The organism is Citrobacter sp. wls615 (assembly GCF_005281355.1).
Classification (GTDB): Bacteria; Pseudomonadota; Gammaproteobacteria; order Enterobacterales; family Enterobacteriaceae; genus Citrobacter; species Citrobacter werkmanii.
Genome location: NZ_SZXM01000065.1, coordinates 1 through 89,508, shown reverse-complemented (window position 1 = coordinate 89,508; position 89,508 = coordinate 1). Strand labels below are relative to the sequence as shown.

Here is an 89,508-nt window from a genome sequence, read left to right as displayed (position 1 = left end):
GCAGGGGGTCGCGGGTTCGAGTCCCGTCCGTTCCGCCACTTATTAGAAAATTAAGCCTGCTACTAAGCAGGCTTAATGATAAAAAAATTTAGGGGCGTAGCTCAGTTGGTAGAGCACCGGTCTCCAAAACCGGGTGTCGCGAGTTCGAGTCTCTCCGCCCCTGCCAGAAACAATCCTTAGCATTCTTGCTAAGGATTTTTTTTATCTGCAATTTGAGCTATTCCTTTCTGCTGTATTACTTCTGGCATCCTTGCCAGTGCTTTCTAATCTTCCAGAATACTTGTTCTTAGCAGATCGCAAATAAGTGCGTGCTTGTCGCTGTTTTGCAGCCAGACTGCATATAAAGGGCGTGACAGTGTTGTGCTGTCGGTAACCGTGTGTAGATCGTTTTTTGTTTTAGCCCAGTTAACGGGCAACCAACTAAAGCCTTTAAGGACAGAAAGTTGCTGCCTGGCCAGTTCTGCTGAACTGGTGGTCAGAACCGGCACTTCATCTCCCGCGATCAGTCCCGCTTCGTGTTGTTGAAAATCGGGTCCCCATTCCAGGCGTAGGTAATTCAGTTCATCTTTGGTTTGCGAAGGTGAACTGCAATAGAGCGCCAGCGTGAAATATCCCAACAGTTGGCTGCTAAATTCGTCCATTTTGGGCGTTTCGGTGGTGATCAGTAGATCAAGCTGTCGTTCATGTAGCTGCTTTACTAACGACTGTCGTTGAGCGATTCTCGCTTCAAACTGCAGGCTGGTTTGTGGCTCCTGTGACTGATACAAACGCCTCAACCAGTCATTAAGCATACATTCCCAAAGGGATGCGCTGGCACCAATTGAAAACTCGTTATGCCGCGAGGTATTCGCGACCTCCTTGCGTGCTGCTTGCCACGTATTCATCAGCGTTTCAGCGTAAGGTAATAATTTCTCACCCGCCGCGGTTAAACGGATATTGTTTCTGTGTCGGGTGAACAGATTTACACCCAATTGATTTTCCAGTTGTCTGATCCGAAAACTAACCGCTGATTGGGTCAGATAGAGCGCTTCAGCAGCCCTGCCAAAGTGGCGTGTCCGGCTAACCTCCAGGAAAGTTTTTAACAATTCCGTATCCACAACTCGCTCCATAAAATTATTTGTCGTGATGATTTAAATCTTTTGTTTGACGCTCTGTCAAGCGTAACTAATACTCCGCGCCATAAATAGCTCGGCCAAAGAATTAGGAGCGTGCAGGATGGCGGAAAGCTTTACGACGACTAATCGATATTTCGACAATAAATATTATCCCCGTGGATTCTCCCGTCATGGTGATTTCACCATTAAAGAAGCACAACTGCTTGAGCGTCACGGTTATGCTTTCAACGAGCTGGATCTGGGCAAACGTGAGCCGGTAACGGAAGAAGAAAAACTGTTTGTTGCGGTATGCCGTGGTGAACGTGAACCGGTTACCGAAGCTGAACGCGTGTGGTCTAAGTATATGACGCGTATTAAGCGTCCAAAACGTTTCCACACGCTGTCTGGTGGGAAACCTCAGGTAGAAGGTGCAGAAGACTACACCGAATCTGATGATTAATAAAAAAGGGCGAAAGCCCTTTTTTTATGTCAGTAGTTTCTGCAAATGAATGAGTAACCTGTCGATCGCCCTATACCCAATGGCCTCCTGCAAATGCTGACGGGTAATATGGTCACATTGCTCGAGATCCGCAATGGTTCGGGCGACCTTTATCAATCGCAGCCACGCGCGGATAGATAATCCGAGATGTGCCAATGCCTCTTCAAGCCACTGCGCATCATCACTGCGAAGTTGGCAATATTCATGTATATCCTGACTGCCCAGATGCGCGTTTAACTTATTTTGTCGCCGATACTGACGCTCTTGTGCGGCGATAACGCGTTGCTTCACCGTGGCGCTATCTTCCCCTTTCACTGCGCTCTGGCTGAGTATGCCGGGCGGAGGCAAAGGGATTTCGAGGGAGAGATCGAAACGGTCAAGAAACGGTCCTGATAATCGGTTGAGGTAACGCAGCGTCTGCTCTGGGGTGCAGCGGTTATGGTTCCCCTGATAATGACCCGTTGGGCTGGGATTCATTGCAGCAATGAGTTGAAAGCGCGCAGGGTAGGTTATTTTAGCCCGAGTGCGGGATAAATGGATTTGCCCGGACTCGATAGGTTCACGCAGGGCATCCAACGTGCGCCGCTCAAACTCAGGTAATTCGTCCAGAAATAGTATGCCGTTATGCGCCAGAGAGATCTCTCCCGGCGCAGGAATAGACCCACCGCCTACCATAGCGGTTAACGAAGCACTGTGATGCGGTGAGCGAAAAGGGCGCTGCTTCCACTGTTTTTGTATCGTAGCGGAATTGACCAGGCTGAGTATCGCAGCACTTTCCAGTGCCTCATCGTTGCTAAGAGGCGGAAGCAGCCCTCTGAGGCGACTGGCCAGCATGGTCTTTCCCGTCCCCGGAGGGCCGATAAGCAGCAGGTTGTGACCGCCAGCCGCAGTGAGCTCCAGCCCGCGTTTGCCTTGTTCCTGACCGATGACATCGCTCAGATCATCGGCTAATGGCTCTGGCGTGAAGTCTGCAGATAACGGTCTGTCTAAATCATGCTTCCCTTCGAGAAATGCGCATACGGACTGTAGGTGATCGGCAATCAGACACCCTTCACCATGTATTAGTCCGACTTCAGCGGCATTCTCTTTTGCGACAATAATTCTCCTGCCTGCGCGTATTGCTTCGGTTGCGCTTGAAATCGCTCCTGGAACGCCGCGTAGCGTGCCTGTAAGCGCTAATTCACCTACCAGCTCGTAGGTATCGAGATTATGGGCTGTAAGCTGCTCAGAAGCGGCCAGAAGCGCCACTGCGATAGGCAAATCATATCGTCCTCCTTCTTTGGGAAGATCGGCAGGAGCGAGGTTAATGGTTATCTTCTTGGCCGGGAATTCATAACCACTATTAATAATCGCACTACGAACCCGATCGCGGGCCTCTTTCACCGTAGTTTCTGGCAATCCCACCATGGTTAAACCAGGCAGACCATTGCTGATATGTACCTCAATGGTAATGGCTGGCGCATTCACGCCAAGCGCAGCGCGGGTGTGAACAATCGATAGTGACATAACTCCTCCTGATGAAGGCATTATGCGGCAATGTATCGCGGCAAGATTTAACTTGATTGCGGCTTTTAGATGCTGATTCACGTATTTTTTTTGCAAATTAAATCTTTTGCATGAAACCAGGAATAACGCTCGCAAACGTATTTGTAAGGTGTCGCTGGGGGGAGTGTGTGCTCAAGAGTGACCTGAAACGTGAAATATTTTCATTTTTTAATTTTTTATATAGAAAACAAGGCGATTTATCAAAACCGTTACCGGGGTCAGAAAAACGAATGAAAAAAATTCTTGTGTTATTTGCAAATTCTATGGTAACTCTTTAGGTATTCCTTCGAACAAGATGCAAGAAAATATAAAAATGACAGCCCTTCTACGAGTGATTAGCCTGGTCGTGATTAGCGTGGTGGTGATTATTATCCCACCGTGCGGGGCTGCACTTGGACGAGGAAAGGCTTAGAAAACAAGCCTTAACGAACTAAGACCCCCGCACCGAAAGGTCCGGGGGTTTTTTTTGACCTTAAAAACATACACGAGGAGCAGAAAGTGAGTATCAGCATAAAATTCTGTTTCTCAAGATTTACGGCGGGGATGTAACTATGAATGGGGCACAGTGGGTGGTACATGCGTTGCGTGCACAAGGGGTTCAAACCGTCTTTGGTTATCCCGGTGGCGCAATCATGCCGGTTTATGATGCGTTATATGACGGCGGCGTAGAACACCTGTTGTGCCGACACGAGCAGGGCGCAGCGATGGCGGCGATTGGCTATGCCCGTGCGACCGGTAAAACCGGCGTGTGTATCGCCACTTCAGGCCCTGGTGCTACCAACCTGATCACCGGCCTTGCCGATGCGTTGTTGGATTCTGTCCCCGTTGTGGCGATCACCGGCCAGGTTGCATCACCTTTCATCGGAACGGATGCGTTCCAGGAAGTGGACGTTCTCGGTATGTCTCTGTCTTGCACCAAACACAGTTTCCTGGTGCAGTCACTGGAGGAACTGCCGCGCATCATGGCAGAAGCTTTCGACGTGGCGAACTCTGGTCGTCCGGGCCCCGTTCTGGTCGATATCCCGAAAGACATCCAGTTAGCCAGCGGTACGCTGGAACCATATTTCACGACCGTCGGAAACGTAGAGACTCTCCCGCATGCTGACGTTGAGCAGGCGCGTAAAATGCTGGCTCAGGCGCAAAAACCCATCCTGTACGTAGGTGGTGGCGTGGGTATGGCGCAGGCGGTCTCTGCTCTGCGTGAGTTTATTGCGCTTACCCAAATGCCAGTTGCCTGCACGCTGAAAGGCCTGGGCGCAGTAAACGCTGACTATCCGTACTATTTGGGCATGCTGGGAATGCACGGTACTAAAGCGGCGAATTTCGCGGTGCAAGAAAGTGATTTACTGATCGCAGTGGGCGCACGTTTTGATGACCGGGTAACCGGTAAGCTGAATACTTTCGCTCCTAACGCCAGCGTTATCCATATGGATATCGACCCGGCGGAAATGAACAAACTGCGTCAGGCACACGTCGCGTTGCAGGGCGATTTAAATTCGCTGTTGCCGGCATTACAACAACCGCTGAAGATTGACGCATGGCGTCAGTCCTGTGCAGAGCTGCGCGCAGAACATGCCTGGCGTTATGATCATCCGGGTGACGCTATCTACGCGCCGCTGTTGTTAAAACAGCTGTCAGAACGCAAACCTGCAGATAGCGTGGTGACGACGGATGTTGGTCAGCATCAGATGTGGTCAGCACAGCATATGACCTATACCCGCCCGGAAAATTTCATCACCTCCAGCGGTTTGGGTACGATGGGCTTTGGCCTGCCTGCCGCCGTGGGTGCTCAGGTCGCGCGCCCGAATGATACGGTTATCTGTATCTCCGGTGACGGCTCTTTCATGATGAATGTGCAAGAGCTGGGCACCGTGAAGCGTAAGCAGTTACCGCTGAAGATAGTCTTACTCGACAACCAGCGCTTAGGCATGGTGCGACAATGGCAGCAACTGTTTTTCCAGGAACGTTATAGCGAAACCACCCTTACCGATAACCCCGATTTCCTCATGTTGGCCAGCGCCTTCGGCATACCTGGCCAGCACATCACCCGTAAAGACCAGGTTGAAGCGGCACTCGACACCATGCTGAACAGCGAGGGGCCATACCTGCTTCATGTCTCAATCGACGAACTTGAGAATGTCTGGCCTCTGGTGCCGCCTGGCGCCAGCAACTCAGAAATGCTGGAGAAATTATCATGATGCATCATCAGGTCGCCGTTGAGGCTCGTTTCAATCCGGAAACCTTAGAACGTGTTTTACGCGTGGTACGCCATCGTGGTTTTCTGGTGTGCTCCATGAATATGGCAGCCGCCAGCGATGCGCAGAATATAAATATCGAATTGACCGTTGCCAGCCCCCGGTCGGTCGACTTACTGTTTAGTCAGTTAAGTAAGCTGGTAGACGTTGCACATGTTGCTATCTGCCAGAGCACAACCACATCACAACAAATCCGCGCCTGAGCGCAAAAGGAATAAAAATGACGACGAAAAAAGCTGATTACATTTGGTCTAATGGCGAGATGATTCGTTGGGAAGACGCGAAGGTTCACGTGATGTCCCACGCTCTGCACTACGGTACTTCTGTATTTGAAGGCATCCGTTGCTACGATTCTCACAAAGGGCCGGTGGTGTTCCGTCATCGTGAACATATGCAGCGTCTGCGTGATTCAGCCAAGATCTACCGTTTTCCAGTCTCTCAGAGCGTTGATGAACTGATGGAAGCCTGCCGCGAAGTAATCCGCAAAAACAACCTGACCAGCGCCTATATTCGTCCGCTGGTTTTTGTTGGCGACGTCGGGATGGGCGTTAACCCGCCAGCGGGTTACACCACTGATGTGATCATCGCCGCGTTCCCGTGGGGCGCATACCTCGGCGCAGAAGCGCTGGAACAGGGGATCGATGCGATGGTTTCTTCCTGGAACCGCGTTGCGCCGAACACCATCCCTACTGCTGCTAAAGCGGGCGGTAACTATTTGTCTTCGTTGCTGGTGGGTAGCGAAGCGCGTCGTCATGGTTATCAGGAAGGTATTGCGCTGGACGTGAATGGCTACATCTCCGAAGGCGCGGGTGAAAACCTGTTTGAAGTTAAAGATGGCATTCTGTTTACCCCGCCATTTACCTCTTCCGCGCTGCCGGGTATCACCCGTGATGCCATCATTAAACTGGCGAAAGATCTTGATATCGAAGTGCGTGAGCAGGTGCTGTCCCGTGAATCGCTGTACCTGGCCGACGAAGTGTTTATGTCCGGTACCGCGGCGGAAATCACGCCAGTACGCAGCGTCGATGGTATTCAGGTGGGCGAAGGCCGCTGCGGCCCGGTCACCAAACGCATCCAGCAGGCCTTCTTTGGCCTCTTCACCGGTGAAACGGAAGACAAATACGGCTGGTTGGATTCAGTAAACCAATAACAATATTAATATTTCCCTAAAATAATTCACGTTGCAGGAAGACGGCAACGCAGCAAGTCCCAGGAGCTTACGGTAGTAAGTCGCTGGGGTGAGCGAGGCAGCCAACGCACCTGCGGCGTGAAGTATGCAGGGGAAAGACAGACGGGAGTTAATCAAGCATGCCTAAGTATCGTTCAGCCACCACCACCCACGGCCGCAATATGGCGGGCGCCCGCGCACTGTGGCGCGCCACCGGGATGACCGACGCCGATTTCGGCAAGCCGATTATCGCTGTCGTGAACTCCTTTACCCAGTTCGTGCCGGGTCACGTCCACCTGCGCGATCTTGGTAAGCTGGTTGCCGAACAAATCGAAGCCTCAGGCGGCGTGGCGAAAGAGTTCAACACCATCGCGGTGGATGACGGTATCGCTATGGGCCACGGGGGCATGCTTTATTCACTGCCGTCCCGTGAGCTGATCGCCGACTCCGTTGAGTACATGGTTAACGCCCACTGTGCCGACGCGATGGTCTGCATCTCCAACTGTGACAAAATCACCCCCGGGATGTTAATGGCCTCGCTGCGCCTGAATATTCCGGTGATCTTCGTTTCCGGTGGCCCGATGGAAGCCGGGAAAACCAAACTCTCTGACAAAATCATCAAGCTCGACCTGGTTGACGCGATGATTCAGGGCGCGGACCCGAAAGTCTCCGACTCGCAGAGTGAGCAGGTTGAACGTTCCGCCTGCCCAACCTGCGGCTCCTGCTCCGGGATGTTCACCGCCAACTCGATGAACTGTCTGACCGAAGCGCTGGGCCTGTCGCAGCCGGGCAACGGCTCACTGCTGGCGACCCACGCTGACCGTAAAGAGCTGTTCCTCACCGCTGGTCAACGCATCGTTGAGCTGACCAAACGTTATTACGAGCAGGATGATGCTTCCGCGCTGCCGCGTAACATTGCCAGTAAAGCGGCGTTTGAGAACGCCATGACGCTGGATATCGCCATGGGCGGTTCCACTAACACCGTTCTGCATCTGCTGGCGGCGGCGCAGGAAGCGGAAATCGACTTCACCATGAGTGATATCGACAAGTTGTCCCGCAAGGTGCCGCAGCTGTGTAAAGTGGCGCCAAGCACGCAGAAATACCATATGGAAGACGTTCACCGCGCCGGCGGCGTCTTGGGTATTTTAGGCGAGCTGGATCGTGCTGGGCTGCTGAACCGCAACGTGAAAAACGTCCTTGGTCTCTCTCTGCCGCAGACGCTGGAACAGTACGACATCACCGTGACCCAGGATGAAGCGGTCAAAAAAATGTTCCGCGCTGGTCCGGCGGGCATCCGCACCACCCAGGCGTTCTCGCAGGATTGCCGTTGGGATACGCTGGATGACGATCGCGCCGAAGGCTGTATTCGCTCGCTGGAGCACGCTTACAGCAAGGATGGCGGTCTGGCGGTACTGTACGGCAACTTCGCGGAAAACGGCTGCATCGTGAAAACCGCCGGCGTTGACGACAGCATTCTCAAATTTACCGGCCCGGCGAAAGTCTACGAAAGCCAGGACGAAGCGGTTGAAGCGATCCTCGGCGGGAAAGTGGTGGAAGGCGACGTGGTGGTGATTCGCTACGAAGGGCCGAAAGGCGGGCCGGGCATGCAGGAAATGCTCTACCCAACCACCTTCCTGAAATCGATGGGGCTGGGTAAAGCCTGTGCGCTGATCACCGATGGTCGCTTCTCCGGCGGTACCTCCGGCCTGTCTATCGGCCACGTTTCCCCGGAAGCGGCGAGCGGCGGCAACATCGCGATCATCGAAGACGGCGACATGATCGCTATCGATATCCCGAATCGCGGTATTCAGCTTCAGCTGAGCGAGGCGGAAATCGCCGCCCGTCGTGAAGCCCAGGAAGCCCGCGGCGACCAGGCGTGGACGCCGAAAAACCGCGAGCGTCAGGTCTCCATTGCCCTTCGTGCCTATGCCAGTCTGGCAACCAGCGCCGACAAAGGCGCGGTGCGCGATAAATCGAAACTGGGGGGTTAATGACCATGGCGGATTCACAACCCTTGTCCGGCGCCCCTGAGGGAGCCGAGTATCTCAGAGCGGTGCTGCGTGCGCCGGTTTACGAAGCGGCGCAGGTAACGCCGCTACAAAAAATGGAAAAACTCTCTTCGCGCCTCGACAACGTGATTCTGGTGAAGCGCGAAGACAGGCAACCTGTTCACAGCTTTAAGCTGCGCGGGGCCTACGCGATGATGGCGGGCCTGACCGAAGAGCAAAAAGCGCATGGCGTCATTACCGCATCTGCAGGTAATCACGCCCAGGGGGTCGCGTTCTCTTCTGCGCGATTAGGTGTGAAGGCACTGATTGTCATGCCAACGGCGACCGCTGATATCAAAGTCGACGCCGTTCGCGGTTTCGGCGGTGAAGTGCTGTTGCACGGCGCGAATTTTGATGAAGCCAAAGCCAAAGCGATTGAGCTTTCCCAGCAGCAGGGCTTTACCTGGGTGCCGCCGTTTGATCACCCGATGGTGATTGCCGGGCAGGGCACGCTGGCGCTGGAGTTACTTCAGCAGGATGCTCACCTTGACCGCGTCTTTGTGCCGGTGGGCGGTGGCGGGTTAGCGGCGGGCGTGGCGGTGCTGATTAAACAGCTGATGCCGCAGATCAAGGTTATCGCCGTCGAAGCGGAAGATTCAGCCTGCCTGAAAGCGGCGCTGGATGCCGGTCATCCGGTGGATCTGCCACGCGTCGGTCTCTTTGCTGAAGGTGTCGCGGTAAAACGCATCGGCGATGAAACCTTCCGCCTGTGCCAGGAATATCTCGATGACATTATTACCGTCGATAGCGACGCTATCTGTGCGGCGATGAAAGACCTGTTTGAAGATGTACGCGCGGTGGCGGAGCCTTCCGGGGCGCTGGCGCTGGCGGGGATGAAAAAATATATCGCCCAGCACAACATCCGCGGCGAACGTCTGGCGCATGTGCTGTCCGGTGCTAACGTGAACTTCCACGGCCTGCGCTACGTTTCCGAACGCTGCGAGCTGGGCGAACAACGCGAAGCGTTGCTGGCGGTGACGATCCCGGAAGAGAAGGGCAGCTTCCTGAAGTTCTGCCAGCTGCTGGGCGGGCGTTCGGTGACCGAGTTCAACTATCGCTTTGCTGACGCCAAAGATGCCTGCATCTTCGTGGGCGTGCGGCTGAGCCGCGGCGTTGAGGAGCGTAAGGAAATCCTTAGCCTACTCAAAGACGGCGGTTACAGCGTGGTGGATCTGTCAGACGATGAAATGGCCAAGCTGCACGTGCGCTATATGGTCGGCGGCCGTCCGTCTAAGCCGTTGCAAGAGCGCCTCTACAGCTTTGAGTTCCCGGAATCGCCGGGTGCGCTGCTGAAGTTCCTCTACACCCTGGGTACGCACTGGAATATTTCCCTGTTCCACTACCGTAGCCACGGTACCGACTATGGCCGTGTACTGGCGGCGTTTGAGCTGGGCGATAACGAACCGGACTTCGAAACCCGGCTCAACGAATTGGGGTATGAGTGCCACGACGAGACCAATAACCCGGCGTTCAGGTTCTTCCTTGCGGGCTAACGGCGGCCATAAAAAAAGGGTTCATGGAAACATGAACCCTTTTTTACATCTGAATCAGAGAATTACAGCGTGATGACTTCGAATTCGACTTCGGTGTTCACGTCCGCGTCGTAATCCACACCGTCGAGGGCAAAACCGAACAGGTTCAGGAATTCCTGCTTGTAACCTGCATAGTCAGTTTCCTGCGCCAGATTTTCGGTGGTGATCAGCGGCCACAGGTCACGGCACGCCTGCTGAATGTCGTCACGCAGTTCCCAGTCATCCATACGGATACGTTGATTATCATCAAGCGCCACTTTATCGCCGTACAGGCTGGTGGTCATCAGACGGTTGATCTGCTCGATACAACCTTCGTGAATCCCCTGTTCTTTCATCAGCTTGAAGACCATGGAAATGTACAGCGGCATCACAGGAATAGCAGAAGAGGCCTGGGTGATAACGGATTTCAGGACGGCAACGTTCGCGGAACCGTTGAGCGGTGCCAGCTGCTTACGTAGTTCGCCCGCCGCGCGGTCGAGGTCTTCTTTCGCTTTGCCCAGCGCGCCGTGCCAGTAGATTGGCCAGGTCAGGTCGGTACCGATATAGGAGTAAGCCACGGTTTTCACGCCGTCAGCCAGCACGCCCGCTTCGCTCAGCGCGCCCATCCACAGTTCCCAGTCTTCGCCGCCCATGACGGTAACGGTGTTCTGAACTTCTTCTTCGGTGGCCGGCTCAATGCTGGCGGTGATGATCTGATCTTTGTTGGTATCAATCGCTTTAGAGGTGTAAACCTCGCCGATTGGCTTCAGTGCAGAACGGACGATTTCACCGGTTTTCGGCATCTTACGCACCGGAGAGGCCAGTGAGTAAACGACTAAATCAATCTGACCCAGGTCTTCTTTGATCAGTTTGATCACTTCGTCGCGGCACTCATCGGAGAACGCGTCGCCGTTGATGCTTTTGGAATACAGACCTTCGCGTTTTGCGGCCTCATCGAAGGCGGCAGAGTTATACCAGCCCGCGGAACCAGGTTTGGTTTCCGTGCCCGGTTTTTCGAAAAATACGCCGATAGTGGCGGCACCGCTGCCAAAGGCGGCGGAAATTCTGGATGCCAGGCCGTAACCGGTGGAAGCACCGATCACCAGCACGCGGGAAGGGCCGTTCTCAATTTTCCCGTTTTGCTTAACGTACTCGATCTGTTTTTCCACATTGACTTTGCAGCCAGTCGGATGGGTCGTTGTACAGATGAATCCACGAATTTTTGGTTTGATTATCATAATGATGGCTAATTAAGTTTGTATTTTCGCTGTCAAGTGCGCAATGACACCGTCTGTTCTGGCTTGCTTAACGGCATGGTTAACAAGCCCCCCACATCTATTATGGCACGGGACATTATACAGAAAAGGAGTGCCAATACTGAATCTACCACTGATTTTAGGCCAGACGCTGGCGCTACTCGGCGATTTTGCGTTCCAGCACAATCTTCCAGAAGGCATCGATCAGCGGCTCATGCAGCCGCTTTTTCGGCGCGCAGACGCCCAGTTCAAACGGCGTTTTTTCGTCGCTACGCTCTAAAATCATCACGCGATTGCGCACCGGTTCCGGGCTGTTTTCCAGCACAACTTCCGGCAGCAGCGCCACGCCGCAGCCGAGCGCCACCATTGAGACCATCGCCTCATGACCGCCGACGGTGGCGTAAATCTGCGGGTTACTGATTTTGTGGCGACGGAACCACAGCTCAATGCGACGGCGTACCGGCCCCTGGTCGGCCATGATAAACGGCACCGTCGACCAGTCGGGCTTATCGACCGACACCTGATTGCGCACCGGGCAGGGCAGCGCCGGGGCGATCAGCACCACTGCCAGATTCTCCAGCATGGAAAACGCCACCGCACCGGGCAGCGTTTCCGGCTTACCGGCAATCGCCAGATCGGCCTCGCCGGAGACCACTTTATCCATCGCGTCGGCGGCGTCGCCGGTGGTGAGCTTAATTTCGACGGAGGGATGCTCGGCGCGGAAGCGGTCGAGGATCGGCGGCAGGTGGCTGTACGCCGCGGTCACCGAACAGAAAATGTGCAGTTCACCAGAAAGTGATGGTCCTTGCTGATCGAGGGTGTGGCGCAGTTGCTGATACTGCAACAACGTTTGCTGGGCAAATACCCGCAGTTCTTCCCCTGCTTCGGTCAGCGTGACCGTGCGGTTATCACGCACAAACAGCGCCTGACCGAGGTCCTCTTCCAGCCGCTGAATTTGCCGGGAAAGCGTGGAGGGACTGACGTGCATCGCCCGCGCGCTGCGGCCAAAGTGGCGGCTTTCCGCCAGATGCAGGAAGGTTTTCAGATCGCGTAAATCCACCGATTTCACCTCACGGTTTTACGTTGCAGAAATTGCAACGTGACGTTGTGAATATATCAATTTCCGCAATAAATTTCCTGTTGTAATGTGGATTCAATCTCGCAAATACAAATCTGCGAACCGAATAATAAGCACCACAACACAACATCACGGAGTACACCATCATGGCTAACTACTTTAATACACTGAATCTGCGCCAGCAGCTGGCGCAGCTGGGTAAATGCCGCTTTACGGGCCGCGACGAATTCGCCGACGGCGCGAGCTACCTTCAGGGTAAAAAAGTGGTCATCGTCGGCTGTGGCGCTCAGGGTCTGAACCAGGGCCTGAACATGCGTGACTCCGGTCTGGATATTTCCTATGCCCTGCGTAAAGAAGCAATCGCTGAGAAGCGTGCTTCCTGGCGTAAAGCGACCGAAAACGGCTTCAAAGTAGGCACCTACGAAGAGCTGATCCCGCAGGCGGACCTGGTGGTTAACCTGACGCCAGACAAACAGCACTCCGACGTTGTTCGTTCTGTACAGCCGCTGATGAAAGACGGTGCGGCACTGGGCTACTCCCACGGTTTCAACATCGTCGAAGTCGGCGAGCAGATCCGTAAAGACATCACCGTGGTGATGGTTGCGCCGAAGTGCCCGGGTACCGAAGTGCGTGAAGAGTACAAACGTGGTTTCGGTGTTCCGACGCTGATCGCCGTTCACCCGGAAAACGATCCGAAAGGCGAAGGCATGGCGATTGCTAAAGCCTGGGCAGCGGCCACCGGCGGTCACCGTGCGGGCGTACTGGAATCTTCTTTCGTGGCGGAAGTGAAATCTGACCTGATGGGCGAGCAGACTATTCTGTGTGGTATGCTGCAGGCCGGTTCTCTGCTGTGCTTCGACAAGCTGGTGGCAGAAGGCACCGACCCGGCATATGCGGAAAAACTGATTCAGTTCGGCTGGGAAACCATCACCGAAGCGCTGAAGCAGGGCGGCATCACCCTGATGATGGACCGTCTGTCTAACCCGGCGAAACTGCGTGCTTACGCGCTGTCCGAACAGCTGAAAGAGATTATGGCGCCGCTGTTCCAGAAACACATGGATGACATCATCTCCGGCGAATTCTCTTCCGGCATGATGGCAGACTGGGCCAACGACGATAAGAAACTGCTGACCTGGCGTGAAGAGACCGGCAAAACCGCGTTCGAAACCGCGCCGCAGTTTGAAGGTAAAATCGGCGAGCAGGAGTACTTCGATAAAGGCGTGCTGATGATTGCGATGGTGAAAGCGGGTGTTGAGCTGGCGTTCGAAACCATGGTCGATTCCGGCATCATCGAAGAGTCCGCTTACTACGAATCACTGCACGAACTGCCGCTGATTGCCAACACCATCGCCCGTAAGCGTCTGTACGAAATGAACGTGGTTATCTCCGATACCGCAGAATACGGTAACTACCTGTTCTCTTACGCTTGCGTACCGCTGCTGAAAGAGTTCATGACTACCCTGCAGACTGGCGACCTGGGCAAAGCGATTGCCGAAGGCGCGGTAGATAACGCGCAACTGCGCGACGTTAACGACGCCATTCGCGGTCATGCTATCGAGAAAGTGGGCCAGAAACTGCGTGGCTATATGACAGATATGAAACGTATTGCAGTCGCCGGATAAGCGTAGCGCCATCCGATAAAAAAGCCCGGTGTTTAAACACCGGGCTTTTTATTAGTTGCGGTACAGCACTTTAATTATGTGGTAACCGAACTGGGTGTGCAGCGGGCCGGTTGGCTCCAGCACCGGGCAAGAGAAGACCACTTTGTCGAACGCCGGCACCATCTGGCCCTGACGGAATTCACCTAAATCGCCGCCGCGTTTGCCCGATGGGCAGATGGAATGCTTCTTAGCCAGTTTGCCGAAGTCGGCACCGTTTTTAATCTGCTCCAGAAGATCCAGTGCCAGTTTCTCTTCTTTTACAAGGATATGCACTGCTGCTGCTGTTTTTGCCATGATCGTGCCTTCAAAAGGGAATATATAAGGCTGGCGATTTTAGCATGGCTTATCGGCGATACAGCACCTTGATGATGTGATAGCCGAATTTGGTTTTGACCGGCCCGTAAGGTTTAAGCAATGGACAGCTAAACACGGCGGCATCAAATGGCCCCACCATCATCCCCTGTTTGAATTCACCCAAATCGCCGCCGTTGCGCCCGGATGGACAGCGAGAGTAGCGTTTTGCCAGGTGATCGAAGCTAATACCGCGCTCCAGCTTGCTGAGGATCTCCAGCGCCAGTTTTTCTTCTTTTACCAGGATGTGCAGGGCTGCCGCGCTCTTAGCCATTATTTTGTTCTCATGTCTCAAAGATATCTCGTTACTTTATCACCCACCTTCGCCGTGAACATATACTCTTCGCCATCACGGGACAGATGTCTCGCCTGATGTATGGAAGCGAGAGATGAGCGACATTTTTATCTGCCCTATTCCTTCTTGTCGGGGACAGCCGTCCTGTCCCTACCGCTGTGGAGCGAGATAACATGGATACAATGAAAAAACCTGAATTTTCAGTCGGCTGGCTTTCCGGGCTTAGTGATATTGTTCGCGATCCACAGCTTTATGAATTACTGAAATATTGCCCTCTGGAAATCATGCAGCAATGGTGTTTTGAAGAGATCCCGCGCGGAGACTTTATTTGCCGGCAGGGGGAAATATGTCAGCGCTTTTCACTAATTATTGCCGGTGAAGTGGATGTGTTCTATGAGGCTGAAGATGGACGTCGTTATCGTCAGGCCCGCTACCGGAAAAGCGACATGCTGGGTGAGCTCGAGATCTTTGAGTCGCGTCATTACATCTGTTCGGTGGTGGCGGTAGGGCATGTGCAGCTCCTGAGTTTGTCGCAGGAATATTTTTGCCGCTGGCTGGCCTTAGATAACCATTTTAACCAGCGGATGCTGCGCTTCTTTAGTCAGCAATATTATCAGCTGTCAAAAAAGGCCAGCAGCGACAATCTTTACTCGCTGCATCAGCGAGTGTGTCAGGCGTTATGGCTGCGTTATCAACAAGATGGCACCAACGCAATTTTGTTGGATAAGCTAAACCTCAGCGAGGAGCTGGCGGCGACGACCCGTAGTATTAATCGTATTTTACATGATCTGAAAGCGTTACAGATTATTGATACCGATGGTGAAAGCATTGTGTTGTTAGTCCCTGAAAAGTTAAAGCAGGAGGCTGATATCGGATAACCGCCAGAGTGAAGGAGGCGCGAGAATGTCGCTGCAACCCCATATCCAGTTAAGCAAGGAGATGACCGGCGCACGCTATGCGCTGCTGCCGGGAGACCCGTTGCGGGTCGACCGCATCGTCAATTTTCTTGATAACCCAGAACAGCTTGGTCAAAACCGGGAGTTTCGCGCCGCGCGAGGTTGGTATCAGGGCATCGAGATTTTGGTGCTCTCTACCGGGATCGGTGGGCCGTCTACGGCGATTGCCATTGAAGAACTGCGCCAGATCGGCATAACAACCCTGATTCGTATCGGTAGCTGTGGGGCGTTGCAGGATAATCTTGCGCTCGGTGACGTGATTATTGCCCATGCCGCAGTAACGGATGACGGGACCAGCCGTACCTATGCGCCAACGGGCTATCCGGCCTGCGCCGACCCGCAGTTAACCTGGGAACTGATGGCGCAGGCGCGCCAGATGAATATCCCCGCCGTGTGCGGCCTGGTGCGTAGCCACGACAGTTTTTATACCGATCGGGAAGCAGAACTGGACGCGCGGTGGTCGGCGCTCGGCGTTCTGGGCGCGGATATGGAGAGCGCCGCTCTGATGACTATCGGCGCGCTGCGAGGGTTACGTACGGCGTCATTACTCAACGTGGTGGTTGCCCACAACGGTTGTCTGGATAGCAGCATCAATGATTATGTCCAGCAGGACGCGTTGTGCCAGCAGGGTGAAGAACGGCAAATTGCCCTGGCGCTCCGCGCCATTTATTCCGTCAGCCAGTCAGGAGGTCAGTGATGGACTTTTTTAGCATTAACAATGTGATGGTCAACATTCCTCTCGGCGAAGGCGGGTATGCGCTATCGTGGATTGAAGCCATTGGTACCGTATTTGGTCTGTTATGTATCTGGTGTGCCAGCCGGGAAAAAATCATTAATTACCTGTTTGGCTTGATTAACGTCACGCTGTTTGCAGCAATCTTTTTCCAGATTCAGCTTTATGCCAGTCTGTTGCTGCAGGTGTTTTTCTTCGCCGCTAACATTTACGGTTGGTATGCGTGGAGCCGACAAAATGAGGCACAGGAAGCTGCGCTCAAAGTACGTTGGCTTTCACGCCAGCAAACCCTGGCATTAGGCGGCGTTTGTGCGGTGGCGATTGTTCTGATGACGCTGTTTATCGACCCGGTGTTTGCGGCGCTCACCCGCATCATGATTGCCCTGCTGCAAACATTTGGTATGCAGGTCGCTATGCCTGACCTCCAGCCCGATGCCTTCCCGTTCTGGGATTCCACCATGCTGGTATTGTCGATTGCGGCCATGGTACTGATGACGCGCAAGTTCGTCGAAAACTGGCTGCTGTGGGTAGTTATCGACGTGATTAGCGTGGTTATTTACGCGGTGCAGGGCGTTTACGCCATGTCGCTTGAGTATGTCCTGCTGACGGCAATCGCGGTGATGGGATCCTACAGCTGGATCAAGAGCGCGCAGCGCAACGGCTATACACCACTAGCCGCGACGGCTTCCTGATTGACCCGATTTTCTGGCTACCCGCAGAGGTAGCCAGTTACTCTTTCTCCCCCTCTTTCTGCTACAATCCACCTCCCCGTGTTTACAGATTGAGCAATCCTCTATGCGTTTGAACCCCGGACAACAACAAGCCGTCGAATTCGTCACCGGACCTTGCCTGGTGCTGGCGGGCGCAGGTTCCGGTAAGACGCGTGTTATCACCAATAAAATCGCGCATCTGATTCGTGAATGCGGCTACCAGGCTCGACATATTGCGGCCGTGACCTTTACCAACAAGGCTGCGCGCGAGATGAAAGAGCGCGTGGCGCAAACGCTGGGGCGTAAAGAAGCACGCGGGTTGATGATCTCCACTTTCCACACTCTGGGACTGGATGTCATTAAGCGTGAATATGCGGCGCTGGGGATGAAGTCGAACTTCTCGCTGTTTGACGATACCGACCAGGTGGCCCTGCTTAAGGAGCTGACCGAAGGGCTAATTGAAGACGATAAGCTTATTCTCCAACAGCTGATCTCGACGATCTCCAACTGGAAAAACGATCTGATGACCCCGGCGCAGGCGGCAGCCAGCGCAAAGGGCGAGCGCGATCGTATTTTTGCTCACTGCTACGGTTTGTATGACGCCCATATGAAGGCGTGTAACGTTCTCGATTTTGACGATCTGATCCTGCTCCCCACGCTGCTGCTTCAGCGCAATGAAGAAGTGCGCGAGCGCTGGCAGAACAAAATTCGTTACCTGCTGGTGGATGAATATCAGGATACCAACACCAGCCAGTACGAGCTGGTGAAGTTGCTGGTGGGGAAACGGGCGCGCTTCACCGTCGTGGGCGATGACGATCAGTCGATCTACTCCTGGCGCGGCGCGCGTCCGCAGAACCTGGTGCTGTTGAGCAAAGATTTCCCGGCCTTGCAGGTGGTTAAACTGGAGCAAAACTACCGTTCCTCCGGGCGCATCCTGAAGGCGGCGAATATTCTCATCGCTAATAACCCACATGTGTTTGAAAAGCGGCTTTTTTCCGAGCTGGGCTATGGTGCGGAGCTTAAAGTATTGAGCGCCAATAACGAAGAGCATGAAGCGGAGCGCGTCACCGGTGAACTGATCGCCCATCACTTCGTCAATAAGACGCAGTATAAGGACTACGCGATTCTGTATCGCGGCAACCACCAGTCGCGGGTGTTCGAAAAATTCCTGATGCAGAACCGTATCCCGTACAAGATTTCTGGTGGGACATCGTTCTTCTCCCGTCCGGAGATTAAAGACTTGCTGGCCTATCTACGCGTACTCAGCAACCCGGATGACGACAGCGCGTTCCTGCGCATCGTTAATACACCGAAGCGCGAGATTGGCCCAGCGACGCTGCAGAAATTGGGTGAATGGGCGATGACGCGTAATAAAAGCCTGTTTACCGCCAGCTTTGACATGGGGCTGAGCCAGACGCTGACCGGACGCGGATATGATTCACTGACCCGCTTTACGCACTGGTTGGGTGAAATTCAGCGCCTGGCAGAGCGTGAACCCGTTGCGGCCGTACGCGATCTTATCCATGGCATTGATTACGAGTCCTGGCTGTATGAAACCTCGCCGAGTCCGAAAGCGGCAGAAATGCGCATGAAGAACGTCAACACGCTGTTTAGCTGGATGACAGAGATGCTGGAAGGCAGCGAGCTGGAAGAGCCAATGACCCTGACCCAGGTGGTTACTCGTTTTACCCTGCGTGACATGATGGAACGTGGAGAGAGCGAAGAAGAACTGGATCAGGTGCAGTTGATGACATTGCACGCTTCAAAAGGGCTGGAGTTTCCTTACGTATTTATGGTGGGAATGGAAGAAGGATTTTTGCCGCACCAGAGCAGCATTGATGAAGACAATATAGATGAAGAGCGTCGTCTGGCTTATGTAGGGATTACCCGCGCACAGAAAGAACTCATCTTTACACTGTGCAAAGAACGCCGTCAGTACGGTGAGCTGATACGCCCGGAACCGAGCCGTTTCCTGTTAGAACTGCCGCAGGATGACGTTATCTGGGAACAGGAGCGTAAAGTGGTAAGTGCTGAGGAACGGATGCAAAAAGGGCAGGCCAGTATTGCCAATATTCGGGCAATGATGGCAAAGGCAAAAGCGAAGCCGTAGGCCGGATAAGCGCGAGCGCCTTCCGGCAAATCAACGATTAACGTACTTCCAGCGGCCAGTGGACATAGCTTTGCCACTCACTTTCCTGATCGATGAGCTCTTTACCTAGCGGGTGATGTTCCAGCCAGCCTTCAGGTAGTATGACCGTCAGGTGCTCATCTCTTGCATCCAGCTGAATTTCCGGCACCAAATCATCGCGACGACGGCTGGCGAAAATGATCGCCAGTCGTAGCAAACGGCAAAGGTGCTCCGCGATGCGGGGTGGCACGGCGTTTTGCTGATGGAGCGAAGAGAGATCGACCGGATTGGTCTGGTTGAGTAACAGCGTGGCTAACAGTTTTTTCTGCGCCGGCGTAAAACCCGGAAGATCGAGATTGCGCACCAGATAAGCCGCATGCTGTGGTGCCTGTTTAAAATCAACGCTCAGCCCAATTTCATGCAGCTGGCAGGCGCTAATCAGTAGTTCGCGACTAATTGCTTCCAGATGCCACTTATTTTCCACTTGATCGAGGAATTTAGTTGCTAACATGGCAACGCGATGCGCTTGCTCTGTATCGACCATAAATCGACGCTGAATATTACGTAACGTGCGGCTGCGAATATCCTGATCCACTGCCAGATGTAGCATGCCATAGACCAGCCCTTCGCGTAATGCGCCGCCAGCAAGGGTCATGCACTGAATATTCAGTTCGGTGAAAATGGCAATCAGGATCGCCAGCCCGCTGGGGAAAACCAGCGCACGTTCCAGCGTTAAGCCTTCAATTTCCAGCTCTTCCAGACGACCACAATGAATGGCTCGCTGCTTTAGCTGCTGAAGTTTCGCCAGCGTGATACGCTCATCCATGCCTTGCGCCATCATGATTTCCTGCAGCGCCTGGACGGTACCAGAAGCACCAACGCAGACTTTCCAGCCATGAAAACGCAGTTTGTCAGCGACCGGACGCAGCACCTCGCGCGCAGCCTTTTCGGCCTGGTCGAAGTTTTCCTGCGCCAGATTACGATCGGTAAAATACCGTTCGAGCCAAGTGACGCAGCCCATTGACAGGCTAAACAAGGAAGTCGTTTGTGCGCCGGAGCCGGTAACCAGTTCAGTGCTGGCGCCGCCAATATCAACGACCAGACGCTGATCGGCCCCGCCGGTAGTGTGGGCAACACCCTGATAAATCAGTCGTGCTTCTTCTTCGCCGCTAATGACCTGGACAGGACAGCCAAGGATTTCTTGCGCTTTGGCGATAAACACATCGGCATTTACGGCGATGCGTAATGTTGCCGTGGCGACCACGCGGATTTGTGGTTGAGGAATATCCTGCAGGCGTTCAGCAAACAGGCGCAGACATTGCCAACCGCGCTCCATCGCCTCTGTGGAGAGAACGTAATCGCTGTTGAGTCCAGCGGCCAGACGCACTTTGCGTTTTATACGCGTGAGCGTCTGGATGCTTCCCGCCACCTCGCGTACGACCAGCATATGAAAACTATTGGAGCCGAGATCGATTGCTGCATACAACGAGGTAGAGTTCATACACTTCATCCTTCAACCTGTATCTGTGTTGGCTGCGTTCTCTCACCCGAATCACTTACTTTTGTAAGCTCATCGGGATTCGTTTTCTTGCCGCCTTGATAAAGGCTGAATGATTTTGTGTATGGCATAGCTTTTCTTAACCTGAACGACGACGATTACGCGGAGCGCCACCGGTACGACGCGGGCCATTACCTGTGCGCGGGCGCGTCAGGCGCAGCGGCTTCGGCAGATCGGTCATTAGCGCATCCGGGTTGTACTTGCTGACCGGAATTGAGTGGCCGATATAGGTCTCGATTGCAGGTAAATTCAGCGCGTATTCTTCGCAGGCCAGGCTGATAGAGTGACCGCTTGCGCCAGCACGACCCGTACGACCGATACGGTGAACGTAATCTTCACAGTCATCCGGCAGGTCATAGTTAAAGACGTGCGTTACGGCTGGGATATGCAGGCCACGCGCGGCAACGTCAGTCGCAACAAGAATGTCGAGATCGCCACGGGTGAACTCATCCAGGATACGCAGGCGTTTTTTCTGCGCCACGTCACCGGTCAACAGGCCGACGCGATGACCGTCCGCAGCGAGGCTGCCCCAAATATCTTCACAACGGTGCTTGGTGTTAGCAAAGACGATGGCGCGATCTGGCCACTCTTCTTCAATCAGCGTTTGCAATAAACGCATTTTTTCTTCGTTGGAAGGATAGAAGAGTTCTTCTTTAATGCGGTGACCTGTTTTCTGCTCCGGTTCGACTTCAACGTACTCAGCGTTATTCATCTGTTCGAACGCCAGTTCGCGGACGCGATAAGAGAGGGTTGCAGAAAACAGCATGTTCAGACGTTGGGTGGTTGGCGGCATACGACGGAACAGCCAACGGATATCTTTAATAAAGCCCAGATCGTACATACGATCGGCTTCATCCAGCACCACGACCTGAATCGCGCCCAGGTTAATGTGGTTCTGCTTTGCATAGTCAATGAGACGACCGGTCGTGCCGATAAGAATATCGACGCCGCTTTCCAGCACTTTCAGCTGTTTGTCGTAACCGTCGCCGCCATAAGCCAGGCCTAATTTCAGACCGGTGGTCTGTGCCAGCGGCTCGGCATCGGCGTGGATCTGCACGGCTAACTCACGCGTTGGCGCCATAATTAACGCACGCGGTTGGTTCACCTTGCGATCGGCAATCGCGGGATGAGAGAGAATATAATGAAACGTTGACGTCAGGAACGCCATCGTTTTTCCGGTACCGGTTTGCGCCTGCCCTGCAACATCACGACCTGCCAGCGTTAGCGGCAGCGCGAGGGCCTGAATGGGCGTGCAGTTATGAAACCCTTTATTTTCAAGGGCTTCTATCACCTTTGGGTGCAGGGCGAAGTCGGAAAACTTCTGTTCTGTTAAATGTGTTTTGCTCATAGTGTGGTAGAATATCAGCTTACTATTGCTTTACGAAAGCGTATCCGGTGAAATAAAGTCAACCTTTAGTTGGTTAATGCTACACCAACAGCCTACACCAACACGCCAGGCTTATTCCTGTGGAGTTATATATGAGCGATAAAATTATTCACCTGACTGACGACAGTTTTGACACGGATGTACTCAAAGCGGACGGAGCGATCCTTGTTGATTTCTGGGCAGAGTGGTGCGGTCCGTGCAAAATGATCGCTCCGATTCTGGATGAAATCGCTGACGAATATCAGGGCAAACTGACGGTTGCTAAACTGAACATTGACCAAAACCCAGGCACCGCGCCGAAGTATGGTATTCGTGGTATCCCGACCCTGCTGCTGTTTAAAAACGGCGAAGTAGCGGCGACTAAAGTCGGCGCACTGTCCAAAGGTCAGTTGAAAGAATTCCTCGACGCGAATTTGGCGTAAGGAAGTCTCATGATCGGGCGACCATACTTCGAATTGATTCGGATGACTGGACGCCCGACTTGAGTCGTGCTAAGTTAGTGTTGACTTCGTATTAAACATACCTTATTAAGTTTGAATCTGGTTACATCCCATACTTCCCGTTGTTTCTCGCGCGAGAAGTGGACAGATTCAGGGCCTTATCACTCAATCCGTCTTGTCGTTTCAGTTCTGCGTACTTTCCTGTGACCAGACAGCGAACAGACATGAGTCGATGGCCGTAAACAGGCATGGATGACCCTGCCATACCATTCACAACATTAAGTTCGAGATTTACCCCAAGTTTAAGAACTCACACCATTATGAATCTTACCGAATTAAAGAATACGCCGGTTTCTGAGCTGATCACTCTCGGCGAAAATATGGGCCTTGAAAACCTGGCTCGTATGCGCAAGCAGGACATTATTTTTGCCATCCTGAAGCAGCACGCAAAGAGTGGCGAGGATATCTTTGGTGACGGTGTGCTGGAGATATTGCAGGACGGATTTGGTTTCCTCCGCTCTGCAGACAGCTCCTACCTCGCCGGTCCTGATGACATCTACGTTTCTCCCAGCCAAATCCGCCGTTTCAACCTCCGCACTGGTGATACCATTTCTGGTAAGATTCGCCCGCCGAAAGAAGGTGAACGCTACTTTGCGCTGTTGAAAGTTAACGAAGTTAACTACGACAAACCGGAAAACGCCCGTAACAAAATCCTCTTTGAGAACTTAACCCCGCTGCACGCAAACTCTCGTCTGCGTATGGAACGTGGTAATGGTTCTACTGAAGACTTAACGGCGCGCGTACTGGATCTGGCATCGCCGATCGGTCGTGGCCAGCGTGGTCTGATTGTTGCTCCGCCGAAAGCGGGTAAAACCATGCTGCTGCAGAATATCGCGCAGAGCATTGCATACAACCATCCAGACTGTGTGCTGATGGTGCTGCTGATTGACGAACGTCCGGAAGAAGTAACCGAGATGCAGCGTCTGGTGAAAGGTGAAGTGGTTGCGTCTACTTTTGATGAACCAGCATCCCGTCACGTTCAGGTTGCGGAAATGGTCATCGAGAAGGCAAAACGCCTGGTTGAACACAAGAAAGACGTTATCATTCTGCTCGACTCCATCACCCGTCTGGCGCGTGCTTATAACACCGTGGTTCCGGCTTCCGGTAAAGTGCTGACCGGTGGTGTGGACGCTAACGCCCTGCACCGTCCGAAGCGTTTCTTTGGTGCTGCGCGTAACGTGGAAGAGGGCGGCAGCCTGACCATCATCGCAACTGCGCTGATCGATACCGGCTCTAAAATGGATGAAGTTATCTACGAAGAGTTTAAAGGTACCGGCAACATGGAACTGCACCTCTCTCGTAAGATTGCGGAAAAACGCGTCTTCCCGGCTATCGACTACAACCGTTCCGGTACCCGTAAAGAAGAGCTGCTCACCACCCAGGAAGAGCTGCAGAAAATGTGGATCCTGCGCAAAATCATCCATCCGATGGGTGAAATCGACGCCATGGAATTCCTTATTAATAAGCTGGCGATGACCAAGACCAACGACGACTTCTTCGACATGATGAAGCGTTCCTGATCCTGGCATCATCTGAAAACGCCACGTTTTTACGTGGCGTTTTGCTTTTGTAGATGTAATCTTAACGACACAATAACAATAATCCGGTATGACATACCGCCAGGCGAAGAAGTGTTATAATTCGTATTTTGTGGTTAATAATCATACAGAACCACCTGATATGGAATCGGGTTTCTCTTCTGAATATGCGCCTCGATGGTTATACTTCATATATTGATATTCTTTGAGAGCATGTATAGTGAATTTACTGACAGCAAGTACTGATCTCATCAGTATTTTTTTATTCACAACGCTGTTTCTTTTCTTTGCCCGCAAGGTTGCGAAAAAGATAGGATTGGTGGATAAACCCAACTTTCGCAAACGTCATCAGGGACTGATTCCGCTGGTTGGGGGGATCTCGGTTTACGCTGGCATTTGCTTTACATTCCTCATCGCCGATTATTACATCCCGCATGCTACTCTCTACCTGGCCTGTGCCGGGGTACTGGTATTTATCGGTGCCCTGGATGACCGTTTTGATATTAGTGTAAAAATCCGTGCAACCGTTCAGGCCATTATCGGTATCATTATGATGGCGGTTGGTAAGCTGTATTTGCTAAGCCTGGGGTATATTTTTGGTCCCTGGGAGATGGTGCTCGGTCCTTTTGGTTATTTCCTTACCCTTTTTGCCGTCTGGGCGGCGATTAACGCCTTTAATATGGTGGATGGCATTGATGGCCTGTTAGGCGGGTTATCCAGCGTTTCATTTGCCGCGATGGGACTTATCCTGTGGTTTGATGGCCAGACGAGCCTGGCTATCTGGTGTTTTGCCATGATCGCCGCCATTTTGCCTTATATCATGCTGAACCTGGGGATACTCGGACGTCGCTATAAAGTCTTTATGGGCGATGCAGGCAGTACACTGATTGGCTTCACGGTAATTTGGATCCTGCTGGAGACCACACAAGGGAAAACGCATCCTATTAGCCCTGTCACCGCACTGTGGATTATCGCCATTCCGCTAATGGATATGGTGGCGATTATGTATCGTCGCTTACGTAAAGGTATGAGTCCTTTCTCCCCGGATCGCCAACATATTCATCACTTAATCATGCGCGCTGGGTTTACCTCCCGACAGGCTTTTGTCCTGATTACGTTGGCTGCAGCGATTCTGGCTGCTATCGGCGTACTGGCCGAATATTCCCGGGTTGTTCCGGAATGGGTGATGCTGGTGCTCTTTTTACTGGCATTTGTTTTATACGACTTTTGTATTAAACGTGCCTGGAAGGTAGCGAGATTTATCAAACGCTTGAAGCGCAAGCTGCGTAGAAACCGTGAAAGTAAACCAAACTTAACCAAATAAATTGAGGGTACGATGACACAACCATTACCGGGAGAAAACGCCGTGAGCGCTGAAAATGAACTGGATATCCGTGGGTTGTTTCGTACCTTGTGGGCAGGGAAGGCGTGGATCGTCGGTATAGCGCTCGCCTTTGCGCTAGCCGCTCTTGCCTATACGTTTTTTGCTCGTCAGGAGTGGAGTGCTACGGCGATTTCAGATAGGCCAACGGTTAATATGTTGGGGGGTTACTATTCTCAACAGCAGTTTTTGCGTAACCTGGATATTAAGGCTAGTCTCGCATCTGCGGACCAGCCGTCGGTGATGGACGAAGCCTACAAAGAATTCATCATGCAGCTTGCCTCCTGGGATACGCGCCGTGAATTCTGGCAGCAGACTGATTACTATAAGCAGCGTATGGTGGGTAACAGTAAAGCCGATGCGGCGATGCTGGACGAACTGATCAATAACATTCAGTTTATGCCTGGCGATGCGATGCGTAATACCAATGACAGTGTGAAACTGATTGCGGAGACGGCTCCTGATGCCAACAATCTGCTGCGTCAGTACGTCGCCTTTGCCAGCCAGCGTGCGGCGCGTCATCTGAACGAAGAGTTAAAAGGGGCCTGGGCTGCACGCACCGTGCAGATGAAGGCGCAGGTTAAGCGCCAGGAAGAAGTGGCGAAATCGATATTCTCCCGCCGTGTTCACAATATTGAGCAGGCACTCAAAATTGCCGAACAGCATAACATTTCTCGTACTTCCACAGATGTTCCTGCTGATGAGTTGCCGGATTCTGAACTGTTCTTGCTTGGACGCCCTATGCTGCAGGCGCGACTCGAAAACCTACAGTCCGTTGGTCCGGATTTTGATCTGGACTACTTCCAAAACCGAGCCATGCTTAACACACTGAACGTTGGGCCAACTCTGGATCCTCGCTTTCAGACATATCGTTATTTGCGTACGCCGGAAGAGCCAGTAAAACGTGACAGCCCTCGCCGTGCCTTCCTGATGATTATGTGGGGCATCGTTGGGGCTCTGATTGGTGCTGGTGTCGCATTGACCCGTCGCCGCACGATTTAGCAATACCGTTGCAGTGAGGGGCTGGGCCCTCACTGCCAATCCGAAGAGAATCGATGTGAAAGTACTGACTGTATTTGGCACGCGACCGGAGGCTATAAAAATGGCTCCTCTGGTTCATGCGTTGGCAAAAGATCCTGATTTTGAGGCGAAAGTTTGCGTCACGGCGCAGCATCGGGAGATGCTCGATCAGGTGTTGAACCTCTTTTCCATAGTACCTGATTACGATCTCAATATTATGCAGCCAGGTCAGGGGCTAACAGAAATTACCTGCCGAATCCTTGAAGGATTAAAGCCAATTCTGGCTGATTTCAAACCTGATGTGGTGCTGGTTCACGGTGATACCACGACTACGATTGCCACCAGTTTGGCTGCGTTTTATCAGCGCATCCCGGTGGGGCATGTCGAGGCGGGTTTACGTACCGGCGATCTTTACTCTCCCTGGCCGGAAGAGGCGAACCGTACGCTGACTGGGCGTCTGGCTATGTATCATTTTGCGCCAACAGAAAACTCGCGCCAAAATTTGTTACGGGAAGCTATTCCTGATAATCGTATTTTCGTCACTGGCAATACGGTTATTGATGCGTTGATCTGGGTACGCGACCGCGTACTGGCGAGTGATGCATTGCGGGCGGAACTGGCAGAAAATTACCCTTTCCTGAGCGCTGACAAAAAGATGATCCTGGTGACCGGTCATCGTCGGGAAAGCTTCGGTCGCGGCTTTGAGCAAATTTGCCACGCGCTGGCGGAAATTGCCGCGGCTAATCAGAATGTGCAGATTGTCTACCCGGTACACCTGAATCCTAACGTCAGCGAGCCGGTCAACCGCATCCTGGGTCACGTTGAAAACGTGATTCTGATTGAACCGCAGGACTACATGCCGTTTGTCTGGCTGATGAATCACGCCTGGCTGATCCTGACCGATTCCGGCGGAATTCAGGAAGAAGCTCCATCCCTGGGGAAACCTGTGCTGGTGATGCGCGAAACAACGGAACGGCCTGAAGCCATTACCGCAGGCACTGTACGTCTGGTGGGTACTGACCCACAGCGTATCGTAGAAGAAGTCACGCGTTTGCTGCATGACGACAATGAATATCAGACCATGAGCCGTGCCCATAATCCATATGGTGACGGGCAGGCGTGTGGCCGTATTTTACACGCGTTAAAAAATAATCGGGTATCGCTATGAGTTTTACGACCATTTCTGTCATTGGGCTGGGTTATATCGGACTGCCAACGGCGGCTGCCTTTGCTTCCCGTCAAAAACATGTAATTGGCGTAGATGTAAATCAACATGCGGTGGATACCATTAATCGCGGCGAAATTCACATTGTTGAGCCCGATCTGGGCGCCGTGGTGAAAACGGCGGTCGAAAACGGATTTCTTCGTGCAACCATCACTCCCGTAGAAGCTGATGCATATCTGATTGCTGTGCCTACCCCATTCAAGGGAGAGCATGAACCCGATATGGTCTACGTTGAAGCTGCGGCTAAGTCTGTCGCGCCGGTGCTGAAAAAAGGCGCATTAGTGATACTTGAATCGACGTCACCTGTCGGGGCAACTGAACAGATGGCCGCATGGCTTGCAGAAATGCGGCCTGACCTGACGTTCCCGCAGCAGGTCGGTGAACAGGCCGATGTGAATATTGCTTATTGCCCGGAGCGTGTGTTGCCAGGCCAGGTCATGGTTGAACTGATTAAAAACGACCGCGTGATCGGCGGGATGACTTCCGTCTGTTCCGCGCGCGCCAGTGAGCTGTATAACATCTTCCTTGAGGGCGAATGTGTCGTAACCAACGCCCGCACCGCGGAAATGTGCAAGCTGACTGAGAATAGCTTCCGCGACGTCAATATCGCCTTCGCTAATGAATTATCGTTAATTTGCGCCGATCAGGGGATTAACGTCTGGGAACTGATTCGCCTGGCAAACCGTCATCCGCGTGTAAATATTCTGCAACCAGGACCGGGCGTTGGTGGGCACTGTATCGCGGTCGATCCGTGGTTTATTGTGGCGCAGAACCCGCAGCAGGCGAAACTGATCCGTACCGCACGCGAGGTTAATGATGGTAAGCCTCATTGGGTCGTTGATCGGGTAAAAGCAGCTGTAGCCGATTGTCTGGCAGATACCAACAAACGGGCCAGCGAAGTGAAAATCGCCTGCTTTGGTTTGGCTTTTAAACCGAATATTGATGATTTGCGTGAAAGTCCGGCGATGGGAATTGCGCAAAGCATCGCGCATTGGCACAAAGGCGAAACATTGGTGGTGGAACCGAATATCCATCAATTGCCGAAAAAACTGGACGGCATTTGCCAACTGGCGACGCTGGACGATGCGCTGGAAAGCGCCGATGTGCTGGTCATGCTGGTCGACCATAATGAATTTAAAGCCATTAAAGGCGATGCGGTTCTTCAGCAGTACATCGTTGATACCAAAGGGGTCTGGCGCTAATGAAACGAATTCTGGTTACCGGTGGCGCGGGGTTTATCGGCTCGGCGGTTGTACGGCATATTATTCATGAGACCCAGGATGCGGTGGTTGTGGTCGATAAGCTGACCTATGCCGGGAATCTGATGTCGCTGGCGCCGGTTGCACAGAATGACCGTTTTGCCTTTGAGAAAGTTGATATCTGCGATCGGGCATCGCTCGACAAGGTGTTTCAACAATACCAGCCAGACTGCGTGATGCATCTGGCGGCAGAAAGCCATGTCGATCGCTCCATTGATGGCCCGGCTGCCTTTATCGAAACCAACATCGTGGGAACCTACACGCTGTTGGAAGCGGCGCGCGCTTACTGGAGTGCATTGGCCAGCGAGAAAAAATCGGCGTTTCGCTTCCACCATATCTCAACTGATGAGGTGTATGGCGATCTCCATTCGACGGATGATTTCTTTACTGAAAGCACACCGTATGCGCCGAGTAGTCCTTATTCCGCGTCGAAAGCCAGCAGCGATCATCTGGTACGCGCGTGGTTGCGAACCTATGGCCTGCCAACGCTCATTACCAACTGCTCTAACAACTATGGCCCCTATCATTTCCCGGAAAAACTCATCCCGCTGATGATCCTCAATGCATTGGCTGGGAAACCGCTGCCGGTATACGGCAATGGGCAACAGATCCGCGACTGGTTGTACGTAGAAGATCATGCCTGGGCGCTCTATTGCGTGGCGACAACGGGCGCGATTGGGGAAACCTATAATATTGGTGGCCACAATGAGCGTAAAAACCTGGACGTTGTCGAAACGGTTTGTAGCCTTTTGGAAGAGCTGGCGCCGCAAAAACCGCAGGGTATTGCACAGTACCGAGACTTGATCACTTTTGTTGACGATCGCCCGGGTCATGATGTGCGGTATGCCATTGACGCGTCGAAAATTGCGCGTGAATTAGGCTGGATACCGCAGGAAACGTTTGAAAGCGGAATGCGCAAAACCGTGCAGTGGTATCTGGATAATCAGGCATGGTGGAAACCCGTGCAGGATGGCAGCTATCAGGGCGAACGTTTAGGTCTGAAGGGCTAACAGCCTGGTTTTGGCTCCCGGAGGAGACAACGCATGAAAGGTATCATTCTGGCGGGTGGCTCAGGTACTCGCCTGTATCCCATTACGCGTGGCGTATCGAAGCAGCTATTGCCCATTTACGATAAGCCGATGATTTACTACCCGCTTTCAGTGCTAATGCTGGCGGGAATTCGCGAAATTCTGATTATTACCACGCCGGAAGATAAAGGTTATTTCCAGCGTTTGTTAGGCGATGGCTCTGAGTTCGGCATTGAACTGCACTATGCTGAGCAACCCAGCCCGGATGGATTAGCGCAGGCTTTTATCATTGGTGAAACGTTCCTTAACGGTGAACCGTCATGTCTGGTATTAGGGGATAATATCTTCTTTGGTCAGGGCTTCAGTCCAAAACTACGTCATGTAGCCGCCCGCACAGAAGGTGCGACGGTGTTTGGTTACCAGGTGATGGATCCTGAACGTTTTGGTGTTGTGGAGTTTGACGACAGTTTTCGCGCTATCTCTCTGGAAGAGAAGCCGAAAGCACCGAAATCTAACTGGGCGGTAACCGGCCTTTATTTCTATGACAGTAAAGTGGTGGAATACGCAAAACGCGTGAAACCTTCTGAGCGTGGAGAACTGGAGATTACGTCAATCAATCAGATGTATCTTGATGACGGGCATCTGACGGTAGAATTGCTTGGACGTGGCTTTGCCTGGCTGGATACCGGGACGCATGACAGTTTGATCGAAGCGAGCACGTTTGTGCAGACGGTAGAAAAACGTCAGGGCTTTAAAATAGCCTGTCTGGAAGAGATCGCCTGGCGTAACGGTTGGCTGGATGATGAAGGCGTGAAACGTGCCGCCAGTTCGCTGGCTAAAACGGGGTACGGCCAATATTTGCTGGAGCTGCTTCGTGCTCGCCCGCGCCAGTATTGAGCCGCTTAGCTGGGAAAATACGTTTTTTGGCGTGAATAGCGCCATTATACGTTTTGACCAACACGCGCCGGTTCTGACGGAGGATGCGTTACGTCCCTGGTCGCGGGTACAGGCAAAAATTCCTGCCGCAAATACCCATGAATTAGATGCTTTGCAGCAGTTAGGTTTCTCACTGGTCGAAGGCGAAGTGGATTTTGTGCTGCCAGTGGCATCTACCAGTGGCAACACTGACGTGCAGATTGCTCAAATTACGGATATTCCGGCGTTACGCCGCCTGGCGGAACAAGCGTTCGCGCAAAGCCGTTTTCGCGCCCCGTGGTATGCCGCAGATGCCAGTTCGCGTTTTTATGCACAGTGGATTGAAAATGCGGTGCTGGGGACGTTCGATCATCAATGCCTCGTTTTACGCACGCCAACAGGTGAAATTCGTGGTTATGTCTCGCTGCGCGAACTGAATGCGACCGAGGCGCGAATTGGCCTACTGGCTGGGCGTGGCGCGGGCGAAGAACTAATGCTGGCTGCGCTTTGCTGGGCGCAGGCCCGCGGTAAAACAACATTGCGCGTGGCAACCCAAATGGGTAACACCGCCGCGCTTAAACGTTACATACACAGTGGTGCGAATGTGGAAAGCACCGCGTATTGGTTATACAGGTGACACGATGATTCCATTTAATGCACCGCCGGTGGTGGGAACTGAACTCGATTACATGCAGTCTGCGATGAACAGCGGCAAACTGTGTGGCGACGGCGGCTTTCCCCGCCGCTGTCAGCAGTGGCTGGAGCAGCATTTTGGCAGCGAGAAAGTTCTGTTGACGCCATCTTGTACCGCATCGCTTGAGATGGCGGCATTGCTGTTGGACATTCAGCCTGGCGATGAAGTCATCATGCCGAGCTACACATTTGTTTCCACGGCTAACGCATTCGTTTTGCGCGGGGCGAAAATCGTCTTTGTTGATATCCGTCCGGATACCATGAACATTGACGAAACGCTGATTGAAGCGGCTATTACCGACAAAACCCGCGCTATTGTGCCAGTACATTACGCGGGCGTGGCCTGTGAAATGGATACCATTATGGCGCTGGCCGCTAAATATAACCTGTATGTGGTCGAAGATGCGGCTCAGGGCGTGATGTCGACTTATAAAGGTCGGGCGTTGGGGACGATTGGTCACATTGGCTGCTTTAGCTTCCATGAGACTAAAAACTACACCGCAGGCGGTGAAGGTGGCGCGACGCTGATCAATGATAAAAAATTAGTCGAACGTGCCGAGATTATTCGTGAAAAAGGGACGAACCGTAGCCAGTTTTTCCGTGGTCAGGTAGACAAGTATACCTGGCGCGATATCGGCTCCAGCTATTTGATGTCCGATCTGCAGGCTGCCTATCTGTGGGCGCAACTGGAAGCGGCTGACCGTATTAACCAGCAACGTCTGGCGCTGTGGCAGAATTACTATGATGCCCTCGAACCGCTGGCGCGTGCCGGACGTATTGAGCTGCCTGCTGTCCCGGAAAACTGCGTGCAGAATGCCCATATGTTTTATATCAAGCTGCGCGATATCGACGATCGCACCGCGTTGATTAATTTCCTCAAAGAAGCTGAAATTATGGCGGTGTTCCACTATATCCCGCTACATGATTGCCCGGCTGGCGATAAATTTGGCGTGTTTGCCGGTGTGGATCGTTACACCACCAAAGAGAGCGAGCGTCTGCTACGTTTACCGCTGTTCTATAACCTGTCGCCGGTTAACCAGCGAACGGTAATTTCGACATTACTCAATTACTTCGCCTGATATGTCGCTTGCTAAAGCGTCCTTATGGACGGCGGCCAGTACGCTGGTAAAAATTGGTGCGGGTTTGCTGGTGGTGAAGTTATTGGCCGTCTCCTTTGGCCCGGCAGGTGTGGGTCAGGCGGGTAATTTTCGCCAAATGGTTACCGTGCTGGGCGTGTTGGCGGGGGCCGGCATTTTCAACGGCGTCACGAAATACGTTGCGCAGCACCATGACGATCCGGCCCGACTCCGTAAGGTGGTCGGTACATCTTCCGCAATGGTGCTGGGATTCTCTACGCTGATGGCGGCGATTTTCCTGCTGGCGGCCGCACCCATCAGTCAGGGGTTGTTTGGCCATACGCATTATCAGGGGCTGGTTCGACTGGTTGCGCTGGTGCAGATGGGCATCGCCTGGGCTAACCTGCTGCTGGCGCTGATGAAAGGCTTCCGCGATGCGGCAGGCAACGCGCTGTCGCTGATTGTGGGTAGCCTGGTGGGCGTAGTAGCTTACTATGGCTGCTATCGCCTGGGGGGCTATGAAGGCGCCTTGCTGGGCCTGGCCCTGGTGCCAGCGCTGGTCGTTATCCCTGCCATCATTATGCTGCTTAAGCGTGGAACTATTCCGCTGCATTACCTGAAGCCCTCGTGGGACCATGGTCTGGCCGGGCAGCTAAGCAAGTTTACGCTGATGGCGCTGATTACATCCGTGACGCTGCCTGTGGCATACGTGATGATGCGAAACCTGCTGGCGGCGCAGTACAGTTGGGATGATGTGGGGATCTGGCAGGGAGTCAGCAGTATCTCCGATGCCTATCTGCAATTTATTACCGCCTCATTCAGCGTTTACTTGCTGCCGACGTTGTCGCGGCTGACCGAAAAGCGCGACATTACCCGCGAGGTCATTAAGTCGTTGAAGTTTGTGCTGCCGGCGGTTGCCGCCGCGAGCTTTACCGTCTGGCTATTGCGTGATTTTGCGATCTGGCTGCTCTTTTCCGCAAAATTCACCGCCATGCGCGACCTGTTTGCCTGGCAACTGGTTGGTGATGTACTGAAAGTTGGCGCTTACGTTTTTGGTTATCTGGTGATCGCGAAAGCGTCGCTGCGGTTTTATATTTTGGCTGAAATTAGCCAGTTCATGTTATTGACGGCGTTTGCCCACTGGCTGATCCCGGCACATGGTGCTCTGGGAGCTGCGCAGGCGTATATGGCAACATACATCGTCTATTTTTCTCTTTGTTGTGGCGTGTTTTTACTCTGGCGTAGGCGGGCATGACTGTACTGATTCACGTTCTGGGATCGGATATCCCTCACCATAACCAAACCGTGCTGCGGTTTTTTAACGATTCGCTGGCTGCGACGAGCGAGCACGCGCGCACGTTTATGGTTGCAGGCCAGGATGCTGGATTCAGTGAGAGCTGCCCGGCGTTATCGCTGAGTTTCTATGACGGGAAAAAGGCGCTGGCCCAGGCGGTTATTGCGAAGGCGAAAGCGAATCGCCAGCAGCGCTTCTTCTTTCATGGTCAGTTCAACACCAGCCTGTGGCTGGCGCTGCTGAGCGGGGGAATTAAACCGGAGCAGTTTTACTGGCACATCTGGGGCGCGGATTTATATGAAGTTTCCAGTGGGCTGAAATTCCGCCTGTTGTACCCGATTCGCCGCATGGCGCAGAATCGCGTGGGCTGCGTGTTTGCTACGCGAGGCGATTTACGTTATTTCGCTGGGCAGCATCCGCACGTTCGTAGCGAGCTGCTCTATTTCCCAACGCGGATGGATCCCTCGCTCAATAATCTGAGCAGTGAACGTCAGCGCAGCGGTAAGATGACGGTGTTGGTTGGCAACTCTGGCGATCGCAGCAATGAGCATATTGCCGCGCTACATGCTGTTCACCAGCAGTTTGGTGATACGGTGAATGTGATAGTGCCGATGGGGTATCCTGCGAATAATACGACCTATATCGATGAGGTTCGTCAGGCGGGTCTGGCACTATTTAGCGCTGATAATTTGCAAATATTGAGTGAAAAACTGGAGTTTGATGCCTATCTGGCACTACTGCGTCAGTGCGATCTGGGCTACTTTATTTTTGCCCGTCAGCAAGGGATCGGTACCCTGTGTTTGTTAATCCAGGCCGGTATCCCGTGCGTGCTCAACCGTGAAAATCCTTTCTGGCAGGATATGGCAGAGCAAAATATCCCGGTCCTGTTTACGACAGATCAACTCAATGAAGGTCTCGTACGCGAAGCGCAGAGCCAACTGGCGTTGGTAGATAAAAATACGATCACCTTCTTTAGCCCGAATTATCTGCAACCGTGGCATCATGCGCTGCGCATTGCTTCAGGAGAAACCAAATGAGCCTGATGCAATTCAGCGGTCTGCTGGTGGTCTGGCTGCTCTCCACTTTGTTTATCGCCACGCTGACCTGGTTTGAATTCCGCCGCGTGCGTTTTAACTTTAACGTCTTTTTCTCGTTGCTGTTTTTGCTGACGTTCTTCTTCGGATTCCCGCTGACCAGCATCCTGGTGTTCCGTTTTGATGTGGCGGTAGCACCACCGGAGATCCTGCTGCAGGCTTTGCTATCAGCCGCCTGTTTCTATGCCGTTTACTACGTGACGTATAAAACGCGCTTACGTAAGCGCGTAGAGAATAAGCCGCGCAGGCCGCTATTTACTATCAATCGCGTGGAGGCCCATTTGACCTGGGTTATCCTGATGGCGATTGCGTTGGTGAGCGTGGGCGTCTTCTTTATGCACAATGGGTTCCTGCTGTTCAGACTGCAATCCTACAGCCAGATTTTTTCCAGTGAAGTCTCTGGAGTGGCGTTGAAGCGCTTCTTCTACTTCTTCATTCCGGCAATGTTGGTGGTCTACTTCCTGCGCCAGGACAGCAAAGCGTGGCTGTTTTTCCTGGTAAGCACAGTCGCGTTTGGCTTGTTGACCTATATGATTGTGGGGGGAACGCGCGCCAATATTATTATTGCGTTTGCCATCTTCCTGTTTATCGGCATTATTCGCGGTTGGATTTCGCTGTGGATGCTCGCCGCCGCAGGCGTGTTGGGCATCGTCGGTATGTTCTGGCTGGCGCTGAAACGCTACGGGATGAACGTGAGCGGTGACGAGGCGTTCTATACGTTCCTGTACCTGACGCGTGATACCTTCTCGCCATGGGAAAACCTGGCGCTGTTGCTGCAGAACTACCACAATATTGAGTTCCAGGGGTTGGCGCCGATCGTCCGTGATTTCTACGTCTTTATCCCCTCCTGGCTGTGGCCTGGGCGGCCGAGTATCGTTCTCAACTCCGCGAACTACTTTACCTGGGAGGTGTTGAACAACCACTCGGGGCTGGCGATTTCGCCAACGTTAATTGGTTCGCTGGTGGTGATGGGCGGGGCGCTGTTTATACCGTTAGGCGCGATTGTCGTCGGGTTAATCATTAAATGGTTCGACTGGCTATATGAATTAGGTAACCGCGAAACCAATCGCTACAAGGCGGCCATTTTGCACAGTTTCTGTTTTGGCGCCATTTTCAATATGATCGTTTTGGCACGTGAAGGACTGGATTCGTTTGTCTCGCGAGTGGTCTTTTTCCTCGTGATTTTCGGCGTTTGTCTGCTGGTGGCAAAATTGCTGTTCTGGCTATTCGATAGCGCGGGACTTATCCATAAACGAATTAAATCGCTGCCCCGGACACAGATTGAAGGATCGTAATGACAGATAACACAACTGCGCCACTCTATTCGCTGCGCGGGTTACAACTGATTGGCTGGCGCGATATGCAACACGCGCTAAATTACCTGTTTGCCGAAGGACGCCTCAGGCCTGGGACGCTGGTGGCTATCAATGCCGAGAAAATGCTGACGGCAGAAGATAACCCTGAAGTGGGGGATCTGATTAACGCCGCTGAGTTCAAATATGCGGATGGCATTAGCGTGGTGCGTTCGGTGCGTAAAAAATTCCCGCAGGCGCAGGTTTCACGCGTAGCGGGGGCTGATCTCTGGGAAGCGCTAATGGCGAGAGCCGGGCAGGAGGGAACGCCGGTTTTCCTGATTGGCGGCAAGCCTGAGGTTCTGGCGCAAACCGAAGCCAAATTGCGTGCGCAGTGGCATGTGAACATTGTGGGTAGCCAGGACGGTTATTTTACGCCGGAGCAGCGTCAGGAATTGTTTGAGCGTATCCACGCCAGCGGTGCGCAAATTGTGACGGTGGCGATGGGGTCGCCGAAACAAGAAATTTTTATGCGTGATTGCCGGAAGATCCACCCTGAAGCGCTGTATATGGGGGTGGGTGGTACCTACGACGTCTTTACCGGTCACGTTAAGCGGGCGCCTAAACTCTGGCAAAATCTGGGGCTGGAGTGGCTGTATCGCTTACTGTCACAGCCGAGCCGTATCACCCGTCAACTTCGTTTGTTGCGCTATCTCCGTTGGCACTATACCGGCAACCTCTGACGCTCTCTCCTCTGATAAGTAGCGTGATCTGCTAATCACGCTACTTATTCACAACATAATCGCTGCTTTCTCGCACAATCTATTCATTTTTTGAATGCTTTAATTGCCATTTAAGCGATTTTAGGAAACCATTCGCAACAATCATTACAGTGCCATGGTGTTTTGGCGCCAACCGTTAAGCGGTCGATGCCGTATGGCCTGTTATGGAATAACAAGATGTACCCATAACGAGAACCGGTAATACCGGACAGCATGCAAACACATCAAGAGGATTTATGGCCGAGAACAAACCTGAGCTACAGCGTGGGCTGGAGGCTCGTCACATCGAATTAATTGCCCTTGGAGGCACTATTGGCGTCGGACTGTTTATGGGCGCCGCCAGTACCCTGAAATGGGCGGGGCCTTCGGTCCTGCTGGCGTATATCGTCGCGGGGCTGTTCGTCTTTTTCATTATGCGTTCCATGGGGGAGATGTTATTCCTCGAGCCGGTTGCCGGTTCATTCGCTGTTTACGCGCACCGTTACATGAGTCCCTTCTTTGGCTATCTCACCGCCTGGTCATACTGGTTTATGTGGATGGCGGTAGGGATATCAGAGATTACCGCTATCGGGGTGTACGTGCAGTTCTGGTTCCCGGAAATGGCGCAATGGATACCCGCCCTGATTGCTGTCGGGCTGGTTGCGCTGGCAAACCTCGCCGCGGTTCGCCTGTATGGTGAAATTGAATTCTGGTTTGCCATGATCAAAGTGACCACCATCATTGTGATGATCGTCATTGGGTTAGGAGTGATTTTCTTCGGCTTTGGCAATGGCGGCCAGGCGATTGGCTTTGGCAACCTGACCGAGCATGGCGGCTTCTTTGCCGGCGGCTGGAAGGGCTTTCTGACGGCATTGTGTATTGTTGTGGCGTCCTACCAGGGCGTGGAACTGATCGGCATTACTGCGGGTGAAGCGAAGAACCCCCAGGTCACACTGCGTAGCGCGGTGGGGAAGGTGCTGTGGCGTATCCTGATTTTCTACGTCGGCGCGATCTTTGTTATCGTCACTATTTTCCCGTGGAACGAGATTGGCAGCAACGGCAGCCCATTTGTGCTCACTTTTGCCAAGATTGGTATTACCGCCGCGGCAGGGATTATTAACTTTGTGGTCCTGACGGCGGCGCTGTCAGGCTGTAACAGCGGCATGTACAGCTGCGGGCGTATGCTCTACGCGTTGGCAAAGAATCGCCAGCTACCTGCTGTTGTTGGAAAAGTATCTCGCCATGGCGTGCCAGTTGCTGGTGTGGCGATTTCTATCGCGATCCTGCTGATTGGTTCGTGCCTGAACTACATCATTCCCAACCCGCAGCGTGTGTTCGTGTATGTTTATAGCGCCAGCGTGCTGCCGGGGATGGTGCCGTGGTTTGTGATCCTGATAAGCCAGCTGCGTTTCCGTCAGGCGCATAAAGCGGCGATCGCCAGTCATCCTTTCCGCTCGATTTTGTTCCCGTGGGCAAATTATTTGACGATGGCGTTCCTGATTTGCGTATTAATTGGCATGTACTTCAATGAAGATACCCGAATGTCGCTGTTTGTTGGCATTATCTTCTTACTGGGCGTGACGCTCATTTATAAGGCTTTTGGCCTGAATCGTCATGGCACAGCCCATAAATTGCGGGAATAAGCGACAAAACGCACAAACCATGACCAAACGATAATTTATTTTAAAAAAGCACTAGACAGAAGACCGAGACCTCCGTAATATCCAGCCCCGCAACGGCGCTAAGCGCCCGTAGCTCAGCTGGATAGAGCGCTGCCCTCCGGAGGCAGAGGTCTCAGGTTCGAATCCTGTCGGGCGCACCATTTAGTTAGGTGCCGGAGCTGCGGTGGTTTTAATACCGCGTAAAAGATTTGCAGTGGTGGCTATAGCTCAGTTGGTAGAGCCCTGGATTGTGATTCCAGTTGTCGTGGGTTCGAATCCCATTAGCCACCCCATTAATTTAAAGTTGTGAAATGCGAAGGTGGCGGAATTGGTAGACGCGCTAGCTTCAGGTGTTAGTGTCCTTAGGATGTGGGGGTTCGAGTCCCCCCCCTCGCACCACGACTTAAAGAATTGAACTAAAAATTCAAAAAGCAGTAAAACGGCGAGTAGCGCAGCTTGGTAGCGCAACTGGTTTGGGACCAGTGGGTCGGAGGTTCGAATCCTCTCTCGCCGACCAATTTTGAACCCCGCTTCGGCGGGGTTTTTTGTTTTCTGATTTCCCTTCACAGCCCTTATTCCCGCGAATTACCTGATGTCTTAAAAAGTTCGAATACCTGGTTTTTGCAGTGCAATCGTGGCATGCGTTGTGCAATAATATACGGGTAGATGCTCATTCCATCTCTTATGTTCGCCATCAGGCCTCATAAACTCAGGAATGATGCAGAGCCGTTTACGGTGCTTATCGTCCACAGACAGATGTCGCTCAGGCCTCATCAAACACCATGGACATAACGTTGAGTGAAGCACCCATTATGTTGTCATACAGACCTGTTTAACGCCTGCTCCTTACCGAGCGGGCGTTTTTTTATGCATCTTAAATGATTTTGTGTAGACGGTAGGCCCGGTAAGCGAAGCACCGGGCAAGAGGGAATTACTGCGGGGGATTGTTGTTCTGCAGCGTCAACATCAGGCCATCACGGCGCATGGTGGCGGCTTCTTCCGGCTGATGCAGTCTGTCCAGCGCGTCAGCAAGCCAGGCGTAGTCGTAGGCGTCCGGGCGCTGTTTGAGCGCTGCACGGAAGGCGAGCGTGGCTTCCTGCCATTCGCCGTGCTTCATTAACGATTGCCCCAGCGTGCTCCACAGCAACGGGCGATCGCCTACGGCCTTAATCTGCTGGCGCAGCACTTTTTCTATCTGTTCCGGGTTGTTGGTTTTCAGGCGCGGGATCGGCAGCACCAGACGGTCGTCATACTGACGTTTCAGACCGTCAATGATGACCTGCTGCGCCGTATCGTGATCGTCGCACTCAATCAGATGTTCAGCCATCGCGACCTGCAGGGCAACCTGATGACGGGTTTTACGGTTCTGGTTTTTCCACCACGTACGTAGCCCCTCACTGCCCTGATCGGCGCGAACCTGATCCATCAGACCCACCCATGCCTGTTGTTCCAGCATTGCGCGGTGCTCTTCATCACCTACATGCGCTTTAGCCATAGATGGAATGATATCCAGTAACGAACTCCATGCGCCGGTGCGAATGTAGGCTTGCTCAGCCAGACGCAGCACTTCCGGATGACGCGGCGTCACCTCCAGCAGCTTATCTACGCTGTGGCGCGCGGCGTGATTTTCATTACGCGCCAGTTGCAGACGAACGCGAGCGATTTCTACCGGGATCGTATCATTCCCGGCCAGTTCAGCGGCACGCTCAAGGTGTTGATTCGCGCGCGCTTCATCGCCACGTTGCTGGGCCGCTTCTGCCGCCAGCAGATAATTCACTACCGGTTGTTCAGCATGATCGGCGTTTTTCGACATCAGCTTTTCAACCTGCTGATAATCGCCTTCTGCCAGCTTGAGCAGCGCTTGTTCGGTCTGTTTGCGGGCGCGGCGACGCTTACGGCCGACAAACCATCCGCGGGTATGCGCGCCGGTGCGGAAAATTCGGCGCAGCAACCATTCAATCGCAAACAGAACGACCATCGCGACGATCAGGATGATCACCAGGCCCGTCACGCTGGTTTCAATGTTGTAATTATCGGTTTGGATCAGCACGTAGCCCTGATGACCGGCAATCATTGGACCAACGACGATCCCGGCGATCAACAGTACAAAGAGCAATAATACTTTTAGCATCATTATTCTCCTTGCGGCGCGGTTGCCGGATGGTCTGCCGAAGGAGCAGGAGCGGCGGCAACCGGCGCTGTGACAGGCTGCGCCAGTAAATTACGAACACGGGTCTGCATTAATTTGTCGAGAATAGCCTGGCTCTGCAGCGTTTCTGGCACATCCATACTGATGCTTTGTTGGCTCAGCTGGTCTACCTCTTCCAGGAAAGCTTTGGTGGTTGCATCGTCGGTGTCGTAGTAGGCGCGTACCCAGGTGGAGACATTTTCCAGCGCCTGGCGGTATGTCTCTTCCTGATGACGCGGTACGGCCTGGGCGGTTACTAACAGGCGAGAACGAATGTTCTCACGTAAGTAAACGTCCTGGTTCGGTGCCAGCAGCGGGACGGCGGTTTCATCTCGACGGCGAACAGTGATAAAGCTGTCCATAAAACTCTGCCAACTTTTTTGCAGGTTGACGCGCCATTCACTAATTGAGCTGGACAGCTCACTGCTGTCGGAGTCCATCGGTGAATCGTCGGTGTCGTTGTCGGCCAGACGCAGGTTATCTATCTGGTTAGCGAGCTGATTCACTTTCAGGATAATGCCGTCATAGTCGACCTGAGTTACCGCCGAGAGGCTCGCGATATCGTCAGTAATCGCACGACGGGCGGAAATTAAGCTCGGGTCGTTCATATCAGCCAGACTGGCGTCGGCGCTTTTCAGCAACGCCGCTGCGGTGGTAACGTCCTGATCGCTCCATAATTTACGACCGGCCAGTTTTACCAGAAAATCAGCCTGCGCCAGCAGCCATGTCCCGGCATCGCTGCCGGAAATAGTGGCGACTTTTTGCTGAACTTCATCAAGCTGTTTGACCAGTGCGGCCTGCTGGCGAGTGGCTTCATCAAGCTGCGTTGCCTGCTGTTTAATAATGCCTTCCAGCTCAGCTTTTTGGTTTTCTTGCGCTTTTTGCAGCGCCGTCAGCTGGTTCGCCAGCGCATCGCTGGTTGCCGTCTGCGTTGTTGCCTGCTGTTTCCCCCAGCCATACAGACCCACACCTGCTGCCAGCGCAATAGCAATCGCCACCGCGCTCAGAATCAGCGCCGTGCTGTTGTTACCCTTTTTTTCAGTATTGACTGGCTGTGCTGTGGTTTCCACGGCCTCCCTGGTCTCTTCAACCACGGCGGAGGATTTTTCTTGTTCCGTCATTATGGCATCCCATTATGAGAGTTATTGTAATGCGCGTAGTAGCGCATCGTTGTCGGCGTTATCAGCGACCTTAATATCTTGCCAGCCCAGTTCCCGGGCGAGGTGCGCCAGACGCTCACTGACGACCAGCAGCCGACAGCGTAGTAACCAGTGCTCACGATACCACTGCGGAATGAGCGACCAGAGCTGTTGTAACATCTCTCCGCTGGTGACCACCACCGTGGTCACGCCGCGAGATTGCCAGCGCATTGCTTCTTCCGCACCATCGTAATTTTTTGCACTGCGTTGATAACATTCACAAAAATCAACATCGGCTCCGCGCGCCGTCAGGGTTTCACCTATCAGTTCCCGACCGCCGTTGCCGCGTAAAATAAGCGCGCGTTTTCCCGCAATATTTTGTAATTCAGGTAATTGTAGCAAGACTTCGCTGATTTCCCGATCCAGAGGATAGTGAATATTGCAGCCGCTAACAGTATGCAGCGCCAGCGCCGTTGTGCGGCCAATGGCAAAATAATGCGGAAGGGAAGGCCAGCTTTTCCCTTGTTGCTGAAGTTCGGCATCGGCAAAGGTGACAGCGTGCTGCGAGAGGGCAAAAACCAGATCGTTATCCGTCAACGCCGACAGTCGGGAGGCGAGTGTTGCCAGTTCCCGACCCGGGGAAAACTCGATGAGCGGAAAACTCCAGGCCACCTGCCCCAGTGTGCGCAGACGGCTCACTAACTCTTCCCCTGCGGGAGACGGGCGGGTGACCAGAATACTCATGCGGGTGCTTCTCCGTTATAAACTTCAGCCAGAATGGCGCGCGCACCGTTTTCCAGTAGCTCTTCTGCCAGAGAGATGCCCATCTTTTCTGCATCCTGCGGGGCGCCGCGACGTTCTCCGCATACCATCTGCGATCCGTCAGGCGCGCCGACCAGCGCGCGTAGCCAAATCTCACCGTTGATGAGTTCGGCATAACTGCCGATAGGCACCTGACATCCCCCTTCGAGGCGGGTGTTCATGGCGCGTTCGGCTGTTACGCGTAGCGCGGTCTCTTCATGGTTGAGCGGCGCTAACAGCGCCTGAGTGCGCATATCGTCCAGTCGGCACTCTATGCCAACAGCGCCTTGCCCGACAGCGGGCAAGGAGACTTCCGGCGGCAGTGCGGTACGGACTCGCGACTCAAGCCCTAAACGTTTTAACCCGGCCACCGCCAGGATAATGGCGTCATAATCGCCGTTATCGAGTTTGCCGAGGCGCGTACCAACGTTACCGCGCAGCGAACGGATGACGAGATCCGGGCGACGCTTTGCCAACTGGCACTGGCGACGCAAACTGGATGTCCCGACAATACTACCCGCGGGAAGGTCATCCAACGTGTTGTACTTATTTGAGACGAAAGCATCACGCGGATCCTCTCGCTCGCAAATGGTGACCAGTCCAAGACCGTCAGGGAATTCAACCGGCACATCCTTCATGGAATGCACGGCGATATCGGCGCGTTTTTCCAGCAGCGCGACTTCCAGCTCTTTAACAAACAACCCTTTCCCTCCGACCTTCGCCAGCGGGGTATCAAGGATCACATCGCCACGGGTTACCATAGGAACCAGTTCCACGATCAGACCGGGGTGATTTGCCATTAAAGCGTCTTTGACATAATGTGCCTGCCAGAGCGCAAGGGGGCTTTGGCGTGTGGCAATTCTCAAAACATTGTCTAACATGCTTGTTACCGTCATTATCAATCATTGACCATCCTAACATCCTTATCAAAGGGATGTCAGCGTTACGCTCAAACGTAAGTGAGAGGAAAAGCTGCTGCATCATCAGTGGCAGTGAATAATGACGAGAAACCTTCCGACCGTATGAAGGAATTTACACGTAACGAACGGTGCTACACTTGTATGTAGCGCATCTTTCTTTACGGTCAATGAGCAAGGTGTTAAATTGATCACGTTTTAGACCATTTTTTCGGCTGTACCGCACAAAAAAATACGGGCGAAAAACAGGTAACGGTTATTTTTGACATACGGTTTATCCGAATTGATGACGATTAATTGTGAGCGCTTGCGCCGCAGTAATCGACAACATGACGGATAGCAACATCAGGCGATACGTCTTGTACCTCTATATTGAGACTCTGAAACAGAGACTGGATGCCATAAATCAACTGCGTGTGGATCGCGCGCTTGCTGCCATGGGGCCTGCTTTCCAGCAGGTATACAGTCTGCTGCCGACATTATTGCACTACCACCACCCTCTGATGCCGGGTTACCTCGATGGTAACGTTCCCAAAGGCATATGCTTTTACACGCCTGATGAAACCCAACGCCACTACCTCAACGAACTGGAACTGTACCGCGGCATGTCACCGCAGGAACCTCCCAAGGGCGAACTGCCGATCACTGGCGTTTACTCAATGGGCAGTACCTCTTCGGTAGGGCAAAGCTGTTCTTCCGACCTTGATATCTGGGTCTGCCACCAATCCTGGCTGGATAGCGAAGAGCGACAGCTGTTGCAGCGTAAATGTAGCCTGCTCGAAAGCTGGGCCGCTTCGCTGGGCGTGGAAGTCAGTTTCTTCCTGATTGATGAAAACCGTTTCCGTCACAATGAAAGCGGAAGTCTCGGTGGTGAAGACTGTGGCTCGACGCAGCATATCCTGTTGCTTGATGAATTCTATCGCACCGCTGTGCGCCTCGCGGGCAAACGTATTCTGTGGAATATGGTGCCGGGCGACGAAGAAGAGCATTACGACGATTACGTCATGAAGCTCTACGCACAGGGGGTGTTAACGCCAAACGAATGGCTGGATCTCGGCGGACTCAGTTCGCTCTCCGCCGAAGAGTACTTTGGCGCCAGCCTCTGGCAGCTGTACAAAAGTATCGATTCCCCGTACAAAGCAGTGCTAAAGACGCTGCTGCTGGAAGCCTATTCCTGGGAATATCCCAATCCACGCCTGTTGGCGAAAGACATTAAACAGCGCCTGCACGATGGCGAGATCGTCTCTTTTGGTCTCGATCCCTACTGCATGATGCTGGAGCGTGTTACCGAATATCTCACGGCGATCGAAGACCCGACGCGTCTGGATTTAGTGCGTCGATGTTTCTACTTAAAAGTATGTGAGAAACTGAGCCGCGAGCGCGCCTGCGTGGGCTGGCGTCGTGAAGTATTAAGTCAGTTAGTGCAGGAATGGGGCTGGGACGAAGCTCGTCTGACAATGCTGGATAACCGCGCTAACTGGAAGATTGATCAGGTACGTGAAGCGCATAACGAACTGCTTGATGCGATGATGCAGAGCTATCGTAATCTGATCCGCTTTGCGCGGCGCAATAACCTCAGCGTTAGCGCCAGTCCGCAGGATATCGGTGTGCTGACCCGTAAGCTGTATGCCGCGTTTGAAGCGTTGCCGGGCAAGGTAACGCTGGTGAACCCGCAGATATCTCCAGACCTCTCAGAACCGAACCTGACCTTTATCCATGTGCCGCCGGGCCGCGCCAACCGTTCGGGTTGGTATCTCTACAACCGTGCGCCGAATATGGATTCGATCATCAGCCATCAGCCGCTGGAATATAACCGCTATCTCAATAAGCTGGTGGCGTGGGCCTGGTTCAACGGTCTGCTGACATCGCGTACGCATTTGTTTATTAAGGGCAACGGCATTGTCGATTTGCCGAAGTTGCAGGAGATGGTCGCCGATGTATCGCACCACTTCCCGCTGCGCCTGCCGGCACCCACGCCGAAAGCGCTCTACAGCCCGTGTGAAATTCGCCATCTGGCGATTATCGTTAACCTTGAATATGACCCAACGGCCGCATTCCGTAATCAGGTGGTGCATTTTGATTTCCGCAAGCTGGACGTCTTCAGCTTTGGCGAAGAGCAAAATTGCCTGGTAGGAAGCGTCGACCTGCTGTATCGCAACTCGTGGAATGAAGTCCGTACGCTGCACTTCAACGGCGAGCAGGCGATGATTGAAGCGTTAAAAACAATTCTGGGCAAAATGCACCAGGATGCCGCGCCGCCGGATAGCGTCGAAGTGTTCTGCTATAGCCAGCATCTGCGTGGATTAATCCGTACCCGCGTGCAGCAACTGGTCTCTGAGTGTATCGAGCTGCGCCTTTCCAGCACCCGCCAGGAAACCGGGCGCTTCAAAGCGCTGCGCGTGTCTGGTCAGACGTGGGGACTGTTCTTCGAGCGTCTGAACGTATCGGTACAGAAACTGGAAAACGCCATCGAATTCTACGGTGCGATTTCACACAACAAACTGCACGGCCTTTCCGTCCAGGTTGAAACGAACCATGTGAAACTCCCTTCTGTGGTGGACGGCTTTGCCAGTGAAGGGATCATTCAGTTCTTTTTCGAAGAAACGGGCGATGAGCAGGGCTTTAATATTTATATACTGGATGAGAGTAACCGTGCGGAGGTGTATCACCACTGCGAGGGAAGCAAAGAAGAGCTGGTACGTGATGTCAGCCGCTTCTATTCATCGTCGCACGATCGCTTTACCTACGGCTCCAGCTTCATCAACTTTAACCTGCCGCAGTTCTATCAGATTGTGAAAACCGACGGACGTGCGCAGGTGATTCCGTTCCGTACCCAGCCGCTCAACCCAGTCCCGCCAGCTAATCAGGATAACGACACGCCGATGTTGCAGCAGTATTTCTCCTGAGGCTTTTCGCCCGGTGGCGGCTACGCCTTACCGGGCCTACAGTAGGCCGGATAAGCACATCTCATCCGGCAAATAAATCAACGGAAGCCCACCTTTTCTCCCGACTGCTGCGTTGCTGCCTGCTCCAGCAAATCCCAGAACGTTTCGCCGCTACGGTCGCAGATCCACTCGTCGCCTTTCAGGTCAAAGTGGTAGCCGCCCTGTTTGGTCGCCAGCCACACCTGGTGCAGCGGCTCCTGACGGTTAATAATGATTTTGCTGCCGTTTTCGAAGCTGATGGTCAGCACGCCGCCATTGATCTCACAATCGATATCGCTGTCGCCATCCCAGTCGTCCAGACGCTCCTCAATGGTCATCCACAGGGTGTCAGCAAGGCGATGAAATTCACTGTCGTTCATTTTCTTATCCTGTTTTTCGTGATGAGGGCAGTATAACCTGAAACAAAACGCGTTGCAGATTACAGGCTAACTCTTGCTTTTACGCCTTCTCCTGCGATGATAGAAAACAGAAAGCATGAACTTTACAGGCAATCCATAATGAAAAACGTGTTAAAGCCACTCGCTGTCATTTTAACTCTGTTCAGCCTGACGGGCTGTGGGCTAAAAGGCCCGCTCTATTTCCCGCCAGCAGATAAAACCGCGCCGCCTCCGACCAAGAGCGTTCAGCCGCAATCGCAATCCACCACGCCCGAGAAAAACGATCGTGGGATTAGCGACGGCCCTTCTCAGGTGAATTACTGACGGCAGGAATAGATTTACATTTCTGTACCCGCGTGAACGGAGTGAATGATGCAATTCTCTAAAATGCATGGCCTTGGCAACGATTTTATGGTCGTCGACGCGGTAACGCAGAATGTCTTTTTCTCACCAGAGCTGATCCGCCGCCTGTCCGACAGGCATCTCGGCGTTGGGTTTGATCAGTTGCTGGTGGTTGAACCTCCGTATGATCCGGAGCTGGATTTCCACTACCGTATTTTTAATGCCGACGGCAGTGAAGTGTCACAGTGTGGCAATGGCGCCCGTTGTTTTGCCCGTTTTGTTCGCCTGAAAGGGCTGACCAATAAGCGTGATATTCGCGTCAGTACCGCGAATGGTCGTATGGTATTAACCGTAACCGACGACGAGCTGGTGCGGGTGAATATGGGGGAACCCAACTTTGAGCCTTCGCAGGTTCCGTTTCGCGCCAACAAAGCAGAGAAGACCTATATTATGCGCGCGGCCGAACAGACAGTATTGTGCGGCGTGGTTTCAATGGGGAACCCGCACTGCGTGATTCAGGTTGATGATGTTGATACGGCCACTGTGGAAACGCTGGGACCGGTGCTGGAAAACCACGAACGCTTTCCAGAACGCGCCAACATCGGCTTTATGCAGGTGGTAAAGCGCGAGCATATCCGGCTGCGCGTCTACGAGCGCGGGGCGGGCGAAACTCAGGCCTGCGGCAGCGGTGCGTGCGCCGCTGTTGCGGTAGGTATTCAGCAGGGCCTGCTGGCAGAAGAGGTGAGGGTGGAGTTACCTGGCGGTCGACTTGATATCGCCTGGAAAGGTCCGGGTCATCCGCTGTATATGACTGGCCCGGCGGCACATGTCTACGACGGATTTATTCACTTATGAAGCAACCAGGGGAAGAACTACAGGAAACGCTCATGGAGCTCGACGATCGAGCGGTCGTCGATTACCTGCAACGTAATCCTGAGTTTTTTATCCGTAATGCCCGGGCAGTTGAAGCGATGCGCGTCCCACACCCGGTGCGGGGCACGATCTCTTTAGTTGAATGGCATATGGCGCGGGCACGTAATCATATTAATGTGCTTGAAGAGAACATGGCGTTATTGATGGAACAAGCCAACGCCAATGAAAGCCTGTTCTATCGTCTGCTAAATCTGCAAAGCCGCCTGGTGTCGGCCAGCAGTCTTGACGATATGCTGATGCGATTTCATCGCTGGGCGCGTGAGCTGGGGCTGGCCGGCGCGACGGTTCGTCTGTTTCCGGACCGGTGGCGACTCGGTGCGCCATCAAAATTTACGCATCTGGCATTAAGCCGCCAGGCCTTTGAACCGTTGCGTATTCAGCGTCTGGGCCAGTCGCAGCACTATCTTGGCCCACTCAATGGACCGGAACTGTTGGTCATGATGCCGGAGGCGAAAGCGATAGGTTCGGTGGCGATGTCGATGCTGGGGCAAGATGGTTCCCTGGGCGTGATGTTATTCAGCAGTCGTGACGTTAATCATTATCAGCAGGGACAGGGTACGCAGCTATTGCAGGAAATCTCGCTGATGTTGCCGGAGCTGCTGGAGCGCTGGATTGAACGCGTATGACCGATTCACCCCTTTCTCAGGATGTGGCGCGCTTTTTGCGCTATCTGGGCGTTGAGCGCCAGCTTAGCCCGATCACATTGCTTAATTATCAGCGTCAGCTTGATGCCATCATTGCGTTAGCCGGAGAAACCGGTCTGCAAAGCTGGCAACAATGTGATGCTGCAATGGTACGCAGTTTTGCCGTGCGCAGCCGTCGTAAAGGGCTGGGGCCGGCGAGTCTGGCGCTGCGCCTCTCCGCGTTGCGCAGTTTCTTCGACTGGCTGGTTAATCAGGGCGAACTGAAAGCCAATCCGGCAAAAAGCGTTTCCGCGCCGAAAGCGCCACGTCACTTACCTAAAAATATCGACGTTGATGACGTTAATCGTCTGCTGGATATCGATCTCAACGATCCCCTTGCCGTGCGCGACCGGGCGATGCTGGAAGTGATGTACGGCGCGGGACTGCGTTTATCTGAACTGGTTGGGCTGGATATTAAACATCTCGATTTCGACACCGGCGAAGTGTGGGTGATGGGCAAGGGCAGTAAAGAACGTCGTCTGCCGATCGGCCGCAATGCGGTGGTGTGGATTGAGCACTGGCTGGATCTGCGCGGTTTATTTGGCGGGGATGACGATGCGTTGTTCCTGTCAAAACTGGGCAAGCGCATCTCTGCGCGTAACGTGCAGAAACGCTTTGCGGAATGGGGTATCAGACAGGGGCTGAACAGCCACGTCCATCCCCACAAATTGCGCCACTCTTTTGCGACGCATATGCTGGAGTCGAGCGGCGATCTGCGCGGAGTGCAGGAGTTATTGGGGCATGCCAATCTTTCGACCACCCAAATCTATACCCATCTTGATTTTCAACACCTGGCTTCAGTGTACGATGCGGCGCATCCGCGCGCCAAACGGGGGAAATAATGCGTTTTTACCGGCCTTTGGGGCGTATTTCTGCGCTCACCTTTGACCTTGATGACACCCTTTACGATAACCGTCCCGTTATCAAACGCACCGAGCAGGAAGCGCTCGCGTTTGTACAGAATTACCACCCGGCGTTGAATTCGCTGCAAAATAGCGACCTACAGCGCTTACGTCAGGCTGTTCGCGACGCCGAGCCGGAAATCTATCACGACGTTACCCAATGGCGTCACCGCGCCGTAGAGCGCGCTATGCTGGAGGCTGGTCTGTCAGCGGCAGAAGCCTTGATGGGAGCGAATGCGGCGATGATGAATTTTGCTAAATGGCGTAGCCGCATTGATGTTCCGCAATCGACGCATGACACGCTGAAGGCGCTGGCCCGCAAATGGCCGCTGGTGGCGATCACCAACGGTAACGCGCAGCCGGAACTGTTTGGTCTGGGCGATTACTTTGAATTTGTGCTGCGCGCCGGTCCCGATGGGCGATCGAAACCGTTCAGCGACATGTACGCGCTGGCGGCGGATAAACTGAAAATGCCAGTGGGTGAGATTCTGCATGTGGGCGATGACCTGACGACAGACGTTGCAGGCGCTATTCGTTGTGGTATGCAAGCTTGCTGGATCAAACCGGAAAATGCCGACCTGATGCAAACTGCAGACAGCCGTTTGCTGCCGCATATCGAAATTTCACAGTTGGCATCTCTGACCTCGCTGATATAATCACCAGCAGAACTCTGTATATATACCCAGCTTTTTGGCGGATGGCGCTACGCTTCTCCGCCTTACCTACTTTTACGCGGCGGTGCCAATGGACGTTTCTTACCTGCTCGACAGCCTTAATGATAAACAGCGTGAAGCGGTGGCCGCGCCACGCAGCAACATGCTGGTTCTGGCAGGCGCGGGGAGTGGTAAAACTCGCGTACTGGTGCACCGTATCGCCTGGTTACTGACGGTAGAGAACAACTCGCCGTACTCTATTATGGCGGTGACCTTTACCAACAAAGCGGCAGCGGAAATGCGCCACCGTATTGGTCAGATCATGGGAACCAGCCAGGGCGGAATGTGGGTGGGGACCTTCCACGGTCTGGCGCACCGTCTGTTACGCGCGCACCATATGGATGCCAACCTGCCGCAGGACTTCCAGATCCTCGACAGCGAGGACCAACTGCGTCTGCTCAAGCGCCTGATCAAGGCGATGAACCTGGACGAAAAGCAGTGGCCGCCGCGTCAGGCTATGTGGTTTATCAACAGCCAGAAAGACGAAGGGCTGCGCCCGCACCATCTGCAAAGCTACGGCAACCCGGTCGAACAGACCTGGCAGAAGGTCTATCAGGCTTATCAGGAAGCGTGCGATCGCGCGGGGCTGGTGGATTTCGCCGAACTGCTGCTGCGCGCCCATGAACTGTGGCTCAACAAGCCGCACATTCTGCAGCACTACCGCGAACGCTTTACCAATATCCTGGTGGACGAATTCCAGGATACTAACAACATTCAGTACGCCTGGATCCGCCTGCTGGCGGGCGACACCGGCAAGGTGATGATCGTGGGCGATGATGATCAGTCGATCTACGGCTGGCGTGGGGCGCAGGTGGAGAACATTCAGCGCTTCCTCAACGATTTCCCGGGCGCAGAAACCATTCGTCTGGAGCAGAACTATCGCTCGACCAATAATATTCTGAGCGCAGCTAACGCCCTGATTGAAAATAACAACGGGCGCCTGGGTAAAAAACTGTGGACCGACGGCGTCGACGGCGAGCCGATCTCGCTGTATTGCGCGTTCAATGAACTTGATGAAGCGCGCTTTGTGGTCAATCGCATCAAAACCTGGCAGGACAACGGCGGCGCGCTGGAACAATGCGCCATTCTGTATCGCAGCAACGCCCAGTCGCGCGTGCTGGAAGAAGCCTTACTACAGGCTAGCATGCCGTATCGTATCTATGGCGGGATGCGCTTCTTCGAACGCCAGGAAATCAAAGACGCGCTCTCCTACCTGCGCCTGATCGCTAACCGCAATGACGACGCCGCGTTTGAGCGTGTGGTGAATACGCCAACCCGCGGGATTGGCGATCGTACTTTAGATGTGGTGCGCCAGACCTCGCGTGACCGCCAGCTAACGCTGTGGCAGGCCTGTCGTGAACTGCTGCAGGAAAAAGCCCTGGCCGGTCGCGCCGCCAGCGCCTTACAGCGCTTTATGGAATTGATTGACGCGCTGGCACAAGAGACTGCCGATATGCCGCTGCACGTGCAGACTGACCGGGTGATTAAAGATTCCGGCCTGCGCATGATGTACGAACAGGAAAAAGGCGAGAAGGGTCAGACGCGTATCGAAAACTTAGATGAACTGGTGACGGCAACGCGCCAGTTCAGCTACAACGAAGAAGACGAAGACTTAATGCCGCTGCAGGCGTTCCTGTCTCATGCTGCGCTGGAAGCGGGCGAAGGACAGGCGGATACCTGGCAGGACGCGGTACAGCTGATGACCCTGCACTCGGCGAAAGGGCTGGAGTTTCCGCAGGTGTTTATCGTGGGGATGGAAGAAGGCATGTTCCCGAGCCAGATGTCGCTGGATGAAGGCGGACGTCTCGAAGAAGAACGTCGCCTGGCCTATGTCGGCGTGACCCGCGCGATGCAAAAGCTGACGCTTACCTACGCCGAAACGCGCCGTCTGTACGGCAAAGAGGTTTACCATCGTCCGTCGCGCTTTATTGGCGAACTGCCGGAAGCGTGCGTTGAAGAGGTGCGTCTGCGCGCCACGGTTAGCCGTCCGGTGAGCCATCAGCGGATGGGCACGCCAATGGCGGAAAACGATACCGGCTACAAACTTGGCCAGCGGGTACGCCACGCGAAGTTCGGCGAGGGCACCATCGTCAACCTCGAAGGAAGCGGCGAGCACAGTCGTTTGCAGGTCGCGTTCCAGGGGCAGGGGATCAAATGGCTGGTGGCGGCTTACGCAAGACTGGAAACGGTGTGATCGCCTGATGTCGCTGCGCTGACCGGGTAACATTTTGATTTGTAGGCCGGATAAGGCGAAGCCGCCATTCGGCTATCTGCCGGTTAATATTCTGAAATCATAGATAAATAATTCCCCTCTGCTAACCTTTCTGTATAAGGGGAAATTATTACTTTTTCGCCATCCGTTGCGTGTTGACGTCAAAATTTTGCTGGCGTAACATGCGCGCACGATTACGCTAAGAGGACATTCGCCTTGGACACACCCAGTAGATACTGGCTCATTATCCTGTCATCCAGGATCAACTCCTAAGGCTATCCCTTTTTGCTGATAGCCTTCGCGGTTGTCAGCGACCTTCTGTTTTTTTCCCGTCGCGCTGAGTCAGGCTGTTTAATGGTCTGAAACCCAATTTGTTTCTGTGTGCCCTCCGAACTGTCCGATAATTTTTTGCATTGGGAGTCCCGGTCATGCTGAGCGCATTTCAACTGGAAAACAATCGGTTAACTCGCCTTGAGGCAGACGAGATCGAGCACCTGGCCAGTTCGGTTTGGGTCGATTTAGTCGAGCCGGATGACGAAGAACGAAACCGTGTGCAAAAGGACTTGGGCCAGAACCTGGCCACGCGCCCTGAACTGGAAGATATCGAAGCATCCGCTCGTTTTTTTGAAGACGAAGATGGCCTGCACATTCACTCCTTCTTCTTCTATGAAGACGCCGACGATCACGCGGGTAACTCAACCGTTGCATTTACCATTCGTGAAGGTCGCTTGTTTACCCTGCGCGAACGCGAACTGCCGGCGTTTCGTCTGTATCGCATGCGCGCACGTAACCAGGCGATGGTGGATGGCAACGCTTACGAGCTGCTGCTCGACCTGTTCGAAACCAAAATTGAACAGCTGGCGGATGAGATTGAAAATATCTATAGCGACCTGGAAAAACTCAGCCGTGTGATCATGGAAGGACGTCAGGGCGATGAGTATGACGAAGCGCTTTCCACGCTGGCGGAACAGGAAGATATCGGCTGGAAGGTACGCCTGTGTCTGATGGATACCCAGCGCGCACTGAATTTCCTGGTGCGTAAAGCGCGTCTGCCGGGTGGTCAACTGGAGCAGGCGCGTGAGATCCTGCGCGATATCGAGTCTCTGCTGCCGCATAACGAATCGCTGTTCCAGAAAGTTAACTTCCTGATGCAGGCGGCGATGGGCTTTATCAATATCGAGCAGAACCGCATTATCAAGATCTTCTCGGTGGTCTCGGTGGTGTTTCTGCCGCCGACGCTGGTGGCTTCCAGCTACGGCATGAACTTTGAATTTATGCCGGAACTGCACTGGAGCTTCGGTTATCCTGGCGCGATTGTCTTCATGATGCTCGCAGGTCTGGCGCCGTATCTGTACTTCAAACGTAAGAACTGGCTTTAATGGCGGTGTCTTACCAGGCCTACAGAACCCGTAGGCCTGATAAGCGTAGCGCCATCAGGCAAAAAGCATTCACATCCCCATACGCGTTCTGCGTTGGGTATAAATCGCATCCATCACGAAAATCGCCAGCGCCACCCAGATAAACGCAAACGTGACCATTTTATCCGCTCCCGGCACTTCACCGTAAAAGGTGATCGCCAGCAGGAACATCAACGTGGGTCCGATATACTGGAAGAAGCCCAGCGTGGAAAGACGCAGGCGGGTCGCTGCGCCGGTAAAGCACAGCAGCGGAATAGTGGTCACGACACCCGCGGCAATCAGCAGCAGATTGAGCGACATCGGGTTTTGCCCGATATGGCTGGTTGGGCTATTCGCAATGCCAAACAGATAGATTGCAGCCACGGGTAAGAGCCACAGGGTTTCAATCAACATACCGGTTTGTGCTTCAACGGCAATCTTCTTACGCACCAGACCATAAAAAGCAAAGCTGAACGCCAGTCCCAGCGCGATTATCGGCAACGAGCCGAAGGTCCACAGCTGTACCAGTACGCCGCAGGCGGCTAACAGTACCGCCAGCCACTGCATGCGACGAAAGCGCTCGCCGAGGAAAAGCATCCCCAGCACGATATTCACCAGCGGGTTAATAAAATAGCCGAGGCTGGCTTCCAGCATATGGTGATTATTGACCGCCCAAATGAACAGCAGCCAGTTTCCGCCAATGAGCACCGCAGAGAGCGCCAGCAGGAAGATCTTCTTTGGCGTTTGTAGCAGCGTTTTAACACCCGACCACTGGCGGCTGATGCTCATCAGCACCACCATAAAGAAAAATGACCAGATGACGCGGTGCGTCAGGATCTCATCTGCCGGGACATAGTAAATCAGCTTGAAGTAGGCGGGAGCGATACCCCAAATAAAATAGGCAGCCAGAGCGAGTAACACGCCCTGCCGCGTTTGTTTAGCATCCATCGGGAAAACTCATTGCAGAAATGTAACAGCAGTTTACCTTTTTTTAAGCGCTTACCCCACCATATAAGTGGCGGTTGCGCTGGCGATATAGCGCTGTTCTTCGTTATGCAGTTCCACGCGCGCAACGGCTACTTTATTACCCGCCCGCAGCAGGCTGCTGGTAGCGGTAAAGCGATTTCCTCTCCCCGGGCGCAGATAATCAACGCGTAAATCGATGGTGCCCATACGTGACATGCGCTGACGCAGTTCGTCCTCACTGATCGTTTCGTGACGGGTCAACGTGCTGCCTACACACACCAGTCCGGCGGCGACGTCGAGTGCTGAGGCGATCACCCCGCCATGCAGAATGCTTTGCGCCCAGTTCCCGACCATCATCGGTTGATTATTAAACGCTAATTGCGCAAATTCTTTTTCATAGCGTTCCAGTTCCAGCCCCAGCGCACGGTTAAACGGCATATGATAAACAAACATTTCACCCACTAACTTCAGGGCTTCTTCAGCGGTCAGTACAGCAGACATACGATCTTAATACCTTATTGGTTAATGAAATGTTGATATTATGCTTATTATTTGTTGTTTTCTACTTTAGGACGGGATAACTAACGAGGAGCGAGCTAAGTATGTAGAATGCTTGTCAGAAAATTATACAATTCATCAATATTTTGGTTCAGGAGAACATTACCGATGCGGGCGATTCTGGGATGGTTACTACCAGCAGTCATGCTGCCGTTGACCGCGTATGCGCAGGAAGCGACAGTAAAAGAGATTCATGATGCACCAGCAGTTCGGGGTAGTATTATCGCTAATATGCTGCAAGAGCATGACAACCCTTTCACGCTTTACCCTTATGACACCAACTACCTTATCTACACCAATACCAGCGACATGAACAAAGAGGCGATCAGCAGCTATAGCTGGTCGGACAATGCGCGCAAAGATGAGGTGAAGTTTCAGCTAAGCCTGGCATTTCCCCTTTGGCGAGGAATATTTGGTCCGAACTCGGTTCTTGGCGGCTCCTATACGCAGAAATCCTGGTGGCAGCTTTCTAACAGTGAAGAATCTTCACCGTTTCGCGAAACCAACTACGAGCCGCAGTTGTTCCTTGGTTTCGCCACCGACTATCGCTTTGCCGGGTGGACGCTACGTGATGTCGAAATGGGTTACAACCATGATTCCAACGGGCGCTCCGACCCCACTTCACGTAGCTGGAACCGCCTGTATACCCGCCTGATGGCAGAAAACGGCAACTGGCTGGTGGAAGTAAAGCCGTGGTACGTCATTGGCAGTACCGATGATAACCCCGACATCACCAAATACATGGGCTATTATCAGCTGAAAATGGGATATCACCTGGGCGACGCCGTTATCAGCGTGAAAGGGCAGTACAACTGGAACACCGGCTACGGCGGCGCAGAGTTAGGGGCAAGCTATCCTATTACGAAGCATGTTCGTCTCTACACCCAGGTCTACAGTGGTTACGGCGAATCGCTGATTGACTACAACTTCAATCAAACCCGTGTTGGCGTGGGTGTAATGCTTAACGATATCTTCTGACAGATATTGAGAGTATTTTAATCATTGCAGTTTCTCTCTCAGGCGCTGAAAATAGCGCCTGTTTTTATTTCAGGTTAATGGGGTTAATGTGGCGCAGGCGGAAGTGTTGAATCTGGAAATGGGCGCTAAACAGGTTTTACAGGAAACCTTTGGCTACCAACAGTTTCGCCCAGGCCAGGAAGAAATCATCGACACCGTGCTCTCTGGTCGCGACTGTCTGGTCGTTATGCCCACCGGTGGCGGCAAATCCCTGTGCTATCAAATTCCCGCATTATTACTCAACGGACTCACCGTTGTTGTTTCGCCGCTGATTTCCCTGATGAAAGACCAGGTCGATCAACTGCTGGCCAACGGCGTGGCGGCGGCGTGCCTGAACTCCACCCAAAGTCGTGAACAGCAGCTTGAGGTGATGGCCGGCTGTCGCAGCGGGCAGGTTCGCTTGCTTTATATTGCCCCTGAGCGCCTGATGCTGGATAACTTCCTTGAGCATCTTGGACACTGGAATCCGGTGCTGCTGGCAGTTGATGAAGCGCACTGTATTTCGCAGTGGGGACATGACTTCCGCCCGGAATACGCTGCGCTGGGCCAGTTGCGTCAGCGTTTCCCAACCCTGCCGTTTGTGGCACTGACCGCGACCGCGGATGAAACCACCCGGCTGGACATTGTGCGTCTGCTGGGCCTCAACGATCCGTTAATTCAGATCAGCAGCTTTGACCGCCCGAATATTCGCTACATGCTGATGGAGAAATTTAAGCCGCTCGATCAGCTGATGCGCTATGTGCAGGAACAGCGTGGTAAGTCCGGCATTATTTACTGTAACAGCCGCGCCAAAGTCGAAGACACCGCTGCGCGCCTGCAAAGTCGTGGCATCAGCGCGGGAGCCTATCATGCCGGGCTGGAAAACAGCGTGCGCGCCGAGGTGCAGGAAAAATTCCAGCGCGATGACCTGCAAATTGTGGTGGCGACCGTGGCGTTCGGCATGGGGATCAACAAACCCAACGTGCGCTTCGTGGTGCATTTTGATATACCGCGTAACATTGAGTCCTACTATCAGGAAACCGGCCGTGCCGGACGTGACGGCCTGCCGGCGGAAGCGATGCTGTTTTACGATCCGGCTGATATGGCGTGGCTCCGCCGTTGCCTCGAAGAGAAACCTGCCGGACAGCTGCTGGATATCGAACGTCATAAGCTCAATGCGATGGGGGCGTTTGCCGAGGCGCAAACCTGTCGTCGTCTGGTTCTGCTTAATTATTTTGGCGAAGGGCGTCAGGAGCCGTGTGGTAACTGCGATATCTGTCTCGACCCGCCAAAACAGTACGACGGGTTAATGGATGCGCGCAAAGCGCTGTCGACGATCTACCGCGTTAACCAACGCTTTGGTATGGGGTACGTCGTGGAAGTTCTACGCGGGGCGAATAACCAGCGCATTCGTGAGCTGGCCCATGACAAACTGCCGGTCTATGGTATTGGCCGTGAGCAAAGCCATGAGCATTGGGTGAGTGTGATTCGTCAACTGATTCATTTGGGCCTGGTAACACAGAATATTGCCCAACACTCCGCGTTACAGCTCACTGAAGCTGCGCGTCCGGTGCTGCGCGGCGAAGTCCCGTTGCAGCTTGCGGTACCGCGAATCGTGGCGCTGAAACCGCGCGCTATGCAGAAATCCTTCGTCGGCAATTACGATCGCAAACTGTTTGCCAAATTGCGTAAGCTGCGTAAAGCGATTGCCGATGAAGAGAATATCCCGCCGTATGTCGTCTTTAACGATGCCACGTTGATTGAAATGGCCGAGCAGATGCCGGTTTCGCCGAGCGAAATGCTGAGCGTCAACGGTGTGGGAATGCGTAAACTTGAGCGTTTTGGCAAAGAGTTTATGGCACTTATTCGCGCGCACGTTGATGGTGACGACGAAGAGTAGTCAGCGAGGCAAAAAAGTGCCAGGATGGTGACTCACTGAACTATTCCCCCGCGAGCCATTTTTATGTTAACGCTATTTTTCACCGTTGCGTTGGTGCATATCGTTGCGCTGATGAGTCCCGGTCCCGATTTTTTCTTTGTTTCTCAAACGGCCGTTAGCCGTTCGCGCAAAGAAGCCATGATGGGCGTGCTGGGTATTACCTGTGGCGTCATGGTCTGGGCTGGCGTGGCGCTGCTTGGCCTGCATCTGATTATCGAAAAAATGGCCTGGTTGCATACCATTATCATGGTGGGCGGCGGTCTGTATCTGTGCTGGATGGGTTACCAGATGCTGCGCGGCGCGTTTAAAAAACAGGACGTAGCGACCCCTGCCCCACAGGTTGAGCTGGCACAGAGCGGACGCAGCTTTTTAAAAGGTCTGTTGACCAACCTCGCCAACCCGAAAGCCATTATCTATTTTGGCTCCGTGTTCTCATTGTTTGTTGGCGATAGCGTAGGAACAGGCGCGCGATGGGGCATTTTCGCGCTGATCATCGTGGAAACGCTGGCGTGGTTCACCGTGGTCGCCAGCCTGTTTGCACTTCCGAAGATGCGTCGCGGCTATCAGCGTCTGGCGAAGTGGATTGATGGCTTTGCCGGCGCGCTGTTCGCGGGCTTCGGTATCCACCTGATTATTTCGCGCTAAGTTTGTTACCCGCCTGGGCGTCCCAGGCGGAATGCGGTTTATTGCGCAAGCTTCTGTAACTCGTCCTTTGAAAGGCCGGTCATTTCCATAATTGCGTCGGTATCAAGACCCCGTTTGAGCATTGCTTTTGCTACATCAGTAAGGGCAAGGCGCCTCCCTTCTTCACGGCCTATCTGTTTTAGTTGATCCGCCATTGTCATCAGTTTGTCTCCATGCTGCGGCACACGCTGTGCCAGCTTATACAATAATGTTTGAACATCTTGTGTATTCCCTGCTTGCACCATGTAGTTTACCAGCACGGTTAATTGTTGTCCGCTCATCTTATTCAGCATAAACAGGCGGGTAAGTTTATCCAGCAACTGCGCCATGTCGCGCTGGCGAATATGTTTTTGTACCAACGTCAGCGCCGCCATACTGCGATGCTGCATAATCTCATCATCCGGAATAACCGTCACATCCACCAGCGGAAACGGTGTGCTGTAAAGCTGAAGGGCGGTTCCTGAGTCCTCAAAGTGATCCAGCTAGTTCATTGATCCTTGCCATGGGCTTTGCTTACCATGGTAAAAGAGCACAGGAATAACCAGCGGTAACGTGTTGTTTCCCGCCTCAAGATGACGTTGCATCGCTGCGATAGCGTAGCGCATCAGGCGAAATGACATATGCTTGTCCGGTGAGCTTTGATGCTCAATGAGCACATGTACATAGCCATGCCCGCTGGTGGTTTCCAGTGAGTAGAGAATATCGCTGAAATAGGGGCGCAGATCATCCTCCACGAAGCTGCCTGATTCCAGACGGAGCGTTTCCAGTTTGAAGATTTTGATTAACGAGGGAGGAAGATGAAGTTCGATAAAGTCCCGAGCGGTTTCCACGCGGGAGAGGAAGGTCTTAAATACTGCGTCATGTGGTGTCGTTGCTTCCGCCATCGTTCATCATCCGTGAGAAGTGAATATGGCGGCATTCTGGCATTAGCAATCAACGTCTAACAGTGCAGAATAAAAGGCTTTTCTACCTTTGCGGCGAAGTACGAGAACTCACGTCCAAACGCTCTTACTGTTAGCATTTTATTGCGAGCGTCGTTCCATTTGCTAGGCATGCCTTGCCGACGCCAGCAGGGCGCCTATCAGCATAAACAGTGAACCAAACACTTTGTTCAGCGCTTTCATTTGCTTTGGCCCCTTAATCCAGCCAGCAATGCGCGTAGCCAACGTCGCGTAACCGATCATCACAATAATATCGACCACGATGGTCGTGACGCCAAGCACCACATACTGCATCACCTGCGGTTCCTGTGGCAGGATAAACTGCGGGAACAGGGCGGCAAGAAAAACAATGCTCTTGGGGTTGGTCAGATTTACAAAGACCGCGCGTTTGAACAGTCGGCTGCGCGATTGCGTATTCGCCATGGTGTTCAGATCGATAGCGCCCGCCGCGCGCCATTGTTGGATCCCCAGCCAAATCAGGTACGCCGCACCCGCCCACTTCAGCACTTCAAACGCGATCGCTGAACGTGAAAATAGCGTTCCCAGCCCTACGCCAACCAAAACGATATGAATGACCAGCCCGGTCTGTAGACCTGCAATCGACGCGCTGGCACCACGATAACCGTGGCTGATAGCGGTGGTCATGGTGTTGATTGCGCCAGAGCCTGGAGACAAGCTCAAAATAATAGAGGTCAGCAGGTAGGCGAACCACCATTCAAAGGTCATGAGAAACTCCCGGATTGTCTATTTTTATGCCACAATACGCTACTGTCGGTACGTTGTATCAGACATGGCAAAAAAAACGATTTTACTTGGTCAACGAGGCTGGATACCCGATGTTTCAGCAGCAAAAAGACTGGGAAACAAGAGAAAACGCGTTTGCTGCTTTTTCCATGGGACCACTGACAGACTTCTGGCGTCAGCGGGAAGAGGCGGAATTTACGGGCGTAGATAATGTTCCCGTACGCTTTGTTCGTTTTCACGCAGAGAAAAACGATCGTGTCATCGTCGTCTGTCCTGGACGCATTGAAAGCTATGTGAAATACGCTGAACTGGCGTATGACCTGTTTCATTCTGGTTTTGACGTTCTCATTATCGATCACCGTGGCCAGGGGCGTTCCGGGCGTATGCTTTCGGACCCGCATCGCGGTCATGTGGATAACTTTAATGACTATGTCGACGATTTAACCGCTTTCTGGCAGCAGGAAGTGTTACCCGGTCCGTGGAGAAAACGCTATATACTGGCGCATTCTATGGGCGGGGCGATTGCCACGTTGTTCCTGCAGCGTCATCCGAATCAGTGTGATGCCATTGCGCTTTGCGCGCCGATGTTTGGTATTGTGATGCGCTTTCCCGACTGGATGGTGCGTCAAATTCTGGACTGGGCTGAAGGGCATCCACGGATCCGCGAGGGCTATGCCATGGGGACCGGGCGCTGGCGGGCGCTGCCATTCGGGATGAATGCGGTAACCCATAGTCGACAGCGCTATCGGCGCAATCTACGCTTCTATGCCGATGAACCTCGGCTGCGCGTGGGCGGTCCTACCTACCACTGGGTACGTGAAGGGATTCTGGCGGGTGAACAGGTCCTGGCCGGGGCGGGGGATGACGCGACGCCAACATTACTGATTCAGGCTGAAGAAGAGCGTTTGGTGGATAACCGTATGCACGATCGCTTTTGTGAACTCCGCGCCGCAGCGGGCCATCCTGTAGAGGGAGGTCAGCCGCTTGTCATTAAAGGCGCGTACCATGAGATCCTTTTTGAAAAGGACGCAATGCGCTCAGTCGCGCTTAACGCTATTGTCGAATTTTTCGACAAGCATAACTCATCCAGCGGAACCCGCTTTGCCTAGAGGTTTAATTTTCTTATGTATCAGGTTGTTGCGTCTGATTTAGACGGTACGCTGCTTTCCCCCGACCATACGTTGTCCCCTTATGCCAAAGAGACACTGAAATTATTGACCGCACGTGGCGTTAACTTTGTGTTTGCGACTGGCCGTCATCATGTTGATGTGGGGCAAATTCGCGATAACCTCGGCATTAAAACCTACATGATCACATCCAACGGTGCGCGTGTGCACGATTCTGCCGGGAATCTGGTGTTTACCCATAACCTGGATCGCGACATTGCCAGCGACCTGTTTGGTGTGGTGAATGCAAACCCGGACATCGTGACCAACGTTTATCGTGATGATGAATGGTTTATGAATCGTCATCGTCCGGACGAAATGCGCTTCTTTAAAGAAGCGGTATTTAACTATTCTCTGTTTGAACCTGCGCTACTGGAGCCTGAAGGCGTCAGCAAAGTGTTTTTTACCACCGATTCTCATGAAAGGCTGCTGCCGCTGGAGCAGGCGATTAACGCTCGCTGGGGCGATCGCGTCAACGTCAGCTTCTCTACGCTTACCTGTCTGGAAGTGATGGCTGGCGGCGTGTCGAAAGGTCATGCGCTGGAAGCGGTGGCGAAAGCGATGGGCTACAACCTGAAGGACTGTATCGCTTTCGGTGATGGCATGAACGATGCGGAAATGCTCTCCATGGCTGGCAAAGGCTGCATCATGGGCAACGCGCACCAGCGCCTGAAAGATCTTCATCCGGAACTGGACGTGATTGGACTCAACGCCGATGATGCCGTGCCACACTATCTGCGTAAGCTCTTTTTGCAGTAACACCATCGTTCGTTAGTTGACCAGTTGTCAACTAAAAACTTCGCTACAATGGGTGTACCTTTTGTTAAGAGACATCCATTGTGGCGTTACTCATCATTACCACAATTCTGTGGGCCTTTTCCTTTAGCCTGTTTGGCGAGTACCTTGCCGGTCATGTCGATAGCTATTTTGCGGTGCTGGTGCGCGTTGGGTTGGCGGCGCTGGTGTTCCTGCCATTTTTACGTACCCGTGGGCACAGCGTAAAAACGATCGCGCTGTATATGCTGGTAGGGGCCATGCAGCTTGGCATTATGTATATGCTGAGTTTTCACGCCTATCTGTACCTGACGGTTTCAGAGCTGCTGCTCTTTACCGTACTAACGCCGCTCTACATTACGCTAATTTATGACCTGATGAGCGGACGTCGTCTGCGCTGGAGCTACGCCTTCAGTGCATTGCTGGCGGTGATCGGTGCGGGGATCATTCGTTACGACCAGGTGACCAGCCACTTCTGGACCGGCCTGCTGTTGGTACAGCTATCCAATATCAGCTTTGCCATTGGTATGGTGGGCTACAAGCGTCTAATGGAAACACGGCCAATGCCGCAGCACAACGCCTTTGCCTGGTTTTACATGGGGGCATTTATGGTGGCGATAGTGGCCTGGTTCATGCTGGGTAATGCGCAGAAAATACCTGCAACCACGCTACAGTGGGGCATCCTGGTGTTTCTTGGCGTGGCGGCGTCCGGCATTGGTTACTTTATGTGGAACTACGGCGCGACTCAGGTGGATGCGGGTACGCTGGGCATCATGAACAATATGCATGTGCCGGCCGGGCTGTTGGTTAACCTGGCTATCTGGCATCAACAGCCTCACTGGCCGAGCTTCATCATTGGTGCGGCTGTGATAGTGGCCTCACTGTGGGTACATCGAAAGTGGGTCGTTCCGCACTCCGTACAAACGGCAGGTGATCGCAGGCGTGATTCCGCGCTGAGCGAATAAACGCTTCCGTGACCGGTTGTCGCTGCTCGCCATCGCGCACGGCGGCGTACAGTCGGCTCCACAATCCATCACCCAGGGTTTTGGTTACCACCAGGCCCTGGCGCTCAAAACTCTCCACTACCCAGTGTGGTAAAGCCGCGATACCCATTTTAGCTGCAACCATCTGAATCAGCAGCAAGGTGTTATCCACACTCTTCAGCGACGGGCTAACGCCCGCAGGTTGCAGGAAATGCCGCCAGACATCCAGCCGACTCCGTTGTACCGGATAAATAAGCAGCGTCTCGCTGGCTAAATCCTCCGGGGTGATTTGGGTTTTGCTGGCCAGCGGATGGTCCGGCGCCAGGACCAGGCGTACTTCAAAATCAAACATCGGCGAGTAGTGCAATCCGCTGCGCGGCAGAATGTCGGAGGTCAACACCAGATCCAATTCATCCTGCTGTAGCGCAGGTTGCGGATCGAACGTCACGCCGGATTTAAAGTCCATTTCCACCTGCGGCCAGTTGGCACGAAAATTCTCCAGCGCGGGCGTCAGCCATTGGATACAGCTGTGGCATTCAATCGCGATGCGTAGCCGGGTTTGCTGCGGTTCGTTGCAGGCCTGTAGCGCGCGACCGATTTGCGGCAACACCTGGTTTGCCAGCTGCAGCAAAATTTCGCCCTGCGGCGTAAAGCGCAGAGGCTGACTTTTACGGATAAAAAGACGAAAGCCGAGGCGTTGCTCCAGATCGCTGAACTGGTGAGAAAGGGCGGATTGGGTCTGATGCAACGTCGCCGCTGCGGCTGCCAGCGAACCACTATTCCGCAACGCCTGGAGCGTTTTCAGGTGTTTAATCTCGATCATGAAAGTCCTTCACTTCGGCATGAACAAATTGCGCTTGAGGAATATACAGTAACCGCCAATTATGGATGTGTAAACATCTGGACGTCCAAAACTTGTCATATTTCGGCTTGCAGATGCGTTGGCTTCCTCGCTTACCCCAGTCACTTACTTCAGTAAGCTCCTGGGGATGCGCTGTGTCGCCGCCTTCCTGCAAACCGAACTATTTAGAGTTTTTGCTTCAGATTCAATAAAATAAGAGAGGAAGAAAAATGACAATATTGAATCACACCCTCGGTTTCCCTCGCGTTGGCCTGCGTCGCGAGTTGAAGAAAGCGCAAGAAAGCTACTGGGCGGGAAATTCTTCCCGTGAAGAATTGCTGGCCGTTGGCCGCGAGCTGCGCGCCCGCCACTGGGATCAGCAGAAGCAGGCGGGCATTGACCTGCTGCCGGTGGGCGATTTTGCCTGGTACGATCACGTGCTAACCACCAGCCTGCTGCTCGGCAACGTTCCGGCGCGTCATCAAAATAAAGACGGCTCGGTTGATATCGATACTTTATTCCGCATTGGCCGTGGCCGCGCCCCGACGGGTGAGCCCGCGGCGGCGGCAGAAATGACCAAATGGTTTAATACCAACTATCACTACATGGTGCCGGAATTCACCAAAGGTCAGCAGTTCAAACTGACCTGGACCCAACTGCTGGATGAAGTGGACGAAGCGCTGGCGCTCGGCCACAAGGTGAAGCCTGTGCTGCTTGGGCCGGTAACTTACCTGTGGCTGGGTAAAGTGAAGGGCGAACAGTTTGACCGTCTGACCCTGCTGAATGACATTCTGCCGGTTTACCAGCAGGTGCTGGCTGAGCTGGCGAAACGCGGTATTGAGTGGGTACAGATTGATGAACCCGCGCTGGTACTGGAGCTGCCGCAGGTTTGGCTGAACGCCTTCAAACCCGCGTATGATGCGCTGGCAGGGCAGGTAAAATTACTGCTGACCACTTATTTTGAAGGCGTAACGCCAAACCTGGATATCATTACCGCGCTGCCAGTGCAGGGTCTGCACGTTGATTTCGTTCATGGCAAAGATGACGTTGCCGAGCTGCACCAACGTCTGCCTGCCGACTGGCTGCTGTCAGCCGGTTTGGTAAACGGTCGTAACGTCTGGCGCGCCGATCTCAGCGAAAAATATGCGCAAATCAAAGATATCGTCGGCAAACGTGATCTGTGGGTGGCTTCTTCCTGCTCTCTGCTGCACAGCCCGATTGATTTGAGCGTGGAAACCCGGCTTGATGCGGAAGTGAAGAGCTGGTTTGCCTTCGCGCTGCAAAAATGCGGCGAGCTGGCGCTGTTGCGCGATGCGTTGAACAGCGGCGATACGGCGGCAATTGTGGAATGGAGCGCACCGATCCAGGCGCGTCGTCACTCTACCCGCGTACACAACGCCACAGTGGAAAAACGTCTGGCGGCGATCACCGCCCAGGACAGCCAACGCGCCAACGCTTACCCGGTTCGCGCCGAGGCACAGCGTGCCCGTTTTAATCTGCCGGCATGGCCGACCACGACTATCGGATCATTCCCGCAAACCACCGAAATTCGCGGTCTGCGTCTGGACTTCAAAAAAGGCAATCTTGATGCTGCCCACTATCGCACCGGTATTGCGGAGCATATCAAACAGGCGATTGTTGAGCAGGAACGTCTGGGGCTTGACGTGCTGGTACACGGTGAAGCCGAGCGTAATGACATGGTGGAATATTTTGGCGAACACCTGGACGGTTTCGTCTTTACCCAGAACGGTTGGGTGCAGAGCTACGGCTCTCGCTGCGTGAAGCCGCCGGTGGTGATTGGCGACGTCAGCCGCCCGGAAGCGATCACCGTGGAGTGGGCGAAGTACGCGCAGTCGCTGACCGACAAGCCGGTAAAAGGCATGTTGACCGGTCCGGTGACCATTCTCTGCTGGTCGTTCCCGCGTGAAGACGTGACGCGTGAAACCATCGCGAAGCAGATTGCGTTGGCGTTGCGTGACGAAGTGGCGGATCTGGAAGCGGCGGGTATCGGTATTATTCAGATTGATGAGCCGGCGCTGCGCGAAGGTCTACCGCTGCGTCGCAGCGACTGGGCCGCGTATCTGGCATGGGGGGTAGAAGCTTTCCGCATTAACGCGGCAGTGGCGAAGGATGAAACCCAGATCCATACCCACATGTGTTACTGCGAGTTCAACGACATCATGGATTCCATTGCCGCGCTGGACGCGGACGTGATCACCATTGAGACCTCGCGCTCGGATATGGAGCTGCTGGAATCGTTTGAGGAGTTCGACTATCCGAATGAAATCGGACCGGGTGTGTACGACATTCACTCGCCGAACGTCCCGAGCGTGGAGTGGATTGAGGCTCTGCTGAAGAAGGCCGAGCAGCGTATTCCGGCGGAACGTCTGTGGGTGAACCCGGACTGCGGCTTGAAAACCCGCGGCTGGCCGGAAACCCGTGCCGCGCTGGCTAACATGGTCAAAGCAGCGCAGAACTTGCGTCAGGCGTAAAAATAAAACGGAGGCTAACGCCTCCGTTTTGATGATCGGTTTGCCTGGCGATACTTACTTCTTCTCGCCGTATTGCGCGAACCACTCCAGCATTCTCTGCCAGCCGTCTTTGGCCGACTCTTCGTGGTAGCTCGGGCGGTAATCGGCATTAAATGCATGCCCGGCATCGGGATAAACCACAATTTCCGCTTTAGCATTGGCGGCGCGTAGTGCCTGACGCATCGTTTCGACGGTATCCTGTGGGATACTGGTGTCCTGACCACCATAAAGTCCCAGGACGGGGGCGTTAAGATCGGTGGCGATATCAACGGGATGTTTCGGCGAGTTGAGGGTCTTATCACCCACCAGTTTGCCATACCACGCTACCGCTGCTTTTAACTGCGGATTGTGTGCGGCATACAGCCAGGTGATGCGTCCACCCCAACAAAAACCAGTGATCATTAATCGATGAGCATCCCCACCGTTGCGGGAGGCCCAACTGGCGACGTGGTCCAGGTCGGCCAGTACCTGAGAGTCAGGCACTTTGGCGACAAGGCCGCTGAGCAGCGTGGGGATATCGGCAAAGTCATTGGGATCGCCTTCGCGGAAGTAGAGCTCTGGTGCAATAGCCAGATATCCTTCCAGGGCCAGACGGCGGCAAACATCACGAATGTGTTCATGAATGCCAAAAATCTCCTGCACGACAATAACCACGGGCAGGGGGCCATCGGTCTGTTTTGGTCGTGCGTGATACGCTGGCATATCATCGCCCTGTGAAGGTATGGACGTTACACCGGCGATAATTGCGTTATCCGGTGTGTGAACCGTGGTAGACGTCGGTGGAGATACAGCAGGTGCAAAGCCAGATTGTCGTGTCGTCATGGTATTCTCCGTACCCTTAAATATTCAGCCAAAAAGCGCATTATTAACTATAGACATATGCAACGTACCACATTGCCTTAAACGGTCTATCTTTTGTGCAAGGTGTCCTTACAACACGCTGTTTATGTGATATCCGTCACTATTTAATGGCAATCGAATGCAATTGATTTACATCATGGTGATGTCTGTCACGAAAATTTGTTTATACCTTCGGTAAAGTGTGTTTTTGCTTCTTCTGACAAAACCGATTCACAGAGGAGTTTTTATGTCTAAGTCTGATGTTTTTCATCTCGGCCTCACTAAGAACGATTTACAAGGGGCTACGCTTGCTATCGTCCCTGGCGACCCGGAGCGTGTGGAAAAGATCGCCGCGCTGATGGATAAGCCGGTTAAGCTGGCATCCCATCGCGAGTTCACGACCTGGCGTGCTGAGCTGGATGGTAAAGCCGTGATCGTTTGCTCTACCGGTATCGGCGGCCCGTCCACCTCTATTGCCGTAGAAGAACTGGCGCAATTGGGCATTCGTACCTTCCTGCGTATCGGTACGACTGGCGCTATTCAGCCGCATATCAATGTGGGTGATGTGCTGGTCACCACTGCGTCTGTCCGTTTGGATGGCGCAAGCCTGCACTTCGCGCCAATGGAATTCCCGGCCGTTGCTGACTTCGAGTGCACCACTGCGCTGGTGGAAGCGGCGAAATCTATCGGTGCGACTACCCACGTGGGTGTCACCGCGTCTTCTGACACCTTCTACCCGGGCCAGGAGCGTTATGACACCTTCTCTGGTCGCGTAGTGAGCCGTTTCAAAGGCTCAATGGAAGAGTGGCAGTCCATGGGCGTCATGAACTACGAAATGGAATCCGCAACGTTGCTGACCATGTGCGCAAGCCAGGGCCTGCGTGCAGGTATGGTTGCTGGCGTTATCGTGAACCGTACTCAGCAAGAGATTCCTAATGCGGAAACGATGAAACAAACGGAAAGCCACGCTGTGAAAATCGTGGTGGAAGCTGCCCGCCGTTTACTGTAATTCTCCCGTCTGTTCAAAAAGGCCGACGCGTTCGGCCTTTTTATTTTGCGTAGTGCCTCGCAGGAAATTCCTTTTAAACTGGACGTTTATACAGCACAATTCTATTTTGTGCGGGTAAGCCGTTGCTGTAAGGGGGCGTTGTGGATATTACAATTATGATGAGTGCCGTGTTGGCATTAGCCGCAGGGCTGCTGGTGGGGTGGCTGGCGACAAAAGCGCGGGCCGATCAGCTCCGTGCCGACCTCATCGAAGAGCGACGTGAACTGGATATTGCGTTAAGCGCAGCCCGTCAACAGCTCTCGCAGGAAGCCCACTGGCGCGACGAGTGCGAACTACTCAACAACGAATTACGCAGCCTGCACAGCATCAACACCTCTCTGGAAGCCGATCTCCGTGAAGTCACTACCCGGCTGGAAGCGACGCAGCAGCATGCGGAAGATAAAATCCGCCAGATGATCAACAGCGAACAACGCCTGAGTGAACAGTTTGAAAACCTGGCGAATCGCATTTTTGAGCACAGCAACCGCCGCGTAGATGAGCAAAACCGTCAAAGTCTGAACAGCCTTCTGACACCGCTTCGCGAACAACTGGACGGTTTTCGACGTCAGGTTCAGGATAGCTTCGGTAAAGAGGCGCAAGAGCGCCATACCCTGGCGCACGAAATTCGTAATCTCCAGCAACTTAACGCGCAGATGGCGCAGGAAGCGGTAAACCTGACGCGGGCCTTAAAAGGCGATAATAAAACTCAAGGTAACTGGGGTGAGGTGGTACTGACGCGGGTACTTGAAGCCTCCGGTCTGCGTGAAGGTTATGAATACGAAACCCAGGTTAGCATTGAAAACGATGCCCGTTCGCGAATGCAACCCGATGTCATTGTCCGGCTACCGCAGGGTAAAGATGTGGTAATCGACGCAAAAATGACGTTGGTTGCCTATGAGCGCTATTTTAACGCGGAAGATGAATATACCCGCGAGACTGCGTTGCAGGAACATATCGCCTCGGTGCGAAACCATATTCGTCTGTTGGGCCGTAAAGATTATCAACAGCTTCCCGGGCTGCGTTCGCTTGACTATGTGCTGATGTTTATTCCCGTCGAGCCCGCTTTTTTGCTGGCGCTGGACAGACAACCCGAACTGATAACCGAGGCGCTTAAAAATAATATTATGCTGGTCAGTCCCACCACGTTGTTAGTGGCATTGCGCACGATCGCCAACCTGTGGCGCTACGAGCATCAGAGCCGTAATGCGCAACAAATTGCCGATCGGGCCAGCAAACTTTATGACAAGATGCGCTTGTTTGTGGATGATATGTCGGCGATTGGCCAAAGTCTGGATAAAGCCCAGGACAACTACCGCCAAGCGATGAAAAAACTCTCTTCAGGCCGTGGAAACGTCCTGTCACAGGCAGAGGCGTTTCGCAGTTTAGGTGTGGAAATTAAGCGCGAGATAAATCCTGAGCTGGCTGAACAAGCCACTACGCAGGATGAAGAGTACCGCTTGCGCGCGGTCCCTGAGACGCAACAGGATGAGCCTTACCCTGATGACAAAGCGGTAAATCAGCAATCAAACTAGTCCATTTGGGGTAGTTGAACCGGGCAGAAGGGTAGGGCAAATTGGCCCAATCTGTTACACTTCTTGAACATTTTTTGAATGAGCAGGCACTGAGATGGTGGATAATTCACAAGAAACGACGCACTTTGGCTTTCAGACCGTCGCTAAAGAGCAGAAAGCTGACATGGTGGCCCACGTTTTTCATTCTGTGGCCTCGAAATATGACGTTATGAATGACTTAATGTCATTTGGCATTCATCGTTTGTGGAAACGCTTCACCATTGATTGCAGTGGCGTGCGTCGCGGTCAAACCGTTCTGGATTTGGCAGGCGGTACGGGCGACCTGACGGCGAAATTCTCTCGCATGGTGGGTGAAACCGGTAAAGTCGTACTGGCGGATATCAATGACTCAATGCTCAAAATGGGTCGCGAAAAGCTGCGTAATATCGGCGTAGTGGGTAACGTTGAGTACGTTCAGGCGAATGCGGAAGCACTGCCTTTCCCTGACAACACGTTTGACTGCATTACCATTTCTTTCGGTCTGCGCAACGTAACGGATAAAGACAAAGCTTTACGATCCATGTATCGCGTGTTGAAGCCGGGCGGACGTTTACTGGTGCTGGAGTTCTCCAAACCGATTATCGAACCGCTGAGCAAGGCCTACGATGCTTATTCTTTCCATGTTCTGCCGCGCATAGGTTCCATGGTCGCAAGCGATGCGGACAGTTACCGCTATTTGGCGGAGTCCATTCGCATGCATCCCGATCAGGACACGCTAAAAGCAATGATGCAAGATGCCGGGTTCGAAAGCGTTGATTACTACAACCTGACGGCTGGTGTCGTTGCGCTGCATCGTGGTTACAAGTTCTGACAGGAGATTGGGGATGCCTTTAAAACCCTTAGTGACCGCAGGCGTTGAAAATCTGCTCAATACCTTTCTGTATCGTTCTCCTGCGCTGAAGTCAGCCAGAACACGTTTACAGAGCAAGGTGCTGCGTGTTGATCTTAAAGGATTTTCAACACCTTTAGTCCTGGTGTTTAGTGAACGCCAGGTCGATGTGCTGGGGGCATGGGAAGGCGAAGCCGATTGCACAGTAATCACGCATGCCAGCGTGTTGCCGAAATTACGCGACCGCCAGCAGCTTACCACGCTTATTCGCAGCGGTGAGCTGGAAGTTCAGGGTGATATCCAGGTGGTGCAGAATTTTGTTGCTCTGGCCGATCTGGCTGAGTTTGATCCCGCAGAATTGTTAGCGCCCTATACCGGCGATATCGTCGCGGAGGGGGTCAGCAAAGTCTTGCGTGGTGGCGCGAAGTTCTTGCGCCATAACATTCAGCGCCAGCAGCGCTATGTAGCCGAAGCGATCACCGAAGAGTGGCGTATGGCTCCCGGTCCGCTTGAGGTTGCATGGTTTGCAGAAGAAACGGCAGCCATTGAACGCGCGGTCGAATCTCTGGCCAAACGGCTGGAAAAACTGGAGGCCAAATGACGCCAGGTGAAGTACGGCGCCTTTATTTCATCATTCGCACTTTTTTAAGCTACGGTCTTGATGAACTCATCCCCAAAATGCGTATTACGCTGCCGCTTCGGTTGTGGCGTTACTCGTTGTTCTGGATGCCCAATCAGCATAAAGACAAACCGCTGGGAGAAAGGCTGAGACTGGCTTTACAGGAACTCGGCCCGGTGTGGATTAAATTTGGGCAAATGCTCTCCACTCGCCGTGACCTTTTCCCACCGCACATCGCCGATCAGCTTGCGCTATTGCAGGATCGCGTTGCCCCATTCGATGGGCAGCGAGCAAAAGAACAAATCGAAGAAGCCATGGGCGGGCTGCCCGTCGAGGAGTGGTTTGATGATTTTGAGATCACGCCGCTGGCATCTGCGTCTATTGCCCAGGTCCATACCGCGCGATTGAAATCCAATGGTAAAGAGGTGGTGATCAAAGTTATCCGCCCGGACATACTGCCGGTCATTAAAGCGGATTTAAAACTAATCTACCGCCTTGCGCGCTGGGTTCCTCGCCTGCTGCCGGATGGCCGTCGCCTGCGACCAACAGAAGTGGTCCGCGAGTATGAAAAAACGTTGATTGATGAGCTGAACCTACTGCGCGAATCGGCGAACGCAATTCAGTTGCGACGTAATTTTGAAGATAGCCCGATGCTGTACATCCCGGAAGTGTATTCCGACTATTGCAGTCAGAACATGATGGTGATGGAGCGCATATATGGTATCCCCGTATCGGATGTCGCAACGCTTGAGAAGAATGGCACCAACATGAAGTTGTTGGCTGAACGCGGTGTACAGGTCTTCTTTACTCAGGTCTTTCGCGATAGTTTTTTCCATGCGGACATGCATCCTGGGAATATTTTCGTCAGTTATGAGCACCCTGAAAACCCGAAGTACATTGGTATTGATTGCGGGATTGTGGGTTCTTTAAATAAAGAAGATAAGCGCTATCTGGCTGAAAACTTCATCGCGTTCTTTAACCGAGACTACCGCAAAGTTGCCGAATTGCACGTGGATTCAGGTTGGGTTCCGCCCGATACCAACGTTGAAGAGTTTGAATTCGCCATTCGTACCGTGTGCGAACCGATATTCGAAAAACCGCTGGCGGAGATTTCCTTTGGTCACGTGCTGTTGAATCTGTTTAACACCGCGCGTCGATTCAACATGGAAGTCCAGCCTCAGTTGGTTTTGCTCCAGAAGACGCTGCTGTATGTTGAAGGTGTCGGACGACAGCTCTACCCACAGTTAGATTTGTGGAAAACGGCTAAGCCGTTTCTCGAATCCTGGATTAAAGATCAGGTCGGTATTCCGGCGCTCGTCAGGGCATTTAAAGAAAAAGCCCCGTTCTGGGTCGAAAAAATGCCAGAAATACCTGAACTGGTGTATGACAGTTTGCGCCAGGGCAAATATTTACAGCACAGTGTTGATAAGATTGCCCGCGAGCTTCACGCGAATCATGTGCGTCAGGGACAATCCCGTTATTTATTGGGCATTGGCGCAACATTGTTGCTAAGTGGAACATTCCTGCTGGTAAGCCGTCCTGAGTGGGGGCTTATGCCAGGCTGGTTAATGGCGGGAGGCGTCATAGCCTGGCTAATCGGCTGGCGCAAAATGCGCTGAATTTTTCATCGCCCAAGGCAGGCCGTGTAACGTATACTACGGCCTTATTAATTCATCATCTATGACAGAGGAACATGTATGGGTGGTATCAGTATTTGGCAGTTGTTGATCATTGCCGTCATCGTTGTACTGCTATTTGGCACCAAGAAACTCGGCTCCATCGGTTCCGATCTTGGCGCGTCTATTAAAGGCTTCAAAAAAGCGATGGGTGATGATGAACCTAAGCAAGATAAAACCAGCCAGGATGCTGATTTTACTGCTAAATCCATCACCGATAAGCAGGGCGAAGTGAAAAAGGAAGACGCCAAAAGCCAAGATAAAGAGCAGGTATAATCCGTGTTTGATATCGGTTTTAGCGAGCTGTTATTGGTGTTCGTTATCGGCCTCATTGTCCTGGGGCCGCAGCGTTTACCCGTAGCGGTAAAAACGGTTGCTGGCTGGGTTCGCGCTTTGCGTTCCCTTGCGACTACTGTTCAGAACGAACTGACCCAGGAGCTTAAGCTTCAGGAATTCCAGGACAGCCTGAAGAAAGTAGAAAAAGCGAGCCTGACAAATCTGACCCCGGAGCTGAAAGCATCAATGGATGAGCTGCGTGAAGCGGCGGAGTCGATGAAGCGTTCTTATAGCGTGCACGATCCTGAGAAAGCCAGCGATGAAGCGCACACTATCCATAATCCGGTGGTGAAAGACGGTGAAGCACAGCGAGAAGGGGTCACCCCAGCTGCCGCTGAAAACCAGGCCAGTTCGCCGGAGCAAAAACCGGAATCCACGGGTGCTAAAAAGCCAGAGCCGACGGAAAACGCTTCCGCCACGTTGATGGATGCAGAAAAGAAAGCTGCCGCACCTGTTGTCGAATCCTCCCCCTCGTCGAGTGATAAACCGTAAACATGGCTGTAGAAGATACCCAACCGCTCATCACGCATCTTATTGAGCTGCGTAAGCGACTCCTGAACTGCATTATTGCGGTATTCGTGATCTTTCTGGCATTGGTGTACTTTGCCAACGACATTTACCATATGGTTGCGGCGCCGTTGATCAAACAGATGCCGCAGGGCGCAACGATGATCGCCACCGATGTGGCCTCGCCGTTCTTTACCCCGATAAAGTTAACCTTCATGGTGTCGCTGATTCTGTCAGCGCCAGTGATCCTCTACCAGGTCTGGGCATTCATTGCGCCTGCTTTGTACAAACATGAACGTCGCCTGGTTGTGCCGCTGCTGGTCTCCAGTTCGTTATTGTTCTACATCGGTATGGCATTCGCCTATTTTGTCGTCTTCCCGCTGGCGTTTGGTTTCCTTGCCAACACGGCTCCGCAAGGCGTACAGGTATCGACAGACATTGCCAGCTATCTCAGTTTCGTAATGGCGTTGTTTATGGCTTTCGGTGTCTCTTTTGAGGTTCCTGTCGCCATTGTGCTGCTATGCTGGATGGGCATTACGACGCCTGAAGACTTACGCAAGAAACGTCCTTACGTTGTAGTGGGCGCATTTGTCGTCGGGATGCTATTGACCCCGCCAGATGTCTTCTCGCAAACGCTGTTGGCGATACCGATGTACTGCCTGTTCGAGGTGGGTGTGTTCTTCTCTCGATTCTATGTCGGTAAGCGACGTACGCGAGATGAGGATAACGAGGCTGAAGAAGCAAAAGAAGCCGAAGCCGCCGAGAAAACTGAAGAATAAACGCAACCGCCCGTCAGGGCGGTTGTCATATGGGAGGAAGCATGTTTGATATTGGCGTTAATTTAACCAGTTCACAATTTGCGAAAGACCGGGATGAGGTCGTGGCGCGCGCCTTTGCTGCGGGCGTAAACGGTATGCTTCTGACCGGAACAAACCTGCACGAAAGCCAGCAGGCTTTAACGTTGGCGCAGCATTATCCACATTGCTGGTCCACGGCTGGTGTGCACCCGCATGACAGCAGCCAATGGCAGTCCTCAACAGAAGCAGAGATTATCGCACTGGCAAACCATTCGCAGGTGGTCGCTATTGGTGAGTGCGGCCTGGATTTCAATCGCAATTTCTCCACGCCGCAGGAGCAGGAGCGTGCTTTTGAGGCGCAACTGCGCATTGCTGCTGAACTGCAGATGCCGGTTTTCATGCATTGTCGGGATGCCCATGAGCGTTTTCTGACGTTGCTGGAGCCGTGGCTGGACAGCCTGCCTGGTGCGGTGCTGCACTGCTTTACTGGCTCGCGGCAGGAGATGCAGGACTGTGTAGACCGCGGGCTTTATATTGGTATCACCGGGTGGGTCTGTGATGAGCGCCGGGGCATGGAACTGCGTGAGCTGCTGCCCTTTATCCCGGTTGAGAGATTGCTGATCGAAACCGATGCGCCTTACTTACTTCCCCGGGATTTAACGCCTAAGCCAGCGTCACGGCGCAATGAACCTGCGCACCTTCCCCATATTCTTGAGCGTATTGCCCACTGGCGCGGCGAGGATCCTCAATGGTTGTCAGCAACCATTGATGCTAACGTCAGAACGCTGTTTGAAGTGACCTTCTAAGGCTATTTAAATTTTTCGAAAGCTGGTATTTTTCACGCTCTGCTTAACCTCTTTATTCAACAGGTTAAGCAGCAGCATGGAACGCGCTTCGCCATCGGGTTCGGTAAAGATCGCTTTCAACCCCTCAAACGCACCTTCAGTAATAATTACACTGTCCCCCGGATGAGGGGTTTCAGGGTCAACAATACCTTCAGGTTTGTAGATAGAAAGTTGATGAATGACGGGAGAAGGAACGGTCGCCGGCGTCGCACCGAAACGGACGAAATGGCTGACACCACGCGTGGCATTGATGGTGGTGGTGTGGATCACTTCCGGGTCAAACTCGACAAACATGTAATTAGGGAATAGGGGTTCACTGACTGTGGTACGTTTACCGCGCACCATTTTTTCCAGGGTGATCATAGGCGTCAGGCAGTTCACCGCCTGTCTTTCCAGGTGTTCCTGGGCTCGCTGAAGTTGCCCACGTTTGCAGTACAGTAAATACCAGGCTTGCATAATAACTCTTATCCGCTTGTTCTGAGCGTCAGCATAGCAAAAGCCATGAGTTAAGTTAATTATACCCGCCGCAAAGCAGGCTGAAACCCAATGGGTATATACTCCTGGGGCTTATATGTATCGCCAGAGTTCACGCTAATTTAACAAAAATACAGCATCACAATGATGAACGCCGTATAATGAAGCGCTTACGAAGAGGCCACAATGGACGCCATGAAATATCACGATTTACGCGACTTCCTGACGCTGCTTGAACAGCAGGGCGAGCTCAAACGCATTTCGCTTGAGGTGGATCCCCACCTGGAGATCACTGAAATTGCCGATCGCACTCTGCGTGCTGGTGGGCCTGCGTTACTGTTTGAAAATCCTAAAGGCTATTCAATGCCGGTGCTGTGTAACCTGTTTGGCACACCGAAGCGTGTGGCGATGGGGATGGGGCAAGAAGATGTCTCGGCGCTACGGGAAGTCGGTAAGCTGTTGGCGTTTTTGAAAGAGCCTGAGCCACCGAAAGGATTTCGCGATCTGTTTGATAAGCTGCCGCAGTTTAAGCAGGTGCTGAACATGCCGACTAAGCGGTTACGCGGTGCACCTTGCCAGCAAAAAATCTATTCAGGCGATGAAGTCGACTTAAACCGTATTCCGATTATGACCTGCTGGCCAGAGGATGCTGCGCCGCTGATTACCTGGGGGCTGACCGTTACGCGCGGCCCGCACAAAGAGCGGCAGAATCTCGGTATCTATCGTCAGCAACTGATTGGCAAAAACAAGCTTATTATGCGCTGGCTTTCCCATCGAGGCGGCGCGCTTGATTACCAGGAGTGGCGCGCGGCGCATCCTGGTGAACGGTTCCCGGTTTCTGTGGCCTTGGGAGCAGACCCGGCGACAATTCTGGGTGCTGTTACCCCTGTCCCGGATACGTTATCTGAATACGCATTTGCCGGGCTGTTGCGTGGCACCAAAACTGAAGTGGTCAAATGTATTTCCAACGATCTGGAAGTGCCTGCCAGTGCTGAAATTGTGCTGGAAGGCTATATCGAACCGGGTGAAATGGCCCCGGAAGGACCGTATGGCGATCATACCGGTTATTACAATGAAGTAGATAGCTTCCCGGTCTTTACCGTCACGCACATTACCCAGCGCGAAGATGCAATTTATCACTCGACTTATACCGGACGCCCACCGGATGAGCCCGCAGTGCTTGGCGTAGCGCTGAATGAAGTCTTCGTGCCTATTCTGCAAAAGCAGTTTCCGGAAATCGTCGACTTTTACCTGCCGCCGGAAGGCTGTTCATATCGTCTGGCCGTTGTGACGATAAAAAAACAGTACGCCGGTCATGCCAAACGCGTCATGATGGGGGTCTGGTCGTTTTTGCGTCAGTTTATGTACACCAAATTTGTTATTGTCTGTGATGATGACGTCAACGCACGCGACTGGAATGATGTGATTTGGGCGATTACGACTCGTATGGACCCGGCCCGGGATACTGTACTGGTAGAGAATACACCCATTGATTACCTGGACTTTGCCTCGCCGGTTTCCGGTCTTGGTTCAAAAATGGGGCTGGATGCCACCAATAAATGGCCGGGCGAAACCCAGCGCGAATGGGGACGTCCGATAAAAAAAGATCCTGAAGTCACTGCGCGCATTGACGCAATTTGGGATGAACTGGCCATCTTTAATGACGGCAAAAGCGCCTGAGGCGCGATCGTTTTGCCTATTGATCCGACAGAGAGAGCGCATGACAACCTTAAGCTGTAAAGTGACCTCGGTAGAAGCTATCACTGACACCGTATATCGCGTTCGTTTAGTGCCAGACGCGGCGTTTTCCTTTCGTGCCGGCCAGTACTTAATGGTCGTAATGGACGAACGAGATAAGCGTCCGTTCTCCATGGCATCTACGCCGGACGAGCAGGGGTTCATTGAACTGCACGTTGGCGCTTCTGAGCTAAATCTGTATGCCATGGCCGTAATGGACCGCATTCTGAAAGACCGGGAAATTAAGGTCGACATTCCGCATGGCGAAGCCTGGCTGCGTGATGAGGACGAACGTCCGTTGATCCTGATTGCCGGCGGGACGGGCTTCTCTTATGCGCGTTCCATTCTGCTTACCGCGCTGGCGCGTAACCCAAACCGCGATATCACCATTTACTGGGGCGGGCGCGAAGAGAAGCATCTCTACGATCTCTCTGAGCTGGAAGCACTGTCAGTAAATCACCCGAACCTGCGCGTTGAGCCAGTGGTGGAACAGCCTGAAGAAGGCTGGCGTGGCCGTACGGGCACCGTATTAACGGCAGTATTACAGGATTACGGTACCCTGGCGGAACACGATATCTACATTGCCGGACGTTTTGAAATGGCTAAAATCGCGCGCGATCTGTTCTGCAATGAACGCAGTGCGCGTGAAGATCGCCTGTTTGGTGACGCGTTCGCATTTATTTAAGCGCTGTGCGCCGGAGCCTTTCCGGCGCATCCATCACTCACTTTACTTCTACTAACAGGGTGCAAGCCCGGTCTCGTCGCCTCTCTTTTCTCACCGGTTTTTTAGTAAACATTTCTGGCTATCTATTAATCATAAAAATAAGCTTTTGTGACGGAACTCTTTTTGTTTAGTAAACAAAATGGGCAAGCTATGCAGTATCACATTACAAGGCGCAAACGAGGGAAACCATGAGGCTTGGCCTGGATATTGGCGGGACTAAAATCGAAGCGGTAGTGATTGATAATACGGGTGAAATTGTTTATCGCGAGCGATGCGCAACCCCAAAGCAGAGCTATGGCGATTTTTTCCAGGCCGTAACGGAGATGATTGCCAAGGCCAGGCAGGCCGTTAATCAGCCTTTCTCGGTTGGCGTTGGGGTGCCCGGTGCGGTGGATAGCGAAGGGTTAATCAAAAACTCCAACATTCTGGTGCTGAATCAGCAGGCCTTTGCGCAAGATCTTGAGCAAGCGTTAGGGATGGCTGTGCCCGTCACCAACGATGCTAACTGCTTTACGCTGTCAGAGGCGATGGACGGCAGCGGGTATGGACACAGCGTCGTTTTTGGCGTCATCCTCGGTACCGGTTGTGGCGGCGGTGTGTGTATCGATAACCGTCTGATTTCCGGTCCTAACGCATGCGCGGGCGAATGGGGGCATAATGCCTTGCCGCGTTATCATGAATCCCGGGATGGGGCCGCAGTGACATGCTATTGTGGGCAGTTGAACTGCATCGAGAGCTTTATTTCCGGCAGCGGCCTGGAACGCCAGTATTTGAATCACACCGCGCAACATGTGGGTGTGCCACAAATTATGCGACAGGTAGAATTGGGTGATGCAGACGCCTGTTTGTTATGGGAACGCTATTGCGATCAACTGGCGCGTGCGTTGGCAAGCGTGGTGAATACGCTCGATCCCGATGTCATTGTGTTGGGGGGCGGGGTATCTAATATCGATTTACTGTATTCTGGCTTGCAGGCGCGAGTAGCACAGTACGTATTTGGTAAACAGTGCCGCACACCGATCGTTCAGGCCCGACACGGTGACAGTAGCGGCGTCCGCGGTGCCGCCTGGCTGGGGGCACAACAAGCCAGCGTAGAATCAATGAGAGTGAAATGACGAAACCTGTACGTATCAGAGACATTGCCGAAGCGTGTGGGGTCTCAGTTGGCGCTGTTTCCCGTGCGTTAAAAGGGCAGCCGGGGCTGCGTGAAGATACCCGGTTGCGCATTATTTCTGTGGCGCAGCAGCAAGGTTATGATTTTTCCCGCCTGCGCAGCGACAAGATCAAACGAGTCCTGTTTTTGCTGCATCGTCAGCACAATATCAGCCACGCATTGCCGTTTTACTCTCAGTTGCTGTTAGGCATAGAAGATCTTTGTCGTGAGAACGGCATTGCGCTGAGCTTTCTGTCTATTGGTCCGGGTGATGTAGTGAGTGAGCAGGTGCTGCTGCACCAGCCGGATGCGCTGATCTGCGCCGGATTTTTTGAGCCTGAATTGCTTGGGCTGCTGCAACAGATGAAACTACCGTTGGTGCTGGTGGATCTCTGGGCGCCTGGCCTGCCTTGCGTCAATCCGGACAACACCCAGGGCGGCTATCTGGCCACGCAACACCTGATTGCGCAAGGTCGCAACCGCATCGCTTTTCTTGCCAGTACACTTTCTCACTACAGTATTCGCCAGCGTGAGAAGGGCTATCGTCAGGCATTGTATGAAGCCCGGTTGCTGATGCCACCAGAGTACGAAGCCATCGCGCCGCCGTTGCTGGATACCGAGCAATCTTTGGTAGAGGCGGTTAATGAGCTGCTCAAGTTGCCGGAGCCACCCGACGCCATTTTTGCCTATAACGATGCGGCAGCGATAGTTGTTCAAAGAGTGTGTGCGCAGCAGGGTATACGTATCCCGGAAGATCTTGCGCTGGTAGGGTTTGATGATATCGATGCCGCAGCCTGGTCACATCCGCCGCTGAGCACTATCGCGGTTGATAAGCAACAACTGGGTCGGGAAGCGCTGCATTTACTGCTGGAAGAGAAGCAGGAAGAGAATCTGCTGCTGCCGGTGCAGTTAGTGGTACGTGGTAGTTCAGGGAAATAAAAAACCCGCCCCTGACAGGCGGGAAGAACGGCAACTAAACCTTTCCCCGTCATAATTCACACTGCTTCTTTGTTGGCTGCCTTTGCTCACCCCGGTCACATAGTTATCTATGCTCCCGGGGATTCGCTCAGTTGCCGCCGCGATGCAGCGCGAATTATTTAGGGGAATTTATCTTTGATTAAACTCGCTCAAATACCGTCGCGATACCCTGACCTAACCCGATACACATCGTCGCCAGACCAAACTGTACGTCTTTGCGTTCCATCAGGTTGAGCAGGGTAGTGCTGATACGCGCGCCGGAACAGCCCAGCGGGTGACCCAATGCAATCGCCCCGCCGTTGAGGTTGATCTTCTCGTCGATCTGCTCCATCAGCCCCAGATCTTTAATACACGGCAGGATCTGGGCGGCAAAAGCTTCATTCATCTCAAACAAGCCGATGTCGCTGGTGGAGAGTCCCGCTTTTTTCAGCGCCAGCTTTGAAGCCGGAACCGGACCGTAACCCATGATGGAAGGGTCGCAGCCGACAACGGCCATTGAACGAATTCGGGCACGTGGCGTCAGACCCAGCTCACGGGCACGGCTTTCGCTCATGACCAGCATCGCGGCAGCACCATCGGAAAGCGCGGAGGAGGTACCGGCCGTCACTGTGCCGCTAACCGGATCGAATGCCGGGCGCAGGGTAGAAAGCGCTTCAACCGTGGTCTCCGGGCGGATAACTTCATCGTAGTTAAACTGCTTCAGCACGCCGTCTGCATCATGACCGCCAGTCGGGATGATTTCATTTTTAAATGCGCCAGACTGGGTCGCAGCCCAGGCGCGAGCGTGTGAACGTGCGGCGAAGGCGTCCTGCATTTCACGGCTAATACCGTGCATGCGGGAGAGCATTTCCGCCGTCAGGCCCATCATCCCCGCGGCTTTCGCCACGTTGCGGCTCATACCCGGGTGGAAATCAACCCCGTGACTCATCGGCACATGGCCCATATGTTCTACGCCGCCAATCAGGCACGCCTGAGCATCACCGGTCATGATCATGCGTGCTGCATCATGCAGCGCCTGCATGGATGAACCACACAGACGGTTAACGGTCACTGCCGGTACAGAATGCGGGATTTCCGCCAGTAGTGACGCGTTACGAGCGATGTTGAAGCCCTGCTCCAGCGTTTGCTGCACACAGCCCCAGTAAATATCATCAAGTGCGGATGGCTCCAGCGCCGGATTACGCGCCAGCAGGCTACGCATTAAATGTGCGGAGAGATCTTCTGCCCGCATGTTACGAAACGCGCCCCCTTTCGAACGGCCCATCGGGGTACGGATCGCATCAACAATTACAACCTGTTCCATTGTGACTCCTTAAGCCGTTTTCAGGCTGCCAACCGGGCGGGCAGGCTCAACCTGGGGATAATACGGTTCGTTATGGCGCGCTTTATCACGCAGACCGGTCGGAACTTCATACAGTGGGCCAAGGTGCTGGTACTGCTGAGCCATATCGAGATACTTCGCGCTGCCGAGCGTATCCAGCCAGCGGAACGCGCCGCCGTGGAACGGAGGGAAGCCCAGGCCATACACCAGCGCCATATCGGCTTCTGCCGGGCTGGCGATAATGCCTTCTTCCAGACAACGCACCACTTCGTTGACCATTGGGATCATCATGCGGGCGATAATCTCTTCATCGCTGAAGTCGCGTTTCGGCTGGCTGACCTCTGCCAGCAGACCATCAACGGCGGCATCTTCTTCTTTCTTCGGCTTGCCCTTGTTATCTTCTTTATAGCGCCAGAACCCGAGCCCATTTTTCTGTCCGAAACGGTTAGCATCAAACAGGGCGTCTATCGCATCGCGATAATCTTTCTGCATACGCTGTGGGAAGCCCGCAGACATCACCGCCTGTGCGTGATGCGCGGTATCAATCCCCACCACGTCCAGCAGATAAGCCGGGCCCATCGGCCAGCCAAACTGTTTTTCCATCACTTTGTCGACTTTGCGGAAATCCGCTCCGTCGCGCAGTAACTGGCTGAAACCGGCAAAATAGGGGAACAGCACGCGGTTGACGAAGAAGCCAGGGCAGTCGTTGACCACAATTGGCGTTTTGCCCATCTGGCTTGCCCAGGCGACAACCTTAGCGATGGTTTCATCTGAGCTTTTCTCGCCGCGAATGATCTCAACCAACGGCATGCGGTGCACCGGGTTAAAGAAGTGCATGCCACAGAAGTTTTCCGGGCGTTTGAGCACGCTGGCCAGTTCGTTGATTGGAATGGTTGAGGTATTCGAAGCCAGTACGGTGTCCGGGCGGACCTTATCTTCGGTTTCCGCCAGTACCGCTTTTTTCACTTTCGGGTTTTCCACGACCGCTTCGACCACCACGTCCACACGCTCGAAACCGCTATAGTCGAGGGTTGGATGAATAGTGGAAATCACGCCCGCCATTTTCAGACCGTCAATTTTGCCGCGCTCAAGCTGTTTGTTCAGCAGCTTGGCGGCCTCGGTCATGCCCAGCGTTAATGATTTGTCGTTGATATCTTTCATGACAACCGGCACGCCTTTCCAGGCCGACTGGTAAGCGATACCGCCGCCCATAATGCCCGCGCCCAGCACCGCCGCTTGCTTTGGCGTCTCAATATTTTTGATGAGCTTTTTGGCTTTGGCTTTCACGAACTGATCGTTAAGGAAGATCCCAACCAATGCGCGAGCTTCACTGGTGTGCGCCAGTGGAACAAAACTTTTGTTTTCCAGGTTCAGCGCTTCTTCACGGCCAAAGCGGGCTGCCGCCTCAATCGTTTTCACGGCAGTGATTGGTGCGGGATAATGCTTCCCAGCCGTCTGCGCCACCATCCCTTTGGCGATAGTAAAGCTCATCGCCGCTTCAATTTTGCTGAGTTTCAACGGTTCCAGTTTCGGCTGGCGTTTGGCTCTCCAGTCGAGATCGCCGTTAATCGCCTGACGTAATACCGCGATTGCGCCATCAAGCAGTTTCTCGTGTTTCACGACGCCATCGACCAGGCCGATTTTCAGCGCCTGCTCAGCACTAACATCTTTACCTGCAGCAATGATTTCCAGCGCGCTGTCCGCACCCAGCATACGTGGCATACGCACGGATCCGCCAAAGCCTGGCATAATGCCCAGCTTAGTTTCCGGCAGACCGATGCGCAGGTCCGGCGTTGCCAGACGGTAATCGGTCGCCAGCACACACTCGCAGCCGCCGCCCAGCGCATAGCCATTTACCGCTGAGAGGGTCGGAACAGGCAGATCTTCCAGACGATTAAAGACGCTATTGGCAAAGTGCAGCCACTGGCTCAACTGTTCTTCAGGCACGAGGAACAGTGAAAGGAATTCGGTGATATCGGCACCGACAATAAAGGCTGCTTTGTTAGAGCGCAGCAGCAACCCTTTTAAATTCGGTTGTTTTTCCAGCACGTCAAGCGCATGGCCCAGGCTGGCAACGGTGGCCGTGTCGAGTTTATTGACCGAACCAGGGGCATCGAACACCAGTTCGGCGATGCCATCTTCCAGCCAGTCGAGGTACAGGGTGTCGCCTTTGTAAAGCATGTCAGTCTCCTGAATCCGCAAGGTGATCTGGTCATACCAGATGAATCGAAGTGTGTGTTTTATGTTAAAAAAATGCAAATGAATGATTAAAGAAATGACGATTCGATCACGCTCGGTAGAAATCACGCACTCACAAAGCGATGTGCTAAGATGCGAAGTCTTGAGGTCAAAAACAGAAGGATAGAAAATGGAATCACTGGCCGCACTCTATAAAAATCATATTGTTACCTTACAAGAGCGGGCGCGCGACGCGCTGGAACGCTTCAAGCTGGATGCGTTACTTATTCACTCTGGCGAACTTGTTAACGTCTTTCTTGACGACCATCCGTACCCGTTTAAGGTCAATCCGCAATTCAAAGCCTGGGTACCTGTGACGCAGGTTCCTAACTGTTGGTTGCTGGTGGATGGTGTGAATAAGCCAAAATTGTGGTTCTATCTGCCGGTCGATTACTGGCATAACGTTGAGCCGCTGCCGACCTCATTCTGGACGGAAGAAATCGAGATCATCGCGCTGCCAAAAGCGGACGGTATCGGGAGCCAGCTGCCTGCTGCTCGCAGCAATATCGGTTATATCGGTCCGGTTCCGGAACGTGCGCTGCAACTGGACATCGCGGCCAGCAACATCAACCCGAAAGGGGTGATTGACTACCTGCATTATTACCGCGCCTTTAAAACGGATTACGAACTGGCCTGTATGCGCGAAGCGCAGAAAATGGCGGTGAATGGACACCGTGCCGCGGAAGAAGCATTCCGTTCCGGGATGAGCGAGTTTGACATCAACCTGGCATATCTGACCGCAACCGGTCACCGCGATACCGACGTGCCATACAGCAACATTGTTGCGCTTAATGAGCATGCGTCGGTTCTTCATTACACCAAACTGGATCATCAGGCCCCGTCTGAAATTCGCAGCTTCCTGCTGGACGCTGGTGCGGAATATAACGGCTATGCGGCAGATCTGACGCGTACCTGGTCGGCGAAAAGCGACAATGACTATGCGCATCTGGTGAAAGATGTTAACGACGAAGAGCTGGCGCTTATCGCTACCATGAAAGCGGGCACCAGCTACGTGGATTACCACATTCAGTTCCATCAGCGCATCGCGAAGCTGCTGCGTAAGCATCAAATCATCACCGATATGAGTGAAGAAGCGATGGTGGAAAACGATCTTACTGGACCGTTTATGCCGCATGGTATTGGTCACCCGTTGGGTCTGCAGGTGCATGATGTCGCTGGCTTTATGCAGGATGACAGCGGTACCCACCTTGCTGCTCCGTCGAAGTATCCTTACCTGCGCTGCACCCGCGTTCTGCAGCCGGGCATGGTTCTGACCATCGAACCGGGCATCTACTTTATTGAATCACTGCTGGCGCCGTGGCGTGAAGGGCAGTTCAGTAAACACTTCAACTGGCAGAAAATTGAAGCTCTGAAACCGTTCGGCGGTATTCGTATTGAAGACAACGTGGTAGTCCACGAGAACAATATCGAGAACATGACGCGGGATTTAAAACTGGCGTAATGGACAGTTGGTTAATCCCTGCGGCGCCGGTTAGCGTCGTTGAAGAGATCAAAAAAAGCCGCTTCATTACGCTGCTAGCTCATACGGACGGCGTAGAAGCGGCGAAAGCATTCGTTGAGTCCGTCAAAGCGGAACCCCCGGACGCCCGCCACCATTGCGTGGCATGGGTGGCGGGTGCGCCGAATGACTCGCAGCAGTTGGGCTTTTCAGACGATGGTGAACCGGCGGGAACGGCAGGCAAACCGATGCTCGCGCAGTTGATGGGCAGCGGTGTCGGTGAGATTACCGCGGTGGTGGTGCGCTACTACGGCGGTATCCTTCTCGGTACGGGTGGGCTGGTAAAAGCCTACGGTGGCGGTGTAAATCAGGCGTTGCGTCAGTTAACGACACAGCGCAAGACGCCATTAACCGAATATACTTTGCAGTGTGAGTACGGTCAGCTGGCAGGCATAGAAGCTTTGCTGGGTCAGTTTGACGGTAAAGTCGTTGCCAGTGATTACCAGGCTTTTGTTCGGCTCAGGGTGGCGCTTCCTTATGCCAAAGTGGATGAATTTTCGGCAAAACTGGCGGATTTTAGTCGTGGTTCATTGCAATTGTTAGCGATTGAAGAATAATCCCCACCTCATTTTAAAGAACTAAGGAAGCGGTAGAGATGCATTTTCGCGCCATTACCCGAATCGTTGGACTACTGGTCATCTTATTCTCGGGGACAATGATTATCCCCGGACTGGTGGCGCTCATCTATCGCGATGGGGCAGGGCGTGCATTTACCCAAACTTTCTTTGTCGCTCTGGCGATCGGCTCCATACTGTGGTGGCCGAACCGCAAAGAGAAAGGCGAGCTGAAATCTCGCGAAGGTTTTCTGATTGTCGTCTTGTTCTGGACCGTGCTGGGTAGCGTGGGTGCGCTGCCGTTCATCTTTGCGGAAAGCCCTAACCTGACGATTACCGATGCATTTTTTGAATCCTTTTCCGGATTGACCACCACCGGGGCAACAACGCTGGTGGGGCTGGATTCATTGCCACACGCTATCCTCTTTTATCGACAGATGCTGCAATGGTTCGGCGGGATGGGGATCATCGTGCTGGCGGTGGCTATTCTGCCTATTCTTGGCGTCGGCGGGATGCAGCTCTACCGGGCAGAAATGCCCGGGCCGCTGAAAGATAATAAAATGCGCCCGCGTATTGCCGAAACGGCGAAAACCCTGTGGCTTATCTATGTATTGCTGACGGTGGCATGTGCACTGGCGCTATGGTTTGCCGGGATGCCCGCGTTTGACGCCATTGGGCACAGCTTTGCCACGATTGCGATTGGCGGCTTTTCCACGCACGATGCCAGCGTGGGATATTTCGACAGTCCCACGATCAACACCATCATTGCTATCTTCTTACTGATCTCCGGCTGTAACTATGGCCTGCACTTCTCTTTATTAAGCGGCCGTAGTCTGAAGGTCTACTGGCGAGATCCGGAATTTCGCATGTTCATCGGTGTGCAGTTGACGCTGGTGGCTGTCTGTACGCTGGTGCTGTGGATACACAATACCTACGGTTCAGCGCTCACGACCATCAACCAGGCCTTTTTCCAGGTGGTATCAATGGCGACGACCGCCGGATTTACCACCGACAGCATTGCCCGCTGGCCGCTGTTCCTGCCAGTGCTGTTGTTGTGTTCTGCCTTTATCGGCGGCTGTGCCGGGTCTACGGGCGGTGGCTTGAAGGTGATTCGTATCCTGTTGCTGTTTAAGCAAGGTAACCGCGAGTTGAAACGTCTGGTTCACCCGAATGCGGTTTACAGTATCAAACTGGGTAACCGTGCGCTGCCGGAACGAATTCTTGAAGCCGTATGGGGGTTCTTTTCTGCCTATGCACTGGTCTTTATTATCAGTATGCTGGCGATTATTGCGACCGGTGTTGATGACTTCTCCGCGTTTGCCTCCGTGGTGGCGACGCTGAATAACCTCGGGCCAGGGCTGGGCGTTGTCGCCGACAACTTTGCCAGTATGAATCCCGTGGCGAAGTGGATCCTGATTGCCAATATGCTGTTTGGTCGTCTGGAGGTCTTTACTCTGCTGGTACTCTTTACCCCTACTTTCTGGCGTGAATAATGGAGTAACACGTGAAAACACTGATTCTTTTTTCTTCCCGGGACGGGCAAACGCGTGAAATCGCCGAGTATCTGGCTTCTGAACTCAAAGAGCTGGGCGTTTGGACGGATGTTGTTAATTTGCATCGTACCGCGGAGCCTGACTGGCAAAATTATGACAGCGTGGTGATTGGCGCCTCGATTCGCTATGGTCATTACCATGCTGCATTTCAGGAGTTTGTGAAAAAGCATGCCACGCGGCTGAATGCGATGCCGAGTGCGTTCTACTCCGTTAACCTGGTTGCTCGTAAACCGGAGAAGCGTACGCCGCAAACCAACAGCTATGCGCGTAAGTTCCTGATGAGTTCGCCGTGGCGGCCGGATCGCAGTGCGGTTATTGCCGGCGCTTTGCTGTATCCCCGCTATCGCTGGTATGACCGCGTGATGATCCAACTGATAATGAAGATGTCTGGCGGTGAAACGGATACGCATAAAGAAGTGGTGTATACCGATTGGGAGCAGGTCGCGGGTTTTGCGCGGGAAATTGCCCAATTAACCCACAAAACGTTGCCAAAATAAGCGTAAAGAATAAAAAATAATCACTCGGAAAATTATTTTAAATTTCCCCT

General features: G+C 53.3%; 82 protein-coding genes, 5 tRNA genes and 1 pseudogene. 66 read left to right on the top strand and 22 right to left on the bottom strand.

Annotated elements, in window-relative coordinates:
• The first annotated feature begins 90 nt into the window (after window positions 1-90).
• Window positions 91-166, top strand: a tRNA-Trp gene (locus FDX04_RS18265).
• 97 nt (window positions 167-263) lie between these two features.
• Here FDX04_RS18265 and hdfR read toward each other — a convergent pair.
• Window positions 264-1,109, bottom strand: coding sequence for an HTH-type transcriptional regulator HdfR (hdfR, locus tag FDX04_RS18260; RefSeq protein WP_137365762.1), 846 nt, complete (start codon window positions 1,107-1,109; stop codon window positions 264-266).
• 106 nt (window positions 1,110-1,215) lie between these two features.
• Here hdfR and maoP point away from each other — a divergent pair, with 106 nt between their 5' ends.
• Window positions 1,216-1,554 carry a macrodomain Ori organization protein MaoP gene (maoP, locus tag FDX04_RS18255; RefSeq protein ID WP_003018025.1) on the top strand — a complete coding sequence of 113 codons (339 nt, stop codon included), beginning with the start codon at window positions 1,216-1,218 and terminating at the stop codon, window positions 1,552-1,554.
• A gap of 24 nt (window positions 1,555-1,578) precedes the next feature.
• On the opposite strand, the gene FDX04_RS18250 is transcribed toward maoP, so the two are convergent.
• Entirely contained in the window at window positions 1,579-3,099 is a 1,521-nt protein-coding gene (locus tag FDX04_RS18250) for a YifB family Mg chelatase-like AAA ATPase (protein ID WP_061381063.1), read from the bottom strand.
• A gap of 352 nt (window positions 3,100-3,451) precedes the next feature.
• Here FDX04_RS18250 and ilvL point away from each other — a divergent pair, with 352 nt between their 5' ends.
• The 6 genes from ilvL (at window position 3,452) to ilvA (ending at window position 10,102) form a co-directional block, all read left to right on the top strand.
• A complete protein-coding gene (gene ilvL, locus FDX04_RS18245; protein WP_001311244.1) occupies window positions 3,452-3,550 on the top strand; it encodes an ilv operon leader peptide in 99 nt (32 codons plus the stop codon).
• A 139-nt stretch (window positions 3,551-3,689) separates the two neighbouring features.
• Entirely contained in the window at window positions 3,690-5,336 is a 1,647-nt protein-coding gene (gene ilvG, locus FDX04_RS18240; protein WP_137371311.1) for an acetolactate synthase 2 catalytic subunit, read from the top strand.
• Window positions 5,333-5,596: an acetolactate synthase 2 small subunit gene (gene ilvM / locus FDX04_RS18235; RefSeq protein ID WP_137361415.1), complete on the top strand. Its 264-nt coding sequence runs from the start codon at window positions 5,333-5,335 to the stop codon at window positions 5,594-5,596. The genes ilvG and ilvM overlap by 4 nt, the downstream gene beginning before the upstream one ends.
• Window positions 5,597-5,613: 17 nt before the next feature.
• Entirely contained in the window at window positions 5,614-6,543 is a 930-nt protein-coding gene (locus FDX04_RS18230) for a branched-chain amino acid transaminase (RefSeq protein ID WP_003829030.1), read from the top strand.
• 158 nt (window positions 6,544-6,701) lie between these two features.
• A complete protein-coding gene (ilvD, locus tag FDX04_RS18225) occupies window positions 6,702-8,552 on the top strand; it encodes a dihydroxy-acid dehydratase (protein ID WP_137361414.1) in 1,851 nt (616 codons plus the stop codon).
• 5 nt (window positions 8,553-8,557) lie between these two features.
• Complete coding sequence (gene ilvA / locus FDX04_RS18220) at window positions 8,558-10,102, top strand: threonine ammonia-lyase, biosynthetic (protein ID WP_137361413.1); 1,545 nt, start codon at window positions 8,558-8,560, stop codon at window positions 10,100-10,102.
• 62 nt (window positions 10,103-10,164) lie between these two features.
• Here ilvA and fabV read toward each other — a convergent pair whose 3' ends face one another.
• Both fabV and ilvY read right to left on the bottom strand, forming a co-directional pair.
• Complete coding sequence (fabV, locus tag FDX04_RS18215; RefSeq protein WP_042314082.1) at window positions 10,165-11,358, bottom strand: enoyl-ACP reductase FabV; 1,194 nt, start codon at window positions 11,356-11,358, stop codon at window positions 10,165-10,167.
• A 175-nt stretch (window positions 11,359-11,533) separates the two neighbouring features.
• On the bottom strand, window positions 11,534-12,436 hold the full coding sequence (gene ilvY / locus FDX04_RS18210) for an HTH-type transcriptional activator IlvY (protein WP_137361412.1): 903 nt from the start codon (window positions 12,434-12,436) through the stop codon (window positions 11,534-11,536).
• 164 nt (window positions 12,437-12,600) lie between these two features.
• Between ilvY and ilvC the strand changes: the two genes are divergently transcribed.
• Complete coding sequence (gene ilvC, locus FDX04_RS18205; RefSeq protein ID WP_137371310.1) at window positions 12,601-14,076, top strand: ketol-acid reductoisomerase; 1,476 nt, start codon at window positions 12,601-12,603, stop codon at window positions 14,074-14,076.
• Between the two features lie 51 nt (window positions 14,077-14,127).
• Here the strand turns inward: ilvC and ppiC (FDX04_RS18200) are convergent, their stop codons facing one another.
• Both ppiC (FDX04_RS18200) and ppiC (FDX04_RS18195) read right to left on the bottom strand, forming a co-directional pair.
• Window positions 14,128-14,409 carry a peptidylprolyl isomerase PpiC gene (ppiC, locus tag FDX04_RS18200; RefSeq protein WP_003017999.1) on the bottom strand — a complete coding sequence of 94 codons (282 nt, stop codon included), beginning with the start codon at window positions 14,407-14,409 and terminating at the stop codon, window positions 14,128-14,130.
• Between the two features lie 49 nt (window positions 14,410-14,458).
• Window positions 14,459-14,740, bottom strand: coding sequence for a peptidylprolyl isomerase PpiC (gene ppiC / locus FDX04_RS18195; protein WP_061381061.1), 282 nt, complete (start codon window positions 14,738-14,740; stop codon window positions 14,459-14,461).
• A 194-nt stretch (window positions 14,741-14,934) separates the two neighbouring features.
• Between ppiC (FDX04_RS18195) and FDX04_RS18190 the strand changes: the two genes are divergently transcribed.
• From FDX04_RS18190 to rep, 4 genes are all read left to right on the top strand, one after another.
• Complete coding sequence (locus FDX04_RS18190; RefSeq protein WP_137350204.1) at window positions 14,935-15,639, top strand: Crp/Fnr family transcriptional regulator; 705 nt, start codon at window positions 14,935-14,937, stop codon at window positions 15,637-15,639.
• Between the two features lie 25 nt (window positions 15,640-15,664).
• Entirely contained in the window at window positions 15,665-16,414 is a 750-nt protein-coding gene (locus FDX04_RS18185) for a nucleoside phosphorylase (protein WP_170972945.1), read from the top strand.
• Entirely contained in the window at window positions 16,414-17,142 is a 729-nt protein-coding gene (pnuC, locus tag FDX04_RS18180; protein ID WP_137361411.1) for a nicotinamide riboside transporter PnuC, read from the top strand. The genes FDX04_RS18185 and pnuC overlap by 1 nt, the downstream gene beginning before the upstream one ends.
• 103 nt (window positions 17,143-17,245) lie before the next feature.
• Entirely contained in the window at window positions 17,246-19,270 is a 2,025-nt protein-coding gene (gene rep, locus FDX04_RS18175) for a DNA helicase Rep (protein ID WP_061381060.1), read from the top strand.
• A gap of 37 nt (window positions 19,271-19,307) precedes the next feature.
• On the opposite strand, the gene gppA is transcribed toward rep, so the two are convergent.
• Together gppA and rhlB are read right to left on the bottom strand one after the other, a co-directional pair.
• Window positions 19,308-20,789 carry a guanosine-5'-triphosphate,3'-diphosphate diphosphatase gene (gene gppA, locus FDX04_RS18170; RefSeq protein WP_042314061.1) on the bottom strand — a complete coding sequence of 494 codons (1,482 nt, stop codon included), beginning with the start codon at window positions 20,787-20,789 and terminating at the stop codon, window positions 19,308-19,310.
• A gap of 136 nt (window positions 20,790-20,925) precedes the next feature.
• On the bottom strand, window positions 20,926-22,194 hold the full coding sequence (rhlB, locus tag FDX04_RS18165) for an ATP-dependent RNA helicase RhlB (RefSeq protein WP_137361410.1): 1,269 nt from the start codon (window positions 22,192-22,194) through the stop codon (window positions 20,926-20,928).
• Between the two features lie 131 nt (window positions 22,195-22,325).
• On the opposite strand from rhlB, the gene trxA reads away from it, so the two are divergent.
• The 20 genes from trxA (at window position 22,326) to FDX04_RS18065 (ending at window position 39,487) form a co-directional block, all read left to right on the top strand.
• A complete protein-coding gene (gene trxA, locus FDX04_RS18160) occupies window positions 22,326-22,655 on the top strand; it encodes a thioredoxin TrxA (protein ID WP_001280776.1) in 330 nt (109 codons plus the stop codon).
• 158 nt (window positions 22,656-22,813) lie between these two features.
• Window positions 22,814-22,915: a rho operon leader peptide gene (locus FDX04_RS18155; RefSeq protein WP_110496374.1), complete on the top strand. Its 102-nt coding sequence runs from the start codon at window positions 22,814-22,816 to the stop codon at window positions 22,913-22,915.
• A 78-nt stretch (window positions 22,916-22,993) separates the two neighbouring features.
• Window positions 22,994-24,253: a transcription termination factor Rho gene (rho, locus tag FDX04_RS18150; RefSeq protein ID WP_002437993.1), complete on the top strand. Its 1,260-nt coding sequence runs from the start codon at window positions 22,994-22,996 to the stop codon at window positions 24,251-24,253.
• 238 nt (window positions 24,254-24,491) lie between these two features.
• Window positions 24,492-25,595: a UDP-N-acetylglucosamine--undecaprenyl-phosphate N-acetylglucosaminephosphotransferase gene (gene wecA / locus FDX04_RS18145; protein WP_042314058.1), complete on the top strand. Its 1,104-nt coding sequence runs from the start codon at window positions 24,492-24,494 to the stop codon at window positions 25,593-25,595.
• Window positions 25,596-25,607: 12 nt separating this feature from the next.
• Window positions 25,608-26,654, top strand: coding sequence for an ECA polysaccharide chain length modulation protein (wzzE, locus tag FDX04_RS18140; RefSeq protein ID WP_137371309.1), 1,047 nt, complete (start codon window positions 25,608-25,610; stop codon window positions 26,652-26,654).
• Window positions 26,655-26,709: 55 nt separating this feature from the next.
• Window positions 26,710-27,840: a non-hydrolyzing UDP-N-acetylglucosamine 2-epimerase gene (wecB, locus tag FDX04_RS18135; protein WP_042314053.1), complete on the top strand. Its 1,131-nt coding sequence runs from the start codon at window positions 26,710-26,712 to the stop codon at window positions 27,838-27,840.
• A complete protein-coding gene (wecC, locus tag FDX04_RS18130; RefSeq protein WP_042314050.1) occupies window positions 27,837-29,099 on the top strand; it encodes a UDP-N-acetyl-D-mannosamine dehydrogenase in 1,263 nt (420 codons plus the stop codon). The genes wecB and wecC overlap by 4 nt, the downstream gene beginning before the upstream one ends.
• A complete protein-coding gene (gene rffG, locus FDX04_RS18125; RefSeq protein WP_137371308.1) occupies window positions 29,099-30,166 on the top strand; it encodes a dTDP-glucose 4,6-dehydratase in 1,068 nt (355 codons plus the stop codon). The genes wecC and rffG overlap by 1 nt, the downstream gene beginning before the upstream one ends.
• A gap of 33 nt (window positions 30,167-30,199) precedes the next feature.
• A complete protein-coding gene (gene rfbA, locus FDX04_RS18120) occupies window positions 30,200-31,081 on the top strand; it encodes a glucose-1-phosphate thymidylyltransferase RfbA (RefSeq protein WP_042314045.1) in 882 nt (293 codons plus the stop codon).
• On the top strand, window positions 31,059-31,736 hold the full coding sequence (gene rffC, locus FDX04_RS18115) for a dTDP-4-amino-4,6-dideoxy-D-galactose acyltransferase (RefSeq protein WP_137361418.1): 678 nt from the start codon (window positions 31,059-31,061) through the stop codon (window positions 31,734-31,736). The genes rfbA and rffC overlap by 23 nt, the downstream gene beginning before the upstream one ends.
• Before the next feature lie 4 nt (window positions 31,737-31,740).
• Entirely contained in the window at window positions 31,741-32,871 is a 1,131-nt protein-coding gene (rffA, locus tag FDX04_RS18110) for a dTDP-4-amino-4,6-dideoxygalactose transaminase (protein WP_137371307.1), read from the top strand.
• A gap of 1 nt (window position 32,872) precedes the next feature.
• Window positions 32,873-34,123, top strand: a complete 1,251-nt coding sequence (gene wzxE / locus FDX04_RS18105; protein WP_137361407.1) for a lipid III flippase WzxE — start codon at window positions 32,873-32,875, stop codon at window positions 34,121-34,123.
• Window positions 34,120-35,199, top strand: a complete 1,080-nt coding sequence (locus FDX04_RS18100; protein ID WP_137361406.1) for a TDP-N-acetylfucosamine:lipid II N-acetylfucosaminyltransferase — start codon at window positions 34,120-34,122, stop codon at window positions 35,197-35,199. Before wzxE ends, FDX04_RS18100 begins: the two co-directional genes overlap by 4 nt.
• On the top strand, window positions 35,196-36,551 hold the full coding sequence (wzyE, locus tag FDX04_RS18095) for an ECA oligosaccharide polymerase (protein WP_137361405.1): 1,356 nt from the start codon (window positions 35,196-35,198) through the stop codon (window positions 36,549-36,551). Before FDX04_RS18100 ends, wzyE begins: the two co-directional genes overlap by 4 nt.
• Window positions 36,551-37,291 carry a lipopolysaccharide N-acetylmannosaminouronosyltransferase gene (wecG, locus tag FDX04_RS18090; protein ID WP_137371306.1) on the top strand — a complete coding sequence of 247 codons (741 nt, stop codon included), beginning with the start codon at window positions 36,551-36,553 and terminating at the stop codon, window positions 37,289-37,291. The genes wzyE and wecG overlap by 1 nt, the downstream gene beginning before the upstream one ends.
• 275 nt (window positions 37,292-37,566) lie before the next feature.
• On the top strand, window positions 37,567-38,952 hold the full coding sequence (locus FDX04_RS18085) for an amino acid permease (RefSeq protein WP_042314025.1): 1,386 nt from the start codon (window positions 37,567-37,569) through the stop codon (window positions 38,950-38,952).
• 102 nt (window positions 38,953-39,054) lie between these two features.
• Window positions 39,055-39,131, top strand: a tRNA-Arg gene (locus FDX04_RS18080).
• Between the two features lie 56 nt (window positions 39,132-39,187).
• Window positions 39,188-39,263, top strand: a tRNA-His gene (locus FDX04_RS18075).
• A 20-nt stretch (window positions 39,264-39,283) separates the two neighbouring features.
• A tRNA-Leu gene (locus FDX04_RS18070) sits at window positions 39,284-39,369 on the top strand.
• A gap of 41 nt (window positions 39,370-39,410) precedes the next feature.
• Window positions 39,411-39,487 (top strand) — tRNA-Pro (locus FDX04_RS18065).
• 414 nt (window positions 39,488-39,901) lie between these two features.
• Here FDX04_RS18065 and hemY read toward each other — a convergent pair.
• From hemY to hemC, 4 genes are read right to left on the bottom strand one after another with little or no spacing between them, the layout of a single operon-like run.
• Window positions 39,902-41,101: a protoheme IX biogenesis protein HemY gene (gene hemY / locus FDX04_RS18060; RefSeq protein ID WP_038634530.1), complete on the bottom strand. Its 1,200-nt coding sequence runs from the start codon at window positions 41,099-41,101 to the stop codon at window positions 39,902-39,904.
• 2 nt (window positions 41,102-41,103) lie between these two features.
• Window positions 41,104-42,279 (bottom strand): uroporphyrinogen-III C-methyltransferase, encoded by a 1,176-nt coding sequence (gene hemX / locus FDX04_RS18055; RefSeq protein ID WP_137371305.1) that lies wholly within the window; start codon window positions 42,277-42,279, stop codon window positions 41,104-41,106.
• A 21-nt stretch (window positions 42,280-42,300) separates the two neighbouring features.
• Entirely contained in the window at window positions 42,301-43,041 is a 741-nt protein-coding gene (gene hemD, locus FDX04_RS18050; RefSeq protein WP_042314019.1) for a uroporphyrinogen-III synthase, read from the bottom strand.
• Entirely contained in the window at window positions 43,038-43,979 is a 942-nt protein-coding gene (gene hemC, locus FDX04_RS18045; protein WP_042314016.1) for a hydroxymethylbilane synthase, read from the bottom strand. The genes hemD and hemC overlap by 4 nt, the downstream gene beginning before the upstream one ends.
• Before the next feature lie 395 nt (window positions 43,980-44,374).
• Here hemC and cyaA point away from each other — a divergent pair, with 395 nt between their 5' ends.
• On the top strand, window positions 44,375-46,921 hold the full coding sequence (cyaA, locus tag FDX04_RS18040; protein WP_079225747.1) for a class I adenylate cyclase: 2,547 nt from the start codon (window positions 44,375-44,377) through the stop codon (window positions 46,919-46,921).
• 77 nt (window positions 46,922-46,998) lie between these two features.
• Here cyaA and cyaY read toward each other — a convergent pair whose 3' ends face one another.
• Window positions 46,999-47,319, bottom strand: a complete 321-nt coding sequence (gene cyaY, locus FDX04_RS18035) for an iron donor protein CyaY (protein WP_042314014.1) — start codon at window positions 47,317-47,319, stop codon at window positions 46,999-47,001.
• Between the two features lie 138 nt (window positions 47,320-47,457).
• On the opposite strand from cyaY, the gene FDX04_RS18030 reads away from it, so the two are divergent.
• The 8 genes from FDX04_RS18030 (at window position 47,458) to corA (ending at window position 54,501) form a co-directional block, all read left to right on the top strand.
• Complete coding sequence (locus FDX04_RS18030; protein ID WP_032940199.1) at window positions 47,458-47,661, top strand: lipoprotein; 204 nt, start codon at window positions 47,458-47,460, stop codon at window positions 47,659-47,661.
• Between the two features lie 48 nt (window positions 47,662-47,709).
• Window positions 47,710-48,534, top strand: a complete 825-nt coding sequence (gene dapF / locus FDX04_RS18025; RefSeq protein ID WP_042314013.1) for a diaminopimelate epimerase — start codon at window positions 47,710-47,712, stop codon at window positions 48,532-48,534.
• Window positions 48,531-49,238 carry a DUF484 domain-containing protein gene (locus FDX04_RS18020; protein WP_038634510.1) on the top strand — a complete coding sequence of 236 codons (708 nt, stop codon included), beginning with the start codon at window positions 48,531-48,533 and terminating at the stop codon, window positions 49,236-49,238. The genes dapF and FDX04_RS18020 overlap by 4 nt, the downstream gene beginning before the upstream one ends.
• The gene (gene xerC, locus FDX04_RS18015) at window positions 49,235-50,137 is read left to right on the top strand and encodes a tyrosine recombinase XerC (RefSeq protein ID WP_137371304.1); all 903 of its coding nucleotides are present in this window, start codon (window positions 49,235-49,237) and stop codon (window positions 50,135-50,137) included. Before FDX04_RS18020 ends, xerC begins: the two co-directional genes overlap by 4 nt.
• A complete protein-coding gene (yigB, locus tag FDX04_RS18010) occupies window positions 50,137-50,853 on the top strand; it encodes a 5-amino-6-(5-phospho-D-ribitylamino)uracil phosphatase YigB (protein ID WP_042314011.1) in 717 nt (238 codons plus the stop codon). Before xerC ends, yigB begins: the two co-directional genes overlap by 1 nt.
• An 88-nt stretch (window positions 50,854-50,941) precedes the next feature.
• Window positions 50,942-53,104 carry a DNA helicase II gene (uvrD, locus tag FDX04_RS18005; RefSeq protein WP_038634502.1) on the top strand — a complete coding sequence of 721 codons (2,163 nt, stop codon included), beginning with the start codon at window positions 50,942-50,944 and terminating at the stop codon, window positions 53,102-53,104.
• Window positions 53,105-53,338: 234 nt separating this feature from the next.
• Complete coding sequence (gene ysgD, locus FDX04_RS24335) at window positions 53,339-53,395, top strand: YsgD/CorL family protein (RefSeq protein ID WP_212723238.1); 57 nt, start codon at window positions 53,339-53,341, stop codon at window positions 53,393-53,395.
• A 155-nt stretch (window positions 53,396-53,550) separates the two neighbouring features.
• Window positions 53,551-54,501 (top strand): magnesium/cobalt transporter CorA, encoded by a 951-nt coding sequence (gene corA, locus FDX04_RS18000; RefSeq protein WP_038634499.1) that lies wholly within the window; start codon window positions 53,551-53,553, stop codon window positions 54,499-54,501.
• A 69-nt stretch (window positions 54,502-54,570) separates the two neighbouring features.
• Here corA and rarD read toward each other — a convergent pair whose 3' ends face one another.
• Window positions 54,571-55,467 carry an EamA family transporter RarD gene (gene rarD, locus FDX04_RS17995; protein WP_137371303.1) on the bottom strand — a complete coding sequence of 299 codons (897 nt, stop codon included), beginning with the start codon at window positions 55,465-55,467 and terminating at the stop codon, window positions 54,571-54,573.
• Window positions 55,468-55,518: 51 nt separating this feature from the next.
• A complete protein-coding gene (gene yigI, locus FDX04_RS17990) occupies window positions 55,519-55,986 on the bottom strand; it encodes an acyl-CoA thioesterase YigI (RefSeq protein ID WP_042314003.1) in 468 nt (155 codons plus the stop codon).
• 165 nt (window positions 55,987-56,151) lie between these two features.
• On the opposite strand from yigI, the gene pldA reads away from it, so the two are divergent.
• The 3 genes from pldA (at window position 56,152) to rhtC (ending at window position 59,623) form a co-directional block, all read left to right on the top strand.
• Complete coding sequence (pldA, locus tag FDX04_RS17985) at window positions 56,152-57,021, top strand: phospholipase A (protein ID WP_042314001.1); 870 nt, start codon at window positions 56,152-56,154, stop codon at window positions 57,019-57,021.
• An 88-nt stretch (window positions 57,022-57,109) separates the two neighbouring features.
• Window positions 57,110-58,939: an ATP-dependent DNA helicase RecQ gene (gene recQ / locus FDX04_RS17980; protein WP_137371302.1), complete on the top strand. Its 1,830-nt coding sequence runs from the start codon at window positions 57,110-57,112 to the stop codon at window positions 58,937-58,939.
• Between the two features lie 63 nt (window positions 58,940-59,002).
• The gene (gene rhtC / locus FDX04_RS17975) at window positions 59,003-59,623 is read left to right on the top strand and encodes a threonine export protein RhtC (protein WP_137371301.1); all 621 of its coding nucleotides are present in this window, start codon (window positions 59,003-59,005) and stop codon (window positions 59,621-59,623) included.
• 38 nt (window positions 59,624-59,661) lie between these two features.
• Here the strand turns inward: rhtC and FDX04_RS17970 are convergent.
• Window positions 59,662-60,546: pseudogene (locus FDX04_RS17970) on the bottom strand (Rpn family recombination-promoting nuclease/putative transposase).
• 162 nt (window positions 60,547-60,708) lie between these two features.
• Window positions 60,709-61,329: a homoserine/homoserine lactone efflux protein gene (gene rhtB, locus FDX04_RS17965; RefSeq protein WP_137371300.1), complete on the bottom strand. Its 621-nt coding sequence runs from the start codon at window positions 61,327-61,329 to the stop codon at window positions 60,709-60,711.
• A gap of 110 nt (window positions 61,330-61,439) precedes the next feature.
• Between rhtB and pldB the strand changes: the two genes are divergently transcribed.
• The 3 genes from pldB to FDX04_RS17950 all read left to right on the top strand — a co-directional run bounded on the left by pldB (window position 61,440) and on the right by FDX04_RS17950 (window position 64,252).
• Window positions 61,440-62,456: a lysophospholipase L2 gene (gene pldB / locus FDX04_RS17960; RefSeq protein ID WP_137348865.1), complete on the top strand. Its 1,017-nt coding sequence runs from the start codon at window positions 61,440-61,442 to the stop codon at window positions 62,454-62,456.
• 15 nt (window positions 62,457-62,471) lie between these two features.
• On the top strand, window positions 62,472-63,272 hold the full coding sequence (gene yigL / locus FDX04_RS17955) for a sugar/pyridoxal phosphate phosphatase YigL (protein ID WP_042313992.1): 801 nt from the start codon (window positions 62,472-62,474) through the stop codon (window positions 63,270-63,272).
• 80 nt (window positions 63,273-63,352) lie between these two features.
• Window positions 63,353-64,252, top strand: coding sequence for a carboxylate/amino acid/amine transporter (locus FDX04_RS17950; RefSeq protein WP_042313989.1), 900 nt, complete (start codon window positions 63,353-63,355; stop codon window positions 64,250-64,252).
• Here the strand turns inward: FDX04_RS17950 and metR are convergent.
• Window positions 64,140-65,093: an HTH-type transcriptional regulator MetR gene (gene metR, locus FDX04_RS17945; protein ID WP_038634477.1), complete on the bottom strand. Its 954-nt coding sequence runs from the start codon at window positions 65,091-65,093 to the stop codon at window positions 64,140-64,142. The genes FDX04_RS17950 and metR overlap by 113 nt on opposite strands.
• A 248-nt stretch (window positions 65,094-65,341) precedes the next feature.
• On the opposite strand from metR, the gene metE reads away from it, so the two are divergent.
• Window positions 65,342-67,603: a 5-methyltetrahydropteroyltriglutamate--homocysteine S-methyltransferase gene (gene metE, locus FDX04_RS17940; RefSeq protein ID WP_137361393.1), complete on the top strand. Its 2,262-nt coding sequence runs from the start codon at window positions 65,342-65,344 to the stop codon at window positions 67,601-67,603.
• Window positions 67,604-67,657: 54 nt separating this feature from the next.
• Here metE and FDX04_RS17935 read toward each other — a convergent pair whose 3' ends face one another.
• On the bottom strand, window positions 67,658-68,464 hold the full coding sequence (locus FDX04_RS17935) for a dienelactone hydrolase family protein (RefSeq protein ID WP_061381042.1): 807 nt from the start codon (window positions 68,462-68,464) through the stop codon (window positions 67,658-67,660).
• 265 nt (window positions 68,465-68,729) lie between these two features.
• Between FDX04_RS17935 and udp the strand changes: the two genes are divergently transcribed.
• The 9 genes from udp to tatD all read left to right on the top strand — a co-directional run bounded on the left by udp (window position 68,730) and on the right by tatD (window position 76,671).
• Window positions 68,730-69,491: a uridine phosphorylase gene (gene udp / locus FDX04_RS17930; RefSeq protein ID WP_003828923.1), complete on the top strand. Its 762-nt coding sequence runs from the start codon at window positions 68,730-68,732 to the stop codon at window positions 69,489-69,491.
• 140 nt (window positions 69,492-69,631) lie between these two features.
• The gene (gene rmuC / locus FDX04_RS17925) at window positions 69,632-71,062 is read left to right on the top strand and encodes a DNA recombination protein RmuC (RefSeq protein WP_137371299.1); all 1,431 of its coding nucleotides are present in this window, start codon (window positions 69,632-69,634) and stop codon (window positions 71,060-71,062) included.
• Window positions 71,063-71,156: 94 nt separating this feature from the next.
• Window positions 71,157-71,912: a bifunctional demethylmenaquinone methyltransferase/2-methoxy-6-polyprenyl-1,4-benzoquinol methylase UbiE gene (gene ubiE, locus FDX04_RS17920; RefSeq protein ID WP_003017897.1), complete on the top strand. Its 756-nt coding sequence runs from the start codon at window positions 71,157-71,159 to the stop codon at window positions 71,910-71,912.
• A 13-nt stretch (window positions 71,913-71,925) separates the two neighbouring features.
• Window positions 71,926-72,531 carry a ubiquinone biosynthesis protein UbiJ gene (ubiJ, locus tag FDX04_RS17915; protein ID WP_061381040.1) on the top strand — a complete coding sequence of 202 codons (606 nt, stop codon included), beginning with the start codon at window positions 71,926-71,928 and terminating at the stop codon, window positions 72,529-72,531.
• Entirely contained in the window at window positions 72,528-74,168 is a 1,641-nt protein-coding gene (gene ubiB / locus FDX04_RS17910) for a ubiquinone biosynthesis regulatory protein kinase UbiB (protein ID WP_006686088.1), read from the top strand. Before ubiJ ends, ubiB begins: the two co-directional genes overlap by 4 nt.
• Window positions 74,169-74,246: 78 nt before the next feature.
• The gene (gene tatA, locus FDX04_RS17905; RefSeq protein WP_003017888.1) at window positions 74,247-74,501 is read left to right on the top strand and encodes a Sec-independent protein translocase subunit TatA; all 255 of its coding nucleotides are present in this window, start codon (window positions 74,247-74,249) and stop codon (window positions 74,499-74,501) included.
• Between the two features lie 3 nt (window positions 74,502-74,504).
• A complete protein-coding gene (tatB, locus tag FDX04_RS17900; protein ID WP_042313975.1) occupies window positions 74,505-75,053 on the top strand; it encodes a Sec-independent protein translocase protein TatB in 549 nt (182 codons plus the stop codon).
• 2 nt (window positions 75,054-75,055) lie between these two features.
• The gene (tatC, locus tag FDX04_RS17895; RefSeq protein WP_042313973.1) at window positions 75,056-75,847 is read left to right on the top strand and encodes a Sec-independent protein translocase subunit TatC; all 792 of its coding nucleotides are present in this window, start codon (window positions 75,056-75,058) and stop codon (window positions 75,845-75,847) included.
• Between the two features lie 41 nt (window positions 75,848-75,888).
• The gene (tatD, locus tag FDX04_RS17890; RefSeq protein ID WP_137361391.1) at window positions 75,889-76,671 is read left to right on the top strand and encodes a 3'-5' ssDNA/RNA exonuclease TatD; all 783 of its coding nucleotides are present in this window, start codon (window positions 75,889-75,891) and stop codon (window positions 76,669-76,671) included.
• A 6-nt stretch (window positions 76,672-76,677) separates the two neighbouring features.
• On the opposite strand, the gene rfaH is transcribed toward tatD, so the two are convergent.
• A complete protein-coding gene (gene rfaH / locus FDX04_RS17885) occupies window positions 76,678-77,166 on the bottom strand; it encodes a transcription/translation regulatory transformer protein RfaH (protein ID WP_137371298.1) in 489 nt (162 codons plus the stop codon).
• A gap of 204 nt (window positions 77,167-77,370) precedes the next feature.
• On the opposite strand from rfaH, the gene ubiD reads away from it, so the two are divergent.
• The 4 genes from ubiD (at window position 77,371) to FDX04_RS17865 (ending at window position 81,737) form a co-directional block, all read left to right on the top strand.
• The gene (ubiD, locus tag FDX04_RS17880) at window positions 77,371-78,864 is read left to right on the top strand and encodes a 4-hydroxy-3-polyprenylbenzoate decarboxylase (protein WP_042313967.1); all 1,494 of its coding nucleotides are present in this window, start codon (window positions 77,371-77,373) and stop codon (window positions 78,862-78,864) included.
• Window positions 78,865-78,904: 40 nt separating this feature from the next.
• Window positions 78,905-79,606, top strand: a complete 702-nt coding sequence (gene fre / locus FDX04_RS17875; protein ID WP_137361390.1) for an NAD(P)H-flavin reductase — start codon at window positions 78,905-78,907, stop codon at window positions 79,604-79,606.
• A 227-nt stretch (window positions 79,607-79,833) separates the two neighbouring features.
• On the top strand, window positions 79,834-80,760 hold the full coding sequence (locus tag FDX04_RS17870; protein WP_137371297.1) for an ROK family protein: 927 nt from the start codon (window positions 79,834-79,836) through the stop codon (window positions 80,758-80,760).
• On the top strand, window positions 80,757-81,737 hold the full coding sequence (locus FDX04_RS17865) for a LacI family DNA-binding transcriptional regulator (protein WP_137371296.1): 981 nt from the start codon (window positions 80,757-80,759) through the stop codon (window positions 81,735-81,737). Before FDX04_RS17870 ends, FDX04_RS17865 begins: the two co-directional genes overlap by 4 nt.
• 178 nt (window positions 81,738-81,915) lie before the next feature.
• Here the strand turns inward: FDX04_RS17865 and fadA are convergent, their stop codons facing one another.
• Together fadA and fadB are read right to left on the bottom strand one after the other, a co-directional pair.
• Complete coding sequence (gene fadA / locus FDX04_RS17860) at window positions 81,916-83,079, bottom strand: acetyl-CoA C-acyltransferase FadA (RefSeq protein WP_137371295.1); 1,164 nt, start codon at window positions 83,077-83,079, stop codon at window positions 81,916-81,918.
• 9 nt (window positions 83,080-83,088) lie between these two features.
• Complete coding sequence (gene fadB / locus FDX04_RS17855) at window positions 83,089-85,278, bottom strand: fatty acid oxidation complex subunit alpha FadB (protein ID WP_137371294.1); 2,190 nt, start codon at window positions 85,276-85,278, stop codon at window positions 83,089-83,091.
• Between the two features lie 187 nt (window positions 85,279-85,465).
• On the opposite strand from fadB, the gene pepQ reads away from it, so the two are divergent.
• From pepQ to hemG, 4 genes are read left to right on the top strand one after another with little or no spacing between them, the layout of a single operon-like run.
• On the top strand, window positions 85,466-86,797 hold the full coding sequence (pepQ, locus tag FDX04_RS17850; RefSeq protein WP_042313952.1) for a Xaa-Pro dipeptidase: 1,332 nt from the start codon (window positions 85,466-85,468) through the stop codon (window positions 86,795-86,797).
• Entirely contained in the window at window positions 86,797-87,411 is a 615-nt protein-coding gene (locus tag FDX04_RS17845) for an IMPACT family protein (protein ID WP_137361385.1), read from the top strand. Before pepQ ends, FDX04_RS17845 begins: the two co-directional genes overlap by 1 nt.
• Window positions 87,412-87,449: 38 nt before the next feature.
• The gene (gene trkH, locus FDX04_RS17840; protein ID WP_042313947.1) at window positions 87,450-88,901 is read left to right on the top strand and encodes a Trk system potassium transporter TrkH; all 1,452 of its coding nucleotides are present in this window, start codon (window positions 87,450-87,452) and stop codon (window positions 88,899-88,901) included.
• A gap of 11 nt (window positions 88,902-88,912) precedes the next feature.
• A complete protein-coding gene (gene hemG / locus FDX04_RS17835; protein WP_038634428.1) occupies window positions 88,913-89,458 on the top strand; it encodes a menaquinone-dependent protoporphyrinogen IX dehydrogenase in 546 nt (181 codons plus the stop codon).
• Window positions 89,459-89,508 lie beyond the last annotated feature (50 nt).

What these genes read in the sequence shown, in the direction of transcription:
- hdfR (WP_137365762.1), bottom strand. Translation starts at nt 1,109, where the DNA reads ATGGAGCGAGTTGTGGATACGGAATTGTTAAAAACTTTCCTGGAGGTT.
- maoP (WP_003018025.1), top strand. Translation starts at nt 1,216, where the DNA reads ATGGCGGAAAGCTTTACGACGACTAATCGATATTTCGACAATAAATAT.
- FDX04_RS18250 (WP_061381063.1), bottom strand. Translation starts at nt 3,099, where the DNA reads ATGTCACTATCGATTGTTCACACCCGCGCTGCGCTTGGCGTGAATGCG.
- ilvL (WP_001311244.1), top strand. Translation starts at nt 3,452, where the DNA reads ATGACAGCCCTTCTACGAGTGATTAGCCTGGTCGTGATTAGCGTGGTG.
- ilvG (WP_137371311.1), top strand. Translation starts at nt 3,690, where the DNA reads ATGAATGGGGCACAGTGGGTGGTACATGCGTTGCGTGCACAAGGGGTT.
- ilvM (WP_137361415.1), top strand. Translation starts at nt 5,333, where the DNA reads ATGATGCATCATCAGGTCGCCGTTGAGGCTCGTTTCAATCCGGAAACC.
- FDX04_RS18230 (WP_003829030.1), top strand. Translation starts at nt 5,614, where the DNA reads ATGACGACGAAAAAAGCTGATTACATTTGGTCTAATGGCGAGATGATT.
- ilvD (WP_137361414.1), top strand. Translation starts at nt 6,702, where the DNA reads ATGCCTAAGTATCGTTCAGCCACCACCACCCACGGCCGCAATATGGCG.
- ilvA (WP_137361413.1), top strand. Translation starts at nt 8,558, where the DNA reads ATGGCGGATTCACAACCCTTGTCCGGCGCCCCTGAGGGAGCCGAGTAT.
- fabV (WP_042314082.1), bottom strand. Translation starts at nt 11,358, where the DNA reads ATGATAATCAAACCAAAAATTCGTGGATTCATCTGTACAACGACCCAT.
- ilvC (WP_137371310.1), top strand. Translation starts at nt 12,601, where the DNA reads ATGGCTAACTACTTTAATACACTGAATCTGCGCCAGCAGCTGGCGCAG.
- ppiC (WP_003017999.1), bottom strand. Translation starts at nt 14,409, where the DNA reads ATGGCAAAAACAGCAGCAGCAGTGCATATCCTTGTAAAAGAAGAGAAA.
- ppiC (WP_061381061.1), bottom strand. Translation starts at nt 14,740, where the DNA reads ATGGCTAAGAGCGCGGCAGCCCTGCACATCCTGGTAAAAGAAGAAAAA.
- FDX04_RS18190 (WP_137350204.1), top strand. Translation starts at nt 14,935, where the DNA reads ATGGATACAATGAAAAAACCTGAATTTTCAGTCGGCTGGCTTTCCGGG.
- FDX04_RS18185 (WP_170972945.1), top strand. Translation starts at nt 15,665, where the DNA reads ATGTCGCTGCAACCCCATATCCAGTTAAGCAAGGAGATGACCGGCGCA.
- pnuC (WP_137361411.1), top strand. Translation starts at nt 16,414, where the DNA reads ATGGACTTTTTTAGCATTAACAATGTGATGGTCAACATTCCTCTCGGC.
- rep (WP_061381060.1), top strand. Translation starts at nt 17,246, where the DNA reads ATGCGTTTGAACCCCGGACAACAACAAGCCGTCGAATTCGTCACCGGA.
- gppA (WP_042314061.1), bottom strand. Translation starts at nt 20,789, where the DNA reads ATGAACTCTACCTCGTTGTATGCAGCAATCGATCTCGGCTCCAATAGT.
- rhlB (WP_137361410.1), bottom strand. Translation starts at nt 22,194, where the DNA reads ATGAGCAAAACACATTTAACAGAACAGAAGTTTTCCGACTTCGCCCTG.
- trxA (WP_001280776.1), top strand. Translation starts at nt 22,326, where the DNA reads ATGAGCGATAAAATTATTCACCTGACTGACGACAGTTTTGACACGGAT.
- rho (WP_002437993.1), top strand. Translation starts at nt 22,994, where the DNA reads ATGAATCTTACCGAATTAAAGAATACGCCGGTTTCTGAGCTGATCACT.
- wzzE (WP_137371309.1), top strand. Translation starts at nt 25,608, where the DNA reads ATGACACAACCATTACCGGGAGAAAACGCCGTGAGCGCTGAAAATGAA.
- wecC (WP_042314050.1), top strand. Translation starts at nt 27,837, where the DNA reads ATGAGTTTTACGACCATTTCTGTCATTGGGCTGGGTTATATCGGACTG.
- rffG (WP_137371308.1), top strand. Translation starts at nt 29,099, where the DNA reads ATGAAACGAATTCTGGTTACCGGTGGCGCGGGGTTTATCGGCTCGGCG.
- rfbA (WP_042314045.1), top strand. Translation starts at nt 30,200, where the DNA reads ATGAAAGGTATCATTCTGGCGGGTGGCTCAGGTACTCGCCTGTATCCC.
- rffA (WP_137371307.1), top strand. Translation starts at nt 31,741, where the DNA reads ATGATTCCATTTAATGCACCGCCGGTGGTGGGAACTGAACTCGATTAC.
- wzxE (WP_137361407.1), top strand. Translation starts at nt 32,873, where the DNA reads ATGTCGCTTGCTAAAGCGTCCTTATGGACGGCGGCCAGTACGCTGGTA.
- FDX04_RS18100 (WP_137361406.1), top strand. Translation starts at nt 34,120, where the DNA reads ATGACTGTACTGATTCACGTTCTGGGATCGGATATCCCTCACCATAAC.
- wzyE (WP_137361405.1), top strand. Translation starts at nt 35,196, where the DNA reads ATGAGCCTGATGCAATTCAGCGGTCTGCTGGTGGTCTGGCTGCTCTCC.
- wecG (WP_137371306.1), top strand. Translation starts at nt 36,551, where the DNA reads ATGACAGATAACACAACTGCGCCACTCTATTCGCTGCGCGGGTTACAA.
- FDX04_RS18085 (WP_042314025.1), top strand. Translation starts at nt 37,567, where the DNA reads ATGGCCGAGAACAAACCTGAGCTACAGCGTGGGCTGGAGGCTCGTCAC.
- hemY (WP_038634530.1), bottom strand. Translation starts at nt 41,101, where the DNA reads ATGCTAAAAGTATTATTGCTCTTTGTACTGTTGATCGCCGGGATCGTC.
- hemX (WP_137371305.1), bottom strand. Translation starts at nt 42,279, where the DNA reads ATGACGGAACAAGAAAAATCCTCCGCCGTGGTTGAAGAGACCAGGGAG.
- hemD (WP_042314019.1), bottom strand. Translation starts at nt 43,041, where the DNA reads ATGAGTATTCTGGTCACCCGCCCGTCTCCCGCAGGGGAAGAGTTAGTG.
- hemC (WP_042314016.1), bottom strand. Translation starts at nt 43,979, where the DNA reads ATGTTAGACAATGTTTTGAGAATTGCCACACGCCAAAGCCCCCTTGCG.
- cyaY (WP_042314014.1), bottom strand. Translation starts at nt 47,319, where the DNA reads ATGAACGACAGTGAATTTCATCGCCTTGCTGACACCCTGTGGATGACC.
- FDX04_RS18030 (WP_032940199.1), top strand. Translation starts at nt 47,458, where the DNA reads ATGAAAAACGTGTTAAAGCCACTCGCTGTCATTTTAACTCTGTTCAGC.
- dapF (WP_042314013.1), top strand. Translation starts at nt 47,710, where the DNA reads ATGCAATTCTCTAAAATGCATGGCCTTGGCAACGATTTTATGGTCGTC.
- FDX04_RS18020 (WP_038634510.1), top strand. Translation starts at nt 48,531, where the DNA reads ATGAAGCAACCAGGGGAAGAACTACAGGAAACGCTCATGGAGCTCGAC.
- xerC (WP_137371304.1), top strand. Translation starts at nt 49,235, where the DNA reads ATGACCGATTCACCCCTTTCTCAGGATGTGGCGCGCTTTTTGCGCTAT.
- yigB (WP_042314011.1), top strand. Translation starts at nt 50,137, where the DNA reads ATGCGTTTTTACCGGCCTTTGGGGCGTATTTCTGCGCTCACCTTTGAC.
- uvrD (WP_038634502.1), top strand. Translation starts at nt 50,942, where the DNA reads ATGGACGTTTCTTACCTGCTCGACAGCCTTAATGATAAACAGCGTGAA.
- corA (WP_038634499.1), top strand. Translation starts at nt 53,551, where the DNA reads ATGCTGAGCGCATTTCAACTGGAAAACAATCGGTTAACTCGCCTTGAG.
- rarD (WP_137371303.1), bottom strand. Translation starts at nt 55,467, where the DNA reads ATGGATGCTAAACAAACGCGGCAGGGCGTGTTACTCGCTCTGGCTGCC.
- yigI (WP_042314003.1), bottom strand. Translation starts at nt 55,986, where the DNA reads ATGTCTGCTGTACTGACCGCTGAAGAAGCCCTGAAGTTAGTGGGTGAA.
- pldA (WP_042314001.1), top strand. Translation starts at nt 56,152, where the DNA reads ATGCGGGCGATTCTGGGATGGTTACTACCAGCAGTCATGCTGCCGTTG.
- rhtC (WP_137371301.1), top strand. Translation starts at nt 59,003, where the DNA reads ATGTTAACGCTATTTTTCACCGTTGCGTTGGTGCATATCGTTGCGCTG.
- rhtB (WP_137371300.1), bottom strand. Translation starts at nt 61,329, where the DNA reads ATGACCTTTGAATGGTGGTTCGCCTACCTGCTGACCTCTATTATTTTG.
- pldB (WP_137348865.1), top strand. Translation starts at nt 61,440, where the DNA reads ATGTTTCAGCAGCAAAAAGACTGGGAAACAAGAGAAAACGCGTTTGCT.
- yigL (WP_042313992.1), top strand. Translation starts at nt 62,472, where the DNA reads ATGTATCAGGTTGTTGCGTCTGATTTAGACGGTACGCTGCTTTCCCCC.
- metR (WP_038634477.1), bottom strand. Translation starts at nt 65,093, where the DNA reads ATGATCGAGATTAAACACCTGAAAACGCTCCAGGCGTTGCGGAATAGT.
- metE (WP_137361393.1), top strand. Translation starts at nt 65,342, where the DNA reads ATGACAATATTGAATCACACCCTCGGTTTCCCTCGCGTTGGCCTGCGT.
- FDX04_RS17935 (WP_061381042.1), bottom strand. Translation starts at nt 68,464, where the DNA reads ATGACGACACGACAATCTGGCTTTGCACCTGCTGTATCTCCACCGACG.
- udp (WP_003828923.1), top strand. Translation starts at nt 68,730, where the DNA reads ATGTCTAAGTCTGATGTTTTTCATCTCGGCCTCACTAAGAACGATTTA.
- ubiE (WP_003017897.1), top strand. Translation starts at nt 71,157, where the DNA reads ATGGTGGATAATTCACAAGAAACGACGCACTTTGGCTTTCAGACCGTC.
- ubiJ (WP_061381040.1), top strand. Translation starts at nt 71,926, where the DNA reads ATGCCTTTAAAACCCTTAGTGACCGCAGGCGTTGAAAATCTGCTCAAT.
- ubiB (WP_006686088.1), top strand. Translation starts at nt 72,528, where the DNA reads ATGACGCCAGGTGAAGTACGGCGCCTTTATTTCATCATTCGCACTTTT.
- tatA (WP_003017888.1), top strand. Translation starts at nt 74,247, where the DNA reads ATGGGTGGTATCAGTATTTGGCAGTTGTTGATCATTGCCGTCATCGTT.
- tatC (WP_042313973.1), top strand. Translation starts at nt 75,056, where the DNA reads ATGGCTGTAGAAGATACCCAACCGCTCATCACGCATCTTATTGAGCTG.
- tatD (WP_137361391.1), top strand. Translation starts at nt 75,889, where the DNA reads ATGTTTGATATTGGCGTTAATTTAACCAGTTCACAATTTGCGAAAGAC.
- rfaH (WP_137371298.1), bottom strand. Translation starts at nt 77,166, where the DNA reads ATGCAAGCCTGGTATTTACTGTACTGCAAACGTGGGCAACTTCAGCGA.
- ubiD (WP_042313967.1), top strand. Translation starts at nt 77,371, where the DNA reads ATGGACGCCATGAAATATCACGATTTACGCGACTTCCTGACGCTGCTT.
- fre (WP_137361390.1), top strand. Translation starts at nt 78,905, where the DNA reads ATGACAACCTTAAGCTGTAAAGTGACCTCGGTAGAAGCTATCACTGAC.
- FDX04_RS17870 (WP_137371297.1), top strand. Translation starts at nt 79,834, where the DNA reads ATGAGGCTTGGCCTGGATATTGGCGGGACTAAAATCGAAGCGGTAGTG.
- FDX04_RS17865 (WP_137371296.1), top strand. Translation starts at nt 80,757, where the DNA reads ATGACGAAACCTGTACGTATCAGAGACATTGCCGAAGCGTGTGGGGTC.
- fadA (WP_137371295.1), bottom strand. Translation starts at nt 83,079, where the DNA reads ATGGAACAGGTTGTAATTGTTGATGCGATCCGTACCCCGATGGGCCGT.
- fadB (WP_137371294.1), bottom strand. Translation starts at nt 85,278, where the DNA reads ATGCTTTACAAAGGCGACACCCTGTACCTCGACTGGCTGGAAGATGGC.
- pepQ (WP_042313952.1), top strand. Translation starts at nt 85,466, where the DNA reads ATGGAATCACTGGCCGCACTCTATAAAAATCATATTGTTACCTTACAA.
- FDX04_RS17845 (WP_137361385.1), top strand. Translation starts at nt 86,797, where the DNA reads ATGGACAGTTGGTTAATCCCTGCGGCGCCGGTTAGCGTCGTTGAAGAG.
- trkH (WP_042313947.1), top strand. Translation starts at nt 87,450, where the DNA reads ATGCATTTTCGCGCCATTACCCGAATCGTTGGACTACTGGTCATCTTA.